Raw genomic sequence first — 115,343 nt, forward strand, 5'->3', positions numbered from 1 at the left:
GGTAAAACCCTGCGTCTGGAGTATCTGGGCGCTATCCACTGCACGAACTGTGGGCGCAAGACCAAAACCAGTTTCAGCCAAGGCTATTGCTATCCGTGCATGCAGAAGTTAGCCCAGTGCGATGTCTGCATCATGAGCCCGGAGCGCTGCCACTACGACGCGGGCACTTGCCGTGAGCCGAGCTGGGGCGAGCAGTTCTGCATGACCGATCATGTGGTGTATCTGGCCAACTCCAGTGGGATCAAAGTCGGTATTACCCGTGCCACTCAAATCCCTACGCGCTGGATTGATCAGGGCGCTAGCCAAGCCATGCCGATCATGCGTGTGGCGACCCGTCAGCAGTCTGGCTTTGTCGAAGATCTGCTGCGCACACAGGTAGCAGACAAAACCAACTGGCGTGCACTGCTCAAGGGTGATGCAACGCCGCTGGACCTGCCCGCGGTGCGGGATGAGCTGTTCAATACCTGCGCTGAAGGCATCACCGCGCTGCAACAACGCTTCGGTATTCAGGCTATTCAGCCATTGAGCGAGTCGCAGGCGGTGCAGATCAACTACCCGATTGAGGCGTATCCGGCCAAGATCAGCAGCTTCAATCTGGATAAAAATCCGCTGGCCGAAGGCACGCTGCTGGGGATTAAGGGCCAGTACTTGATGTTCGATACCGGCGTGATCAACATCCGCAAATACACTGCTTATCAGCTGGCCGTCCACGAACTGGCCGTCTGACAACTCTTACCGTGAATCCGGCGTACATCTGCCGCAGAGAAAGGGCCACAAGCCATGCGTACTGAACAGCCTAAGATAATTTATCTGAAGGACTACAAGGTTCCTGATTATCTGATCGACGAGACTCACCTGACCTTTGAGTTGTTCGAGGATCACACCCTGGTTCATGCGCAACTGGTTATGCGCCGCAACCCGGAGGCGGGTGAGGGTTTACCAGCCTTGACCCTGGATGGTCAGCAGCTCGAGCTGCTGACCATCTCGCTGAATGATCGCGAGCTGAGCAGTGCGGATTATCAGCTGACTGAAAGCCACCTGACGCTGCAGCCGGACAGCGCCAGCTTCGTCATCGACAGCAGCGTGCGCATCCACCCTGAAACCAACACGGCGCTGGAAGGGCTGTACAAGTCCGGCAGCATGTTCTGCACCCAGTGTGAAGCTGAAGGCTTCCGCAAAATCACCTATTACCTCGACCGCCCGGACGTGATGAGCAAATTCACCACCACGGTCAGTGCGCAGCAGCATCAGTACCCGGTGCTGCTGTCCAACGGCAACCCGATTGCCAGCGGCAGCGAAGAGGGCGGTCGTCACTGGGCGACCTGGGAAGACCCGTTCAAAAAACCGGCTTACCTGTTTGCTCTGGTGGCCGGTGACCTTTGGTGCGTAGAAGACACCTTCACCACCATGAGCCAACGCGAGGTGGCGCTGCGTATTTATGTCGAGCCGGAAAATATCGACAAATGCCAGCATGCCATGGACAGCCTCAAGCGCTCCATGAAGTGGGACGAAGAAGTGTATGGCCGCGAATACGATCTGGACATCTTCATGATCGTGGCAGTCAACGACTTCAACATGGGCGCCATGGAGAACAAGGGCCTCAATATCTTCAACTCCAGTTGCGTGCTGGCCAAGGCTGAAACCGCGACTGATGCGGCTCACCAGCGTGTTGAAGCGGTTGTGGCGCACGAATACTTCCATAACTGGTCGGGCAACCGCGTGACCTGCCGTGACTGGTTCCAGCTGTCCCTGAAAGAAGGCTTCACTGTGTTCCGTGATGCCGAGTTCAGTGCTGACATGCATTCGCGCACGGTTAAGCGCATTGAAGACGTGGCTTATCTGCGTACCCATCAGTTTGCTGAAGATGCAGGCCCAATGGCGCATCCGGTGCGTCCAGATGCCTTTATGGAAATCTCCAACTTCTACACCCTGACTGTTTACGAGAAGGGCTCAGAAGTCGTGCGCATGATCCACACCTTGGTCGGCGCAGAAGGCTTCCGCAAAGGTAGTGATCTGTACTTCGAGCGTCATGACGGTCAAGCCGTGACCTGTGATGACTTCATCAAGGCCATGGAAGATGCCAACGGCATCGACCTGACTCAGTTCAAGCGCTGGTATAGCCAGGCCGGTACGCCGCGTGTTGTCGTCAGCGAGAGCTACGACGCGGCTGCTAACAGCTATCGCCTGAAGTTCCAGCAGAGCTGCCCGGCAACACCGGGGCAGGCGGAGAAACTGCCGTTTGTGATTCCGGTCGAGCTGGGTCTGTTGGATTCTCAGGGCCGCGAAATGCCGCTACAACTGATTGGTGAAGACGCCCCGGTTGGCCGCAGCCGTGTGCTGCAAGTGACTGAAGAAGAGCAGACCTTCACCTTTATCAACCTGCCGGAAAAACCGCTGCCGTCACTGCTGCGCGGTTTCTCTGCACCGGTGAAGCTGAGCTTCCCCTATAGCCGCGACCAGCTGATGTTCCTCATGCAGCACGATGCTGACGGTTTCAACCGTTGGGAGGCCGGGCAACAACTGAGCGTACAGGTGCTGCAAGACCTGATCGGCCAGCATCAACGTGGCGAGCAGCTGGTGCTGGATCAGCGTCTGGTGACTGCACTGCGCAGCGTGCTGGAGAACGACAGCCTGGATCAGGCCATGGTGGCGGAGATGTTGTCGCTGCCGGGCGAAGGCTACCTGATTGAAATCAGCGATGTAGCGGACGTTGATGCCATTCATGCGGCCCGCGAGTTTGCCCGTGAGCAACTCAGTACAGAGCTGTTTGATCTGCTCTGGCAGCGCTACCAGCGTAATCGTGAGCAGTCCCGCGCCACTGAGTACGTGGCTCAGGCCGAGCATTTCGCCCGTCGCAGCCTGCAAAATATCGCGCTGTCCTACTTGATGCTCAGCGGCAAACCTGAGGTGCTGGCAGCCTGCTTGGAACAGTTCGAGAAGGCCGACAACATGACCGAGCGCCTGACTGCACTGGCGGTGCTGGTCAACTCACCGTTCGAGAAGGAGAAGGCGGCTGCATTGGAAAGCTTCGCTGCCTACTTCAAGGATAACCCGCTGGTGATGGATCAGTGGTTCAGCGTGCAGGCGGCCAGTGCATTGCCGGGGGCGCTGCAGCGTGTTGAGCAATTGATGCAGCACCCAGCGTTCACCCTGAAGAATCCGAACAAGGTGCGCGCACTGATTGGTGCATTTGCCGGGCAGAACTTTGTCGGCTTCCACGCTGCGGACGGCTCGGGCTATCGCTTCCTTGCGGATCAGGTCATCACCCTGAATGCACTGAATCCTCAGATCGCTTCGCGCCTGCTTGCGCCGCTGACGCGTTGGCGGAAATACAACGGTGAGCGCCAGGCACTAATGAAAGCGCAGTTGCAGCGCATTCTGGATTCGGGTGATCTGTCCAGTGATGTATTCGAGGTTGTTAGCAAAAGTCTTGCGGGCTGAATTAGCCTGATTCAACGCTTGAGTCTGCAATAAACGGCCCGGTGCTTTGCGCATCGGGCCGTTTTTGTTTAAACCGTGTCAGTTGGAAGAAGTGTTACCTGCTCGTTTTGGTAACAGTAAAGTGTTACCTGCTTCAGTTGGCTAATTCATCTCACTAGCCAGATGTTTTTATTCGTCTTGACGAGTTGGTGAGAGTCTGCACAAGTATTGATGGCTCTATTCCGGTGCTTTGGTGATTTTGTCGGACGATTGTTTGGTATTTGATCAGATACGGCCAGTATTTGTTTGATGAATGTACAGTCACATTTTGGACTTATCGGGTAGCAGATGACTGTGTAGATATTTCACAAAATATTCTGACTTGGCTTGATGGTTGCTTTGCTTCAGTTGAATGGAATTCTGGCACTTGGTTAGTTAGGCGTGGGGTGCGCCTCGGTGAGTGGTTAGGGTTGACCGCGCGTTCGCCTATTCGCCGAGTGCCGGGACATAAAAAATAAAGATCTGTTTACGGAGTAACTATTCAATGGGGTTTCACACTGGTAAGTCCGTTTTGTCCTTCGCACCGGCCAAAGCAGGTTTCGCTCTGGCAGGAATGCTGCCACTGCTGATGGCTGCTCAAGCTCAGGCTGTTGAGTTCAGCTTTGCCGAGGGTGAGATCGCAGGTTCTCTGGATTCAACTGTGTCGTATGGCCAACTGTGGCGTGTGCAGGGGCAGGACAAGACCAATAACGACATCAATACCAATGACGGTAACCGCAACTTCGACACGGGTCTGGTTTCGGAAGTGTTCAAGATCACGTCTGACCTGGAAGTGACTTGGCAGAACTACGGTGCCTTTATCCGCGGTACTGCGTTCTACGACACGCAGATCATGGATAAGCGTAACGCCTACTACGATCACAACTCGCCGGTTCAGCCGAGCCAGAGCTACCCACGTGACAATACCTTTACCCGCGAAACCCGCCACAAGGCCGGTCGCGATGCACAGATTCTGGATGCCTACCTGTACGGCAACTGGGACATCGCCGATATGCCGGTGACTGGCCGTATCGGTAAGCAGGTGTTCAACTGGGGTGAGGGCATCTTCTATCGCGGCGGGATTAACACCACCAACCCGCTGAACGCCGCTCAGTTCCGTCTGCCAGGTTCTGAGCTGAAAGAAGTGCTGGTGCCGGTTGAGGCTCTGAGCTTCAACATCGGCCTGACCGATAACCTGTCCATGGAAACTTTCTACCAGTTCAACTGGAAAGAAAGCGCCATTGACCCGGCCGGTACCTACTTCTCGGAAACCGATCTGTTTGCTGACGGCGGTTCGATTGCCTACAACCAGAGCGGTGCTCTGGCACCTCTGCTGTCGCCCAACCCGCTGCTGGGTGGCAACTCTCTGTATGGCATGATCAGCTCCAACCCGGCCAACGGTTTGCTGGGCAGTGAGTTCGCTAACGCAGATGCATTCAAGGTGGCTTCGATTCGCACCGACAAGAATGCCCGTAATGACGGTCAGTTCGGGGTGAACTTCAAGTACATCGCTGAAGAGCTGAACTCTACAGAGTTCGGGGCTTACTTCATCAATTACCATTCTAAAGAACCGACCATTTACGCTGACATCAACCCGGCCTTCCAGGGCATTTCGGGTGCGCAGTACATGGGCCTGCTGAACAACCCGTTTGTAAGTGCGGCTTCTGCATTGACCCAGACTTCGGCTCAGCAAATTGTGGGCGGCTTGCTGGCTGCTGATCTGGGCAATCAGATTCAAGGCAGTCGCGAGTTTGCTGAAGACATCCGTGTCTACGGTTTCAGCTTCAACACCACCATTCATGAAACATCGGTGTTCGGTGAGATTGCCTACCGTCCGAACCTGCCGATCGGCATTGCTGCAACCAACGATGCCCTGCAGCAGATTCTGGGCCAGGCCACTCAGTTCTCACTGGGGCAAACCATCAACGTCGGTGGTCAGGCTGTAGGTCTGGGCGGCGAGCTGCATAACTATGAGCGTGTTGAGTCGTACAACACCTCGCTGGGTGCGATCCAGAACTTCGGTCCGTCGCTGGGCTTTGATTCGCTGATCGGTGTGGTTGAGCTGGCTTCTGAGCACCTGCGTGGCAGTGATCTGAAATACGTCGATTACCAAGGCAACACCCGTTACTACGCAGGCCGTGCTAACGGTGCATATGCCAGTGGTTACGACCGTGACTCGCAAATCAATAAGAACGCATATGGCTACACCCTGGTTCTCTCTGGTACCTGGAACGATGTGTACGCCGGGGTAAACCTGTCGCCGTTCGCTGTTTATAAGGACGACTTCAAAGGTAACTCGCACCAGACCGGTAACTTTATTGAAGGGCGTAAGGCTTACACCGTTGGCCTGCGTGCCAGCTACATGAACAGCCTCGAGGCCGAGCTGCAGTACACCGAGTTCTATGGCGCAGGCCAGAACAACTCGGCACGTGACCGCGACAACATCGGTTTCAACGTCAAGTACTCCTTCTGATTATTCATGCCTGCCGGGGCTTGAAGGGCCCGGCAGGTAACCCGTTTTGGAGATTCAAGATGCTGAAGAAGCACACCCTGATCGGAGCCGCCATCGCGCTGGCCCTTTCTGCAAGCAATGTAATGGCGGCGGCATCCGCTGAGGATGTAGCGAAACTGGGTAAAAGCCTGACACCGTTTGGTGCTGAAAAAGCAGGTAACGCTGCCGGTACAATCCCGGAGTGGACTGGCGGTATCACCCAAGCTCCAGCTGGTTACAAGGGCTCGGGCAGCCACCACGTTGACCCGTTTGCCGACGATAAACCGCTGTTCACCATCACCAAAGCCAATCTGGAACAGTACAAGGCCAATCTGACCCCAGGCCAGATTGCCATGTTCAATACCTATCCAGACACGTATCAGATGCCGGTTTACCCGAGCCGTCGCTCTGGTTCAGCACCGCAGTGGGTGTATGACAACACCATTAAAAACGCCGCTACTGCCAAACTTTTGGATGGTGGCAACGGTTTCTCCGATGCTTACGGCGGCATTCCGTTCCCGGTTCCGAATAACGGTGTTGAGGCTCTGTGGAACCACATCGCCCGTTACCGTGGCTCCTACGTGGTTCGTCGCGCTTCAGAAGTCGCGGTGCAGCGTAATGGCAGCTACTCGCTGGTAACCTCTCAGCAAGAGGCCATGTTCAAGTTCTACGACCCGAAAGGCAGCGCAGAAACCCTGAACAACATCATGTTCTACTACCTGTCCTTCACCAAGAGCCCGGCGCGTCTGGCCGGTGGTGCAACCCTGGTGCATGAGACTCTGGATCAGGTTAAAGAACCGCGTCAGGCCTGGGCTTACAACGCCGGTCAGCGCCGTGTACGCCGCGCGCCAAACCTGGCGTATGACACGCCGATTGCTGCCGCTGATGGTCTGCGCACCGCAGACGACACCGACATGATCAACGGTTCGCCAGATCGTTACGACTGGAAGCTGGTCGGTAAAAAGGAAATCTACATTCCTTACAACAACTACAAGATCACCAGCCCGGAGGTTAAGTACGACGAGCTGCTGAAACCCGGTCACGTGAACCCAGCTGTAACCCGTAACGAGCTGCACCGCGTATGGGTGGTTGAAGGCACGCTGAAGCCGGGTGCCCGTCACATCTACTCCAAGCGTACTGTTTTCCTCGATGAAGACAGCTGGCAGGCAGCCGTTGTCGATCAGTACGACGGTCGTGGTGAGCTGTGGCGTGTGTCCATCGCCTACCTGAAAAACTACTACGATCTGCCGACTACCTGGACTGCGCTGGATACATTCCATGATCTGCAGGCCCGCCGTTACCATGTGCAGAACCTGGATAACGAAGAGCCAGGCACCATCGATTTCAGCCAGGCGATTCCTGAAGATGGTTACTTCAAGCCTGCAGCACTGCGTCGTCGCGGAACCCGCTGATTTCGTGTGAAGTACTAAAAAGGCCGCTACTGTTGTAGCGGCCTTTTGCTATTTGGAACATAACTGATTCAATTTGGTGTACAGGCTTAACAAAACATAACGTCACGCTGATTGTCAGCCGTTTTCAAAGCTAAGTAGGATAGGTGTACTGCTTAATGGTTCGTACAGCCTAATAAGAATAAGGGGGAAGGTATATGAGTGAGCCCGTCATGTGGCGCACCCAGATCGGTCATGCAGCAATAGCGCTCCGCAAACCGATGTTGCGTGTACATTCGCCAATGGCTAAAGCGCTTTCCCTGTGTGGCGCATTGTCCGTAATGCTGCTGGTTGGTTTGCCGCAGCAGGCGCAAGCTGAAACTGCCTCGTCTGAAGTCCAATCCGTAGTATCCGCCAAGGCCCAACATTCACTTCTGGTCGATATCGCCAACCTTGGCAGCCGCCTGGTTGCAGTAGGGGATCGCGGCCACATCCTTTATTCCGATGACAATGGCAGCAGCTGGACTCAGGCCCAAGTGCCAACCCGCCAGCTACTGACCGCCGTTTATTTCGTTGATGACCGCTATGGTTGGGCTGTCGGTCACGATGCCCAGATCCTGGCCACCACCGACGGCGGTGTGACCTGGACCAAGCAGTTTGAAGACCTCGAGCTTGAAGCACCGTTGCTGGATGTGTGGTTTAAAGACCGCAGCACCGGCTTTGCGGTAGGGGCTTATGGCGCACTGTTGAGCACCACCGACGGCGGTGCCAACTGGGAGAACGTCAGCGACCAGATGGATAACGAAGACGCCTACCACCTCAACGCAATCACTGAAATCGCAGGTCAGGGGCTGTTTGTTGTCGGCGAGCAGGGCGTTATGTTCCGTTCGCCTGATTACGGTCAGACCTGGGAAACGCTTGAGAGCCCTTATGAGGGTTCTCTGTTCGGTGTCTTGGACGCTGGTGAGCCGAGTGCAGTGCTGGTTTACGGGCTGCGTGGTCATCTGTTCCGTTCGGCTGATTTCGGTACAACGTGGCAGCGTATTGCGCTTAAGCGTGAGAACAATGGTGCGTTGGAATTTGGCTTGGCCAATGGCAGCAAACTGGCGGATGGCAGCATCGTCATCGTCGGCCATGGTGGCACCATTTTGCGCAGTACGGATAAGGGCCGCAGCTTCACCGTGCAAAATCGCCCTGATCGCTTGTCCCTGGCTGGCGTGGCTGCGGACGGCAAAGGCCGCCTGATTTTCGTGGGGCAAGGTGGCGTGCAATTCTCTGCGCCGACTGAAACCAGTCGTGGTCAACAATAATAAGCTGGGGTAGCGTTTGATGAGTAACCATCACCAGGATAAGGCAAGCTTCCTTGAGCGCCTGATTTTTAACAACCGGCCTGCAGTGATTCTGATCTGTACGCTGGTCAGTATTTTCCTGTTCTATCAGGCGACGCAGGTTCGTCCGTCGACCAGTTTCGAAAAAATGATCCCGCTGAGCCATCCGTTCATTCAGAACATGATGGAGCACCGCAACGACCTGGCTAACCTAGGTAACACGGTGCGTATCTCGGTATCGGTGAAAGAGGGCGATATCTTCACCAAGGAGTACATGGAGACGCTGCGTCAGATCAATGACGAGACCTTCTATATTCCTGGTGTTGACCGTTCTGGCCTGAAGTCGCTGTGGACCCCAAGTGTCCGCTGGACTGAAGTAACCGAAGAGGGTTTTGCCGGTGGTGAGGTGATCCCGCAGACCTATGACGGCAGCCCGGAAAGCCTTGAAGAGTTGCGCAGCAACGTGCTCAAGTCCGGCCAGGTTGGGCGTCTGGTGGCCAACAACTTCAAGTCGAGCATTGTTGATGTGCCGCTGCTGGAGTCCTATCCGGACCCGAACGATCAGAGCAAGTTGGTCGCCCTGGACTACCGCCAGTTCTCCCATGAGCTTGAAGAGAAAATCCGCGACAAGTACCAGGCTCAGAACCCAAATGTTGACATCCAGATCATCGGTTTCGCCAAGAAAGTCGGTGACCTGATTGATGGTCTGGTGATGGTGGTGGCGTTCTTTGGTATTGCCCTGCTGATCACCTTCGTACTGCTGTACTGGTTCAGCTGGTGTATCCGCAGCACCATCGGCGTGTTGGTGACCACGCTGGTTGCAGTGGGCTGGCAGCTGGGTCTGATGAATCTGGTTGGTTTTGGGCTCGATCCGTATTCGATGCTGGTACCGTTCCTGATCTTCGCCATCGGGATTTCCCACGGTGTGCAAAAGATTAACGGTATTGCGCTGCAATCCAGTGATGCCGACAACTCACTGACTGCGGCGCGGCGTACTTTCCGTCAACTGTTCCTGCCGGGCATGATTGCTATCCTGGCGGACGCGGTTGGCTTTATCACGCTGCTGATCATCGATATTGGTGTGATCCATGAGCTGGCCATCGGTGCATCCATTGGTGTGGCGGTGATCGTATTCACTAACCTCATTCTGCTGCCGGTTGCGATTTCTTATCTGGGTATCAGCAAGCGTGCGATTGAGCGCAGCAAGAAAGATGCTGTGACTGAGAAGCCATTGTGGCGTGGCCTGTCTTATGTGGCGCATCCGAATGTGGCACCGTTCATGGTAGTACTGGGTCTGGCTGCAGGTGTGGCCTGCTTCTTCTACCAGAAGGAAAATCTGCAGGTTGGTGACCTTGATCAGGGGGCCCCTGAGCTGCGTCCAGATTCCCGTTACAACCTCGATAACGACTTCATCATCAAGAACTACTCGACCAGTTCCGATGTGCTGGTGGTGATGGTCAAGACCGATGCAGAAGGCTGTTCCACCCACGACGCTCTGGCCGCTATGGACGAGCTGATGTGGAAAATGGACAACACCGAAGGTGTGCAGTCGGCGGTGTCGATGGTCACGGTTTCGCGCCAGATGATCAAAGGCATGAACGAGGGCAACCTGAAATGGGAAACCCTGTCCCGTAACCAAGATGTGCTGAACAACTCCATCGCCCGTGCTGATGGTCTGTACAACGCGGACTGCTCGGTAGCGCCGGTGCTGGTGTTCCTTGAGGACCATAAAGCTGAAACCCTCAAGCGTGCCGTGAAAGCGGTTCAGGACTTTGCCGCCGAAAACAGTAAAGAGGGCTTGGAATTCCGCCTGGCTGCCGGTAACGCCGGTATCGAAGCGGCGACCAACGAAGTTATTTCGACCTCTGAGCTGAGCATCCTGGTGCTGGTGTACATCTGGGTGGCGGTGATGTGCTTGATCACCTTCCGCTCAATCCCGGCCACCATCTGCATCGTGCTGCCGCTGATCCTGACCTCTATTCTGGGTAACGCCCTGATGGCTTTCCTCGGCATTGGTATGAAGGTCGCAACCCTGCCGGTAATCGCGCTGGGTGTGGGCATCGGTGTGGACTACGGCATCTATATCTACAGCCGCCTGGAAAGCTTCCTGCGCGCGGGTCTGCCGCTGCAAGAGGCTTACTACCAGACGCTCAAGTCCACGGGTAAAGCGGTGCTGTTTACCGGCCTGTGCCTGGCGATTGGTGTAGCCACCTGGATCTTCTCGGCCATCAAGTTCCAGGCCGATATGGGCCTGATGCTGACCTTCATGTTCATCGTTAACATGTTTGGTGCTCTGCTGCTGTTGCCAGCGCTGGCTCGCTTCCTGATCAAGCCGGAGAAGCTGGTAGGCAAGCAGGGTGGTTCGCTGTTTGCTCACTGATTTCTGTCAGTAACCCGGTAATCAAAAAACCTCGCTGAGTGATCAGCGAGGTTTTTTTCTGCCTGCATCTGAGCAGTTTTCTTCAATACACCGCTCTGTGGGAGGCTTACCGTCGCACTCTTGTAACAGTCATAGGAGTGGATGGATGAGTCTTTATCTGGCGATGGCGGCGTTTGCGCTGGCGATGTCTGTTTCACCGGGGCCGGTGAATATTGTGGCGTTAAGTGCCGGTGCAAGGTTCGGTGTGCGTGCCAGCCTGCGGCATGTAACAGGGGCGACCGTTGGTTTTATTGTGCTGTTTCTGTTGGTCGGCCTGGGCCTGCATGGTGTGTTGCAACGCTGGACGTTTTTGACCTTGGTGATTCAGTTAGCTGGTGTTGGATTTCTGCTGTATATCGCCTGGCAGCTGGCCTTGGATGAAGGGCAGCTTGCGCCAGTTGAGGCGGTAAAGGGGCCGACATTTCTCCATGGTGCTTTGATGCAATGGCTAAATCCAAAAGCCTGGCTGGCCTCTGTTTCGGGGATGGGGGCTTTTGTGGCGGATGGCAATGTGCAAATGGTGCTGATCTTTGCGCTGATCTATTTCGTCATTTGCTATGCGTCTGTGGCTGCTTGGGCGTGCGCCGGGGGGATGCTGGGGCGTTATCTGGATCAGCCGGCAAAGGTCAGGGTATTTAACCGCTGTATGGCCGCGCTGTTGGTTGTCAGTGCGGTTTACCTGTTGGTTCCGGAGTGACTCTGGTAATGGCCGGGCGTTGCAGCCAGTAGGTGTTTGAAGGTGCGTTGAAAGTGTGCCTGATCGGCAAAGCCAGCTTGCGTTGCAACATCGGCCAGCGCATGCCCCTCGCGGATCAGTTGGCGAGCAAGCTGAACGCGCTGGTCGATCAAATAAGTGTGGGGTGTCATGCCGTAGTGCTGCTTGAACTCACGGGTCAAATAAGAAGCTGACAGCCCGGCGGCAAGACAGATGTCTTCAACGCTGAGTGCGTCTGCGCAGTGTTTTCGGATAAATGCAGCTGCCTGCTCCAGCCGGGTGTGAAGGGCTTGATCGGATTCATCGGGGCTGTGCAGGCGTTCCAGCATGAGCGTGAAGAACTGCTCCGTAGCATGTTGCTTAAGGCTGATCGGCTCATTACCCACCAGACAGCGGTGGAGCTTAAGCAGTTCTGCGTGCAGCTGTTTGTCCTGTGAATAGATGCAGTTCAGTCGCTTGAAGGCCGCGTCGTGGGTAAAACCGAGTTGCTGTTGCAGGCGTCCCAGCCAGGCACTATCCACATACAGCATGACATAGGCCCAGGCTAGGGCGTCCACCGGGTTACAGGCATGAACATCACCGGGGTTCATCAACACGATGCTGCCAGCGCTAATCTGTTGGCGGGCATCTCGGTTGAAGTAGGTGCAGGTTCCGTTGGTAATGGCACCAATCGAGAAGGTGGCGTGTGAGTGGGGCGCGTAGCAGAGTGTGCGGCCGTCTGTGACCAGCCGGGCTTCGATAAAGGGTAAATCGGGATGGCGCCAGAACTCACTGGTTATTGATTTGCTCTGGCGCATCATGTGCTCCTTGTGTTCAGCGGGGATACAATGGAGGAAGCGGGCTGGCCTCCTGTGTTGAGCCGATGTCCTTATCTTCTATGTCCGGCAGGCTGCGGATCGCCAGCCAGAGGTTGCGGCCCTGCCAGTGCTGACCACTTTCGCTGTAAAGCGCGCCGTTGAGGCCGTCCAGTGCTTCGGACAGCGGCGTGTAGCGGGCAGCCATGTCGGCAAGGGTTTCCGGCTGCTGACGGGCCCAGGCATCCAGTGCGTAACGTGTGGCCTGAGAGTCGTTGGCCAGACAAGTGCGCTTGAGCTCATCCAGCAAGTCCTGACTGTTTGGGCCGTCCTGTTGGCTCTGCAGTACCGCTGGCTGACGGCGCGCACGCCACCAGAGCATGAAGGCGAGCAGGGTGGTGAGCGCAAAGAAGGCGGTGCTCAGCTGCCATGGCCACAGCAGCGGGCTTTCACCTGCCACGGTGGGCGTGCTGACGCTGCCGTTCGTGGTGTCGTTGTTGGCTGTGTTAAGCGCCGGGTTGGCGCTGACACTGAAAGTGCGCGCGGGCAGCGTGGTGCGCTCCAGTTTGTCGGTGCCAGTGTTCCACCAGTAAACCTCCACTTCCGGCAGGGTGACTTGGCCTTCACGGTTGGCCACCAGCGCTTCGCGGTCTTCACGCGTGCCGATAATCCCCTGATCCGTGGTCTGGTTGGAGAGCTGTGGCTGATCCGGGTAGCGGCGCAGTTCTGCCACTTGAGTCGCCGGTAGCGGTTGCAGCTGCGCGCTGGAGAGGCCTTCGGCGCGCAACGTCAGGCTGCGGGTCAGGGAGTCGCCAAGCTTGGCTTGCTCAGGTTCGGGTTTCCAGCTTTCACTCAGGCTCAGGGCGTGCGCCGGCAGCCACGGCGCGTTGGCCGGATACTCGGCGGGCTTGGCTTTGACCTGAAGAGGAATGACCGGCGATTTAACCCGGACGCGTTTGCCTGGACGCGGCCCGAACGGGTTATAGGTGTTGCTGTTGCGGTCGACGGTGGTGGCGCTAAAGACCTGTGAAGGGATCTCCAGGGTGCCGCTTTCCTGCGGGAAGATGGCGAAGCGCAGTTCGATCACGCCGTGGCGCACACCATTGAGGTCTGTTTCAAAGGTGCGCGGCTCACCGAGCTGCTCGACCCGGGCCTTAGGGATTTTCAGCGGGGTCAGGCTGCTGTCGTCATACAGTGAAACTGAGTGGTAGATGCGCAGGGTCAGGATGGTCTGAGCCTGCACGTATGGAGCGTCCTGATCCACATTGGAGGTGATGTACACCGGGGCGACATGATCGCCTCCGGGACCGCTGCTTTCCTGTACAAAAATCACCACCGGATCGCTTTTCAGGTTGCCCAGTGTCAGCGGTGGTACCACCACATAGCCGGTGTTTTTCGGCTGCAGGGTGATGATCCAGCGGGTGCTGGATTCGGTGCCGCTGCTGCTGTTGCTGAGGCGATTGACTTGGCGCGTGCCGAGTATCTCGAAGAGTTCTTCAAGAGGCTGCAGATCGGGTTTGCCGAACTGGGTGGAATCGTTGGTTTCCAGGGTCAGTTCAATGGTTTCACCTTCGCTGATGCGGCTGCGGTCAACGCTGGCGTGGAAAATCGCGGCGTTGGCGGTGAAAGCCATAAGGCTGAGCAGGAGGGTACAGAGCAGTCGGCTCATTGCTGTTGCTCCAGGCGCTGTTGTTCCATTCTGAATTTGCGTCGTAGCAGTTCACCCGGATCATCGGGAATCTGCCGCAGCCACTGCTCGAGGGCCTGACGGCGTTCTTCGTCCAGAGGGCCGCCATCGGCATCTTGCCCCGGCTGGGCATTATTCGTTTGCGGCGAGGGTTGTTTCGATTGCTGCGCTGGCTGCTCGCGGGCGTCTTCTGGCTGCGATTGCTGTTCCTGAGGCTGTGACTGCTCAGGGTCAGCTTCGCTGTCGTTCTGTTCCTGACTGGGCTGCTTTTGCTGGTTCTGATCCGAAGACTGGCCGTTCTGATTCTGCTGTGCTGGGTTTTGCTGTTGTGGCTCGGGCTGGTCTTCAGACGGATTGGACTGACCCTGACTCTGATTTTGGTTCTGCTGCATTAGCTGTTCAACCAAGGCCTTGTTCTTCTCCGCTTGCGGAAAGTCGGGCTGGATGTCGAGGGCCTGCTCGTAAGCCTCCAGCGCAGCCTCAAGCTCGTTACTGCGGGCCAGGGCATTGCCACGGTTGTAGTGATCGGCTGCGCTGTCGCCATAGGCAAAGCGCTCTGCCGCAGTGGCGTAGTCACCCGCCTGATACAGGGCGTGGCCTTGCCAGCGTGGGTCTTTGAAGTGCTCGGCCGCCTCTTTAGGTTTTTGCGCTTCCAGCAGGCGCTGGCCTTGCTGATCGGCGCGCAGCCACAGGTCGTCAAAGCTGAAGGCATAACTGTCTTGCGGCAGCCACAGCAGCAGTGGCAGGAGCAGCAACCAGCCACGACGGCCCGCAAAGGCAGCGAGCAGAAGCAGTGGCAGGAGCAGCCAGTGACCGTGGTCGGCCCAGGTGTCCAGGCGCATCAGTTGCTGATCCTCTCGAAGGCTACGGCTGCTGTCGAACAGGCCAAGGGTGTGCAGATCACGCTCATCCAGACTGGCTGTTTGATAGCGACCGCCGAGTGTGCGGGCAAAGGCTGTCAGGCCAGCCTCGTCCAGGCGCGGGATAATAATCGCCCCCTGATCGTCTTTAAGAAACGAGCCGTCTTCGAGCAGGATCGGTGCCCCTTCAGGGCTGCCGATACCGAGGATATGCAGGCGATTGCTGCGCCCCTCCAATGCGTTGCGGATGCCTTGTTGCTCGTTTTCGGATAGCGCGCTGGTCATCAGCAGCAAGCGGCCACTGCCCTGTGCGCCTTGCTCAAGCAGTTGCAGGGCTTTATTAACGGCCAGGTCGGCGCGTTGACCGGGTTGCGGCATGATGCTCGGGCTCAGGGCGTCGAGCAGGTTTCTGCTGGTGGCCAAATCATCCGAGAGTGGCACCAGAACGTGGGCGCTGCCCGCGTAGACGACGACGGCCGTCTGCGCATCCTGTCGCGCTTGCAGCAGATCGATCAGTTTGCGTTTGGCCTGCTCCAGGCGATTGGGCGAGGCATCGCTGGCGAGCATTTCCGGGGTCAGTTCCATCATCACCACCAGCGGATTGGCGGGTTTGGGGCTGCTTTGCTCAACCCGTTCCCAGCTGGGGCCCAACAGGGCCAGTAAGGCCAACAGCCAGGCCACTGCCAGCACGTACCAAGGTAGCCGGCTGCGGCGGGCGGTGTTGTCGGTGAGCAAAATGGCGTGGAAGGCTTCCGGCAGCAGAGCTTGCCAGCGACCGCGGCGTTTTTTCAGGTGCCACAAGCGCCACAGTACAAATGCCAACAGTGGGGCGGCCAGTAGCCAAAATGGGCGTTGCCAGTGTGGCCAGAGGTCGAGCAGGGCACTCATGGCTGCACCTCGTTGTTACGGCGCAGGCGTGCTTGCAGGCGCAGCGACCAGTCTGGCCACAGCCGCTGGCTGGCAAGCCACAAGCTGAGTAGCAAGGCTAAGGCCAGGGGCCACGGGTAAAGCACGTGGGTGGGACGGGTGAGCGTCGGCTTCTGGGCCACCGGCTGAAGACGATCAAGAGTGGCCTCAATGGCTTTGAGCTCTTCAGTGTTACGCGCGCGGAAGTACTGGCCACCAGTGGTCTCGGCAATGCTGATCAGGCTGTCTTCGTCCAGTTCAATACCCGGATTAAATCCGAGCATCCCAAGAATCCCGCCCTGTTTCGGATCAGCACCGATGCCGATGGTGTAGATCACAATCTGCTCGTCGGCGGCCAGTTGTGCGGCGGTCATTGGTTCGATTTCCCCGGCATTGCTGGCCCCGTCGGTGATCAGGACCAGCACGCGGCTTTGCGCGGGACGTTGGCGCAGGCGTTTGACCGCAAGGCCAATGGCATCGCCGATGGCGGTTTGTGGGCCGGCGATGTTTTTTTCTGCTTCGTCCAGCCAGGTGTGCACCGTTTGCCGGTCAAAGGTCAGCGGTGACTGCAGATAGGCGCGGCTGCCGAACAGGATCAAACCCACGCGGTCACCTTCACGGCCGTCGATAAAGTCACCAAATAGGTGTTTAACCAATGTCAGTCGGCTGACTTCCTGTTGTTCCCAGACCATGTCGGGGAAATCCATGGAGCCGGAAATGTCCACGGCCAGGAGTAAGTCCCGGCCGCTGGCTGGTAGGGGCATGGGCTCGCCGAGCCACTGTGGCCGTGCGCAGGCGATCAGCAGCAACAGCCAAATCAGAATAAAGGGCGACTGTTGGCGCAAAGCAGGCTGGCGGGTGCGTGAGCGTTTGCCGGTAAGTGTTTCCAGTTCGGGCATAAAGCCGACTTTGAGGGCAGCTTCACCGCTGTCTGCAGGCGGCAGAAAATGCCGCAATACCCAAGGCAGGGGGGCAAGCAGAAAAATCCAGAGCCAGGCGAACTCAAACATGCTTACGAATCCAAGTGGATACGGCCAGATGCAGCCCGTCGATGGCTTTGTCATCCAGTCGGCACTGGGGTTTGTACGCGCCTTCCACGAGAATCATCCAACGGGTCAGGCCTGCCGCAGGGCAGCGAGTATCAAGGAATGCCAGCCAGGCGCGACTGCTCAGCGTGTGGCTGTTGCTTTGCGGGTAATGCTCCCGGCACAGGCGCTTGAGGATGTTGTTGAGCTGCTGCAGCCAAGGGCCGGCGTCCTGATCGTACGGCTTATGCAGGCTTTCCAGCTCCGTCAGCGCGGCTTGGCGCAGCGGGTCCAGGGTATCGTTTTGTGGCGTCTGTTTAACTCGTTTACGCAGACGTTTGAGCAGGCGCACGGCAGCCCAGATCACGATCAGCAGGAGCAGTGCCAGCAACCACCAGCCCGGCGCAGGCGGCCACCAGCTTATCGGTGCCGGAGCAATCAGGGGTTCGAGTTGATCGAGCGGATTCATGACGACTTCCTAACGCGCTGGCCGCTCAGATGCTCGCGCAACTGTTCGGCCATATCCCGCTGCGTGTTCAGAGGTAGCAGGGGGACCCGAAGTTTGTCAGCCAGGCGCTGCCAGCGGGCCTGGCGGGCATCGCCGAGGGAGCGGTAAGCCTGTCTCAGCTGGGCGTCGTGGGTGTCCAGTTCCAGCTGCGTATCAGCGTTGGCAAAGCGCAGAAGGCCTGCGTTGGGCAGGGCGTGGTCGAGCGGATCAGAGACCGGTAGCAACAGCAGGTCAGTATGTCGGGCCAATAACTGCAGTTGCTTTTCGCTGCTGTCGTTCAGTGTGCGCTCATCGCAGATCACCACTACCAGACTGCCTGGACGCAACACCTCGCGGGCACGGCGCAAGGCGAGGACAAAACTGTCGCGTTCAGAGTGGGCATAGGTGCTCAGGGCCTGGTTGGCTTTGCTCAGGCGGCTGAGCAGTTGCAATAGGCTTTGCTTGCTGCGCCGGGGACGGATTTCGTGGTGCTCATCAGCCCCGAAAACCAGCCCGCCGATGCGGTCGTTATGGCTCAGCGCTGCCCAGCCCACCAGACTGGCGGCATGGGCGGCTAGCACTGATTTGAACAGCAGGCCGCTGCCGAAGAATAAACGGCTGCTTTGCTCCACCATGATGTAGATCGGCCGCTCGCGCTCTTCATGGAACAGTTTGGTGTGCGGTTCCTGCGTGCGGGCGGTGACGCGCCAGTCGATGGTGCGGATGTCATCACCGGGTTGGTAGACCCGCACCTGATCGAAATCCACCCCGCGGCCACGCAGTTTGGAGTGATGCAGGCCAATCAGAGGGCTGCGCTGGCCTAGCGTGGAGAACAGCTGAACTTCGCGCACGCGGTGACGTATCTCGATCAGCTCGGAGAGGCTGACGTAGATAGCCGGGTGGGCAGACGCTGCAGTCATGGCTGTCAGGCGACCGCGACAACATCGAGGATGCGCTGAATCACGCGATCCTGATCAATACCGGCGGCTTCTGCCTCGAACGACAGAATGATGCGGTGGCGCAGCACATCAAACAGCACCGCCTGAATGTCTTCCGGGCTGACGAAGTCGCGTCCGGCGAGCCAGGCATGGGCACGTGCGCAGCGGTCCAGCGCGATAGTGCCGCGCGGACTGGCGCCGTAGGCGATCCATTCGGCCAGTTCCGGGTCAAATTTGGCCGCTGTGCGTGAGGCCATCACCAGCTGCACTAGGTATTCCTCCACCGCATCGGCCATATAAAGGCCGAGGATTTCCTGGCGCGCGGCAAAGATGGCTTGCTGGCTCAGGCGCTGCTCCGGCTTGCTTTCACCGTTGAGCGCTTCGCCTCGGGCCTGGGCGAGAATCTTGCGTTCCACACTGGCGTCCGGGAAACCGATCTTCACATGCATCAGGAAGCGGTCGAGCTGAGCCTCCGGCAGTGGGTAGGTGCCTTCCTGCTCAATCGGGTTCTGTGTCGCCATGACCAAAAACAAAGGCGACAGGTTGTAGGTGCTACGGCCGATACTGACCTGGCGTTCAGCCATGGCTTCAAGCAAAGCCGATTGAACTTTGGCCGGGGCACGGTTGATTTCGTCAGCCAGCACCAGGTTGTGGAAGATCGGCCCTTGCTGGAAGACAAAGCTGCCGGTTTCCGGGCGGTAGATTTCGGTGCCGGTAATGTCAGCAGGCAGCAGGTCGGGGGTGAACTGAATGCGATGGAACTCCGCTTCAATACCTTCGGCAAGGTCCTTGATGGCCTTGGTCTTGGCCAGCCCCGGTGCACCTTCAACCAGCAGATGACCGTCAGCCAGCAGTGCGATCAGGAGACGATCGATGAGTTTTTCCTGCCCGAGGATCTGGGCTGAAAGAAATTGTCGCAGCGCGATAAGCGCTTCCCGATGTTCCATGGTTAAGCTCACCCAGCAAGTGTGACCGGCTAGTCTAATCTGACCGGAGTTTAGGGGATGCAACTTTACTTTAAGAGCAGCCCTCTAGACTAATGCTGAACCACAAGGTTGTGGCACAGGTTGTATGTCACGACAGTCCCAGTCGTTGAAGTACAAGCCAGGGGAGTGAACTCATGGCATTTTTTACCGCAGCTACACAGGCAGATTTTCAGCATCATCTGCACACCGCGCTGGCCAAGCACGTCAGTGCACAAGAGCTGACGCAAGTCAGCCTGTTTGCGGAGCAATTCTTTGGCATCGTCGCGCTTGAGGAACTCACTCAGCGGCGTCTTTCCGATCTGCTCGGCTGTACCTTGTCTTCCTGGCGTCTGTTGGCGCGCTTTGAGGCCAGCAAGCCGCAAGTTCAGGTGTTTAACCCTGACTATGAAAAGCACGGCTGGCAGTCTACCCATACCGCAGTGGAAGTGCTGCACAGCGATATTCCGTTTTTGGTCGACTCGGTGCGCATGGAGCTGAACCGTCGCGGTTACAGCATCCATGCCTTGCAGAACAATGTTTTCAGTGTGCGCCGTAACAGCGCCGGGGAGTTGCTGGAGATTTTGCCCAAAGGCAGCCAGGGCCAGGATGTCGCTCAAGAAGCCTTGATGTATTTGGAGATTGACCGCTGCGCCAGCGCCGCTGAGATGAAGGAACTGGAACGGGCGCTGCTGGAAGTGCTCGGTGAAGTGCGCCTGAGTGTGGCTGATTTTGCCGCGATGAAGGCCAAAGCGCAGGAGCTGCTGAGCTGGCTGGGTAAAGGCAAGTTCAAGGTGGATGCCGCCGAGTTGGAAGAAACCCAGCTGTTCCTCAAATGGCTGGTCAATGATCACTTCACCTTCCTCGGCTACGAAGAGTTCACTGCGGTTGAAGCGCCCGGTGGCGCGCGTATGCAATACGATGAGCAATCCCTGCTGGGCTTGTCGCGCTCCCTGCGCAGCGGCTTGAAGCCCGAAGAGCTGCAGATAGAGCAGCAGGCTTTTGATTACCTGCGCGAGCCGCAGCTGCTGTCCTTTGCTAAGGCCGCCATGCCCAGCCGCGTGCATCGTCCGGCGTACCCCGATTTGGTTTCCATCCGCGAGCTGGACAGCAAGGGGCGGGTGATCCGCGAGTTTCGCTTTATGGGCCTGTACACCTCGGCGGTGTACTCGGAAAGCGTGTGGAACATTCCCTTTATCCGGCGCAAGGCCGAGGCCATCAAGCAGCGCTCCGGCTTCGACAGCAGTGCTCATCTGGGTAAGGAGCTGGCTCGGGTGCTGGATGTGCTCCCTCGCGATGACCTGTTCCAGACGCCAGTTGATGAGTTGTTCAATACAGTGCTGGCGATTGTGCAGATTCAGGAGCGCAACAAGGTGCGGGTGTTCCTGCGCCGCGATCCTTACGGACGTTTCTGCTATTGCCTGGCTTACATCCCGCGGGATGTGTATTCCACTGAAAGCCGCCTGCGCATCCAGCAGGTGTTGATGGAGCACCTGCAGGCCAGTGATTGCGAGTTCTGGACCTATTTCTCCGAATCCGTATTGGCGCGGGTGCAATTTATCCTCAAAGTCGATCCGAAAAGCCGCGTGCAGATTGATCCGCAGCGTCTGGAACGGGAGGTCATTCAGGCTTGCCGCTCATGGCAGGATGATTACCGCAGCCTGATTGTAGAAAGCCTTGGCGAAGCCGCAGGCACCGAAGTGCTCAGCGAATACCCAGGCGGTTTTCCGGCGGGCTACCGTGAGCGCTTTGCCCCGCATTCGGCGGTTGTCGATATGCAACACCTGCTCACTCTCAACGGCGAGCGACAGCTGGTGATGAGCTTCTACCAGCCGCTCAGTCAGGGCGGGCAGACGCTGCACTGCAAGCTGTATCACGCGGATGCGCCATTGCCGCTCTCCGACGTTCTGCCGATTTTGGAGAACCTGGGGTTGCGCGTGCTGGGCGAGTACCCGTTTAAATTGCAGCGCACCGATGGCCGCGAGTTCTGGATTCACGATTTCGCTTTCACCTACGCTGAAGGGCTGGCTATTGATATTCAGCAGCTCAACGAAACCCTGCAGGAAGCCTTCGTCAAAATCGTCGGCGGTGCAGCAGAGAATGATGGTTTCAACCGGCTGGTCCTGACTGCCGGCATACCGTGGCGCGATGTGGCGTTGCTGCGGGCTTACGCGCGCTATCTCAAACAGATCCGTCTGGGCTTCGATCTCAGCTATATCGCCAGCACGCTGGTTAATCATGCAGAGATTGCCAAAGAGCTGGTGCGCCTGTTCCGCATCCGTTTCTACCTGGCGCGCAAACTCACCGGCGATGATCTGGAAGACAAACAGCAGAAGCTGGAGCAGGCGATTCTGGCTGCACTGGATAACGTCGCTGTGCTCAACGAAGACCGCATCCTGCGGCGTTATCTGGACCTGATTAAAGCCACGCTGCGTACCAACTTCTATCAGACCGGTGCAGACGGCCAGCCCAAGTCCTACTTCAGCTTCAAACTCAACCCACGGGCCATTACGGACATACCGCGGCCGACTCCCAAGTTCGAGATTTTCGTTTACTCGCCCCGGGTTGAAGGCGTGCACCTGCGCTTTGGTGATGTGGCCCGTGGCGGCTTGCGCTGGTCGGACCGGGAAGAAGACTACCGCACCGAAGTGCTCGGCCTGGTTAAGGCCCAGCAGGTGAAAAACGCGGTGATTGTGCCTATGGGGGCCAAGGGCGGTTTCGTTCCCCGGCGTTTGCCGCAAGGCGGCTCACGGGATGAGGTACTGGCTGAAGGCATTGCTTGTTACCGCATTTTTATCAGCGGCCTTTTGGACATTACCGACAACCTGAAGGATGGCGCCGTCGTGCCGCCGCAGAACGTGCTGCGCTACGACGATGATGATCCTTATCTGGTGGTGGCCGCGGACAAAGGTACGGCGACCTTCTCAGACATCGCCAACGGCATTGCTCAGGATTACGGTTTCTGGCTGGACGATGCGTTCGCGTCAGGTGGCTCGGCTGGCTATGACCACAAAGGCATGGGTATCACTGCCAAAGGCGGCTGGGTCTCTGTGCAGCGGCACTTCCGCGAACGTGGGATTGATGTGCAGAAAGACAACGTCACGGTCATCGGTATCGGCGATATGGCCGGTGATGTGTTCGGCAATGGCTTGCTGCAATCTGAATCGCTGCAGCTGGTTGCGGCCTTTAACCACCTGCATATCTTTATCGATCCGAATCCGGATGCAGCCCGCAGCTTCGTTGAGCGCAAGCGTCTGTTCGAGCTGCCACGCTCAAGTTGGGCTGACTACGACAGCGCGTTGATCTCCGAAGGCGGCGGGGTGTTCTTGCGCAGCGCTAAGAGCATCGAAATCAGCCCGCAGATGAAGGCGCGTTTCGACATCAGCGCAGACCGCCTGCCGCCCACTGAGCTGCTCAATGCTTTGCTCAAAGCGCCGGTTGATCTGCTGTGGAATGGCGGTATTGGTACCTACGTGAAGTCCAGTAAAGAGAGCCATGCGGATGTCGGCGACAAGGCCAACGACCAACTGCGGGTTAATGGCAGTGAGTTGCGGGCCAAAGTCGTGGGCGAGGGCGGCAATCTCGGCATGACCCAGCTTGGCCGGGTCGAATACGGACTCAACGGCGGCAAGAGCAATACTGACTTTATCGACAACGCCGGAGGTGTGGACTGCTCCGACCATGAGGTGAATATCAAGATTCTCCTCGGCGAGATCGTCGGCGCTGGCGATATGACCGGCAAGCAGCGCAACAAACTGCTGGTGGAGATGACCGAAGCAGTCGGAAATCTGGTGCTGGGCAACAACTATAAACAGACGCAGGCGCTGTCACTGGCTGAGCGCCGCGCTCGCGAGCGAGTAGCGGAGTACAAACGGCTGATGAGCGCGCTGGAGGCCTCAGGCAAGCTGGATCGCAGCCTGGAGTTTCTGCCTTCCGACGAGGAGCTGAATGAACGTGCAACCAACGGGCTGGGGCTGACTCGACCGGAACTGTCGGTGCTGATCTCTTACAGCAAGATCGACCTCAAGGAAGCGCTGCTCAAATCACAGGTACCGGATGATGCCTACCTGGCGCAGGAAATGACCACCGCGTTTCCGCCGTTGTTGGCTGAGCGTTATCCCGAAGCCATGGGCCGTCACCGCCTGAAACGCGAGATCGTCAGCACCCAGATCGCCAACGATCTGGTCAACCACATGGGTATCACCTTCGTGCAGCGGCTCAAAGAATCCACCGGCATGAGCGCGGCCAATGTGGCGGGGGCCTACGTGATCGTGCGCGATCTGTTCCGTCTGCCTTACTGGTGGCAACAGATTGAAGCGCTGGACTACAAGGTACCCGCAGACTTGCAGCTGCAGCTGATGGATGAGCTGCAGCGTCTGGGCCGCCGGGCTACCCGCTGGTTCCTGCGCAGCCGACGCAACGAACTGGATGCAGCCCGTGATGTGGCGCACTTTGCGCCGCGTATTGAGTCTTTGCTCGGTGTTCTGGATGAGCTGCTCGAAGGCCCCGCCCGCGAGCACTGGCAATCGCGCTTTCAGAACTTTGTGCAAGCGGGTGTACCAGAGGAGCTGGCCCGCGTGGTCGCAGGCACAAGCCACCTTTACACCTTGTTGCCGATCATTGAAGCTGCTGATTTAACCGGGCAAGACCCGGCCCGTGTGGCCGCTGGCTACTTTGCAATCGGTGGGGCGCTGGAGCTGTCCTGGTATTTGCAGCAAGTCACCAGCTTGCCAGTGGAAAACAACTGGCAAGCGCTGGCGCGTGAATCTTTCCGTGACGATCTGGACTGGCAGCAGCGCGCCATTACGGTCTCTGTGCTGCAGATGCCTGATGCACCGGAGGATATCGAAGCCAGGGTGCAACTCTGGCTGGAGCAGCATCAAGGCTTGCTGGATCGCTGGAGGGTGATGCTTGGAGAGCTGCGCGCTGCTACCACTGTTGATTACGCAATGTATGCAGTGGCCAGCCGTGAATTAATGGATTTGGCCCAGAGCGCCTGACGAAAGTGTTCATCCAGTCTTCCGTGGTGGAAGGCTGGATGAAAACGCATCAGACAATCCCTCAATAGTACGTGGGATATTTGTCGTGATGGCGCTGTTTTGTTATATAAGTGGATGGGCGTTGTAGCAGCTTATTTGTATGTGCTGGCAGACTGTTTAGAAAATCTAGATAATAATTTTAAATAGCTTTAGGTGATCTGCTGTGTTTCTGCCAGTTGTTGCTAATGTCGTTGTTGAAGATTTGACATTAAACGACGAAGAAATAAATAAGGTGGTTGAAGTCTGGTATCAGGCTTCAATTCGCTGTCATCACTTTATCAGCGAACAGTACTGGCGGGACAACCGCGAAGTTATGGCCAAACTCTATATTCCCGGCTCGCACACACGAGTGGCCAAGTGCGGTGGCCAGACTGTGGGGTTTGTCAGCTTGGTCGGCAATACCCTGGCGTCCATATTCATCCACCCGGATTACCAAGGGATGGGTATTGGCAAACGCTTATTACAAAGTGCGTGTAATGAGCGTAGTGAGTTACAGCTTAATGTCTATTGCCAGAATACGAATGCCATTGCCTTTTATAGATGGCATGGTTTTATCGATGTTGCTGAAGGCGTGGATGAGTATACGGGGCAGCCTGCGATAACAATGAAGTGGAGTGCGAATAAGTAGTTGGCTTGTTAAATATTATTTAATAATTCGCTGATTTGTTTTAGGTTTTAATTGTGTGTGTTTATCTTTTTTGAGCGCGATCCGAAACAGAAAATAAAAACGCCCGATCAATTGATCGGGCGTTTTTATTTCGGGCCTCCGGCAACTGCCTTGCGGGCAATTGGAGGCCTCCGGTGGTGTTGTCAGACTTAGTCGTCAAACTCCATCCAACCGCCCATTTCCTTCCAGCGGTTGACGATGCCGCAGAACAGCTCTGCGGTCTTCTCGGTGTCGTAGCGGGCCGAGTGAGCTTCTTTGCCATCGAACTCGATACCGGCAGCCTGACAGGCTTTGGCCAGCACAGTCTGGCCGTAAGCTAGGCCAGCCAGTGTTGCGGTGTCGAAGCTGGAGAACGGGTGGAACGGGTTGCGCTTGATCCCGGTACGGGCAACCGCTGCATTCAGGAAGCCCAGATCAAAGCTGCTGTTATGACCGACCAGAATCGCCCGCTTACAGCTATTGGCTTTCAATGACTTGCGCAGGCCACGGAAAATCTCAGTCAGAGCATGCTCTTCGGTTACGGCCATACGCAGCGGGTGATCCAGCTTGATACCGGTGAAATCCAGCGCCGCCTGCTCAATGTTGGCCCCTTCGAACGGCTCAACCCGGAAGAAGTGGGTGTGTTCAGGGAACAGAAAACCGTCTTCATCCATGCCGATCGTAGTTGCAGCAATTTCCAGCAGAGCATCCGTCGCGGCGTTGAAACCGCCGGTCTCCACGTCGACAACAACCGGCAGGTAGCCGCGAAAGCGCGCTGCCATTGGGTGACGTGGGCCGGAGGGTGGTGTGTCCAGCTCGTCTTCGTAAAGGTCTTCGCTCACGCGTTGCTCTCCAGCAGACGCCAGCGCAGGGCTTCACCTGCACGCAGCGGAATTACAGTTTGATCGCCCAGCGGCAAGCTGGTCGGTGCGGTCCATTCTTCACGCACCAAGGTGATGGTGTCGGTGTTGCGTGGCAGACCGTAGAAGTCTGGGCCATTTTTGCTGGCAAAGGCTTCCAGTTTGTCCAGCGCATTGCGCTGTTCGAAGGCCTCAGCGTAAAGCTCAATCGCAGCATAGGCGGTGTAGCAGCCCGCGCAACCACAGGCAGCTTCTTTGGCATGCTTGGCATGAGGAGCCGAATCGGTGCCCAAGAAGAACTTCGCGCTGCCGCTGGTGGCGGCATCCAGCAGGGCTTCCTGGTGGGTGTTGCGCTTGAGAATCGGCAGGCAGTAGAAATGCGGACGAATGCCGCCAACCAGCATGTGGTTGCGGTTGTACAGCAGGTGATGGGCGGTGATGGTCGCCGCGACGTTAGCAGACGCGCTCTGTACGAACTGCACGGCGTCGCTGGTGGTGATGTGTTCGAACACCACTTTTAACGTCGGGAAACGCTCAACCACGCGTGTCAGGTGTTCGCCGATAAAGGTTTTCTCACGGTCGAACACGTCGATTTCGTTGCGTGTGACTTCACCGTGCACCAACAGCGGCAGGCCGACTTCGGCCATGGCTTCAAGCACCGGGAAGATCTTGTCGATACTGGTGACGCCGGAATCAGAGTTGGTGGTGGCGCCTGCCGGATACAACTTGGCTGCGTGAACAAAACCGCTGGCCTTGGCTGTGCGGATGTCTTCCGGCTGAGTGTTGTCGGTGAGGTACAGCACCATCAGTGGCTCGAAACGGCTGCCCTGCGGACGGACACTGAGAATGCGCTGACGATAGGCATCAGCTTCGCTGGCGTTGCGTACCGGTGGCACCAGGTTGGGCATGATGATGGCGCGGCCAAATGTGCGGGCTACATCAGCCACTGTGTGTGGCAGCACAGCGCCGTCGCGGAGGTGGATGTGCCAGTCATCGGGACGCAGCAGGGTAAGGCGGTCAGTCATGGGAGCTTCCAGGCGGGCAAAACGTGGCAGGAATGCTACCGGAAAAGGGCCGCGACGGCACCTGCGGCAGCTTGTTCTGCAGATGTTATGTGTCTGTTTCTTCTGGCCTAAGACGTGGTGGTGTCGTTCGGAAATCGCTCAAGTTTTTCCTGATTACACCGATAGACAGAAGGTAAGCCGTTTTCCCTGGAGTTCGTGGTGCGCTTCTATCCTCTTGTAATCCTTAGCCTGCTGGCCAGCCAGGCCGCCAATGCCATCAGTTTCCAGACGCGTCTGGAGAAGGTGGAGTGGAAGGTTGAAGGTGACAAGTTTGAGTGCCGATTGTCTCAGCCTATCGCCAATTTTGGCTCCGGCGTGTTTGTGCGTCGCGCCGGTGAGCAGGCCACCTTTACTCTGGAAACTCAGGAGCGCTGGCTTGGCGCAGGCCAGGCTACATTGTTGGCAGCCGCCGCACCGTGGCAGCCGGGCAGAGGCGATATCAACTTGGGGGCGGTCAGCGTTAATGGCGTGCCGGGCGTCTTTAACAGTTCTCAAGAGCAGGGCACGAGGCTGTTGACGGGGCTGCTCGAGGGGCGCAGCCCAGTGGTACGTCACCGTACGGCGGCGGGGCGCGACCCGATCGAAGTGCGTCTGCTACCAGTAAAGTTCGGCGATGCTTATCAGGAGTATCTGGCGTGCACGGCCAAGTTGCTGCCAGTCAATTTTGATCAGATTCGAAAAACCCAGGTTGGCTTTCCCGGCGGGGGCATTGACCTTGAGCCGCTGGCGATGGCCAAGCTGGATATCATCCTCGACTTCATCAAAGCCGACCCGACTGTTAACCGCATCCAGCTGGATGGCCACGCCGACAACAGCGGCAATCGCCTGACCAATCGAGACATGTCGCGCCGTCGAGCACTGGCGGTGATGGAGTACCTGAAAGCGCGGGGCTTCCCAGAGGAGCAGATTACCGTTCGTTTTCACGGTGAGCGCTACCCGGTAGTGCCCAATAACAGCGCAGCTAACCGTGCGAAAAACCGCCGGGTGACACTGCTGCTGGAGCGCGTGCCGGAGGCTGAGGTGGCACCGCAACCACAGGCAGCTCCTGAGTCTGCCCCGGCAGCAGAAGAGGCAGCTCCTACTTCAACCTCGGAAGCAAAACCGGTTTAGTGGTCGGAATATCCGTCGCCTGACCGTCTTAAGCTGTCGCGCCACTGTAAATCAGACGGTTACAGCAGTAGAATCGTTGGTTTTCCCGCACACCCCCCGTGGAGTTGATGGCATGGCCGACGTTAAAAAGGTAGTCCTCGCATATTCCGGTGGCCTGGACACTTCGGTGATTCTCAAATGGCTGCAAGATACCTACAACTGTGAAGTCGTAACCTTCACTGCTGACCTTGGCCAAGGTGAAGAAGTTGAGCCGGCGCGCGCCAAAGCCCAAGCAATGGGCGTTAAGGAAATCTACATCGATGACCTGCGCGAAGAGTTCGTGCGTGATTTCGTCTTCCCGATGTTCCGCGCCAACACTATTTATGAAGGCGAATACCTGCTGGGCACCTCTATCGCGCGCCCGCTGATCGCCAAACGTTTGATCGAAATTGCTAACGAAACTGGCGCTGACGCCATTTCCCACGGCGCAACTGGTAAAGGTAACGACCAGGTTCGCTTCGAGCTGGGTGCCTATGCACTGAAGCCGGGCGTACAAGTAATCGCACCGTGGCGTGAGTGGGATCTGACTTCCCGCGAAACCCTGATGGCCTACGCTGAAAAAGCCAATATCCCGGTTGATTTCAACAAGGCTGGCAAAAAGTCCCCGTACTCTATGGACGCCAACCTGCTGCACATCTCCTATGAAGGCGGCGTGCTGGAAGACACTTGGACCGAGCACGAAGAAGACATGTGGCGTTGGACCAAGTCTCCGGAAAACGCTCCGGATACCCCGACCTACATCGAGCTGACCTACCGTAAAGGCGACATCGTTGCCATCGACGGCAAAGAAATGACTCCGGCAGCCGTACTGACCGAACTGAACCGCATTGGCGGCGAGAACGGTATCGGTCGTCTGGACATCGTTGAAAACCGTTACGTGGGCATGAAGTCCCGTGGCTGCTACGAAACTCCTGGCGGCACCATCATGCTGCGCGCTCACCGCGCCATCGAGTCCATCACTCTGGACCGCGAAGTCGCTCACCTGAAAGACGAGCTGATGCCGAAATACGCCAGCCTGATCTACAACGGTTACTGGTGGAGCCCTGAGCGTCAGATGCTGCAGCAGATGATCGACGCTTCCCAAGCTACAGTGAACGGCGTTGTTCGACTGAAGCTGTACAAAGGTAACGTGATCGTTGTTGGTCGTAAGTCCGACGACAGCCTGTTCGACACCCGTATCTCGACGTTCGAAGACGATGCCGGTGCGTACGATCAGAAAGATGCAGCGGGCTTTATCAAGCTCAACGCCCTGCGTCTGCGTATTGCTGCTAACAAAGGCCGCTCGCCGCTGTAAGGTGCTACTCAAAACTACCTGCGTCGTCATCGCCGCGTTAAAAACAGCCTCAAAATGCTCATTTACCATTTGTAAACTGCGCTTTTTCGGCTGTTTTGCCTTGCGCTGACTTCCTCGGCTACGTTTTTAGATGCACCTTCTAAGCGACCTTTGCAGTCAAGAACGGGCCTTCGGGCCCGTTTTTTATCAGCGCTGAAAAAGTGCTCTGGTAACATAAGCGCCTTTAAGATGCGCACCGATGCATCGCTTGAGGAGACAAATGATGAGACTGCTGCATACCATGCTGCGTGTGGGCGATATGGATCGCTCCATCGAGTTTTACACTGAAGTGCTGGGCATGACTCTGTTGCGCCGCAAAGACTACCCGGAAGGCAAATTCACCCTGGCGTTTGTCGGTTACGGTGACGAAGCCAACAACAGCGTGATCGAACTGACCCACAACTGGGGCGTAGAAAGCTACGAGCTGGGTACTGGCTACGGCCATATCGCGCTGGAAGTTGAAGACGTCTACAAAGCCTGTGAAGACATCCGCGCCCGTGGCGGCAAGATCACCCGCGAAGCCGGCCCGATGATGCACGGCTCCAGCATTCTGGCCTTCGTTGAAGACCCGGATGGCTACAAAATCGAGCTGCTGTCGCCTTCGCGCAAAGACTAAGGCGCAGTGTGCAGAGGCTGGCCGCTCGTGACTTGCCTCTGCAAAACGCTTTTTTAAAAGCGGCTAAGTTGGCGTTAGCTGGGTGGTCGTTTGTCTATAAGGATATGGACATGAGCACAGTGGAAATTCGTCACAGCGAGCCCGAGGATTACCTCGCCTATCATAGGATCTTGGCCCATCCGCTTGTATACAGGGATACCTTGCAGATCCCTTTCCCATCTCTGGATCTGTGGTCAAAAAAGACTAAAGAATTGCCTGTTGGTATGCACAGGCTGGTGGCTTGCGTTGATGAGGGAGTGGTGGGGTTCCTGCATGTTGAAGTAAAGCAGGCCGCACGACGTCATCATGCCGCAGAGTTCGCTATAGCTGTTGATCCGGCTCACTTTGGTCAAGGCGTTGGCAGTGCGCTGATGACTGCCATGATCGACGTCTGCGACAACTGGCTGAACCTGCACCGCATTGAGCTTACGGTGTTTGTTGATAATGCCGCAGCAATTGCGCTTTATCGCAAGTTCGGCTTTGAAATCGAAGGCACCAGCCGCGATTTCGCCTTTCGCGAAGGTCGTTATGTCGATGTGCACCATATGGGCCGGATCAGGCCTGACGTTCAAAAATAGTCCGCCCTTTGGTAACGGAGAGCAGCAAGGTTAATTCGCTGACTTGTCCTGATTAGGCAAAGAAAAGGCCCTGTATATGCGGGGCTTTTTGCTATCTGGCAGATTGCCCCATCGCAGTTCTGCGAGCCGATAACTATAGAAACAGATAAACCTGTACAATTTATATTTTATGTATAGATTTATCTTGTTTTCAGTCGAAGCGGACAGTCTTATGCCTCGTCATTATCGCTCGCCCTTCATGCTGCTGGTTTGGTTGCTGTTGATCTGCACACAGAGTCATGCGGATTGGCGCCAGGATGTGCCTGAGTCGCGTCAGCTTGGTGGTGGTGAGCTGCGCGTGTTTGGTTTCTCCATCTATAAGGCTGAGTTGTGGAGCGAGGCACGCAGCGCTGATTCGCTGCTGTCCTTTCAGCAGCCTTTTGCCCTGCAACTCACCTATAGCCGATCAATCAGCGCAGATGATTTGGTCGCAACCAGTGTTAAGGAAATTCGCCGTCTGCGTGGTGCTGTAGTCGAACCTATGCGGTTAGACGACTGGGCCCGTGAGATGCATCAGGCTTTTGTCGATGTAGCCGAGGGCGATCGCATTACCGGTGTTTACCTGCCCGGACTAGGGGTGCGTTTCTATGCAGGTGATTCTTTAAGGCACGAAGTGAAGGATGAAGCGTTCGCCCGTGCCTTTTTCTCAATCTGGCTGGATCCACAAACCCGCAACCCAGAGTTGCGGGACCGGCTTATTGGTGCTGTAGAACCCTGATAGCGAGGAGTAAGCATGTTCAGAGTCCTGATGTTGTCGTTATGTGTGCTGTTAAGCAGTTGTACGCAGGTGGATGTGAACACCTACAAGGACGAGGAGCCGAAACTGGATCTGCGCGCATTTTTCACCGGTGAAGTCGAAGCATGGGGCATGTTCCAGAAACGCTCCGGCGAAGTGGTCAAACGCTTTCATGTCGATATCAAGGGTTATCAGCAAGGTGACGATCTGATTCTCGACGAGTCCTTCTCTTACAGTGATGGCACCCAGCAGAAGCGTGTGTGGACTTTGTCGCCAAAGGCTTCCGGACAGTGGCGCGGCACAGCTGCGGATGTGGTCGGTGAGGCTGAGGGAGAGGTTGCTGGCAATGCCCTGCGCTGGCGCTACGTGTTGAGCTTGCCGGTAGACGATCAGGTGTATGAGGTTCACCTGGATGATTGGATGTACCTGCTGGATGAGAAGACCATGGTCAACCGATCCTTTATGAGCAAGTTCGGAATTGAAGTGGGGCAGGTCACCTTGTTTTTCCGCAAGAAAACTTAGCTCATCTTGGGGTTTTTGCTGCCAGACGATGCAAGGCTGGCAGCAAGACAGCCCAGATAAGCGCCAGCAGCTCTAGGCTCAATGGCTCACCCAGAGGCAGTCCGACGTCTGCCAGGCGTGCCCCAGCCAGATAAGACAATGGGCCGCAACAGGCGCCCAGTACGCAGCATAGCCACAGTGGCCGGGCCGACCATGCCATGCTGTATCTGAGGGTGCTGGCAAACAGCAGCCAAAGCAACATGAGCCAGATGGGCAGGATCGCTCTGCTGCCAAAGTCGAAAAGCCCTGCGTGCATCAGAGCGCTGTCCACAATCCATCCGGCAGCCGCCACGCGCAGTATCACTGCACAGTCCTCCCGGCGGTTCTCAGCAACCGCAAGCAGGTGTATACCCAGGCATAGCACGGCAACGATTAGCCACGCCGGCTGGTTGGCACCAAATACGCAGGCCAGCCAGCCGAGCTGGAACAGCCCGGCATTGAGGAACAGTCGTTTGCGGGGGCTCACGCACTGATCCCAAATGGCTGCGGACGCGCGCCGGGCTTGGCCAGTAACAGGTGAGCGGTGCCGATGCTGCGCTCGATAAAGCCGCCTTCGCAGTAGCAGAAGTAGAATTCCCACAGGCGATAGAAGGTTTCGTCGTAGCCGAGGCCTTCCAGCGTGTTGCGGCTGCGGCGCAGGTTCTCGTGCCAGTGGCGCAGTGTTCGCGCATAGTGCAGGCCGAAATCTTCCATGTGGTGCAGGTTCATATCCGTGTGCGTGTTAATGCAGTTGAGCATGGCCGTCACGGATGGAAGTGCACCGCCAGGGAAGATATGGCGCTGAATAAAATCGACAGATTTCTTAGCCTGTTCATAGCGCTGATCGCGGATGGTGATGGCTTGCAGCAGCATCAGGCCGCCGTCTTTGAGCAGACGACTGCACTGCTTGAAATAGGTGGGCAGAAACCGGTGGCCCACCGCCTCAATCATTTCGATGGAGACGAGTTTGTCGTACTGGCCTTTAAGGTCTCGGTAGTCCTCAAGCAGCAGGGTGATGCGGTCCTGCAGGCCCTGTTCCTCGATGCGTTTCTGGGTGTAGGCGTACTGCTCACGGGATAGGGTGGTTGTGGTCACCTTGCAGCCATAATGCGTAGCGGCATACAGCGCCATGCTGCCCCAGCCTGTTCCGATCTCCAGCAAGTGGTCAGTGGGCTTCAGATCAAGCTTCTGACAGATGCGCTCCAGCTTGTTCAGTTGCGCCTGTTCCAGTGTGTCATCGGGGCTACGGAAGATGGCCGAGGAGTACATCATGGTTGGGTCCAGCAACTGTTCGAAGAGGGCATTGCCCAGGTCGTAGTGGGCCGAAATGTTGCGTCGGGAACCATCACGGGTATTGCGGTTGAGCCAGTGCAGGGCTTTGATGATCGGCCGGCGCAAACGGGCGAGGCCGTTTTCAACGCCATCCAGCAGGTCGAGATTGGCTGCAAACAGCCTGATCACCTGGGTCAGGTCCGGGCTACTCCAGTAGCCTTGTACATAGGCTTCTCCTGCGCCGATGGAGCCATTGCCGGCCACCATCGACCAGAACGCGCTGTGTTGCACGCTCAACTCAGCCTTCAGTGCAGAGGCCTTGTCACCGAAGTTCAGGGTTTCGCCTTCCGAATGGATCAGTAAGTGGCCATGGTGCAGCCTACTGAGCTGACGCAGTACGAGTTGCTTCAGCAGCCGAGTGCTTACAGTGGCGGAACTGGCGCTGCTGGTGGCCGCAGGGTTCAAGCTAGGGTTGTTCATGACGAGACTCCAGAGTGGCGGTACGGAAATGCCCGTTGGCGGCTTCGTGATTAAAAACAGGGGTGCGCTTGAGTAGCAGGCGCAAGGCTTGCCAGTAGATGGCGAGAAGGGTTTTGCCGGTCATCCAAGGGAAGGCGAGTAGATGCCGGTGCAGGCTTTGCCGGTTCAGCTCGGTGCGCTCAAGAGCCAGTCCTGCTTCAAAGATTTTTTGCTGGCCTTGCCAGTCCTGCATGGTGATTCGCAACTGGTCATCGGGCTGGCTGAAGCGCATGCGGTATTCCAGATCCAGAGGCATAAAAGGCGAGACGTGAAAACTCTTCTGAACACGGTGCCGTGATTCACCTTCGGCATTGGCAGGCAGCACGTAGTGATAACGCTCGCGCCACGGTGTGTTGCTGACCTCACAGAGCATGGCTGCGAGCTGTCCGGCCTCATCAAAGCAGTAAAAAATGCTCACCGGATTGAATGAAAGACCCCAGCTGCGGGGTTGGGTGAGCAGGCAAATTCGTCCTTTCGGTGGTGTGCCCAACGCTTCACTGAGGCATTGCTGAACAGCCTCGATCAGGGGGATGCCCAGTTCAGTCAGGTGTGGCAAGTAGTCAGTTTCACGAAAGGAAAAGGGTGCCCAGCGTGACGAGCCCGCCAATGAGGTGAGGTTGAGGAGCTCCGCTTGTTCGGCCAAGTCCAGATACAGCATGCCGATGCGATAGCGAAAACTATGGGTACGGGGCTGCAGCCGCTGATGGCCGACCCAGCCGCTATACAGGGCGCTGTTCACAGATATTCTCCGAACGCGGCAGCAACCCGTAAGGCGCTGACTACGCCGTCTTCGTGAAAACCATTGGCCCAATAGGCACCGCAGTAATAACTGTTGTGTACCCCTTGTATCTCGTTCCAGCGTGTCTGGGCCTTCAAGGCATCCAGGCTGTATTGAGGGTGCGCATATTGGAAGCTCCGCAGGATCTTGCTTGGTGCAATGGCCTGGGTCTGGTTGAGGCTGACGCAGAAGGTTGTATCGCTCTTGATGCCCTGCAGGATGTTCATGTTGTAGGTCACGGCAGCAGGCACTTTGTCAGAGCCGCTCAGGCGATAGTTCCAGCTGGCCCAGGCCAGACGGCGATCAGGTAGCAGGTGGGTGTCGGTGTGCAGAACCACGTCGTTTTCTGCATAGCGGATCGCCCGCAGAATTTCGTATTCGCTTTGTGAGGGGGGGCGCAGCAGGCGCAGGGCCTGGTCGCTGTGGCAGGCGAAGACGACCTTGTCGAAGCGTTCCGCTCCCCAGGCGCTGTTGATGACAACGCCATTGTTATCGCGTGCAACGCTGTAAACCGGGCAGAGCAGGCGGATGCGGTCATGGAAATTGGCACAAAGCGCCGGAATGTAACTGCGCGAACCGCCACAGACGACATGCCATTGCGGCCGGTCATTGACCGACAGCAGACCATGGTTTTTGCAGAAGCGTACGAAGAATTGCAGGGGGAAGTTCTGCATATCAGCCATGGACATCGACCAGATGGCGGAGCCCATCGGAACGATGTAATGCTCGATAAAACGCTGCCCGTAGCCGTTGGCCTTGAGGTATTGGCCCAGGGTGGTGGTAGCCTCGATCCGCTCTTTGCTGAGGTCATCCAGAACGGCGCGGTTGAAACGGATGATATCCCGCAGCATGCCCCAGAATCCGGGAGACACCAGGTTGCTGCGCTGAGCGAACAGGCTGTTCAGATTGTTGCCGTTGTACTCGAAGCCGCTATGCGGTTCATGCACTGAGAAACTCATCTCGGTCGGCTGTGAGGCCACCCCGAGCTGCTTGAGCAGGCGAATAAAGTTCGGGTACGTCCAGTCATTGAACACAATAAAACCGGTGTCGATTGCGTACGGGGTGCCAGCAACTTCAACATCCACGGTATGGGTGTGCCCGCCGATCCAGTTGTTACTTTCGAATACGTGAACCTCATGGTTGCGGCTGAGCAGATAGGCGCAGGTTAGGCCTGAAATACCACTGCCGATAATGGCAATTTTCATGACTGGTTATCCGTTGTGGGGCGGGACAAGTGTTTGCCTAGCTTGAGTTGCAGGCGTTTCGGCAAAAGCGCAAGCAGGCGCATTGCCGCGATAAATGGAGCGGGAAAGGCGACTTCCAGTGGCCGTCTGGCCAACTGTTTGAGAATGTGCGAGGCGGCTTTTTCCACGGGCCAGCGCATAGGCATCGGAAAGTCGTTTTTGCGTGTCAGTGGCGTATCGACAAAGCCAGGGCTGACGAGTGTTACGTCAATTCCTTCTTCGGCCAGATCAATCCGCAGCGAGTCGAACAGATAGCGCATGGCAGCTTTGGAGGCACCGTAGGCTTCTGCTCTGGGCAGTGGCAGGTAGGTGACCGAACTGCAAACGGCGACCAGATGACCTTTGGGGGCGTTGCGCAGCAGAGGTAGCGCAGCCTCAACGCAGTAGGCTGCTGAGAACAGATTGGCGCGCATTACGCGCTCAATCATTGCCGCTTCAAAGTGGCTGGCTTCCAGGTATTCACAGGTCCCCGCGTTGAGGATGACCTGGTCCAGCGCGCCCCAACAGGCGCTGATCTGCAAACCGATGCGATTTACCTCTTGGGGGGCGGCCAAATCTCCTGCGACAACCAGAACTTGATTGGGGTATTCCTGTTTCAGACGCAGCAGGGGTTCAACCGTGCGGGCACTCACAGCCACCAGATGCCCTTGTTCAAGTAACTGGCTAGCCAGCTCCAAACCGATGCCACTGCTGGCACCTGTGATCCAGATACGGCTCATAGCAGTCTTCCCTTGAGCCAGCGAATCAGCCCGCCAGCCACCGGCAAGTGCTCGTACAGCAAGGCACCGGCGTCGAAGTAGTCGTGGTGGAGAAAAACCTTGGTGTGCCAGCGCAGATAGGTGCATCCCTTCACAACCACTGGTTGGCCACCACGCAAGCGCGGATGGCGGAATTGCATGGTCCAACGCAAGTAGCCCGCCTTGCCTGACGCCAGAGTATCGATCTGGTCAAACTCAAAACTCAGATCGCTGACATTGGCGTACAGGTTGGCGAAATAGTCCTTAACAGCTGGCAGGCCGTGGATGCTGTGCAGTGGGTCTTGGAATACCACGTCGTGGCTGTACAGATCATTCAGTTGTTCCAGATTGCCGGCGTTCAACGCGGCAAACTGATGAGCGAAACGGTGAAGGAACTCAGGCATCACGGACCTCCAAAGCAGAAAGTTTGTGAAAGGTCTGCAAGACCCGCTCTCGGCTGAGGCTCAGATCAATCATCGGCTGCGGGTAGTCCGGCCGCGCAAACAGGTCGCCTGCTTTCCACGGTTCATGAATGTGCTTGTCGTCCACATCCGCCAGTTGCGGCAGCCAATGGCGGATAAAGCGTCCCTGTGGGTCGAATCGGCGAGACTGGTTAATCGGGTTAAACAGACGGAACCAGGGCACTGCATCCGTGCCGGTCGAGGCGCTCCACTGCCAACCACCGTTGTTGGCCGCGAGGTCGCCATCAATCAGATGACGCATGAAAAAGCGTTCACCTTCGCGCCAGTCGATCAGCAGGTTCTTGCTCAAAAACATCGCCACCACCATGCGCAGGCGGTTGTGCATCCAGCCAGTTTCCAGCAACTGGCGGATGGCAGCATCAACCAGCGGGAAACCCGTGCGGCCTTCCTGCCAGGCTTTTAGCTCCTGCGGTGCATCACGCCAGGCAATGGCTTCGGTTTGGGAACGAAAAGCCTTGTGGCGTGAGACCTGAGGGAAACCGACCAGAATGTGTTTGTAGAACTCGCGCCAGAGCAGCTCGTTGACCCAGGTGACGACGCCGGGATTGCCGCTTTCGAACTCGCCGCGGTTGGTTAGCAAAGCCGCTTCCAGACATTGCCTCGGCGACAACACGCCAGCGGCCAGGTACGCAGATAACTGACTGGTGCCGGGGATCGCAGGCAGATCCCGCTGCAGGTCGTAGTCTTCCATGAACTCATCGGCAAAGCGCTGCAGGCGCAGGTGCGCAGCGTGTTCACCGGCAGGCCAGAGGCTCTGCAGCGCTGCACTGGGTTTGGCGAAACCGACTACTTCAGATGGAATCGGGTCGCTGTTGATACCTGTGCTGGCTTGAGCCTGGAGCAAAGGCTGCTGAGCGGGCAGGGCGATATGCAGGCGCTGGTAGCAGACCTTGCGGAACTGACTGAACACCTGAAAGTAGTTGCCGCTGCGGTTGAGAATGCTGCCGGGCTGAAACAGCAATTGGTCCAGATAGCTTTTGAATTGCACGCCTTGTTCACGCAAAAGCTCCGCGACTTCCTTATCGCGGCGGACCTCATTGAGGCCGTATTCATCATTGGCATGTACACAGTCAATGCTGTACTCGCGGCAAAGATCCGCCATCACCTCAGGTGCGTCACTCCAATAGTGGGCGTGGCGTATCAGCAGCGGCACATTGAGTGTTTGCAACTGGGTTTGCAGGCTGTTCAGGTTGCGCAGCCAGAAATCTATTTTGCAGGGAGCATCGTCGTGCAGCTGCCACTGCCCAGGGGTGATGAAGTACACCGCGAGGGCCTGGCCACTCTGCATGGCTGCATTCAGGGCGGTGTTGTCTTGAACACGCAGGTCGCTGCGAAACCAGATCAGTTGACGCATGAAGGGTCTCCTTAACAACGCGCAATAAGGTTGAGGCGCTGAAGGCAGTGCAGGACGCTCAGCGGTGAGTCAGCGAGGTGCAGGTGCAGGCTTTCGCACAGCGCCCCGTGGTGGATGTTGGCGGCAAGGCCACAGAGCAGTTGAGGGCAGTCATGCTTGTTGGCGAGGAGGCGCAAATACTCCGGCGCTACGCGCTGATCGCTATGAAAGATCACAGCTCTCGGGGAGATCAGAGCAATGCTGCGGCTGATGTCTGCAGGCGCAATGGCTTGATCGAGTATCCGCACAGGACAGCCGCTGGTGCTTGCCAGCCAGGCGCACAGCCACAGCCCCGGCTGCATGTGTTGATCAGACAGACTCAGCAGCAGCAAAGGTGCGCCGCGATGCAGGCAGTTGCCGTGATACAGACGTGTTTCCAGTTTGCTGCGCAGCCAGGACAGGAAGAACACCTGCTCTACTCGGGCGCTGTTTAAAACACTCCAGCGTTGTTGCAACTCATCGAGCAGCGGCAGCAGCAGGTGGCGGCACATGGTTTCTGCCGGATAGAGCGCCAGCGTGCGGTTAAAACCATCGTCCAGACGCCGTTCGGCTAGTTGCCCGATGCAGTGCAGCCAGTGCTGCTTCTCTTCAGTCCAGATACTGTCATCTGTCAGCGTTGCTGCTTTTTCATGCAGTAACCCCCTGACTTGGCTGACTGCGACACCACGAGCCAGCCAGGAGAGGACTTCGCGAATCTGTTGTATGTGACTGTCGTCATACAGACGATGGCCCTTGCTGGTCCGGTGCGGGCGGATCAGACCATAGCGGCGCTCCCAGGCACGCAGCGTGACTGGATTGACACCTGTCAGGCGGGTAACTTCGCGGATTGGCAGGAAATCTCCGTTATCTTTCCCGCCCGCTACATAACGCTCATCCCTATTCATAGTGCGTTACGCAGACCGAGCGTTTCCGGATGCGGCTGAAGATAGGCCTGACGCGCGATGTAGGCATCCGGGTGGCGGCGAAAGTGATGTTTGAGCAATGTTAGCGGGGAAACCAACGGCACCACGCCTTTACGGTATTGCTGTATCAGCTCCTGCAGCTCCTGCTTGTCTTCGCTGCTGAGCACGTGCTTCAGATAGCCCGACAGGTGTTGCAGGACGTTGGTGTGCGTACCACGGTTGGCGGGCTGTTTGAGAGCTGCCATCAGCTGCGAGAAGTACTGCGCAGCCACAGTGCTCAGCGCAACGACACCGCACTGGGCGACCAACTGGCCGAGCTGTTTGTACTGTTTTCTGGCGGTAGCCATAAGCAGGTATTTGTAGCGCTCGTGGAAGCGGATCAGGCCATGACGACTCATCCCTGCTTTCACCAGCTTTTGCCATTCGGCGTATACGAATACGCGGGTGATGAAGTTTTCCCGCAGTACCGGATCATTCAGGCGTCCGTCTTCTTCGACCGGCAGATCCGGGCGCGCCTGCATCAGTGCTGCTGCAAATAGTCCACGCCCGACAGGGTCAGCAGGCTGACCGTTATCGCGGTAGACCTTGACCCGCTCCATCCCGCAGGAAGGGGATTTCTGCATAAGGATGTAGCCGCAGATATCGTCCAGCTCTTCTGCGGTTTGCTTACCCAGATTGGTCAGGGACTCGCTTACATCAAGTGATAGATCGACCGTGCCTACGGCCCGTGGGCCTTCGGGGTGGCTGACCAGCCGGATAGGCTGACGGGGTGTGCTCAGGCCAATAGCTTTTTCAGGGCAGATGGGCACGAAGTCGAAATAGCGTGAGAGGACGTCCCGACATAATTCAGATGCTTTATGTCCCCCGTTGTAGCGCACGGGCTGGCCTAGCAAGCAGGCGCTGATTCCAATCTTGATCGACCCGTTGTGAACGCTCATACGCACCTCTTTCTTGTACAGTATGAAAATGTTGTACAGGTTTATGAGGTTATGCGATTAATTGTACAAGTCAATATTCTTGTATAAATAAATGCAGATCCTGTACAGATTTTATAGGCGTGCACAAACACGCTTCCGTGGGGCGAGGTTTGACCAGTGTTGGATAGCCGCGGGGATGGAGCCTGCGTACGGGCTGCTATATCGGGCTCAGGAGCAACCTGATTGCTTGTGAGGCGGCGGGCATCTGGTTGCTGTCTCTGCTGAGAGCAACCAGATCAGGGAGGAACAGCGAACGGGGAGGTGGGCTTGGCTTTATTCGCTTGCGCCAGTGCTGCTTTGTAGTTTCGCCAGCTGAGCTTTCAGCGTTGCCACTTCAGTTTCCAGCTCACGAACTCGCTCCGTAGCCGCGACCGCGTCGCTGACATCCTTCTGAATGCCGATGAAGTAGGTCAGGCGGTCGGCTTCGTTGAAAACCGGGGTGATGGACAATTCATTCCAGAAGGCGCTGCCGTCCTGACGATAATTGCGGATGATCTGTCGACACGGCTTGTGCTCGCGAACCGCTTCGCGGATGACTTCAAGGGCAGGTTGGTCACGGTCGTTGCCCTGCAGAAAACGGCAGTCCTGATACAGAATGTCGTCTACTTTGTAGCCGGTTAGGCGCTGGAATGCCGGGTTGGCATAAATCAGGATGTTATCGTCGCCTTCCTGCTCGGCAACCACGATGCCATCGTTGGAGGCTTCAATTACAAGTTGCAGCAGCTTGGCGTTGATCATTGCTTCTTATCCTTCGTAGAACCGCGATCAGGTGAACGTTGCTCTGAATACTGCACCGGATTACGTCTTTAACCGGTGTGGGCGCAGAGTATATCCTGCGTTTTCATACAGATTGCACTGGTGTGACACGTCTGAGTCGTTGCCGCCTGTACAATGCCTGGCACTTATAAGTAGCGGTTAATTTTTCCATGACCGAAAGAGTAGAGACTCTGGTGAGCGTTGCTGAGCCTCCATTGAGTGACGACTTGCTTCCCATCCGCGAGGTTGTGCGCCAGACGGGCGTCAACCCGGTCACGCTGCGTGCCTGGGAACGTCGCTATGGGCTGATTCAGCCGTACCGGACTGAGGGTGGGCACCGTCTTTATACCCAGGAAGATATCGCCACCATTCGCGACATCATGACCTGGACCGAACGTGGCGTAACCGTTAGTAAGGTGGGTAGTCTGCTCGCCCGCAGAAAGGAAGAGGCCGCCGGATCCTCTGCATCCGCAGCAGAAGAATCATCATCGGACCAAAGCCAATCAGTGCAGTGGCAAGCCGGCATCCGTAAGGCGCTGCAAGGGTTTGATGAGGTTCGCCTTGAGCAACTTTACGGTCAGGTCTTTGCCACCTATCCCTTGCAGATGGCCTTCGAAGACATCCTGCTTCCTGTATGGCGAGAGGGGCTGGGCGATTCCGCTTTTGGTCAGCTAAGCCAATGGCTGTTCTACGATGCCTTCCTGCGCAGCAGAGTGATCCAGCGTTTGCAACTGCTCAGGCGTGATGACGCTGGAGAGGTATTGCTGGCTGCTTTGCCGGACCAGTGTCGTGAGCTGGAGTTGCTGGTCCACGGCTTGCTGTTGGGTGGCGACAGCTCTCATATCAGCATCCTGCCGGTTGGCCAGCCGCTTGAAGAGTTACCGGTGGTTTGCCAGGCCATTAAGCCGCGCGCGCTGATATTGCTGGCGACTGTTCCGCCCACCCAGGCGCAGTTGCGCCAGTTGTTCAAGCTGGCCATATCGGTTGATTGCCCACTGGCATTGGCGGGGGTTGGTGCAGAGCTGGCAGAAGAACAGCTCCAGGGCAGCCCGGTAGCCAGTCTTGGTGCTCACACACGACTAATGCGTGACCGCCTGCGGCAATTGATTGAGGGCCATCTGGACACCTGATGCCTCAGATAAACAAAAGCCCTGTCAGTTGGCAGGGCTTTTTTGTGCCGGTCAGATATCGAAATCGTATTCGGCAAGCTGTTTGTTGAGGCGGCGCTCTTCGAGGAAGTTGTCGATGATGCGGCGCTTGGTCAGGTTGGTTTTAGCAACCTCAATCGGGGCATCAGCCTCATCGGCGTCTTCTGAAACAAAGTCTTCGTCTAATTCGAGGTCTTCTTTATCCGTGGTCATCTGTCTCACTCCAGGCTGTCAGGCCATTTGCCGACCTTATAGCGACAAAACTGGAGTGGGTAAAAAAGATTTTTTCAATCAGGATGATTAAAAGACTTTGGATTAATCAATCATCCGATGTTTTCTGTTTGTATTCACAAAGATCTTCGATGATACAGCTGCCGCAACGGGGCTTGCGTGCCTGGCATACATAGCGTCCGTGAAGGATGAGCCAGTGGTGTGAATCCAGCAGAAACTCCTTAGGCACGAACTTCAGCAGCTTCTTTTCCACTTCAAGTACGTTCTTGCCGGGGGCAATGCCGGTACGGTTGCTGACGCGGAAGATATGGGTGTCCACTGCCATTGCCACTTGCCTGAACGCTGTGTTGAGCACCACGTTGGCGGTCTTGCGGCCGACGCCGGGCAGGGCTTCGAGTTCTTCCCGGGTTTGCGGGACTTCACCGCCGTGGCGCTCCAGCAGCAGGCGGCACGTTTCGATGACGTTCTTAGCCTTGCTGTTGTACAGGCCAATGGTCTTGATGTATTCGCTCAGGCCTTCAACGCCCAGGTCGTAAATCGCCTGTGGGGTGTTGGCCACCGGGAACAGTTTGGCCGTGGCCTTGTTGACGCTGACGTCGGTAGCCTGGGCAGAAAGGGTAACGGCAATCAGCAGCTCAAACGGATTGCTGTATTCCAGTTCGGTTTTCGGCTCAGGATTTTCGGCATGCAAGCGGCGGAAAATTTCCAGACGTTTGGCTGCGTTCACTCAATCACTCCGGTCACACGTACACGGCGGCTGGCAGCAGGTGTTTGTGGTTCTGCGGCCAGTTTGGCTTTAGCTTCGAGGTGCTCATCAATACGATTTTTCGCAGCGACCAGCAGGCCGAGTACCAAAAACGCGCCCGGCGGCAGAATCGCTAGCAGGAAGCCTTTGTAGTCCTCGACAAAGGTGATCTGCCAGTTAGCGGCAATTGGGCCGAACAGCAGCTGCATATTGGCAAACAGCGCGCCGGTGCCAAGCAACTCACGCACAGCACCGATCACAACCATTACCAGGCCAAAGCCAATCCCCATCATCAGGCCGTCAAAGCTGGCGTGGGTGACTTTATTTTTCGCGGCGAAGGCTTCTGCGCGGCCGAGGATGATGCAGTTGGTGGTGATCAGTGGGATAAAAATGCCCAGGATCTGGTAAAGCTCGTAGGTGAAAGCCTGCATCAACAGCTCGGTGCAGGTGGTCAACGCGGCGATGATCATCACAAACGCTGGCAGGCGCACAGCATCGGTCACCGCATTACGGATCAGCGACACGGCTGCGTTGGAACAGGCCAACACCAGTGCGGTGGCCAGCCCCATACCTAAGGCGTTGACAACTGAGTTACTGACACCCAGCAACGGGCACAGCCCGAGTAGTTGCACCAGCCCGGGGTTGTTCTTCCACAGACTGTTGCTGACGATTTCGCGGTAACTAGCCATTGTTCGGCTCCAGCGGCTTGAGCAGGGTTTCGCGGTTAGCGTCGAAGTACTGCAGGGCTTTGTGCACGGCTTTGACCACAGCACGCGGAGTGATGGTGGCACCGGCAAATTGATCGAATTCGCCACCGTCTTTCTTCACGGCCCAACCGGACTCATCCGGGCTGTTCAGGGATTTGCCGATAAAACTGTTGATCCACTTGTCCTTGGCCAGTTCGATTTTATCGCCCAGGCCCGGCGTTTCCTTGTGATTGATAACCCGTACGCCAGCCAGACGACCATCGGCAAAAATCCCGATCAGCAGGCTGATGCTGCCGCTGTAACCATCCGGCGCAGTGGCTTGTAGGATGATGGCAACCGGTTCGCCTTTGAGTGTGGCAAGGTAGGCTGGTGTGGCGGTCTTGTTGCCCAGCAGCGGGTCGCTGACGTTCTGTACGGCGTCGAGCAGGTGATTGTCGAAAGAACCGGCAGGCAGAATTTGCGCCAGTGCCTGCACCTTGGCTTCGCGCTGGGCAGTTTCAATGCGCCCGGCGGTGCCGACTTGGGTGATGGCGACGATGCCGACCGTGAGGACGGCAAAGGCACCGAGCACCAAGCTATTTTTCAGCATCGAACGGCTGATTTCAGGCACGGCCATGCTTAATCCCCCAGCTTGAAGCCGCGAGTCGGCTTACTGTGGCCGTAACTGCGCGGCCGGGTGTAGTAGTCGATGGTGGGGGCGCAGAGGTTCATCAGCAACACGGCGAACGCTACGCCGTCCGGGTAGCCGCCCCAGGCACGGATCACATAGACCAGAACACCAACGCCGATGCCGAAGATCAGGCGGCCGAGGTTGCTGGTTGCGCCACTGACCGGGTCAGTGACGATAAAGAACGCACCGAGCATGGTTGCGCCGGTAAACAGGTGAAACAGCGGCGAGCCGTGGGAATCCGAGCCGGAACCGTTCCAGAACAACAGGCTCATGACGACCAGTGCCGCCAGCATGCCGACCGGGGCGTGCCAGGTGAACAGGCGCTTGCGCAGCAGGTACAGGCCGCCTAGTAAGAAGGCCAAGTTGATGATTTCTACGGCGTTACCACCGAAATGACCGAACGCAGGGTTCTGTGCCCATAGCTCATCGACGGTCAGGCTCTTGTTGGTTTTCAGCACATCCAGTGCGGTAGCCTGCGCCCAGCCATCGGGCAGGGCTGCGATGCCGAGAATCTGTTGCAGGCCTTCGAGCATGCCGACGCTGTGCGGGGCGGGCCAACTGGTCATTTCTACCGGAAAGGAAACCAGCACCACGACGTAACCGAGCATGGCCGGGTTGAACGGGTTTTGCCCGAGACCGCCGAACAGTTGCTTGCCAAATACAACGGCAAAACCCGTGGCGACTAAGGTCAGCCACCAGGGCGAGTAGGGCGGCAGCGCCAGTGCCAGCAGTACCGCAGTGACGATGACGCTGTAGTCCTTGAGGAAGAACAGCACCGGGCGCTTGCGTAGGTGCAGGATGGCCGCCTCAAAGCCCAGCGCGAAGAGGCTGGCCAGCAGCAGGTTGATCAATGTGCCAATGCCGAACAGCCAGGTCAGGGCGATGATGGCGGGCACAGTGGCTAGCAGCACCTGCAGCATGACAAGCTGTGTTCGGTTTTTGCCCTTGGCGTGGGGCGATGTGATGCGGGGCAGGGCCATGGATGCTCCGGTTCTGACACAGGCCGCCTTAAAGGCCGCCTGTGTGCTCCTGTAGTTTGCGTTCGGCTTCGTTCAGACGCGCCTTGGCAGCTTCAACTGCCTCGACCGGGCTTGCGGCTTCGCGTTCGAGCCTGCGTAGATCGGCGCGGGCGAAGGCCACTTCGGTCTTCAGTGCGCGGGTGGCTTCGTCGATCGGTTTCTTGTCGGTACGCACCAGTTCGGGGGCTGGTTTGCCGGAGGCGTCTTCTGCCACATGCAGGGCTTTTTCAGCGTCTGCCAGCGCTTGCTGTAACGCTGCCAGCGTGTCTTCATCGGCACCGGCTTTTTCGGCCTTTTTCAGCTCGGCGCGGCGCATCGCCAGCTCGACCTTGGCTTTCTTCAGATTGCTTTCGCCTTCTGTGGGCTGAGGCTTCTCGGCTGCTGGAGCCTGGTTTTGCAAATCGGCCAGCCGTTTCTCCGCAGCCTCTAACTGGGTGCGTAGCTGTTGCAGTTCTGCTTGCTGCTCAGTGGTCGGTTCCTCGACTTTCTCCAGCTTGCGCAACTGAGCCTTGAGCATGGCAGCGTCGATCTTGGCCTTTTTCAACTCAGCATCGTCGGCGGCGGGTGCTACTTTGGCCGGTGCAGGTGCTTGAGTTTGCAGGCTGGCGAGCAACTTCTCAGCTGCTTCCAGCTGGCTGCGCAGTTGTTGCAGCTCAGCTTGTTGCTCGGCGCTAGGCTCTTCGACTTTCTCCAGCTTACGCAGCTGAGCTTTGAGCATGGCAGCGTCGATCTTGGCTTTTTTCAGCGCGGCATCGTCGGCAGCGGGTGCGGCTTTAGCCGGTGCAGGTGCTTGAGTTTGCAGGCTGGCGAGCAGCTTTTCAGCGGCCTCCAGCTGGCTGCGCAGCTGTTGCAGCTCGGCTTGTTGTTCGGCGTCAGGTTCTTCGACCTTTTCCAGCTTGCGTACTTGGGCGCGCAGCATAGCGGCGTCGATTTTGGCTTTTTTCAGCGCGGCATCATCCGCTGCTGGTGCGACGGCCGGTGCAGCAGGTGGATTGCTGGCCATTGCCGCATCCAGCGCTTGTTGCGCAGCGGCAGCGGCCTGACGCAGGGTTTCTACTTGGGCCTGCAACTCCGGTGTGTCGTGGGCGGCTAATTGCTTCTCGGCCTTTTTCAGGGCGACCTGAGCCATGCTGGCTTCGATCTTGAGTTTCTTCTGTTCTTCACTCTGGCCCGGTTTGGCAGGCGCGGCAGCGGTTTCAGGTGCTGTCGGGGCTTGCGCCTGAGCTGCTTTGGCAGCGGCGGCGCGGGCGGCACGGGCCTGGCGATCAGCTTCTTTCTGCTCCTCGGCGCGGCGCAGGCGTTCCTGACGCAGTTCGAAGCGCTGCTTGGAGTGTTCGGCCTTGAGCTGTTTCTGTTCCAGCTCGCGGATTTCAGCCTTGGCCACACGGTAGTACTGTACCAGCGGAATGCTAGACGGGCAGACGTAGGCGCAGGCGCCGCATTCAATGCAGTCGAACAGGTTGTGCGCCTTGAGCTGTTCGTGCTCCTGACCGATGGCAAAGAAGTGCAGTTGTTGCGGCAGCAGGCTGGCCGGGCAGGCTTCGGCGCACTCACCACAGCGGATGCAGGGCATCGCCGGAGGTGGTGGCGGCAGCTCTTCAGCGGTGCTGGCCAACAGGCAGTTGGTGGTTTTGATCACCGGCACGCTTGTGTCGGTCAGGGTAAAGCCCATCATTGGGCCGCCCATAATCAGACGGTTCAGTTTTTTCTCGTTCAGCCCGGCAAATTGCAGCAGTTTGCTCACCGGTGTGCCGAGCAGCACCTCGACGTTCATCGGACGCTCAAGCGCTTCGCCGGTCAGGGTGGTGATGCGTGAGATCAGCGGTTTGCCGTGGATCACCGCATCATGCACGGCCACGCACGTGCCGACGTTCTGGCAGAGCATGCCGATATCGGCAGGCAGGCCACCGGATGGCACTTCGACCCCGGTAAGAATTTGGATCAGCTGCTTCTCGCCGCCCGACGGGTATTTGGTCGGGAAAACTTTGACCACATAGCTGCGCTCGCCCATGGCTGCCCGGATGGCGCTGATGGCTTCGGGCTTATTGTCCTCAATGCCGATCAGCACCTGTTCCGGCTGAATCAGGTGCACAAGGATATCGACCCCGCACAGCAGCTCGGCGGCGCGCTCTCGCATCAGCACATCATCGGCGGTGATGTAGGGCTCGCACTCGGTACCGTTGATGATCAGGGTATGAATCTTCTGGGTTGGCCGGGCATTGAGCTTTACCGCTGTGGGGAAGCCCGCACCGCCCATGCCACTGATCCCGGCCTGGCGAATGCGCTCCAGCAGTTCAGCAGGCTCAAGGGCACGGTAATCCGGGCAGGGATTCAGTTCAGCCCATTCATCCAGGCCGTCAGCGTCGATAACAATCGCGCTGGTTAGCATGCCGGAGGCGTGAGGGTATGGCTGCGGGCCTATAAAGGACACCGTGCCGGAAGTTGGTGCGTGCAGTGGGGTGCTGACAAAACCGTTGGCGCGGGCAATCTGCTGGCCTTTGAGCACACGTTCGCCGACAGCCACAACGGGCTCGGCAGGCGCACCGATATGCTGGTTGAGCGGCAGTATCAGTTGCTTAGCCTGCGGCGCAGGCTGAATCGGTGTGCGGTTAGACAGCTCTTTGCGTTCTTCAGGGTGAATGCCGCCGGGAATATCCCAGATGCGTGCGTTCGGATTATTCATGGCGGTCATGCTGCCTGCTCCCGGTCGCTGGCGATCAGCTGCCCGGCGGGCAGGGGTTTATCCCATTTCCAGTTTTGTACGCTGGAGGGCACTTCCAGCATGTCGATGCAGTCCACCGGGCACGGTTCCACACACAGGTCGCAGCCTGTGCACTCACTGACGATTACGGTATGCATCTGTTTGGCTGCGCCGACGATGGCATCCACCGGGCAGGCCTGAATGCATTTGGTGCAGCCGATGCATTCCGCCTCGCGGATATAGGCGACCATTTGCGGCTTTTCGCCTTCAACCGCGTCCAGCGGCTCCGGCTCTACATCCAGCAAATCGGCCAGAGCCTGAATGGTCGCCTCGCCGCCAGGCGGGCACTTGTTGATCTTGTCGCCACCAGCAATCGCCTCGGCGTAAGGCTTGCAGCCGGGATAGCCGCACTGACCGCACTGGGTTTGTGGCAGCAGGGCGTTGATCTGTTCGGCAATCGGGTTGCCTTCCACTCGAAAGCGCACGGCGGCGAAGCCGAGAATGGCTCCGGCCACCAGGCACAGCGCAAGCAATGCGAGAACGGCGATGAGCACCACACTCATAGTTTGATCAACCCGGTAAAGCCCATAAAGGCCAGCGACATCAGCCCGGCGGTGATCATGCCGATGGCTGCGCCTTGGAACGGTTTGGGCACATCCGCGATGGCAATGCGTTCACGCATAGCGGCAAACAGCACCAGAACCAGCGAGAAGCCGAGTCCAGCAGCAAAGCCGTTGGCTGTCGCCGTGATAAAGGTGAACTCGGCCTTGTTGGCGTTAAGCAGGGCCACGCCAAGCACAATGCAGTTGGTGGTGATCAGCGGCAGGAAGATCCCCAGCACGCGATAGAGTAGGGGGCTGGTTTTGTTCACCACCATTTCGGTGAACTGCACCACCACGGCGATTACCAGAATGAAGCTGATGGTGCGCAGGTATTCGATGTCCAGCGGCTGCAGGATGTACTTCTGCACCAGATAGCTGCACATGGCGGCCAGGGTCAGCACAAAGGTAGTAGCCAGTGAGAGGCCGATGGCAGTTTCGATTTTTTTCGAAACACCCATGAACGGGCACAGGCCAAGGAACTGGACCAACACAAAGTTGTTGACCAGGATGGCGCTGACCATGATTAAGGCGAGTTCGGTCATTGCGGGTTCCGCGCTGGGGTGGCAAAGGCCGTAGAAAAAGGGGGCTTATTATCGGTAAGCCAACAGTTCCAGACAAGCGGCAGGAAGCCGCTTGTCTGGGCTGTTAGTAAGGCTAGCGCAACCGGAGCAGGCCGGCTGCGCTGATAAGGCGTTTACTTAACGCGCTGACCTGGTTTAGCGCCGCTGTCCGGGCTTAGCAGGTAGATTTCTTCGCCGCCTGGGCCTGCTGCCAGCACCATGCCTTCGGAGACGCCGAACTTCATTTTGCGCGCGGCCAGGTTGGCGACGTACAGAGTCAGGCGGCCTTCCAGCTTGCTTGGATCCGGGTAGGCGCTCTTGATGCCGCTGAAGACGTTGCGTTTCTCGTCGCCGATGTCGAGTGTCAGGCGCAGCAGTTTGTCTGCACCTTCTACGAATTCGCACTTCTCGATCAGGGCAATACGCAGATCAACCGCTGCAAAGGTGTCGAAGGTGATCTCGGCCGCCAGCGGGTCTTTGACCAGTTCGCCGTTGCCTTGCGGTTTCGGCGCTTCAGCGGCGAGGTCTTCTTTGCTGGCTTCAACCATGGCTTCTACCTTGGCGGGTTCAATACGGGTCATCAGCGGGGTAAAGGCGTTCAGCTGGTGGTTGTACAGGCCCTTGTCGAGGTCAGCCCAGGTCAGCGGTGCGACGTTGAGGAACTCCTCGGCGGCTTTGCTCAGTACTGGCAGAACCGGCTTGAGCATAATCACCAGCTGGCGGAACAGGTTGATGCCTGCGGTGCAGATTTCCTGCACTTCGGCCTGCTTGCCTTCAACCTTGTTCAGTGCCCACGGGGCTTTGTCGGCGATCCAGGCGTTGGCCTGGTCAGCCAAGGCCATGATTTCACGCATGGCGCGGGCGAAATCACGCTTCTCGTAGGCATCAGCGATGCTTGGAGTCGCTTCGCTGAAGGCTTTGGTCAGTTCCGGCGCAGCATCTGTCGCAGCAGTCACGCCGCTATTACCTTTATGAATGAAACCGGCGCAGCGGCTGGCGATGTTGACGACTTTGCCGACCAGATCAGAGTTGACCTTCTGTACGAAGTCTTCGAGGTTCAGGTCCAAGTCATCCACACCACGGCCCAGCTTGCTGGCGTAGTAGTAACGCAGGTATTCCGGGTTCAGATGATCCAGATAGGTGCGGGCCTTGATAAAGGTGCCGCGGGATTTGGACATCTTCTGGCCGTTGACGGTCAGGTAGCCGTGCACGTTCAGTGCGGTTGGCTTGCGGTAGCCTGCGCCTTCGAGCATGGCGGGCCAGAACAGAGCGTGGAAGTTGACGATGTCTTTGCCGATAAAGTGGTACAGCTCGGCGCTGGAGTCTTTCTTCCAGTACTCGTCGAAGTCCAGCTCAGGACGACGGGCGCAGAGGTTCTTGAAGCTGGCCATGTAGCCAACTGGCGCATCCAGCCAAACGTAGAAATATTTGCCCGGCTCGTCCGGGATTTCAAAGCCGAAGTACGGCGCATCGCGGGAGATGTCCCACTCTTGCAGGCCGCTGTCCAGCCATTCGGCAATCTTGTTGGCGACGGCGTCTTGCAGGGCACCGCTGCGGGTCCATTGCTTCAGCATGGCCTCAAAGTCAGGCAGCTTGAAGAAGAAGTGCTTGGAGTCGCGCAGCTCAGGCACAGCGCCGGAAATGGCTGAACGTGGGTTTTTCAGCTCGGTCGGCTCGTAAGTGGCGCCGCATTTTTCGCAGTTGTCGCCGTACTGATCTTCCGCCGCACATTTCGGGCAGGTGCCTTTGATGAAACGGTCAGCCAGGAACATGCCTTTTTCAGGGTCAAAGTACTGGGTGACGGAACGGGTAGCGATATGGCCATTGTCGCGCAGGGCCAGGTAGATCGCCGTGGAAAGCTCGCGGTTTTCTTCGCAGTGGGTGGAGTGGAAGTTGTCAAAATCCACCAAGAAGTCAGCGAAGTCGGCGCTGTGTTCAGCCTGTACGTTGGCAATCAGTTGCTCTGGGGTGATGCCTTCTTTTTCGGCGCGCAGCATGATCGCGGAGCCGTGGGCGTCGTCGGCACAGACGTAAGTGCAGGTGTTGCCGCGCAGTTTCTGGAAGCGCACCCACATATCGGTTTGCACATACTCCAGCATATGGCCGAGGTGAATCGAACCGTTGGCATAGGGCAGGGCGCTGGTAACAAGAATTTTGCGGGCTTCAGTCATGGGAATCGGCTGCACTGGTAACTCAGGAAGCCGCTAACTATATAGGTGCGGCGGATTTTTTTCACCTTTCGGCAGATGAAGCCTATAGGACTGATGGTTCGATTCTGTTCATCTGCGAGCGTATGCCGCATGCGCTTGTCTAGCCTGCTGTGAGGTACTATATCCGCCTGATTTGCTCAGCCTTTCGGAGTTATCCATGAGTGTTGTTACCCGCGCTGCCATCGAAGCCGCATTGTCCCAGTACACCGATCCCCATTTGAATCAGAACCCGGTCAGCGCCGGTTGTCTGCGCGAAGTCGAGATTCAGGGAGCGGCGGTTAAGGTTCGCTTGGTTTTGGGGTATGCCGCCGGCCTGTTTAAAAACGGCTGGGCGCAAATGCTGCAAATGGCTCTGGAAAATCTGGAAGGCGTCGAGCGGGCTGAGGTGCAGGTCGACTGCGAGATTGAGTCGCACAAAGCGCAGGATCAGGTTCCTGCGCTGACCAACGTGAAAAATGTGATTGCAGTGGCGTCCGGTAAAGGTGGTGTAGGTAAATCCACCACTGCAGCCAATCTGGCATTGGCACTGGCCCGCGAAGGAGCACGGGTTGGTATTTTGGATGCGGACATCTATGGCCCGAGCCAAGGCATTATGTTTGGCATCCCGGAAGGCACCCGGCCACAGGTGAAAGATCAGAAGTGGTTTGTGCCGATCAAAGCCCACGGTGTTGAGGTCATGTCTATGGCCTTCCTGACCGATGACAACACTCCAGTGGTCTGGCGTGGGCCGATGGTTTCGGGGGCGCTGATCCAGCTGATCACCCAGACTGCCTGGGACAATCTGGATTATTTAGTGGTTGATATGCCGCCGGGAACAGGCGACATCCAGCTGACATTGGCTCAGAAGGTGCCAGTGTCCGGTGCGGTAATTGTTACCACGCCTCAAGATCTGGCTCTGCTGGATGCGAAAAAAGGCGTGGAGATGTTCCGTAAGGTGAACATTCCGGTGTTGGGCGTGGTGGAAAACATGGCCGTGCACATCTGCTCCAACTGCGGTCATGCTGAGCACCTGTTCGGTGAAGGGGGCGGCCAGAAGCTGGCTTCGCAGTTCGGTGTTGACCTGCTGGCCTCGTTGCCGCTGTCTATGGCGATCCGCCTGCAGTCCGATGGCGGCAAACCGACAACCATTGCCGATCCGGAAAGCCAGATCGCCATGATCTATCAAGAAACCGCGCGCACGGTAGGGGCGCGAATCGCCCAAGCCGGGGCGGTAGGTATGCCGAGCTTATCAGTGAGTGACGACTGAGTGGCTTGCCCGGCAGCGCGTGTGTTGCCGGGCGTTTACTTGAAAAACTTACCGAGCATGCGTGAGACGAGTCCTTTATCCAGACTCTTCTTCACGTAGGGAGTGTAGTGTTGGTCTTCATGTTTGATGTGGTTAATCAACCAGAGGCCAATGTCGGTTCGCATCTCCCGCGCAATTTTCAAGGGTTCTGCACCGTTGTCGATCCGTTCCAAATAGCCGTGCGCCCGCTTTTTGAAGGCCTCGTGCACTCTGTGGTGAGCCTCAAACATCGGATAGTCTGCCTTTTCCATCAGCGATTCCTCAAAAGAGTTATGAGAGACCGCGTAGTCAATCAACCCCCGGCATAGCTGCTCGACAGAGGCAATGTCCTGCGCTGTGATGCATTGCTCAATGTCTTGGAAGTAAGTGAATAGACGCTGATGCTGGCTGTCGATGATATCGATACCGGTAGCAAACTCGTCGGACCAAACAATACTAATCCCCATGGTCTAGCCTCTGCTTTTTTTATGGTTATGCGTAGATTGGCTATGGCACTGACGGCCATTCGAAGGTTAGGGTAATTGTCGGACAATCTGCTTTTGTTGATCTGGGTCAGTATCTGGTGAGCGGAATTGCGGGCAGAAAAAAACCCGCCGAAGCGGGTTTTTTTCAAGCGGATAAGCTCAGATTAAACAACCTGAACTTCTTCTGCTTGCATGCCTTTCTGGCCGCGGGTAGCGACGAAAGTCACTTGCTGGCCTTCTTTCAGGCTCTTGAAGCCATCGCTCTGGATAGCTTTGAAGTGAACGAAGAGGTCGTCACCGGATTGCGGAGTGATGAAGCCGTAGCCTTTCTCATCGTTGAACCACTTAACGGTGCCAGTTTGACGATTGGACATGTGAATGTCTCCTAATAAAAAGTAAATACAGCCCTGGAAAAGCCCAGGCCGGGACTGAGTGCAACGAGTACTAGGAGTCGGACGATGTTTGATCGAAATCTAGGCATCAAGCAGCGATTCGTGGTGACACATGCAGCACAGTTCAACCACCATACTCGTTTTTATGGTTAAGCGCGAATGATCTGTGCATCTTTCTGATAATTACCATTTGTTAGGTTGCGTGCTATCTCAGCCTTCGATAGGGCAACAGACCTTTGAACAGGAGGGCTAGCCCCGGTAAGATGCCCGCACTTTTCATCTTCGCCTTTGTTAGTAGGACACATGCCATGAGCATCAAATCGGATAAGTGGATTCGCCGTATGGCTCTTGAGCACGGCATGATCGAGCCCTTTGTAGAGCGTCAGGTGCGCACTGAGGGTAATGAGCGACTGATTTCCTACGGTGTTTCCAGCTACGGCTACGACGTACGCTGCGCCGATGAATTCAAGGTGTTCACCAACATCAATTCGGCCACGGTCGATCCGAAGAACTTTGACGAGAAGAGCTTTGTCGACGTTAAAAGTGATGTCTGCATCATTCCGCCGAACTCTTTTGCTCTGGCTCGCACCGTTGAGTTCTTCCGTATTCCCCGTGATGTGCTGACCATTTGCCTGGGCAAGAGCACGTACGCGCGTTGCGGCATCATCGTTAACGTCACCCCGCTTGAGCCTGAGTGGGAAGGTCATGTGACGCTGGAGTTCTCCAACACCACCACGTTGCCGGCGAAAATTTACGCCAACGAGGGGGTGGCGCAGATGCTGTTCCTGCAGTCCGACGAAGCCTGTGAAGTGTCGTACAAGGACCGTGGCGGCAAGTATCAGGGCCAGCTGGGTGTAACCCTGCCGCGCGCCTGATCAGCGCTGATACGAAAAAGCCGGGTATAACCCGGCTTTTTGTTGTCTCGGATTCAGCAATTACGGCGCAAATGGCATCTCGCGCTTGTGTTGGCTGTTGTCGTAGGTGCGCACGATGATGGCATAAGCTTCGTCGCTGACCGGTTTGCCATGCAGGAAGGCATCGATCTGTTCGTAGCTGACTCCGTGGGCCTCTTCATCCGGCTTGCCGGGGCGCAGCTCTTCAAGATCAGCAGTTGGCACTTTGAACACCAGTTCGTCAGGCGCTCCGAGGTGCTTGGCAATGGCGCGAACCTGATGCTTAACCAGACCTGATAAGGGCGCAAGGTCGCAAGCGCCGTCGCCAAACTTGGTGAAAAAACCCATCACCGCTTCGGCCGCGTGATCCGTACCGATCACCAGACCGTTGTGAGCGTTGGCAATGGTGAATTGCGCCACCATGCGGATGCGTGCCTTCACGTTGCCCAATACAAAGTCGCGGCGGCCTGCCGGCAGTCCTTCCAGATCGGAGACTTGTTTGGCCAGTCCAAGCACACTGTCGGCAATGTTGACGGTGCGCTCTTCGTCTGCACGAATAAATTGCAGTGATGCCTGGGCATCATGTTCATCGTGCTGCACGCCATGGGGCAGGCGCACAGCAATAAAGCGGTAAGCGTTATCGCCGGTTTCGGCGCGCAGCTCCTCAACACAGATTTGAGCCAGACGCCCAGCTGTCAGGGAGTCGACTCCACCGCTGATACCGAGTACCAGCACCTTAAGGCCTGCATTCTTAAGGCAGTTTTTGATGAAGGTCTTGCGCAGTTCGATTTGTGCAATCAGTGCAGCTTGATCGGCGAAAGGCGGCACCACGTTCAGTGCTGCGGCTATTTCGGCTTGGCGGTTGCTCATTACAAAGTCCTCGGAAAACAGAACACCTGAACGCAGCGTGCGATTGCGAGCGCTCAGGACAGCATTTGGCAGGCGGCTTACAGCTTACGTCGAATGGAGGCGTTATGCACCTTGAGGCGCGTGTTGGAAATTGGTGATTTGACAGGGGCGCTGCTCGGAGTCTATGCATAGATCGTCATACTAAAATTACCAGTCAATAAGCACTGTTAAATATATTTTATTGAAATAAAAGGTTGGCTGTTCCTGTCTTTTATATGCTGTTTTTTACCGCTCGGCGCAAGCTTGGGATGCTGCCTTGAATCCCCCCTGATCGTGGACTAGATGTCTCTTAGCTGTATACATAAGGGACGGCAGAGCATGGACTCAATAATTAAATATGGAAAAAAACAACTTGGGCATTTGGGGGTGTTGTCGATATTTACCTTTGCTGCTCAAGAAAGTATTGCTGCTTGCAATTTGATACCTGCTGCCGGGGATAACAGTTATGTATGTGATAGCGGGACTTTTTCAGGCGATTTAACTGACACCGGCGGAAATAACACATTGATATTTCCCCAGTCCGGCTCGGGTGTTATTGATGGCAGCGTGAATTTCGGGGCAGGCGTTGACACCATTGAGATGCACTCGGGGAGCATTCTCGGTGAGGTCTATCAAGGTGATTCGCCTGATCGTTTCATTATTAGTGGCGGTACTGTTACTGGAGGTGTGCATCAGGGTAATGGCATTGATGATTTTGTCATGAGTGGCGGGACCATTAACTCCCTAAGTCAGGGCGATAATCACGATACATTTCTAATGACGGGCGGCACTATTACCGGGGTATTTGAAGACGGTGATACAGCTCGCATGACGGGAGGAACCATCGGTCGGGTTGATATGAAGCTGGATAACAACCTGTTTGATATGTCCGGCGGTGAAATTATTGGCAATCTGGTTACGGGGTTCGGCCACGACACCATTATTATTTCCAACGGCCGCGTAGGGGGAAATATAAGTGTAAGTGGCGGTGATGATTCAATCACCATCAGTGGCGGTGTTGTCGATGGGGAGATTCGCGCCAGTGCCGGCAATGACAGCTTTACCTGGAGTGGTGGTGAAATAAAGTCAGCTATTTTAATGGGGGAAGGGGATGACACAGCCTTATTAAGTGGCCTCAATGAATCGCTGCTTTCAGCGGTGCCAAATTTGGATGGTGGTCTCGGCACAGACAGGTTGACCTTTAACACAACCACCTCAGCTAACTCCGGCCGCTATACCCACTGGGAGTCGATTGAACTTAACAACGGCTCAAACCTACAGCTCAATGGAACGTTGAGTTTGGGCGATGCGGGAACTGGCAGCGGCAGCCTTTCAGTGAGCACAGATAGCTCAGTGCTGGTTGATCAGGGCAGTGTCATGCCTTTTGATGGCGCTCAGCTGGCGACCGTCAACAATGCCGGCACGATTGATCTGGCCCACACCGCGAACGCCAGCAACAGGCTGTCGATATTCGGCAACTATATCGGCAGTGGTGGCTTGATCAGGCTCAACAGCGTGCTCGGTGACGACAATTCTGCAAGCGACCGCTTGGTTATTTCCAATGGCACTGCTTCAGGGCAGACCACTCTTGAAGTCACCAATCTCGGCGGGCAGGGCGGAGCAACGGTGGCGGATGGTATCCAGGTGGTTGAGGCCATCAACAATGGCAGTACCACAGCCGATGCGTTCTCCCTGAAAGGGGCTGTTTCTGCCGGTGCCTATGACTATTACCTGTTCAAAGGCGGGGTGAGTGCTGGGACCGCAGAAAACTGGTATTTGCGCTCAACCGTGGTGGCTGCGCCTGAGCCGCCGCTGACCGAGCCGGGATCTCCAGCGCCACCTGTTGTGCCGCAACCGGCTCCAGGCACGCCTTCATTACCGGTGCCTCAGCCGGGTGAAGCGCCGATTCCAATTTATCGCCAGGAAGTACCGGTGTATTCCGTGGTGATTCCGGCAGCGCAAGTGCTGGCATTGGAAACAGTCGGGACATTCCATGAACGGCAAGGCGAGCAAAGTCTGCTGATTGAAAAGGGTGTGCTGGCTGCGGGCTGGGGGCGTGCTTACACCTCAGATTTGCGCCAGAGCTGGAGTGGCTCTGCTGCGCCGAGCTTTGATGGCAGTAACAAGGGCTACCAGGTCGGGCATGATCTGTATTCAGCCGAGCACGAAGATGGCTGGCGTCAGCGCTACGGCTTCTTCCTCGGGCAAAGCCGTCTCGATGGTGACATCAAGGGCTTTAGCGGGGGCTTTATGGATCGCAAGTCCGGCAAGGCCAAGGTAGAAGGAGACAGCTTCGGTGCGTATGCCACGTTCATTACCGCCGAAGAGGCGTATCTCGATTTGGTAGTGATGACCACTCGGGTGGACGGCCATGCTCGTTCAGATCGCGGTGTACGGCTGGATACCGAAGGGGATGTGCTGACGCTTTCGGCTGAGGCGGGCTACCCACTGAAAGTTTCTGAGCATTGGGTGCTTGAACCGCAGATCCAGATCATCAACCAGCGCGTCGATCTCGATAGCCAGCATGACGGAATCTCCAGCGTGGGCTTTGATTCAGACGACTATTGGATTGGACGTGCCGGTGTGCGTGCCCGTGGCCGTTACCTGCAGGGCGACATGCTGACTGAACCGTATATCCGAGCCAACCTCTGGCACACCTTCGAGGGGCAGGATACGGTGACCTACGACGCGGTCGACCGCCTGCAAACCGAGCACAAGTCCACCTCAGCCGCCCTTGAGTTAGGGGTGGTGGCCCACTTGTCCAGCAGCGTGAGTGTGCATCTGGCTGTGGACTACAACGCCAATCTGGATAGTAACGATCTGGAAGGCTTTGGCGGCAATTTGGGGGTTCGGTTCAGTTGGTAGTCCGCGTCACTCAAGCTGGTCTCGCAGGGAGACCAGCCTGGCTTTTGATCAAATTTGCGTCATATGTTTATGCTTAATTGATATTTAAATTTATTTTTTTATATCTGTAGATTGACTCCATGCGTACCTGCCGACCAATCGGCGCGCCGCACTTGATACAGGGCTTAAGCCCGGTTTTCACAGTGACGCGCCGCAGTGCGCGAAATGGAGTTCACTTATGTCGGCAGTTGCCACTTCTCTGCAAACGGACGCTGCACCCCAGCGTTTTTCGGTAAGGCCATTCGACGCGCCGCTGGGTGCTGAGGTCATCGGACTTGATCTGTCCCAGCCGCTGAACGACAGCGATTTCAAACGCATCCATCAGGCTCATCTGGATCACGGCCTGTTGGTGTTCCGTGACCAGCAAATCACCCCGCAAGAGCAGATCGCTTTCAGCCGCCGTTTTGGTGAGTTGCAGATTCATGTGCTCAAGCAATTTCTGCTCGCCGGGCACCCGGAAATCTTCATCATTTCCAACGTGGTGGAAGACGGTAAGCCGTTAGGACTGGCGGATGCGGGCAAGTTCTGGCACTCGGACCTGTCCTATAAAGAGCTGCCGAGTCTGGGCTCCATGCTGCGCGCCATTGAGCTGCCGTCAGAAGGTGGCGATACCTTGTTCGCCAGCCAGCAACTGGCTTACGAAACGCTGCCTGAACACCTGAAAAAGGCCATTGAAGGTCGCCGTGCCGCGCACTCGTACACCGCCCGTTATGACGATGAAGTGTTTGCCGGTGTGCAGCGCCCCAAGCTCACGCCTGCGCAACTGGCGGAGGTGAAATCCGTGGTGCATCCGGTGGTGCGCACGCACCCGGAAACAGGGCGCAAAGGCCTGTTCGTTAATGAGAACTTCACTACGCACATTCTGGATATTCCAGCTGACGAAAGCCGGCAGATTCTCAGCGAACTGTTCGCCCACAGCGCCCGGCCGGAGTTTATCTACCGGCACACGTGGCAGCCCCACGACATGCTGTTCTGGGACAACCGCGCACTGATCCATCTGGCCGCTGGCTGTCCGCAGCATCTGCGCCGCCATATGCACCGCACCACGATTCAGGGCGACGCGCCGTTCTGATTCGCTGACTCAAAACATTAAAAACACTTTGATGGAGCATGACCATGTCTCTCGGTAAACGCTTTCCGTTTTTCCCCCGTTTTGCCCGTTTGGCCAGCGGTATTGGCCTGAGCCTTAGCCTGTTGGCCGGAACCTTAGCCGTGCCCGCAACTGCCCAGGCTGAAGGCGAGATTCGCATCGCCGAGCAGTTCGGCATCGTCTACCTGCTGCTTAATGTGGTGCGCGATCAACAGCTGATCGAAAAGCACGGCAAGGCTGATGGGCTGGATATCAAAGTCGACTGGCTGCAACTCTCCGGCGGCTCGGCGATTAACGATGCACTGCTGGCCGGTTCCATTGATATTGCCGGTGCCGGCATTGGCCCGCTGCTGACTGTTTGGGATCGCACCCACGGCCGCCAGAACGTCAAGGGCGTGGCCTCGCTGGGCAACTTCCCGTACTACCTGCTGAGCAGCAACCCCAATGTCAAAACCATCGCGGATATCAGCGACAAAGACCGCATCGCGTTGCCAGCGGTTGGCGTGTCCATCCAGTCGCGCTTCCTGCAATACGCGGCGGCCAAGCAGTGGGGCGATAAGGAGTTTAATCGCCTGGATAAATACACCGTCGCGCTGCCGCACCCGGACGCCACTGCCGCGCTGCTCTCCGGTGGCACCGAGCTGAACGGCCATTTCTCCAACCCGCCGTTTCAGGATCAGGCCCTGAAAAATCCGGATGTGCATGTGGTGCTGGACACCTACGAGCTGCTCGGCCCGAACTCGCCGACCGTGCTGTATTCCACCGAGAAGTTCCGCAAAGACAACCCGAAAACCTACAAAGCCTTTGTCGCCGCACTGGCTGAAGCCGCCGATTTGGCCCAGAAGGATAAAGGCGCAGCAGCCGACACCTACATCCGCGTCACCGGCGCCAAAATCAGCCGCGAGGAACTGCTGAAGATCATCGACAACGACCGTTTTGAGTTCAGCGTTACGCCGAAAAACACCTACCCGCTGGCTGAGTTCCTACATCGCGTAGGGGCGATCAAGAACAAGCCGGCGTCCTGGCAGGACTACTTCTTCGAAGACGCTGCGATCAAACAAGGAAGCTGATCCATGAACGCCCTGTTGCAAGGCCACACGGCCAGCACACTCGCACCTGAAGCCCTGCAGCCTGTGCTGCAGGTGCAACAGGTCAGCCTTGAATACCGCACCGCCCAGCGAGTGGTGCGGGCCACCCACGAAGTCAGTTTTGAAGTCGATCGTGCCGACCGCTTTGTTCTGCTTGGCCCCAGCGGTTGCGGCAAATCGACACTGCTCAAATCGGTTGCCGGGTTTATCCAGCCGGTCGCCGGGCAGATTCGCCTGGACGGTGCCGAAGTGCGCGAGCCCGGCCCGGACCGCATTGTTGTGTTTCAGGAGTTTGACCAACTGCCGCCATGGAAGACGGTGAAGCAGAACGTGATGTTCCCGCTGTTGGCCTCGCGCACGCTCAAACGCAAAGAGGCGGAAGAGCGCGCGCTGCACTATCTGGAGAAAGTCGGTCTGGCGGCCTTTGCCGATGCCTATCCGCACACGCTCTCGGGCGGCATGAAGGCGCGGGTAGCGATTGCCCGGGCGCTGGCCATGCAGCCAAAGATTCTGCTGATGGATGAACCCTTCGCCGCGCTGGATGCGCTGACCCGCCGCAAGATGCAGGAGGAGCTGCTGCAACTGTGGCAAGAGGTGCGCTTTACCTTGCTGTTCGTCACCCATTCGATTGAAGAGGCGCTGATCGTCGGCAACCGCATCCTGCTGCTGTCGCCCCATCCGGGCCGCGTGCGGGCTGAGATCAACAGTGAGCGCTTTGATCTGCACAGCCTCGGCGGTGTGGATTTTCAGCACAGCGCCCAGCGCATCCACCGCCTGCTGTTCGATGAAGAGAGCGGGGCGCAGAGTGCGCCGTCATTGGGTTTCGGTGATATCCGCATCGCCTATTGAGCCTGCGTGATCGCCTGCAAGGAGTAAGAGCTTATGAGTGCGATAACAACCCGGCGCGAGGAATACGAGATTCCTTTGCAGCCCCTGACTGACCTGCCGCTTGAGCGCGAACTGCCCTTGGCGCAGCGTTTGTGGCAACAAGGCTGGCTGCGCAAAACCGTGATTCTGCTGGTGCTGGCGCTGATCTGGGAGCTGGCTGCCCGTTATCAGGGCAACGATTTGCTGCTGCCGAGCTTTGTACAAACCGCTCAGGCCTTTTGGGACGGCTTAATCAGCGGTGAGCTGCTGGCCAAGGTCTCGATATCCCTCGGCGTGCTGATCAAGGGCTACCTGATCGGCATTGTGCTGGCCTTTCTGCTGACCAGCTTGGCGGTATCGACCCAGCTGGGCCGCGACCTGCTCGCCACCCTGACTTCCATGCTCAACCCGCTGCCTGCCATTGCGCTGCTGCCGCTGGCGCTGCTGTGGTTTGGCTTGGGTGAAAACAGCCTGATTTTCGTGCTGGTGCATTCGGTGCTGTGGGCGCTGGCGCTGAATACCTACGCGGGATTTCTCGGCGTCTCGGAAACCCAGCGCATGGCCGGGCGCAACTATGGCCTCAAAGGCTTGCGCTTTGTGCTGTTTATCCTGATTCCGGCAGCGCTGCCGTCGATTCTCGCGGGCCTGAAAATCGCCTGGGCCTTTGCCTGGCGCACGCTGATTGCCGCCGAACTGGTGTTTGGCGCATCCAGCGGCAAGGGCGGTTTGGGTTGGTACATCTTCCAGAACCGCAACGAACTCTATACCGACAAGGTATTTGCCGGGCTGGCGGCCGTAATTCTGATCGGCCTGCTGGTGGAAAACCTCATCTTCGCCACGGTTGAGCGCCTCACCGTGAAACGCTGGGGCATGCAGCGCTAAGCCGTGCCCAAAGACAGATCAAGGACAGAACCGATGCCGTACAGTTATCTCTCCCATTTGTATTGCCCCAAGACCCATGAGCGCTACGCCGCCGACCAGGTGCAGCAGCTCAGTAAAGCCGGTGCGCCGCTGTTGGTGGCCTACGATCTGGATGCCCTGAAAAAGGCGTGGAAACCTGCCGACCTGCAAGGCCGCGACGCCAGCCTTTGGCGCTACCACGAACTGCTGCCGGTGGTTGATCCGGCCAATATCGTCACCCTCGGCGAAGGCTTTACGCCGCTGTTGCCAACACCGGCTATTGGCCACGATCTGGGCATCGACGATTTATGGCTGAAGGACGAAGGCATTATCCCAACCGGCTCATTCAAGGCCCGTGGCGCGGCGGTGGGCGTATCCAAGGCAAAAGAATTAGGCGTTCAGGCGCTGGCCATGCCCACCAATGGCAACGCCGGTGCCGCCTGGTCGCTGTACAGCGCCCGAGCCGGGATTAAAGCCACGGTGGTGATGCCGCAAGATGCGCCGCTGATTACCCGCAATGAAACGGCGCTGTCCGGGGCCAACTTGTATCTGGTCGACGGGCTGATTTCCGATGCCGGTAAGCAGGTGGCGCAAGCGGTGGCGGAGGGCGGTTTATACGACGCGTCCACCTTAAAAGAGCCGTACCGCATCGAAGGCAAGAAGACCATGGGCCTGGAGTTGGCTGAGCAGTTCGACTGGCAATTGCCTGATGTGATTCTTTACCCCACCGGCGGCGGAGTCGGCCTGATCGGCATCCACAAAGCCTTTAATGAGCTGCAGGAACTGGGCTGGATCGACGTCGACAAACCGCTGCCGCGACTGGTCGCTGTGCAAGCCAGTGGCTGCGCGCCCATCGTCAAAGCCTGGGAGCAAAAGGCTGCTGCCTCCGAGTTTTGGGCGGACTCCACAACCGTCGCCTTCGGCATCAACGTGCCCAAGGCGCTGGGTGACTTCCTCGTGCTGGAAGCCCTCTACGAAAGCAACGGCTACGCCATCGCCGTGGACGATGCCGAACTGCTCGCCGAGCAGCGCAAAGTCGCCGAGCTGGAAGGCGCATTTGTCTGCCCTGAAGGCGCGGCACTGTATGCGGCGGCGCGTAAATTGCGGGCGGCAGACTGGATCAAGGCGGGCGAGCGGGTGGTGATCCTCAACACCGGCGCGGGGATCAAATACCCCGACACGGTGCAGGTCGACGTGCCGCTGCTGCAACCGGGTGACAGGTTGCCGCGATGAGTTTTGACTGGAACTTTGTGCTGTCGACCCTCCCGGCCTTCCTCAAGGCCGTGGGAGTGACCTTGCAGGTTGGAGCGATTGCCATCGCCACCTCATTGCTGGTGGCACTGGTGAATGCCTCAATCCTGATGCTGCGGGTGCCGGTACTCCGGCGTGTGATCGGCGTGTATGTGGAGGTGGCGCGTAATACGCCGCTGCTGATCCAGCTGTTCTTTATCTACTTCGCGTTGCCGAGCCTGGGCGTGAAGCTGTCCGGCTTTGCCTCGGCGATAATCGCCATGACTTTCCTCGGCGGCGCTTATCTGACTGAAGTGCTGCGCGCCGGGGTTGAGGCGGTGCCCAAGGCACAGATCGAGTCCGGTCTGGCCATCGGTCTGTCGCGCTGGCAGCTGCTGCGCCATGTGATCCTGCCGCAAGCCGGGCTGCTCAGCCTGCCTGCGCTGTTTGCCAACTTCATTTTCCTGCTCAAGGAAACCACCATCGTCTCCGCCGTGGCGGTGCCGGAGATTCTCTACACCACCAAAAACTACATCGCCCTGTATTACAAAACCTACGAAATGCTCGCGGTGATGACGGCCCTGTGCGTGCTGCTGTTTCTGCCGCTGTCTCTGCTGCTCGCCCGTCTGGAAAGGAGGCTGCAACATGGCCAGTTCGGGTCTTGAGTTATTGCTGATTAGCGCGCCGCAGCTGGCCAAAGGTGCGTGGCAAACCCTGAGCATTTCCGCCTCGTCGATTTTCTTCGCCACATTGGGCGGTGTGCTTTACGGCGTGCTGCGTAACCTCGGCAAGCGCTGGCTGGATGTGCCGCTGCGGGTGTATCTGGAGCTGTTCCGTGCCATTCCGGTGTTGGTCTGGCTGTACCTGCTGTTTTTCGGTTTGCCGATTTTTACCGGCACCAGTTTGCCGAGCTTCTGGTGCGCGGTGCTGGTGTTGAGCTTGTGGGGCGCCAGCGAGGTGGGCGAAGTGGTGCGCGGTGCGCTGCAATCCCTGCCGCGCGGGCAACGTGAAGCCGGTGTGGCGATTGGTTTGAACGGCTGGCAGCTGTATCGCCATGTGCTGCTGCCACAAGCGCTGAAACGCCTGACGCCGCCGACCATCAACGTCTACACCCGCATCATCAAAACCAGCTCTCTGGCAGTGCTGATTGGTGTGGTGGATGTGGTCAAGGTCGGCCAGCAGATCATCGAACGCACCTACGAGTCGGTGCTGATCTACGGCTTTCTGGTTCTGTTCTTCTTCCTGCTGTGTTATCCGCTGTCCGTCGCATCCCGAGCGTTGGAAAAGCGCTGGAGTTATGCATGACGGCACTGATTGAACTTTCCCAATTCAGCAAACGTTTTGGTGACACCCAGGTTTTGCGCGGCATAGACCTGACGGTGGCGCAGGGCGAAGTGCTGGTCATCCTCGGCCCCAGCGGTTGCGGCAAAAGCACTTTGCTGCGCTGCCTTAACGGCCTTGAGCAAGGTGAGGGCGGCCGCCTGACCATCGCCGGGCAAACCCTGGATAGCAGCAGCGACTGGCGCAGTGTGCGGCAGAAGGTCGGCATGGTGTTCCAGAGCTACCACCTGTTCCCGCACATGACCGTGCTGGACAACATCCTGCTCGGCCCGCTCAAGGTGCAGCAGCGCGACCGCGCCGAAGCCACCGCCCACGCCGAGCGCTTACTGGTACGGGTCGGTCTGCTGGATAAGCGCGACGCCTGGCCACGCGAGCTGTCCGGTGGCCAGCAACAACGCATCGCCATTGTCCGCGCGCTGTGTATGAACCCCGAGGTGATGCTGTTTGACGAAGTGACCGCCGCCCTCGACCCGGAAATGGTCAAGGAGGTGCTGGAAGTGATCCTCGATCTGGCCCAAGGCGGCATGACCCTGCTCATCGTCACCCATGAAATGGCCTTCGCCCGCGCCGTGGCCGACCGCATTGTGTTTATGGACGGCGGCGTCATCGCCGAACAAAACGACCCCGAAACCTTTTTCAGCAACCCGCAAACCGCACGCGCGCAGCAGTTTCTGGAGAAGTTCTCCTACGTGGAAAACATGCCAAAAAGGAAATAAGCCATGAACCTTAAATCTGCCCTCTTATTACCGCTGCTTGCCGCCGGGCTGCTGGCCGCTTGCGACAATTCGCCAGCCCCACAAAAACAGGCGGCTGCCGCCAAACCGGAGACCTCCGCCGCGCCCAGCGAAAGCTATCTGGAGAAGATCAAACAGCGCGACAAACTCATCGTCGGCGTGTTCAGCGACAAGCCGCCATTCGGTTTCGTCAACGAGCAGGGTGAGTACGTGGGCTTTGATACCGACATCGCCAAACGCTTCGCCAAAGACCTGCTCGGCGACGAGAAAAAGGTCGAGTTCGTGGTGGTCGAGCCGGCCAGCCGCATTCCGTTTTTGCAGAGCGACAAGGTTGACCTGATCCTCGCCAACATGACCGTCACCCCAGAGCGTGCCGAGGTGGTGGACTTCACCAACCCCAACCTGCGTGTGGCCGTGCAGGCCATCGTCCCGGCAGACAGCAGCGTGCAAAAGCTGGATGACTTGGCCGACAAAACCACCATCGTCACCACCGGCACCACAGCGGATATCTGGCTGACCCAGAACCGCCCAGACTGGAAGCTGCTCAAGTTCGAGAAAAACTCCGAGTCCCTGCAAGCGCTGGCCAACGGCCGTGGCGATGCCTATGCCCAGGACAACCTGATTCTGTTCGGTTGGTCCAAGCAAAACCCCGGCTACCGCATCCTCAACGAAAAACTCGGTGATGAAGCTCCAATCGCCCCAGCGGTGAAAAAGGGCAATACCGAGCTGCGTGACTGGGTTGATCAGGAGCTGGCCAAGCTGGGCGAGGAGAAATTCCTCCTTAAACTCTACGACCAGTACGTGCGTAAAGACCTGGCCGAAGACACCGACCCAGCTTCGGTCATTGTTGAAGGGGGGAAGTGGCAGTAATCATCGAGGATTAAACCTCCGCCGAATAAAGCGCCCGGTGCAAACCGGGCGTTTTTGTTTAGCAGATGGAGCAGCGGAAATTACCCCGAGACTTATAACCATCCGAAGTAGACGGATTGCCATAAAGAGTTATTAGCTATTAGCATCTGGTTAATTGAACTGCCGTACCTCTAAAAACAAAACAACAAAACGTGCACAGGTCTGGCGACCCAATAAACGAAGCACACGTGTCCGCATCATTTCCGCCTCAGATGCGCGCACAGGGCCTTACGCGTTCTGGCCCGGCTTCAGTTGCTGAATCCCAGATGTGAGTAGTCATGGTCACCACAATCATCATCAGCATGCTCTGCGTGCACTTGCTGTGTTTTTGCGCAATGTTCCTGCTGATCAGCACCCGGCTGAACGGCAAGAAATTCGGCATGGAAGTTTTCGCCCTCGGCAACCTGCTGCTCGGGGGCGCATACATTCTGCAACTACTCGATGGTGTCAGCAGCTCCAGCATACTGAGCTACGCCAGCCATACCCTGACACTCTGCGCCCCCGTCACCTACGTGCTTGGTGCCATGCGCTTCTTTGATCGGCCTACTCCAGTGCTTAAACCGCTACTGGCAGTGGCGGTAGGCTACACACTGGCGCAACTGCTGGTTAGCGCCGCGCTGGGGCCCGTGGCGCGTCACGCGCTGCTGGCGTTTGCCTGTGCAACTCTGTTTGTGGGCATGTCGCTCGCCGCGCTCTATGGGCGGCACACTTACGCCCGTGATTTACGCGTAGAAATGCTGGTGTTCGCTTCGCTGATCGGCGGCATTTGCCTCCTTAATGCGGCCAAGTTCGTGATGATCATCAGAGGAGGGCTGGATGCGCTGGACCTGAACACCAGCTTCCAGATGGGCTTCTACATCTATATGTCCTTCCTCGGCACGGTCTTGCCGCCCAGCGCCGTATGGCTGGTGCTGCGCCGCCTTACTGATGAACTGCGCACCCTGGCCACTCACGACCCGCTAACACGTCTGCTCAACCGGCGCGGTTTGTTGGATAGCCTTGAGCTGCATTTCCGCTCCCGCACAGCCGGCTCGGCGTATGTGTTGGTGGTGGATGTCGACCACTTCAAACGCATCAACGACACCCACGGCCACAAAACGGGCGATCAGGTGTTGGTGCACGTCGCCAACATCCTTATCAACACCGCCCGCAAAGGCGACCTGATCTGCCGCTTGGGCGGCGAAGAGTTCGCCCTGATCGCTCTCGACACCGACCGCGAAGGCGCCCTGCAACTCGCCGAACGCGTACGCCTGGCCATCGAACAAACGGATGTTCCTGGCCTTAGCCAGACTCAACCCATCCGCTGCACCGCCACCATCGGCGTCTCCGACCACTTCACCAGCGCCCAGGCACTGGATGACTCGCTGCAACAGGCGGATAAGGCGTTGTATCGGGGGAAAACGGAGGGGCGGAATCGGGTGGAGTGGGTGAGGGTGGGGTAGAGGAAGAATATACAAGTGTTGAGATTAAGGGCAATTTTCGGCCAGAAGTGGACATTCACTATGCGACAACATCACCTTCCCAGCTGTAAAGCGTGGGTTAATATTGCGGGCTTGGTCGGCATAAGGGTACCAACCTAGTGTATAGGGAGATTAACTTGCTGACGGCTGATACTCGACGAGGAAACACACGATGATGCTGGATTATCTTGGCCTGGGTGATCATGGATCTGCAGAGTCGGTCTCAATACTCGTCGGACCGAATGGGTCGGGAAAGAGCTCGTTTCTCCGCGACCTGGCCATCCAGTGCCGCAGCGATCGCAATATTGTGATCGTGTGTAATACACCCCACGATCGATTTTCCGGCCTTAAGGGGGTACGACGCATAGCTGTCGGTAAGACCAATGGTTCTCCAAGGATTATTGTAAAAAAGGCTGTGGCAGAGTCGCTCGCAGGTTCCGGGGCCACTTTTTTTCAGATCAGCTCCGCTCTCGAGTATTGCGGTTACCGCGCACGCTTCGGCTTCCACATTGAGTCAGGCATGAATCTCCACATGTCACCCGATAAAATCCGTTTTCAGCTGCGGGGTGTGGTCGATCGGTTAGACGACTCTCCGTATTACTTGGACGCGAACCATGACCGACTAGAGGATGACCTCGAAATAGCGTTGGCGTTTCTCCAACGCCATGATCCATCAGAGCCCATTTGGATTGACGCTTCTGAGGAGGCTCTCGACTTCAGTCGTGCGAGGGAGTTTGGATCTGTCCTGAGGCTCGAATCCAAGCTGCGCGCATGTAATATTCTCCGTGGCATCGGCGTGTATCTCCAGCGGATGGATAGCGGCGATATCGTTGAGATGCATCACGCGAGCTCGGGGCAGCTAGCACTGATCTCCTCGCTTCTGTTCCTAATTACGAACGCGGGCGAATCTCCGATCGTCATCATTGATGAGCCTGAGAACAGCCTGCATCCGAACTGGCAGCGTGAATACATCGATCATGTTCTGACTGCCCTGCGCTACTACAGTCCTACCGTGATTGTGGCTACCCATGCTCCGTTGGTGGTCACAGGTGCGTTGGCAGATAGCTCGGCTCTCGTATCAGTTTACGAGATCCGCCATGGGCGCCCTCAACGTTTACCGATCGATGGCACCAGTAGTTCGCAGAGCAGTATTGAAGAGATACTCTGGCGCGCCTTTGACGTCGTGACTCCAGCGAACCATTTCGTCAGTGAGCGACTTGTCGACGAAGTGTCTCGCTTCGAGAAGGGAGAAATAAGAAAAGAGGAGGTCTTGACGCTTATTGGGCGGATGGAGGGAGGAAGCTTCGATGACCGTCAGCGGAGCTTTTTCACCGCGGTCAAAGGGCTGTTGGATAAGGTCGAGAAGAACCAGAGCACGAGGGGGCGCAGTGATCGATAGATATTTACCGGCTCTCGACGAGTTTGCACTCACCGTTGACGAGCAGAACGCTGTGGCAGCCGCTCTAACGACTCTAGATCCCTGGGGATGGTCTCCGGGAGGCGCACAGTCCAAAGCAATTGCTAGTGTCAAGGCAAAGATCCTTAGCTATCACCTCCAGCGTCATGGCCATAAGTGCTGCTACTGCCGAGTCAACCTTTACGGCGGGGGCGCCTTCATGACCGATAGGGAGCATGTTCTTCCCAAATCGATTGCTGGATACAGACCATGGTCCTACACGATGTGGAACTTGGGGATTGCCTGTAAACGGTGCAACATGGAGTACAAGGGGAGCAACACCGACTTTGTTGTAGACCCGGACGACGAAGCGCAGCTTATGGAAAGCGAGGGTTATCGCTTCATCCATCCCAATTTCGATCTCTATCGTGAACACATGTCGCGTTCATCGCAGGAGGCAAACGAGTCTGTGATCGTCAAGTACACGATCGTGCCCGGAAGCCTGAAAGGGGAGTACACCTACAATTACTTCAACCTACGGGGGTTAGAGGTCAACAGCTTTGATCGGGCTCAGGGGTTGCAGGCGTCGGAGAGTCTGGGCGAGGCCGCTGTAGAGACGCGGTCGCTTGCAGAGTTTTTTGGACAGTGAGTACTCTGAGCGGGCAGTTCAATCTAGCCTAAGCAGACTGACTCAAAGACCTCCACTGGTGATGGTTGATGAAGCGGGCGAGCGCCCTACACGGCGATCTCTTCATGGGATGCTCTTTCATCTAAGGCGCTTCTTACTTCTCAGTAGCCCCTGATCAGTTGCTTTTGGCTGGTAGCTGCCTGTCACGAGCTTCGGCAACCGGCCGATTCTGTTGAAAAAGTAGCTGCTTCCCCATGCTTTCGGCAGAATTGCCCTGTCAGCGAGCGCGGGGGCGAACAGCATGATGGGACAGCTACCGAGTGGGCAGCAGCGCCTCGTTCCGGAGAAATGGGGACAGATTTATTTAAGCCCCATCTTGGCTCTGATCACAGCTCAGTCCACCCGCAGGTAGTCCCCGCCTGCGCTGACGTTATGGCCGAAACCGCAGTGCCGGCTATCACTACTTCGTTTGATGGTAAGGCCTTTGCCATCTGACGACTGCGTCAGTGAAAGTATGCAGGGTTCTGTGTCGTCAACCTCTTTAAGTAAGATATCGCCCACACCATTTTTCAGCGTCACCACTTCGCTGAAGTCACCCATGTTGGGGCCGGAATAAAACCCCATGAAGCCAAAGTACACGCCATCCCAGTCTGCTTGGTACGTGTCATTCCCAAGAGCTTTAAGTTTGAGTGTTTGAAATGTGCTGCGACCGGAATAGAGCCAGTATTCACCGACAGGTGAGGTTGGCTTCGGCAGGGCATCCAGTTTGTCCTGAATCAGCGAGAGGTTGTACTTCGATTTTTTGTCATCCGGCATGATGGCCAGTCAAGCCTGCGCTTTACGGTATTCGCCCTGGCGAATCCAGGTCAGTGCGACATTGTTGTAACCAGTGGCTAGTCGGTCCTGATCTCCTATCTCACACTGCTCCTGCCACGCGGCCTGCTGCTCAAAGGCTTCGCGGGCTTTGGGGTAATTCTTGGCTTTGTAGAAGGCCTCGCCTTGCTGCGCATACTGACTGATCTTTGCGCAGTCAGCTGCAATCTGTTCCTCGGTGATTTCTGCCTGGCAGTTGAGGGCAATTAACATCAGCGCTAGCAGGCTGAGAGTGGGTTTGTTCACTGTAGCTTTCCTTAATAAAAATTATGCCGACTTGCTTCCCTGTAATAAGCCGCAGCTTATGCTTTGCTGGATTCACTAATCTCTTTCCAGATATAGCCATAGCTATATCGCAACCAGGCAGTTTTTAAATTGTCTAGCCGACGCTTTAGCCAGCTGGCCTCGCGAGTACGGGTCTGTTTGTCTATTTCGTTCAGCAGCCACTGCGTATCGAACCCTGTCCATATAGACGGTACAGGTGTTTCAAGATTGCTAAAGCACACCGGGGCAACGTCCTCATACAGAATGTCTCGGACAATCTCGGGGTCGTAGTCACGCATTTGCTTTGCTATCGCCTTATAGTCCACCGCGTTGTCAACAAAGGCGTCTGCCAAGGCGACTTGGATTTTGGCTCGGTCTTGTGGGGTTAGAACACGTCCCAATGGGCAAGCTCCTCTAACATCAGCGATGTTGACTCTAACAGGCTAGCTTCGATGCTTGCCCAGCAGATTAGAGCGGTATAACTGAAAGGTGACAGATACACCTTTCAAAAAGAAATGGCTCAACAAGGTTACGAAAGGGTGGCAGTGATGGATAAGAATCTATCCGACTGTTAAGCCGTAACTCATTAACGCAAATATTCCCCTGAACCATCCCGCCGTTGTCTAGTCTTTCAATGCCTGCTCATTGAAGGACGAAGCATTAATGAACGAAACCCAAATTCTATTGGCCTTTGGCGGTATTGGATTAGCCGCGTTGGCCTGTCAGTGGTTGGCCTGGCGGGTCAAGCTGCCGGCGATTTTGTTTTTGCTGTTAACCGGGATTCTGGCCGGGCCGGTGTTGGGCTGGCTTGATCCGCAGGAGCTGTTTGGGCCGCTGCTGATGCCGCTGGTGTCGATGGCGGTGGCGCTGATTCTGTTTGAAGGCAGCCTGACGCTGCATCTCTCACAGTGGCGTGAGATTGGCAGTGTGGTGCAGCGCTTGGTAACGGTCGGGGCGCTGGCAACGTGGGCGGTGATTACCGTGGCGACGCACTGGCTGCTGGGCTTTGACTGGCTGCTGGCTCTGTTGCTCGGCAGCCTGACGCTGGTCACCGGGCCGACGGTGATTGTGCCGATGCTGCGGGTGGTGCGGCCGCGTGCTTCGATTGCCAATATCCTGCGTTGGGAAGGCATCGTCATCGACCCCATCGGCGCGCTGCTGGCGGTGGTGGTGTACAGCTTTATTATCTCCAGCGCTGCGGGCGAAGGGCTTAAACACAGCCTGATGGTGTTTGCCGGGGTGATCGCCTGTGGCACGGTGCTGGGTGTTGCCGGTGGCTGGTTGCTCGGCGTGGTGCTGCGTCGTCAGTGGTTGCCGGAGTATCTGCACAACCTTGCCGCGTTGGCGGCGGTGCTGGGGATTTTTATCGGCTCTAACCAGATCATGCATGAGTCTGGCCTGCTTGCCGTAACGCTGATGGGCATGTGGCTGGCCAATATGCGTGGCGTCGATGTGCAGCACATTCTGCACTTCAAAGAGAACCTCAGCGTGTTGCTGATTTCCGGTCTGTTTATTCTTTTGGCTGCGCGTCTGGACCTCAGCGCGTTGCTGGCGTTGGGGCCAGCAGTGTTGATTCTGCTGCTAGTGATTCAACTGGTGGCGCGGCCGCTGGACATTCTGATTTCTACAGCCGGCTCCAACCTCAATTGGCGTGAGCGCGCTTTGCTAGCCTGGGTCGCGCCTCGTGGGATTGTGGCGGCTGCGGTGTCGGCGATTTTTGCGGTGCGTCTGGATGAAGCCGGTTATGAAGGCGCGCTGCTGTTGGTGCCGCTGACATTCGCGGTAATCATCGGCACGGTCATTGTGCAGAGCGCTACAGCGCGGCCCATTGCCCGTTTGCTGAATGTGGCGGAGCCTGCGCCGAGCGGCTTCCTGATCATCGGGGCTAACGGCCCGGCTCGGGCAATCGGCAAGGCGCTGCAGCAGGCTGGTAGCCGTGTGTTGCTCACCGATTCCAGCTGGGAAAACATCAGCGCGGCGCGCATGGAAGGGCTGCCGACGTACTTCGGTAATCCCGCTTCGCAGCATGCTGAAGCCCACTTGGATTTGATCGGCTTGGGCCATTTGCTGGCGCTGTCTCCGTCCGGCGAGTTGAACACGTTGGCGGTGATGCGTTTCAGGCATGACTTTGGCCACAAGCGCCTGTTCAGCCTGGCCCACAGTCAGGAGAGTCGCCGCAGTGACAAGCACCGTACGAGCGATAAGCATCGCGGTAAGTTGCTGGGCGACGACAGCCTGACCTACAGCAAGCTGGCCAGCCTGCTGGCCAAAGGCGCGGAGTTTTACAGTACGACGCTGACCGAGGGCTTCACTTGGCAGGATTACCAAGCCTTGCACGGTGAACGTGCGACTTTGTTATTTGCCCGTGACCCTAATGGCTGGGTGCATGTGGTCAGCAGTGACAGTCAGCTGAAGCTGAGCACCGGCTGGACCCTGTTGGCGCTGATTCAGCCGCAGGCGCAATAACCTGTTGCTAACGCCAGTCTCATCTGGCGTTAGCCTTGATTCGCGGCAAAACGCTGGGCGTAGTTTTCGCGCTCGAACAGTTCTACGACGAACTCAATAAAACTTCGCGTTTTAGCAGGCAAAAGCTGGCGGCTGGAGTAGTAGAGCGAAAGCGAACCGGCATCGCTCCACCACTGCGGCAGTACACTTACAAGCTCGCCAGACTCTAACAAGGCGAGGACGTCGGGTACTGCCAGTAGTGCGACGCCCAAGCCTAAGCGAGCGGCTTCGCGGACAGCTTTCGGGTCGTTGAAAACAATCGTTTCCTGTGCGGTTATAACCGCTTCATCACCCTGAGCATTGCGCATGCTCCAGGATCGGATGCGTCCGGTCATTAATGAGCGAAGGGCAATGCAGTGCAGGCTGTTTAGCTCTGCTGGTGTTTCTGGGGGCGTGTGTCGGGCCAGATACGCAGGTGAGGCCACTGCAATAACGTGCAGCGGAGTTAGCCGCCGCGCCACAACACCATTTGCCAGATCGAAACCACCGCCGATAGCAGCGTCATACCCCTCGGCAATCAGATCAACTGTGCGGTTTTCAAAGTGCCATTCAGGGCGAACCAGTGGGTGACGCTGCAAAAACTCGGGCAAGTGAGGCAGCAGGTACTCCATTCCGAGCGAGGGCGCCAGGCTGATTTTGAGCACTCCGGCGGGTTGGCCGTTGTCACTTGATACAGCCGCGATGGCGCTTTGCAGGTCTTCAAGCGGGCTGCCGATTTGGCTGAGGAAGGCTTCACCCGCTTCAGTCAAGGTCAGCTTGCGTGTGGAGCGCTGGAACAGGCGAACGCCCAAGCTGCGCTCCAGTATCGCGACGTTGCGGCTTACTGCAGCCGGTGTGAGTGCGAGCCGCCGCGCTGCTGCGGAGAAGCTGCCGCTCTCGGCACTGCGCACAAAGGATTCCAGATTCGCCAGGGTTTCCATGCATTACCTTCAAAGTTTGCTTGAAAATGATCAAAGCCATTTGATGCTAATCAAGCGGTAATTAAAGCGCCATATTCACCACCTGTCTTCGTTACTCAAAAAAAGGTGTGAATCATGAACGCTGTAACTTCCTCCCAAATACTGCCACTGGCAGGCAAAACTGCCCTTGTAACCGGCGGCTCCCGCTCTATTGGGGCGGCAATTGTTAAGCGTCTGGCGGCTGACGGCGCCAAGGTGGCGTTTACCTATAACGGCTCGCCCAAACTGGCTGAAGAAACCGCTGCAGCAGTTGAGGCGTTGGGCGGCCAGGTATTGGCTATTCAGGCTAACTCGGCGGTGCCTGAGGCTGTTCGTGCGGCCGTCACTAAAACGGTCGAAACTTTCGGTGGGTTGGACATTCTGGTGAACAATGCCGGCATCGCCAGCGCGAGCCCGATTGAAGAAACCCGCTTTGAGGATTACGAGGCGATGTTGGCGGTCAATGTGACTGGCGTTTTTGTTGCCACGCAGGAAGCAGTGCGGCATATGAAGGCGGGCGGGCGTATTGTGCATATCGGCAGTTCGGTGACCAAATACGCAGGCTTTCCCGGCATTGCGGCGTACTCACTGACCAAAGGCGCGGTGGCAGGCTTTAACCGCAGCCTGGCTCATGATTTGGGCCCGCGTGGGATAACAGTGAACAGCGTGCATCCTGGTCCGGTGGATACGAATATGAACCCGGCTGATGGTGAGATTGCTCAGTTTATGGTGCCGCGCATTGCTGTCGGGCGTTACGGCCAGCCACCTGAAATCGCCGGTCTGGTGGCGTTTCTTGCCAGCCCGGAGGCGTCCTACATTACGGGCGCAGATATTCTGGCTGATGGTGGTTTAACGTCTTGATAACGACCGAGCAGGCCTGTGGCCTGCTCACGTTTATCCGGCATGTTGTAACGCACAGTTGTTGGCGGTTCGGGCGGTGTTTGCAGTGGTTTTTCTGCTCATCAGCCGGCCGCCATTTATCCAATGTCTCTTTGTGTTTAGAGCCTGACGCTGGCTTTTGTGCCGCTTCTCGTGTTTCAGTAGTGGGCGCTTGTGCTGCTTATCGTCGCCCAAGCCCTGAAAGCCGCTGTTGAGCGACCCGATAATAAATATAAAGAGACTGTTTGCATGGAAAGCCGCCTGCTGAGTGTGCGCAGCAGGGTGTTTGAGCGTGCTGATCCTTATGAAGTATCTGAGTATGTCAATCAGCATGTTGGCGCTCACGACATCCGCCTGCCGCGTTCTGGATACCCTCAAGCCAGCTTGAGTCACCGCCCGTTTTCCAGCCTTGATCTGTGCAGGATCAGCTATGGCGGAGTGGTGCGTGTGACCTCTCCGGCGCTGGAAAGTATCTTTCATCTGCAAATTCTGTTGCGTGGGCAGTGCCTGTGGCGCACGCGCAATCAGGAGCACCGTCTGACGCCGGGTGATGCCGTGCTGATTAACCCGGATGATCCGGTTGATCTGACCTATTCGGAAGACTGCGAAAAATTCATCCTCAAGCTGCCTGTGTCGCTGCTGGACTCGATTTGTGAGGCGCAGCACTGGCAGCGTCCCGAAGAGGGGATTCGCTTTCTTAACCAGCGCTATGGTTCGGCGGAGCTGAGCAGCTTTTACAGCCTGTTGGATGTGGTGTGCCACGAGGCGGAAGAGGCGTCGCTGGATCGGGTGCAGCAGCACTTCGCACACATCATCGGCAGCAAGCTACTGGTACTGATGCAAAACAACGTCAGTCGGGAGCAACTGAACAGCCAGGTCGCTCGTTTTGAACAGATAGCGGACTTTATCGAAGCCAATCTCAAGCTGGAGTTGAGTGCTGAGCACTTAGCGCAGCAGGCCAATATGAGTGTGCGTTCGCTGTATGGATTGTTTGAGCGGCAGGTTGGGCTGACACCGCTGAATTACATCCGGCAAAAGCGTCTGGAGCGTATTCGGGCGTGCCTGCTTGATCCGGACTGTGGCGTGCGCAACGTCACCGAACTGGCCCTGGAATACGGCTTTTTGCACCTGGGTCGCTTCTCCCAAATCTATCGCCAGCAGTTTGCTGAGCTGCCGTCAGAGACCTTCAAACGCCGCGGTTGAAGCGGCATGACAGTGTGATTACACAAAGTGGATAGTGGTCTGCGCAAAGTGGATATTGCCGCTTGCTGCCCGCACCTAACCTGAGCCTCGCCTGAACAATAACAATGGAGGCTCTGGCTATGTCCCTGAGTGTCGGCTATCTCACTGCCTTGCTTGAAGAGGATAAGGAGAAGGGCATCTACCGCTGCAAGCGCGAGATGTTTACTGACTCCCGGCTGTTTGAACTGGAGATGAAGCACATCTTCGAGGGCAACTGGATTTACCTTGCCCATGAAAGCCAGATCCCCGAGATCAATGATTTTTTCACCACGACGATGGGCCGTCAGCCAATCTTTATTGCGCGCAATAAAGAGGGTGAGCTGAATGCCTTTCTCAACGCCTGCAGCCACCGTGGCGCGCAGCTGTGCCGGCATAAAAGCGGCAATCGCTCCTCATTTACCTGCCCGTTTCATGGCTGGACCTTTAACAACAGCGGCAAGCTGCTCAAGGTTAAAGACCCGAAAGACGCAGGCTACCCTGAAAGCTTTAACTGCGATGGCTCCCATAACCTGACGCCGGTGGCGCGTTTTGAGTCGTACCGGGGCTTTCTGTTTGGCAGCCTGAATGCGGACGTAAAGCCGCTTAAAGAACACCTCGGCGAGTCAGCCAAGATCATCGACATGATTGTCGAGCAGTCACCCCATGGCCTTGAGGTGCTGCGCGGTTCTTCATCCTATATCTACGAAGGCAACTGGAAGCTGACCGCGGAAAATGGCGCGGATGGCTACCACGTCAGTGCCGTACACTGGAACTACGCAGCCACGCAAAACCAGCGCAAGCAGCGCGATGCCGGCGAAGAAATCAAAACCATGGACGCTGGCGGCTGGGCCAAAAATGGCGGTGGCTTCTACTCGTTTGATCATGGCCACCTGCTGTTGTGGACACGCTGGGCTAACCCGCAAGACCGGCCGACTTATGAGCGCCGTGATGAACTGGTGCAGGAGGTTGGCCAGGCCCGCGCCGACTGGATGATCGAGAACTCGCGCAACCTGTGCCTGTATCCAAACGTCTATCTGATGGATCAGTTCAGCTCACAAATCCGCGTGGCACGTCCGATTGATGTGAACCGCACAGAAGTCACCATCTACTGCATTGCGCCCAAAGGCGAGAGTGCCGAAGCGCGGGCGAAGCGCATCCGTCAGTACGAAGACTTCTTCAACGTCAGCGGCATGGCCACGCCGGATGATCTTGAGGAGTTCCGCTCGTGCCAGCTCGGCTACGGCTCCGGGCGTGGCTGGAACGACATGTCCCGTGGTGCCCAGCACTGGATTGAGGGCGCGGATGACGCCGCCCGGGAAATCAATCTGCAACCGTTGCTCTCCGGTGTGCGCACCGAAGATGAAGGCTTGTTTGTCCTGCAACACAAATACTGGCAACAACTAATGCTGGACGCCGTTACGGCTGAGCAACAGTTGATCGCAGTGGAGGATGTGCAATGAGCAGCCTCTACGAAACGGTACGGGATTTTCTCTACCGCGAAGCGCGCTACCTGGATGACCGCCAGTGGGATGAATGGCTGGAGCTGTATGCGCCGGATGCCACATTCTGGATGCCGGCATGGGACGACCGCGACAACCTGACCGAAGACCCGCAGTCAGAGATTTCGCTGATCTGGTACGGCAACCGGGGCGGTTTGGAAGACCGGGTGTTTCGCATCAAAACCGAGCGTTCCAGCGCGACCATGCCGGACACGCGCACCTCACACAACATCAGCAATATCGAGATTACCGGAGAGCGGGACGGGCTCTGCCATGTGCGCTTTAACTGGCACACCCTGAGCTTCCGCTACAAAACCACGGACAGCTATTTCGGGACGAGTTTCTACGTTCTGGATTTGCACGGCGAGCAGCCGCAGATCAAGGCGAAGAAGGTCGTGCTGAAAAACGACTACGTCCGTCAGGTTATCGATATCTACCACATCTGATTTTGTCTGGACGCAGGCGGGCCTGTGGCTTGGTCTGCGTTGCCGAGGTTGCCTATGAATTACCAAATTGCCCTCAATTTTGAGGATGGCGTGACGCGCTTTATCAGTGCTAGCGCGGACGAAAGCGTGGCGGATGCGGCCTATCGTCAGGGCATCAATATCCCCTTGGATTGCCGTGATGGTGCGTGCGGCACCTGCAAGTGTTTTGCCGAGTCGGGGCAGTACGACCTGGGCGAAGAGTTTATTGAAGATGCCCTGACGGACGATGAAGCCGCAGAGGGTTTTGTACTGACCTGCCAGATGCGTGCGCAGAGTGATTGTGTGGTGCGCGTGCCGGTGGGCTCTGATGTGTGCAAAACCCAGCAGGCCAGTTACGAGGCGGCCATCAGCCGGGTGCAGGCACTTTCTGAAAGCACTATTGCGCTATCGCTTAAAGGCGATTCGCTGAAGCAGTTGGCCTTTTTGCCGGGACAGTACGTGAACCTCACTGTACCGGGCAGCGATCAGAGCCGGGCGTATTCCTTCAGCTCACTGCAAAAGGATGGTGAGGTTAGTTTTCTGATCCGCAATGTGCCGGGCGGTTTGATGAGCCGCTTCCTCAGCGAGTCTGCCAAGGTGGGCGATGCGCTGAGCCTGGCCGGGCCGCTGGGAAGCTTCTACCTGCGTGAGATCAAGCGCCCGCTGCTGATGCTCGCGGGGGGCACGGGGCTGGCACCCTTTATGGCGATGCTGGAGAAGATCGCCGAGTCCGGCACTGAGCAGCCGTTGCACCTGATCTATGGCGTAACCAGTGATGTTGATCTGGTTGAGCTGGAAAGGCTTGAGGCGCTGGCGCAACGGATTCCCTCATTGACCTTCAGCGCTTGCGTTGCCAGCCCTGAAAGCACCTACCCGAAAAAAGGCTATGTCACCCAGCACATCGACGCCGGGCACCTCAATGACGGCGATGTCGATGTGTACCTGTGCGGCCCACCCGTCATGGTCGAAGCCGTTAGGAATTACCTGCAGGAGCAGGGGGTGACACCGGCGAATTTCTATTACGAGAAGTTCACCCCAAGCGCGGATTAAGACGTCGTTCGCCATCTGAACAGGGCGTTATGCCCAGCCATTACGACAACAATCACCTGACCCCGCGAGGCGAGTATGGGCGAGAAGACTTTTCAGAATTTGGACAGGAACCAGCGCTTTGCCGGCAAAGTCGCATTTGTAACCGGAGCTGCTCAGGGCATTGGCCGTGGCGTGGTTGAACGGCTACTGGCTGAGGGCGCACAGGTCGTGGCGGTGGATCGCTCCGAGCTGGTATTTGAACTGGCGCAGCAGCATCAGACAGGGCTGCTGTGCCTGACCGCTGATCTGGAGCAATACAGCGAATGCACGCGTGCTGTGACTGATGCAGTGCAGCACTTCGGGCGTATCGACATTCTGGTCAATAACGTCGGCGGCACCATTTGGGCCAAGCCGTTTGAGCATTACCGCGAGCAGGAAATCGAAGCCGAGGTGCGCCGCTCGCTGTTCCCGACGCTGTGGTGCTGCCATGCCGTTTTGCCTTACATGCAGGAACAGGGCAGTGGGGCCATCGTCAATGTGTCCTCCATTGCCACCCGCGGTGTTAACCGCGTGCCATACGGCGCGGCCAAAGGCGGGGTAAATGCGCTGACTGCGTGTCTGGCCTTTGAGAATGCTGGCAATGGCATTCGTGTTAATGCCACAGCACCGGGCGGGACCGAAGCGCCGCCCAGACGCATCCCGCGCAACAGTGCCGAGCAAAACGAGCAGGAGAAGGTTTGGTATCAGCAGATTGTTGATCAGACCGTCGATAGCAGCCTGATGAAGCGCTACGGAAGCATCGACGAACAAGTCGGCGCGATCCTGTTCCTCGCCTCGGATGAAGCCTCTTACATCACCGGTATGGTCCTGCCCGTTGGCGGCGGCGATCTGGGCTGACGTGCTCCGTAAGAGTTGAACCATTCATAACTTCGGAGCATCGCTATGAGCCAGATTCTCATTGAGCGCATAGAAGCGTTCATCGTTGATTTACCCACCATTCGCCCGCACAAGCTGGCGATGCATACCATGCAACAGCAGACACTGGTGATTGTCCGCCTGTATTGCGGTGATGCACTTGAAGGTATTGGTGAGGCCACCACAATCGGTGGTCTCGCCTACGGCTACGAAAGCCCGGAAAGCATCAAAAGCAATATCGATCACCATTTGGCACCTGCGCTGATCGGTATGGATGCCACCAATATCAATGCGGCCATGCAGCGGCTGGACAAGATCGCCAAGGGCAACACCTTTGCCAAATCTGCCATTGAAACGGCGCTGCTGGATGCGCAGGGCAAGCGCCTGGGCTTGCCTGTCAGTGAACTGCTCGGCGGGCGTGTACGTGACAGCCTGGAAGTGGCCTGGACACTGGCCTCCGGTGACACCCGCAAAGACATCGCCGAAGCGGAGCACATGCTGGAGATTAGCCGGCACCGCATCTTCAAACTGAAGATCGGTGCTAACCCGGTTGAGCAAGACCTTAAGCATGTGATTGCGATCAAAAAGGCGCTCGGTGAGTCCGCCAGCATTCGCGTGGATGTGAACCAGTACTGGGATGAGTCTCAGGCGCTGCGGGCTTGTCAGGTGCTGGGCGACAACGGCATTGACCTGATCGAACAACCCATCTCCCGCATCAACCGGGCAGGGCAAGTGCGCCTTAACCAACGCAGCCCGGCTCCCATCATGGCGGATGAATCCATCGAGAGCGTTGAGGATGCCTTCAGCCTGGCGGCCGACGGTGCTGCTTCAGTGTTCGCCCTCAAGATCGCCAAAAACGGTGGCCCCCGTGCGGTATTGCGTACTGCTCAGATCGCCGAAGCCGCCGGTATCGCCCTGTACGGCGGCACGATGCTGGAAGGCACCGTCGGCACCCTGGCTTCGGCCCACGCCTTTATCACCCTCAAACAACTGACCTGGGCCACTGAGTTGTTCGGCCCATTGCTGCTGACTGAAGAAATCGTCACCGAGGCGCCGGTTTACCGCGACTTTGCTCTGCACATACCGCGCACACCGGGGCTTGGCATCACGCTCGATGAAGAGCGCTTTGCCCGCTTTAAACGCCACTAAACAAGGAGGTAATGCACATGCTGTTTCACGTAAAGATGGTGGTCAAACTGCCGCTCGACATGGATCAGGCTAAGGCTGAAAAGCTCAAGGCTGACGAGAAAGAACTGGCTCAGCGCCTGCAACGGGCAGGCACTTGGCGGCACCTGTGGCGCATCGCCGGGCAGTACGCGAATTACAGCGTGTTTGACGTGCCCAGCGTAGAGGCGCTGCACGACACGCTCATGCAGCTCCCGCTGTTCCCCTACATGGAAATTGAGGTCAACGGCATCTGCCGGCACCCCTCATCCATCCATACCGACGACCGCTGAAATCACTGAACTTGCCTGATAACAACAATTCGAGGTGTTAGCCATGACTGTGAAGATTTCTCAAACTGCCGAGACTCAAGCATTTTTTAAAGAGGCTGCTGGTTTTGCTAATAACGACGGCAATCCGCGCATCAAAAAGATCATGTTTCGCGTACTGAATGATCTGGCAAAACTGATTGAGGACTTTGATCTGACTGAAGACGAGTTCTGGACCTTTGCCGACTACGTCAACCGCTTGGGCAAACGTGGTGAAGCAGGGCTGCTGATTGCCGGTTTAGGTATTGAGCGCTTTCTGGATATGCGCCAGGACGCGATTGATGCCGAGATTGGCCAAACCGGCGGTACCCCACGCACCATTGAAGGCCCGCTTTATGTTGCAGGCGCTCCGGTAGCACAGGGCAGTACGCGGATGGATGACGGCACAGAGGATAACGTCGCCACCGTTATGTTCCTTGAAGGGCAAGTACTGGATTTGGACGGCAAACCCATTGCCGGTGCTACCGTCGATTTGTGGCACGCCAACACCAAGGGCAACTACTCGTTCTTTGACAAGAGCCAGTCTGAATACAACCTGCGCCGCCGCATCATCACCGACAGCGAAGGGCGCTACCAAGCACGCAGCATTGTGCCGTCTGGTTATGGTTGCGATCCGCAAGGGCCGACTCAGGAATGCCTGGATTTACTGGGCCGTCATGGCCAGCGTCCGGCACATATCCACTTCTTCATTTCCGCGCCGGGCTATCGCCATCTGACCACGCAAATCAACCTAGCAGGTGATAAGTACCTGTGGGACGACTTTGCCTACGCTACTCGCGATGGTCTGGTCGGAGAGCTGGTCTTCCGTGAGGGCGGCGCGCGGGGCGTGTCTGAGCGATGCGCCGAGCTGCGGTTTGATTTCCAGCTGCAGAAGGCGGCAGATAATAAAGACGAGCAACGCAGTCATCGCCCACGGGCCCTGCAAGTGCTTTAAGGCAGAGCAGACCTGCGGGAAGGGGCCTTACCTGCAGGTCTGCTAATTGGAGAGGCTTCCGCTTGTAAGTTCTGACTCGCTGCGGGTTTAGCTTCTCTCTGAAAAACTGTATAAGCCCCTGCTATCTGCTGTAGATCAAGGAATACCCTCAATGCATCGTGTCTGGATGCTTGTTCTGCTCGGGATGATGGCGGGGTGCTCGACCAAGCCTCCGGCTAATCCCTATAACCTCTGTGAAATCTTCCGGGAAAAGCCAGACTGGCATGAAGCCGCGCTGGATATGCAAAAGCGCTGGGGTGCGCCGGTTCAGGTGCCGATGGCGATGATGTATCAGGAGTCATCTTTCAAGCACGACGCGATACCGCCACGCTACTACTTCCTCGGTTTTATTCCCTGGGGCCGGGTGAGTACAGCCTATGGCTACGCGCAGGCGAAGACCGACACGTGGGCAGACTACAAGCGCGAAGCGGGACGCTGGGGCGCAGACCGGGATGACTTTGCCGATGCCATCGACTTTATGGGCTGGTACATGTCCAAGACCCGCAAGGTTAACGGTGTTTCCCTGTGGGATGCCTACGGCCAGTACCTGAACTACCACGAAGGCTGGGGTGGCTACCGAAACCGCAGTTACGATGCCAAACCCTGGCTGAAAACCACTTCACAAAAAGTCCAGGCCCGCGCTTCGGAGTACGGCGCGCAGTACCGCAGTTGTGAGCAGGAACTGTCCAAGAGCAGCGGTTGGTTTTGGTGAAACTGCGGTTTTTGTTGAGTGCGATAAACCCGTGTAGCGGGTTATCTTCTGTCAAGTTTGGTTGTGTTCGCTGAATTATCTGGACTGATAAATGCCCCTGGACACCTGGTTACTGTATCTGCTGACTTGCTTCGGTATTGCGGTGGTTCCAGGGCCGAATGCCATGCTTGTGCTGACCCACGGTGCCATGCATGGCCGACAAAAAGCTGTAGGCACTATTAGTGGCGGCGTGCTGGGCTTTGTAGTGATGCTGTCTTTATGCGCCACTGGGCTGGCAGTGCTGATCCAAACTTCGCCGACCTTGTTTAATGCACTGAAGATTGTTGGTGGCGTTTACCTGATCTGGCTGGGTGCCAACCTCTGGCGAGCCGCGCCGATCACCTTTGACCCTCTCTCCGGTCAGGCTTCTGGCAATGCATTGTTGTTCAGGCAGGGGCTGCTGGCAGCTTTATCCAACCCCAAGGCGTTGCTGCTGTACACCGCCTTTTTACCGCCATTTCTGGACTCCAGCCGCAACCTGTTGGTGCAAACTCTAGTGATCGTCATTACCTATGCGGTGGTGGAGTTTGCGGTGGAGTACTTGATCGCCAGTGCGGCCGATAAAGTCAGACCTTGGCTGGCGCGGTCGGGACGGTTATTCAATCTGATTTGCGGCTGCTTTTTTGTCATCTTCGGCGTATTGCTGCCGTTCAGTTCATAACGTAGCGTTCCTGTTCTTCAAGGGCATCCTTTGACGCGTATGCTCAGTTGTTGCAGCCTTGGGGAGTCGATGTGTGGGACTTCCCGGCCGGCTTGGTTCTGTTATTGGATTTTCGGAGTTATGACCTTGGTTTTTCCGCATGAAGCGTGATGCCGGTCTGGACTTGGTCAAATGGTTAGCTTTACTGACCATGTTGGTGGACCACCTGCGTCACCTCTGGCCTCAGGCGCAGGATGAGTTATTCATGCTCGGCCGCCTGGCATTCCCGCTGTTTTGTCTTGGGATCGCTGCCAACGTACGCCGCTCCCGCAGCGGGGAGTTGTTTACTCCGAACAATGCACGTTACCTGGCCTGGCTTGTCGCCTTTTCGGTTATCTCAGAGCTTCCTTATCAGTGGCTTTCCACGCAAAGCAGCTCGTTAAACATCATGCCAACCCTGACACTTGGATTGCTGGTGGCCTGGGCTGTGCATCATCAGAGTCAGAGCGCTTCTCTGCTCGGGGCTGCTGGCATCGCAGCAGGTGCCTTATTGCATGACGTGCTGATGTACGGCGTATTCGGGGTGTTGCTGCCAGCATCCTTAGTGATCGCGTTAAAACGTTCGGGTGTGTTCTGGCTTTTGCCGGCCGTGGTCAGTGTTTTGGCCAATAGCCGTAATCGCTGGAGTGATGGCTTGAGCTTCGACACCATCGGCAACAGTGTGGTTGTGGAGTTTATGGCCCCGCTGTTAGGCCTTTGGCTGCTGCGGGCGGGCTTCACGTGGCGTGTTTGGCCGGTGGGGCGCTGGGGCTACTTTTTCTATCCGATTCACCTGTTGTTGCTGACGATGATCAGGGCGGTGCTGTAGAGGTTTGGACAAGTGTCCTGGACGGATGCCCTAAAACGCGCTGACTGACGTGCGCAACTGAACATGTTTACGGATTGAACCTATAACCGGTGCAGCTTTAGCGGCGGCCGCGGTAGGAACAGTCGACAGATGCAGGCGGAGCCCTTTCTCAGCGGTGAGTGAGCGCCAGCCTGACGCCCAGCCCAATAAAGGCAGTGCCTACAATCCGATCCAGCAGTATCTGGATTTTGCGGTTGCGGGAGACTGCGCCAGCGGCACTGCCTGCCAATAGGGCGAACATCGAGTCGGTCACAAAGGCCACCAGCGTGTAAGCAAGGCCCAGTACGAGGAAGGATTCCATCTGGTGTTGTCCGTTAGGCACGACGAATTGCGGGAAGAACGAGACAAAAAACAGCAGCACCTTGGGGTTGGTCAGGGTGGTGATAAAGCCTTTGCTGAGTAGGTCCTGCAAGCGCGCATCTTTCTTAATCGGCGGGGCATCGTCCTGCCCAGCATCGGTTTTGGTTAATGTGCCGAGGATCATCTTCCCGCCCAGATACATCAGATAAAGCGCGCCGGCATATTTAACGATCGAGAACATCACCGGTGAGGCTGCAATCAGTGCAGTCAGGCCAATCACACTGGCGATCGCGTGGGTGCAACTGCCCAGAGCAACGCCGGCCGCAGAAATAACACCAGCCCGTCGTCCATTGGCAACGCTTTGCCCTACGACGTAGGCCATATCAGGGCCAGGGGTAATGGAAAGCAGAAAAACGGCCAGTACAAACAGCCACAAGCTGGTGATATCGAACATAAGGACGTGCCTACAGAAACGGCTGGCGGCTGAGCGGGTTTACTCGCCAGATAACGAAAGGCCGCTACTTTAACATTTGCCTAATTGCTCCGTCGGCGGTGTTGCTGCCTGCCGACAGCCTGCAAACCATCGCCAGCGCTTTGCAAGCCCGTGAGGCAAACTTAGGGCAGTAAGCGCGGCAGCAGCTTTAAGGCTGTACAATCCAGAGGCTGGGTGCTGGTGAGTGCCCAGCCTTTTTGCTGCCTGCCTTTACTGAGGCTCACACCACTGCTTGCCCGCGTTGCCTCATGTTTTTCTCGGCGAAAAGTGGTTATACCCTTGGTTAACCCCGCTGCCCTGTCTCGATCTGTATCCGCACAATTAAGTTATGAGCCAACGAAAGATCGTCCACATTGACTGTGATTGCTTTTACGCCGCGATCGAGATGCGTGACGATCCGTCCTTGGCAGGAAAGCCGATTGCGGTAGGGGGCTCGGCTGAGCGGCGTGGGGTGATTGCGACCTGTAACTACGAGGCGCGGGCGTATGGTGTGCGCTCGGCCATGGCATCGGCTCAGGCGCTGAAGTTGTGTCCCGATCTGTTGATCGTAAAGCCGCGAATGGATGTTTACCGGTCGGTTTCACGGGAGATTCACGCCATCTTTCGTGAGTTCACCGATTTGATCGAACCGCTGTCGCTGGACGAGGCCTATCTGGATGTCAGTGACAGTCCGCACTTCTCTGGCAGTGCTACGCGGATTGCTCAGGAGATTCGCAAGCGAGTGTGGCAGACGCTGCACATCACAGTGTCCGCGGGCGTGGCGCCCAACAAATTTATCGCCAAGATCGCCAGCGACTGGCGTAAGCCTAATGGGCTGTTTGTGGTCACGCCGGACGAGGTGGAGGGTTTTGTCGCCGCGCTTCCCGTTAGTAAATTGCATGGTGTGGGCAAGGTGACGGCCGACAAGCTGGGGCGGCACGGCATTCGCACCTGCAGTGATTTGCGTGAATGGAACAAGCTGGCGTTGGCCAAAGAGTTCGGTAGCTTTGGTGAACGGCTGTGGGAACTGGCGCGAGGCATTGATAACCGCCCGGTGGAGAATGACAGTCGAAGACAGTCGGTCAGCGTGGAAAACACGTTCGATGCTGATTTGCCGGATTTACAAGCCTGTCTTGATGAGTTGCCGGATTTACTCGAGCAACTCAAGACGCGTTTGGAGCGGTTGGATGCGAGTTACCGGCCGGACAAGCCATTCGTCAAAGTGAAGTTTCACGATTTCACCCAGACTACGCTGGAACAAAGTGGTGCCGGACGTGATCTGGAAAGTTATCGGCGTTTGCTGGCCAGTGCGTTTGCTCGAGGCAACAAGCCTGTCCGACTGCTGGGTGTAGGTGTGCGTTTGCACGATTTGCGCGGCAAGCTGGTACAGCTGGAGTTGTTTGACGGCTGACAGGCATCTCAGGGAGGAGGTGGTATGACCGAAACACTGCGCCAGGCTCAAGTGCTCTGGGACTATCTATCAGCGAGGCGCAGTCATGCGCAGTGTGAGCTGCTGATCGTCTGCGGCAGCTATGATCTGCGGGTTTGCGACTATGCCTGTGAGCTGCTTAATCAAGGCGTTGCCGGGCATATCGTGTTCTCAGGCAATACCGGCAACTGGACGCGGCATTTGTGGACGAGGCCTGAGGCTGAGATTTTCGCGGAGCGTGCTGTGGCGCTTGGTGTAAGCCCCGATCAGTTCACTCTGGAGGCGCGTGCAACCAATTTTGCCGAAAACATTGCCTTTACCCGGCAGCTGTTTGCGCACGTGCGCAGTGCTACGTTTCTAACCAAACCCAATTCGATTCGCCGGGTAAAGCTGACCTTACCCATTCGCTGGCCGGAGCTAACGGCGTGGGTGGATGCGCCGGATTATGGCTTTCCAGACGGAATCGCCAACGCCGTTGGGGTGTTCGGGGTGATTGCGGAAATGGTCGGTGATATTCAGCGCATCAAGCTGTATCCGCAGGCCGGTTTTCAGGTAGCTGCTGATTTGCCGGAAGCGGTGGAGCAGGCCTGGCAGTATCTGGTGGCGCAGGGTTTTGATCATCACACGATCAGTGTCCAGCGCGGCTAACACTTTTCAGTGCGCACAAAAAAGGCGAAGCCTGAGCTTCGCCTTTTCTTTATCCGCCGATCAGTTCTTGCGCGGAACAGCTTTGAGCAGTTCGTCTGGCGGCATTTCGCAGGCGATCTTGCGGCCCAGCAGCGCTTCAATAGCGGGCAGAGCGTAGGCGTCATCTTCACCGGCAAAGCTGATGGAGGTGCCGCTGGTGCCAGCGCGACCGGTACGGCCGATACGGTGTACGTAGTCGTCCGGGGTTTCCGGCAGGGTGAAGTTGATCACGTGGCTGATGCCGTCGATGTGAATGCCGCGACCGGCAACATCGGTGGCCACCAGAACGCGGATTTTGCCTTCACGGAAGCCTTCCAACACTTTGATCCGCTTGTGCTGCGGCACGTCGCCGGACATTTGCGCTGCGCTGACGCCATCACGGGTCAGGCGCTCTTCAATGCGACGTACTTCATCCTTACGGTTGGCAAACACCATCACCCGGCTCCAGTCGTTCTGGGTGATCAGGTTGTACAGCAGTTTGTACTTGTCGCTGCCAGCTACGGCGTAGACGTGCTGTTCAACGGTGTCGCTGGCGACGTTTTCCGGCTCGATTTCGACAATGGCCGGGTTAGTCGTCCACTGCTTGGCCAGGTTCATCACGTCTTCGGTGAAGGTGGCGGAGAACAGCAGGGTCTGGCGTTCGCCCTTCATCGGGGTTTGGCGAATGATCTGGCGGACCTGCGGAATAAAGCCCATGTCGAGCATGCGGTCGGCTTCGTCCAGCACCATTACTTCGACCATGTCCAAGTGCACTTCACCGCGCTGGTTGAAGTCCAGCAGACGGCCTGGTGTGGCGACGAGGATGTCGCAGTAGCGCGATTCCAGCTGCTTGAGCTGTTTATCGAAGTCCATGCCGCCGACAAAGCTCATGACGTTGAGGCCGCAATATTTGGTCAGCGCCTGAGCATCTTTGGCAATCTGCACCACCAGTTCGCGGGTTGGCGCAATGATCAGTGCGCGCGGCTCGCCCATGTAGCGTTCTTTAGGCGGAGGCGTCTGCAGCAGTTGAGTAATGGTGGAGATCAGGAAGGCAGCGGTTTTGCCGGTGCCTGTCTGTGCGCGGCCAATGGCGTCACGACCGTTGAGGGTATAGCCCAGCACTTGTGCCTGAATCGGCGTGCAGTACGGGAAGCCCAGATCATGAATAGCGTGCATCAACTCGGGGGAGAGGTTGAAATCATGGAAGCGGGTCTTGCCTTCGGCTGGCTCAACCACGAAGTCTTCAAGCTTCCAGGTATCCACCGGTTTTACAGGCTGTTCGCGACGCGGACGTTCCTGTTTGCCTTTAGTTTGCGGAGCTTTACCGCTGGCTGCCTGGCCACGTGCTTTGGCTGGGCGGCCGGATTTTTCCGCTTTGGGCTCTTCTTTGACGTGTTTGGCGCTGGGCGCTTCAGGTTGACCAGCAGGGTTGGGCGTGGGGTTTTCGGTCTTGCCGAAAATCTTTTTGAGTGCTTTGAGCACGGCCATCTCGTCAATTGGTTAAGGAATGAACGGGCCACAGTGTAAAGCATGTCGCCGGTATGGCGAAGCATTGTCCCGGTTCTTGACTGTTTTAGAGGGTTAATCCGGCGATTTTGCAGCTTTGTCCAAGCCAGCTGTGTGCTCAGCGATCTGTAAATGTCAGCAGTGCAGGCTATTCCGCCCGCACCGTTTGGCTCGGTAAAGGGCTTTGTCGGCGCGGGCGATGAGGGTTAGGAGGGAGTCTTTCGGGTGGTGCTGTGCGACCCCAATGGAGATCGTCACCCCAGGCAGTAGGCCCACTTGGGAGTGAAACCATTCGATCTGTTCCAGTGCGCTGCGCATGCGTTCGCCAATGACGCAGGCTTCATCGAGCACGGAAGGCATCAGAATGACGAACTCCTCGCCGCCATAACGAACCAGGGTGTCGTGGGGGCGCAGTTGCTGGCTAAGGGTGTGCGCGACCATCGACAGGGCATAATCGCCGGCCAGGTGGCCGTGCTGGTCGTTGTAGTCTTTGAAGTGGTCGACATCCAGCATGAGCAACGACAACGGCCGCTGATCAAAAGCGTTGCGGGTATTTTCTCGCTCAAAGATATGCTCCAGCCAGCGCCGGTTATAAATGCCGGTCAGAGCGTCGATGTTGGCGCTCAGCTCACTGTCACGGAACATCCGGTCGGCTCTGCGGGTCCGGCTGCACAGTATTATCAGTAAGTTGCGCATCAGTTCCGGGGCGATTTGGCTCAGCAGCGGCAGTGCGCTGTGGTGCAGACGCAAAATCTGGCAAGGCTCCGGGGCAATCACATAGGCGGAGGGCAGCAGGTTGTCGATAAAGCTGAGCTCTCCAACACAGTCGCCCGGATGCAGGGTGCTGATTGAGTGACTGTCTGGCGATTCCAGGTAGACGTTGAGTTGGCCTTCCAGCAACAGGTACAGGTACTGGTTGCGTTTGAAAGGTGACAGCAGCACTTCGCCCGGCATGAGCCTGTAAGGGCTGAAGGCCTTGAGCGAGGCGTGGAAGCTGCGCAGCGGTACATCATGAAACAAAGGCATTTGCCGCAGCTGCCGCAGGCTGATTTGCCATGGGGCACGTTTCATTGTCGAAGTCGCCGGGTTGGGTCTGGCCGTGCGGATCTGGCTTCCGGCACGACAGAAGAGCAAGACCATAGTCCTAGTAAAAGGCACTGACAATGGTCTTAAGTCGGCGTCTGAGGTGACGTGCAAAGTTTGCTGATTTGCTCACACTTTCTGACCAACTTGCCAGGAATGTTGCGGCCTGTGGTGGCGCTCTGTGGCAAGTCGGTCAGAGTGCTAACGCGGCTACTGGCTGAGGCGCTTCTCCAGCCACAGTGCGATGTCGCGGATTTCTTCATTTATTACTTCATGACCCATTGGGTATTCACGCCACTGCACATTGACACCAGCTGATTGCAGGAAGTCGTGTGCGGCGCGGCCCATGGCAGGCAGGACGATGTCGTCGTAAACGCCGTGCAGGCACAGCACCGGCAACTGCAGTTTGTCTGCCGAGAGAGCCAGTTCGCTGTTGAAGGTCGGCGCGTATGTGGACAGCGCCATGACGCCACCGAGTGCGAACTGCCAGCGCAGGAATGCTGTATGCAGAACCACTGCACCGCCTTGGGAGAAACCCGCCAGGATGATCCGCGAGGGATCAATGCCACTGTCACGCTGTGCCTCTATCAGGCTGATGATCTGCTGTGCCGAGGCTTCAAGTTGATCATGGTTAATTGCGCGTGCCGGGCTCATGGCGAGGATGTCATACCAGCTTGGCATGGCGTAGCCGCCGTTGATTGTTACCGGCTGGGTTGGTGCCTGAGGCAAAACGAAACGGGTGGTGTGCAGGCGTTGTTGCAGCATTTGTGCAACAGGCTGGAAGTCATAGCAGTCGGCACCCAGGCCATGTAGCCAGATCACACAGGCATCGGCATCACGGTTTGGGTGCAGGATCAAGGGTTCGCTCATGAGGGGCTCCGCTGTGGTGCAGACGTGTTTCTTGGGATTTGTCCTTTGGGTAAGCAGGCTGAAATTTAGCGCGGACAATTCTCCAGCATATTCAGTGATTTGTCGTCGATCGTGAAGGTATTTATAGCTATTTTCTTATTGTGGTATGGGCTTTGCTTTACGCCTTTGTGCTTGATTTGTGAACCAAGAAGGGCGGGTGCAGGCCAAATTTACCCTCTTCATTCAGGGCTTTTGACTGACGCTCAGCCAGTGTGTTGTGACGTGTTTAGCGATTTTGACCTGCCTTTAATGAGTCGTTAGGGAGGGTTGGGGGGAGTTTATGGCCGATGGGGAAAACGGCTACTAGACTCGAAGCAGGTTTGCCTCTGATCACAAGTCGCAGGCAGTCCAGACTCCAATCAAAATAAAAGCAACTGGAGATTCAATATGAAGATGGTGAAGTCAACATTGGCCGTACTGTGCGCTGCTGCTGCTCTTGGAGCCAGCTCGTTTGCTTTTGCAGGCGCTACGCTGGACGCAATTCAGAAGAAGGGTTTTGTTCAATGCGGCATCAGTGATGGATTGCCGGGATTCTCGTATGCAGATGGTAAGGGCAACTATCTGGGAATCGATGTTGACGTGTGCCGCGCTGTGGCGGCGGCTGTCTTTGGCGACGCGAAAAAGGTTAAGTACAGCCCGCTGACGGCGAAAGAGCGTTTCACCGCTTTGCAGTCGGGCGAAGTAGACATTCTCTCGCGTAATACCACCTGGACCAGCTCGCGTGATGCGGGACTGGGCCTGAACTTCGCCGGTGTTACCTATTACGACGGTCAGGGCTTTTTGGTGAACAAAAAGCTGGGTGTGGCCAGCGCCAAAGAGCTGGATGGCGCGACGGTGTGCATCCAGGCAGGCACCACGACTGAGCTGAACCTCTCCGATTACTTCCGCGCTAACGGTATGAAGTACACACCGATCACCTACGACACTTCTGATGAGAGCGCCAAGTCGGTTGAGGCGGGCCGTTGCGATGTGCTGACCTCAGACCAGTCGCAGTTGTATGCCCAGCGCATCAAACTGGCGGATCCTGATTCCTATGTAGTGCTGCCTGAGGTGATCTCCAAGGAGCCTCTGGGCCCTGTTGTGCGTCAGGGTGATGAAGAGTGGTTCGATATCGTGCGCTGGTCTCTGTTCGCCATGCTCAATGCTGAAGAGCTGGGTGTGACCTCGGCGAATGTCGACGATCTCGCAAAAAACACCAAGAACCCGGATGTTGCCCGTCTACTGGGGGCTGAGGGTGAGTTTGGCAAAGACCTGAAGCTGCCGAAGGACTGGGCGGTGCAAATCGTCAAACAGGTTGGCAACTACGGTGAGGTCTTTGAGCGCAACGTCGGTGCGGGCAGTGAGTTGAAAATCGAGCGTGGCCTCAACGCGCTGTGGAACAAAGGCGGCTTGCAGTACGCACCACCGGTGCGCTGACCTCCATGGTGCCGGTAGCCAGCAATGGCTGCCGGCATGGTTCTACTGGTGAACGTGCAATGCCCGCTGTTAACTCTTTATTCCGCATCGGGGCGTAAGCCCTGTGGTTTTAGGCGTTCACGGGCATTGGCGCTCTGTGAGGCCTAGTTATGCATACAAGAGCAGATATCCCACGCCCGGGAGGCTCTTTCTGGACTGATCCGGTGGTACGCGCCTGGTTATTCCAGATTATTGCTGTAGTGGCTGTGGTGGCGTTGGGTTGGTTCCTGTTCGAGAACACCCAGGCCAATCTTGAAAAACGCGGGATCACTTCGGGTTTTGCCTTCCTTGATAACAGCGCTGGCTTTGGTATTGCCCAGCACCTGATTCCTTACCAAGAAAGCAACTCATACGGCCGCGTATTTGTAGTCGGTTTGCTGAATACGCTGTTGGTCTCGGCCATTGGTATCGTCCTGGCCACGCTGTTGGGATTTCTGATTGGGGTAGCTCGGCTTTCGCCGAACTGGCTGGTAAATAAGCTGGCTGCAATCTACATCGAGATCTTCCGCAACATCCCACCTTTGCTGCAGATTTTCTTCTGGTATTTCGCGGTGATGCTGGCGCTGCCGGGGCCACGGCAGAGTCTGAGTCTGGCGGATAGCTTCTTCCTTAACAGCCGGGGCCTGTACCTGCCGGCTCCCAATGTTACGGAGAGTTTTGCGGCCTTCAGTGTGGCCGTGCTGGTCGCTGTGATTGGCGTGGTGTTGCTGGTGCGCTGGAGTCGGGCCCGGTTTGAGCAGAGTGGGCAGACATTCCCGCTACTGCCTGCGTCGCTGGCATTGTTGCTGGGATTGCCGGGGGTGGTGGCGTTGCTACTGGGGAGTCCGGTGAGCTGGAGCGTGCCGGAGCTGGCTGGATTCAACTTCCGTGGCGGCTGGGTGCTGATTCCTGAGCTGCTGGCGCTGACACTGGCACTGACGGTCTATACCGCTGCTTTTATCGCTGAGAACGTGCGTTCGGGGATCAAGGCGGTCAATCACGGTCAGACTGAGGCTGCCCACTCGCTTGGGCTGCCGCCAACAAAAACGCTGCGTTTAGTCATCATTCCGCAGGCGATGCGGGTGATCATTCCACCGTTGACCAGTCAGTACCTGAACCTGACTAAAAACTCATCACTGGCAGCCGGGATTGGTTATCCGGACATGGTCTCGTTGTTTGCCGGTACGGTGTTGAACCAGACCGGGCAAGCGATTGAGGTGATTGCTATCACCATGAGCGTGTACCTGGCCATCAGCATCAGCATTTCGCTGTTGATGAACTGGTACAACCGCCGCATTGCGCTGATTGAGCGATAGGGGGCAGGTATGCAGACTCATCATTTCAAGCCTGACTTGCCGCCGCCTGCCATGAGTGTTGGGGCGATGGCCTGGCTGCGGGCTAATCTGTTTTCCGGTTGGTTCAACACTTTATTAACGCTGTTTGCCCTGTACTTGCTGTGGCTGTTGGTGCCACCGCTGATTCAGTGGGCATTTATTGATGCCGATTGGGTCGGCACCAGCCGCGCTGACTGCACCAGCGGTGGGGCGTGCTGGGTGTTTGTGCAGCAGCGTTTCGGGCAGTTCATGTACGGCTTCTACCCGGAGGAGTTGCGCTGGCGGGTTGATCTGACCCTGTGGCTGGCCATTATCGGGGCGGCACCGCTGTTTGTGCCCAAGATGCCGCAGAAGATCAAATACGCGATCGGCTTTCTGCTGATTTATCCGGTGTTGGCGTATTGGTTGCTGCATGGTGGTTTTGCCGGGCTTTCGGTAGTGCCGACCAGCCGTTGGGGCGGGCTGATGCTAACGCTGGTGATTGCTGCTGTCGGCATTGCCGGTGCTTTGCCGTTGGGCATTTTGCTGGCGCTGGGGCGGCGTTCGGATATGCCGGCAATCCGGGTTATCTGCGTGACCTTTATCGAATTCTGGCGCGGCGTTCCGCTGATCACTGTGCTGTTTATGTCTTCGGTAATGCTGCCGCTGTTTCTCCCGGAGGGCATGAGCTTTGACAAGCTGGTGCGAGCGCTGATCGGGGTGATCATGTTCCAGTCCGCCTATATCGCGGAGGTGGTTCGCGGTGGTTTGCAGGCGATTCCCAAAGGGCAGTACGAAGCGGCCGCAGCAATGGGCCTGGGGTACTGGCGGATGATGGGCCTGGTGATTCTGCCGCAGGCGCTGAAGCTGGTGATTCCCGGCATCGTCAACACCTTTATCGCTCTGTTTAAAGACACCAGTCTGGTGATCATCATCGGCCTGTTCGACCTGCTTAACAGCATCAAACAAGCCACGACTGATCCGGCCTGGCTGGGCATGGCCACTGAAGGCTATGTCTTTGCAGCGCTTATCTTCTGGATTTTCTGCTTTGGTATGTCCCGCTACTCCTTGCACTTGGAGCGTAAGCTGGACACCGGCCACAAACGTTAGGAGTCAGGTCAATGAGTGAAGCCAACAAACAGGCAAACGCAGGGCCGATCATTCAGCTGCAGGGCGTGAATAAGTGGTACGGCCAGTTTCATGTGCTCAAGGACATCAACCTGGATGTTCAGCCGGGGGAGCGCATCGTGCTGTGCGGGCCTTCCGGCTCCGGTAAGTCCACCACCATTCGCTGCATCAACCGTCTTGAGGAGCATCAGCAGGGGCGGATTGTGGTGGATGGCACCGAGCTGAGCAGTGATCTGAAAGACATCGAGACCATTCGCAGTGAAGTCGGCATGGTGTTCCAGCACTTCAATTTGTTCCCGCACCTAACCGTGTTGCAAAACTGCACACTGGCCCCGATGTGGGTACGCAAAATGCCAAAGCGTAAGGCTGAAGAAATTGCCATGCATTATCTGGAGCGGGTGCGCATCCCTGAGCAGGCGCACAAGTATCCAGGACAGTTATCTGGCGGTCAGCAGCAGCGTGTGGCGATTGCCCGGGCCTTGTGTATGCGGCCGAAGATCATGCTGTTTGATGAACCCACCTCGGCGCTGGACCCTGAGATGGTCAAAGAAGTGCTGGATACCATGATCGGGTTGGCGCAGGACGGTATGACCATGCTCTGTGTCACCCATGAGATGGGCTTTGCCCGCACGGTCGCCAATCGGGTGATTTTCATGGACCGCGGAGAGATCGTTGAGCAGAACGAACCGGATGCTTTTTTCACCAATCCGCAGAATGAACGTACCCGCTTATTCCTAAGCCAGATCATTCATTGAGAAAGTGTTTCTATACGTTTCTTGACTGACTTGCTAGTGTTAACAAAAGGAGCCTAAAGGCTCCTTTTGCATTTGATCGACGCATTAATACCAGCTTGCTGGTTACAAGAAAGACGAGGATTTAGAAATGTTAGGAGCAAGGACGGGCGTACTCGCGCTGGGGATTCTGGCCGCTACGCAGGCAATGGCAGAAGGGCAAGCCGACTCTCAGGGATTTGTAGAAGACAGCCATCTGGATCTGTTCTTTCGCAATGCTTATATCAATCGCGATTACAAAAATGGCCGTGATGATAAGGCCGAGTGGGGGCAGACAGCTGAAGCCTACTTCAAGTCCGGCTTTACGCAGGGCACTGTTGGTGTAGGGGTTGATGCATTTGCGCTGTATGCAGTGCGCTTGGATGGCGGTAAGGGCAGGGCTGGCGCCGGTGGTATCGACTTCTTCAAAGTCGGTGACAGCGGTGAGGCCGCTGATCAACTGTCCCGTCTGGGCGGTGCGGTGAAATTCCGCGTATCCAACACCGTGCTGAAGTACGGTGATCAGATGCCGCAATTCCCTGTGCTGAATTACGACAACTCGCGTCTGCTGCCTGAAAGCTTCACCGGTACGTTGCTGACCTCGAAAGAAATCGAAGGTCTGGAAATCAACGTCGGCCGCTTTACTCAGGAAACCCGCAAGAGCACCAGTTCCCGCGACAGTGGTGAATTGGATCGACTCGACGTGTGGGGGATCGCTTATCAATTCACCGATAACTTCAAGGCGTCTTACTACGGCACCAATGTCGACAACGTGCTGGATCGTCATTACGTCAACATGAACTACATCATCCCGATCAGTGAAGGGCGTTCACTGACGCTGGATTTCAATGATTACTACAGCAGCTTTGACAGTGACTTCGGTAAATCGCTGAATGTTGGTACAGATGGCAGCCAGAGCGGCAAAAACAACATTTGGAGCCTGGCGGCGACTTATGCCTTTGGCGCACATGCCATTACCTTGGCGCATCAGCGCAGCACCGGTGACAGCGGCTACAACTACGGCGGTTATCAGAGTAACGGTTGGGTCGGTGACGGTGGCACCAGTATCTTCCTGGCCAACTCCTACTGGTCTGACTTTAACGCCGAAGACGAGCGCTCCTGGCAGCTGGCGTATGACTTGGATTTCGCTTCCTATGGGATTCCAGGTTTGAGCTGGCGCACCGCTTACGTACGTGGTGACAACATCAATGACCGTTCCGGTCGTGGTGATGGCAGCGAGCGTGAGATCTTCAACCAAGTGAAATATGTGGTGCAGAACGGTCCGGCCAAGGACCTGAGTGTGCGTGTGCGTAGTTCGGTTCTGCGCGTTTCCAATAACGCCAGCAACTACAACGCCGATGGTAATGAAGTGCGGGTGTTTGTGGATTACCCGGTCAACGTGTTCTAAGCCACTTAACCTCTCAACCTGAGCCTCAGGTTGAGAGGTTGCCTCCTGCGGCTATTGGCTCTCTGGCCAGAGCCGCAGTGGCTTGCCAGACGCAGGCCACAATTGCAGCTGCTCAGTAGCAGAAAAGTCCCAGCGTTCTACTTGGCTGAGGCTGGAAAGAAAACGTGATTCCTGTTCCATCAGCGCTGGTGCGCACATCTTCCGGGTACTGCCCGGCGCTTCGAAACGTATCGAATGGCCTTCCAGCGTGTAGTTGGCAAACCAGTGGTTGCAGCCTGCGTTGCCGTAGGCACGTCCGTCATCTCCCAGCGTAATGGTGAGGTGGCTGCGGTCGATCAGAGGGCGTTCGCCAATCCACTCTACTTGATAGGTGCGCTCAGTTTGTAACTGTGGGGCGGAGCTTGCACATCCGGCCAGTGCGGCAGGGAGCAGGCAGGCTGTCAGTAATGGTTTCATGTTGCCTCCTTGGTCATGCAGGCGGGGCAAAGGTGCTTGTCGCTTTGATTCTGCCAGCCAAGCTCCTTGATGCGAGCCTCAGCAGCTGGCGCATGGGCTTTTTTGCCCAGCGTTGCATCGACAGCAAATTCAAAGTCTAGTTGCTTGCCGCAGCTGTCGCAGTCGACCTTCCAATTAAAGATCGCCAGTTCTTTAAATGCCGGTCCGGTGGCTACCGCGACCCACTGGCCGCGCGGATTGATCAGGTGCCGGACTTTATCAGTGTGCAAGCGCATGGACAGGTCACGGCTGCCTTTGAGGCTGACCAGCAGCGTGTCGCCGCTTTGAATCGAGCCGCCGTTGCCAGTGACTTGATAGCGGCCCGGGGCAAGGGCGCGGCATTCAATCAGGGTGTGTTCGGGGTTGAGCAGGTTGTAGCGAAAGTCGTGTTCGGCCATGAGTCCTCCAAAAGTGTGCGAATGATAGGGACTTTTGTCGGCAGATGCGCGTCTGGCTGGCTTTTGCGGCCAGCCTGAGCGCAGCAGCAGGTCAGTTGACCTCGTCAGCTTGGGCAGCTTTGGCCAGGTTGAGTATGGCGTTGTCCAGATCTTCCAAGGCCTGCGCAGTGCCGGGGTCGTCTTGCTTGAGCAGGGTTTCGCAGCGCTGGCAGGCCGCACGCAGCTGTGGTACCCCGCAGTAGCGGGTGGCACCGTGCAGACGATGCACGCGTTCAATCAGAGCATCACGGTCATTGTTTTGTCGTGCCTGGAGAATGGCCTGGCGATCGTTATCCAGCCCAGCCAGCAGCATGCCTATCATTTCTTTGGCCAGGTCGGCCTTGCCTGCAGCGAGGCGGAGGCCTTCTTCCGCATCAAGTACTTTAGAGGCTTCGCCTGAGTGGGCAGTTGTGCGCGGCTCGCTGTTCTGTCTGAGTGAGAACCCGGTCCACTTGAGCAGCACCTGCGCCAGCTGCCGCTCGTTGATAGGCTTGGTCAGGTAATCATCCATTCCGCATTGCAGCAGGGTGCGCTTTTCGTTAGCCAGGGCATGTGCGGTCAGGGCAATGATGGGCGTGTGCGGGAGGCTGTTCTGGGCTTCCTGGCGGCGGATTTCTTCAGTGGCCTGACGGCCATCCATGCCGGGCATCTGCACGTCCATAAAGATCAGGTCAAAGTGCTGTTGCCCAGCCATTTCCACTGCTTCATAGCCGTTCTCGGCGGTATGTGCCTTGGCCCCCAGATCGTCCAGCAGTGTCTGCACCAGCAGGAGGTTGGCCGGGTTGTCGTCCACGCAGAGGATCTGTGGGACATGTCCGTTATAAACGGGGCGCTCGCTGAACTGCTGCTGGGAAGGATTGATCAGTCCGGCCAGTGAGAGCTGAAGCTTGCGTGTGCAGGCCGGTTTGACATGCAGCTGTTGGTGCGGGTCGTCGAGCAGGTTTTGGTAGAGCGCTTGCTCTGTGGTCGGGCACAGCAGCAGAGTGTTGCAGCCAAGAACTTTGAGCTCCTGTACTGGGCTTTCCAGGTGTTCTGGCAAGAAGCTTTGGCTGCTGACACCCAACACGGCGAACTCAATCGGGTCCGGGCCAATCTGGGAGTCACGGATGCTGTCAATCAGATCAGGCAAGCGGGCATAGCTGTTTACCCGCATGCCGCAGTCTTCGAGCTGGTGTTGCAGAGCCTGGCGGGCCAGTTCGTGGGCTTCGAAAATGGCGATGCGGCGGTCGACCAGTTGCGGTTGTGGCAAATCATCGTCGTCATTGCGGGCTCTGGGCAGGCTCAGGCTGATCCAGAATTCTGAGCCTTCATCCGGGGTGCTTTCTGCGCCAATCTCGCCGCCCATTTGTTCAATCAGGCGCTTGGAAATAACCAGTCCGAGACCGGTGCCGCCAGCCTGGCGGCTGTGGGAGTTGTCCGCCTGGGTGAAGGCCTGAAAGAGCTCTCGCAAGTCCTTGTCGCTCAGACCAATGCCTGTGTCCTGCACGCTGATGCGCAATTGGGCACGGTCCGCGCTTTCATCCTCAAGCATGGCGCGGACCACAATGCTGCCCGCCTGAGTGAATTTGATCGCGTTGCTGACCAGATTGGTCAGAACCTGTTTGATTCGCAGCGGATCACCAATGAGCGAGAGGGGCGTGTCGCGGTACACCAGGCTGAGCAGCTCGAGCTGTTTGGCATGGGCCGACGGCGCGAGGATGGTGAGGGTGTCCTGCAGCAAGTCGCGCAGGTTAAAGGGAATGTTTTCGAGGACCAGCTTGCCTGCTTCGATCTTCGAGAAGTCGAGAATCTCGTTGATGATGCCCAGCAGGCTGTCAGCCGATTTTTCGATGGTGGTCAGGTAGTCCAGTTGGCGTGGGGTGAGCTCGCTTTTCTGGAGCAAATTGGTAAATCCGAGAATGCCATTGAGCGGAGTGCGGATTTCATGGCTCATGTTGGCGAGGAATTCGGACTTGATGCGGCTGGCTTCTAACGCCTCTTTGCGTGCCAGGTCGAGCTCGATGTTCTGGATTTCGATGGTTTCCAGATTCTGACGAACGTCTTCGGTGGCCTGGTCAATGCTGTGCTGCAGCTCTTCCTGTGCGTTTTGCAGGGACTCGGCCATGAGGTTGATGCCAGCGGCCAGTTCATCCAGCTCCTGGCTGCCTAATGGTGGCAGGCGGGTTTTCAGGTTGCCTTCTTTAAGCTGAGCGACGCTCCGTTGAATTTGCCGCAGCGGGTAGCTGATGGAACGGCTCATCCGTGCTGCCAGCAAGCCGGTGATGATCAAACCCATGGTGATCAGCAGGATGCTGGTCAGCAGGCTGCGATAGCCGCTGACCAGGGTATTGGTGTGGGACAGTTCGAGTTCTACCCAGCCCAGCGGCGGATTATTGGGGGCCAGAGGCGTTTCGCTGGTCAGGTTGAGGTGGTGTTGATAGACCGGCATCAGAAAACGGGTCGACTCTTGGCCGGAGTTTTGCGCCAACAGTTGGTTTTGCGCAGGCATAGGGCTGAGCATTCGTGGGCCGGAATGGGCCAGCAGGCTGCGGTCGGCGCTGAAAAAACTCACGGAGCGCACATCTGGCTGCTCCAGTGCCTGTTCAGCAATGCGCTGCAAAATGTCTTGCTTGCCTGTGCTCAGTGCAGGGGCGCTGAGAGGTGCCAGCTGTTGGGTGATCAGCTGGCCGCGCTGCAGCAGTTGTTCGTGCAGGCCCGACCATTGCATCCATGTAAAGTAGCCGCCCAGTATCAAGGCGAGCAGCGTGGCTGGCAGTAGCGTGAGTAGCAGTACCCGGCTTTTGATGCCCAAATCCTTCAATGCAAGATCCTCCTGGAGATTGAATAGGCAGTGTAGCGACTCATGTCGTGAGAATCTTTAGGTGAGTAGGGACAAAATCTAGGTAGAATAATTCGCATTTAGATTAGTCGAGGGCTGCGCGTTGTCCTGTCATGCTCCTGCTGCACGAATATTGGTGGTCGAGGATGACCCCTTGTTGGCATCACACCTGCAAAAATGCCTCACGGATAAGGGCTATCAGGTCACTCTGAGTCAGGATGGTGGGGAAGGGCTTGAGTTGGCTCGCAGCGGCAACTTTGATCTGATCCTGCAGGATATTTTGCTGCCCGCTGTCAGTGGTCTGGAGGCATTACAGCTGCTGCGCCAGAACAATGGCGTACCAGTAATTTTAATGTCGGCGCTGGGAGAGGAGCAGGACCGCATCGCTGGTTTTAGCCAGGGAGCGGATGATTACCTGCCCAAGCCTTTCAGTTTGAATGAGCTGCAGGTGCGGGTCGAGGCAGTGCTGCGCCGTGTGGCCTACGAGCGTTCGGAGCCTGCCAGTTTCAGCGCAGACCCTCAACTGCAGTTTGATGAGCGCCGTACGGATGTCTCGAAGCAGGGCGTCTGGGCTGGTCTGACCACCACCGAATACCGGCTTTTGGAAGCACTGTCCCGAGATGAGGGTGAGGTGCTGACCAAGCCGTTTCTCTACCAGCAGGTTTTGCACCGGGTTTACTCGCGGCATGACCGCAGTCTGGATATGCATGTCAGTCATATCCGCCGCAAATTGCAGGACATCGGTTATACGGCAGGGCGCATCGATACGGTGTGGGGTAAGGGCTATGTCCTGACGCGGCTGGACGCATGACTTTACCCTCACGCCATTCACTGCTGTGGAAACTGGTGGCTGTGCTGAGTTTGTTCTGCGTGCTGCTAATCAGCCTTAATGTGGACCTGTTTACGCGTTTGCATGAGGCCAACGCACGTCTGGATCAAGAGGCCAGGCAGGAGCTGTTGAGCTGGCGCGATGAGGCTCAGCAGGCCTGGTTTGACGGCGGACGCAGCGGTGTTGATGCGTTTCTTATCCGCCTCTGGGACCGTGAGCAGGTCTGGGCAGCGGTGCTGGACAGTCAGTTTCACTCATACTCATCCAGAGCGCTTAGTGAAGAGGAACGCCGCCGTCTCAACTATGCCCGAAACCTGGACGGTATGTTTGGCCGCCCGGGTAGTCGCCCAAGTTTTCTTGTGCCGTTGCAAGGGCTTGATGGGTATCTGGCCATTGAGTTGCCGCAACGATTAGATCCGCGACGCAATATGCCAATGTGGGAGCTGATCTTGCACCGTATTGTGCCGATCGTGCTGGCACTGCTTGTGGGCCTGTTGCTGTACCGTATTTTGATCGGGCCGCTGCGTATTCTCCATCATCAGGCCAATGCCTTGAGCGCGGGAAATCTGTCTGCCCGCGCAGGGGCTCAAGCGACTGCCCGGCGGGATGAACTCGGTGGTTTGGCCCGGGCTTTTAATCAGATGGCGGGACGCCTTGAGAGTACGGTCAAGTATCAGCGCCAACTGCTGCACGACCTGTCCCATGAGTTACGCACGCCCTTAAGTCGTTTGCGGGTTGCCGCAGAGAGTGAGCGGGATGTTGAGGCCATGCGCCAGCGCCTTGAGCTGGAAGTCGAGGGCATGGAAAAGCTGGTGGCTGACACACTGGAGTTCGTCTGGATGGGGGACGAACAACTCAAATTGCCGCTGGAAGCGGTTAATGTCAGCCACCTGTGGGGCGTGGTAAGAGAGAACGCCAGTTTCGAAACCGGCTGGCCGCTGGAACAAATGCCTTGCCACCTTCCGGAGGACTGTCAGGTTCTCGGGCACCTTAACGGCTTGGCCCAGGCGCTTGAGAATATCCTGCGCAATGCCATTCGCTATTCGCCGGAGGGCGGAGTAGTGGGCTTGAGTGGCCAGCGTGAAGGGGACTATTGGCTGCTGTCGATTGAGGATCAGGGGCCTGGAGTACATCCCGATAAGCTGGACCAGATTTTCGAACCCTTTATTCGCCTAAGTGCTGCGCGACCTGGTGGTGATGGATTTGGCCTGGGCCTGTCAATCGCCCGCCGTATGGTGGAGCGGCAGGGCGGTTTTCTCTGGGCAGAAAATGGTGACAAAGGGTTGCGACTTAGGTTCAAGTTGAAAGTGTATTCTTTGTAAATGAGATTTACTATCATTTGGTGATGTATATCATCTGCGCCGACTACGCGATCGGTGCCTCTGTGTTTTCCTGCGCACCGAACGAGTCCTGAAATTCAGCAGAGAAATACGAGCTGTACGCTTCGTGTTTGTCTCGCCCCAGCGATATTCACTCAGGCACCCCGGGAGACACAGATGTCACGCAGTACACACCAGTCCGTATCCAGATTGCAGCCACGTTTTAGTAAAACCATGTTGGCTGCCGCTGTCGCATCCATGGCATGCGTGGCGTATGCAGAAGAGCCGATGGAGCTGGAGACTGTTGTAGTGACAGCCGCTGGCTTTGAGCAAAGCGTGAAAGATGCACCGGCTTCCATTTCCGTAATCAGCGCTGAAGAGCTGAAAAAGCGCTCTTACACCGACGTGACTGATGCCCTGAAGAATGTGGCTGGTGTGCAAATCATCGGCGGCGGTGTTGAACAGTCCATCTCGATCCGCGGCATGACAGCCGGTTACACCTTGTTCCTGATTGATGGTCGTCCTGTTCAGGGTAATGATGCGTTCGGTATCCGAGGCGCTCAGGCCGGTACTCCAATCAACTTCCTGCCGCCGATTGAAGCTATTGAGCGTATCGAAGTGATTCGCGGCCCGGCATCCGCCTTGTATGGTTCCGACGCGATGGGTGGTGTGGTCAATATCATCACCAAGAAGGTGGGTGACACGATTCGCGGCAGCATCACCAGTGAATATACCGTTGCTGACAGAAAGAACGATGTGAATGAAAACGCCTTCCAGACCAGCGCTTATGTTGATCTGCCGCTGATTCCGAATGTGCTGGCTCTGCAGCTCAACGGCGCGATTCATGATCAGCAGGAAAGTCACTTTGTTGGAGGCAGCGACAGCTCTGCGAGCGACCCGGACTACGAGAAAGAAAACATCGGCGGCAAACTGTCCTGGAACATCAACGAAGACAACCTGCTGACGTTGGGGCATACCTACTCCAAGCAGGAGCGCACCTCCAACCCGGGCAAGAGCATCGCTGAAGATGGCACTAAGAGCTATCGCGAGTCGGTGAAGGAAAACTACTTCCTGGCCCATGAAGGCTCTTATGGCAGCTTGAACACTAACTCGTACGTTAACTACGACAAGTCCGAAAACAAAACTTCCCTGAATGCCACTACCGGCAAGGGCATCACCTATGACGTGCTGACCGTCAACACGCAAGGTACGTACTTCTTTGACAGCCACACAGTTACTGCTGGCCTGACTCACAAGTATGAAGACCTGAAAGACGGCTCCTCCAACGGTCTGAAGCGGCCAATCGTTGCTGATCCGAACGCGGTTGTTGAAATGAACCGCTATCAGAACTCTTTCTTCCTGGAAGACAGCTGGTCGATGACGGATGACTTCACCCTGACCCTGAGCGGCCGTTATGACGATAACCAGGCGTTCGGTGATCACTTCAGTCCGAAGGTTTACGGTGTTTATCACATCAACGAGAACTTCACCCTCAAAGGCGGTGTGACATCCGGTTTCAAGGCACCTGATCTGCGTAACGCTGCCAACGATTACGGACTGTCCTCCATGGGCGGTACAGTGATTGGTAACCCGGACCTCAAGCCTGAAAAGAGCCTGAACAAGGAAATCGGTCTGGCCTACGAGAATTTCGATTGGGGTCTGGAATCCACCCTGACCGTGTATGTCACCGACTACAAAGACAAGGTGAACCGTACCGGCAACATCTGCGACACAGTTAACAAGGTCTGTGAGTGGAATGGCACTATTTATCCGTATGAAGATCGTGGCTACACCGCCAACGAGAACGTGGATGAAGCCGAGCTGCGCGGTATTGAGTGGACTCTGGACTACAAAATCCTGGACAACCTGACTTACCGCCATAGCTACACCTTTACCGAAACTGAGCAGAAGTCCGGTGTTTACAAAGGTGAAGCGCTTAATGACACCGCCAAGCACAGCTTCAACGCCTCCCTAGACTGGGACGTTACCGAGCGCCTGAATGCCTGGACTCAGTTCAACTACCGTGGTTCGACTTCCGGCCGCTGGCAGACCGGCACCAGTGGTTCTTCCAGCAACGGCGTGACTTACCCAGCTTATCGCTTCTTTGATGTGGGGCTGGGCTACAAGGCGACCAAGGACCTGACCCTGAAGGCCGGCGTTTACAACGTGGCTAATGAAAAGGTCAACACAGACGACGGCTTCAACTACAACCTGGATGGTCGTCGCTACATCTTCTCGCTGACCCAAGCGTTCTAAGGGTTATAGCGGGCCAATGATTCCCCGGCAGTTTCTGCCGGGGAATTTTCGTATTCGCAGGTTGCTGATCCTGCTGGCGGTAATGAGGTTTGCGTGAGTGCTAAACAGAGCGGCTATGTAACGGATGTCACCTATCCTGCGCATTTCCATAAGGAAATTCAGCCGGTGTGGCTGGCAACCGTTGCCACCTTGAAAGGGTTGCAGGTGCCGGATATCGCCCAGGGCTATTCCTACTGCGAGTTGGGCTGCGGGCTGGGCGTTAATCTGCTGGTGGCCGCAGCATGCAACCCGCTGGGCGAGTTTGTCGGTGTGGATTTCAATGCGCAGCACATCGCATTTGCCCGGCAGTCTGCCGAAGCGCTTGGGCTGAAGAACCTGCGTTTCATTCAGGCGGACTTTGCTGAGTTCGCTCAAAGTAATGCGTTGTTCTTCGACTTTATGGTTAGTCACGGTGTGTGGTCGTGGATACCAGCATCTACGCAACAGCAGGTGCTTAAGGCTGTTCAGCGCGGCCTGAAGCCTAAAGGACTGTTCTATCTGCACTATATGTGTCATCCGGGCTCGACCCAGATGATGCCGGTGCAGAAGTTGCTCAACGAGCTGGCCCATAGCCTGTCCGGAACCTCCGAGCAAAACATGGGGGCAGGTTTAGATTTGCTGACACGTCTGGATCTGGCCGGAGTCTTCCATGATCAGCCAACGCTGAGCGCCAGCCTTACTCAGTTGCAGAAGATGAATAAAGCCTATCTGGCCCATGATCTGCTCAGCGATCACTGGAATCCGCAGCATTCGGTTGATGTTCATCGCATGGCGGCGCAGTTTGGCCTGACCTATCTGGACAGCGCTAATGCCTTTGAAATGATCGAAGCGCTGTCGATTCCGCAATCAGCTCAGGCATTGATTGCCAATGTCTCGTCCCCCGCTGTACGCGAGACACTGAAAGATCTGGCCCGCAGCCAGCGTCAGCGTCAGGACCTGTTCCAGAAGCAGCCGCAAGCGCTGACGGCAGAAGTGTGCGTTCAGCGCATCAGCCAAATGGTTTTTGAGTTGATGCCGGCAGCCCCGCATTCGGGCGGGCAGGTATTCAGGACCCCCATTGGTGACATAGACGGTCCGGCGGAGTTGTTATCACCTGTGCTGCAGCGTTTGGCGCAGGGGCCTGCGCAGGTCGCAGAACTGTGCCGTCTGCCTGTTTACGCAGGTAATTTGCCTCAGTTAATGCAGAGCCTTTTGCTGTTGATGTGGCGTGGGCATGTTCATCCGCAGCGACCGGATGGCCCGGCTAATCCGGTGGAGGCTGGGGCGCTGCGTAGCTGGATTAAACAGCACGATTTGAAAATTGAAGCGGTGCCCTCGTGTGGTACGGCGGTGGTGGATGAGGCGGTACGCAATGTACAGCCGGGTTCCAGGTAATAAATCTGTGTGCAGTCGCCCGACCTTTGTAGACAGAGGCGCGGGCAGAATAGAGGTTGAGGTGTATGGCGCGAGTAAGCTCATCAACTCAGGTATTGATTGCCCGCTGCCTGTTGGCAGTGTTGGGCGGCTACCTGTTTACCTATACGGCCAGTGCGACTCTTGCACGGGTTCTGCCGGTTAAGCCGACGGAGGCGGTCGTGATTTCTGCGTTGCTGAGTTTTGTGGTGTATCTGGGCTTCATCATCTGGAGCTTTGTTGAGGCTCGGGTGAGTCGAATTGCTATGGGCGTTTTGCTGTCGGTGCCATTTGCGCTGATCGGTTTCTGGCCGCAACTGATGGAGCGGCTGGCATGAAGCACAACATCACCCAATCGCTGTCGTGGCTGCACACTTGGGCTGGCCTGATTATGGGCTGGGCGCTGGTGGCCATTTTCCTGACCGGTACGCTGGCGATGTTCGATAAAGAGATCAACGTCTGGATGCAGCCGGAAGTGCCGGCTCAAACGGTTGATCGCGAGCAGGCAGTCACTACTGCAATTAACCACTTGCGCAGCAATCATGCCGATGAGAGTGCTTGGCAGGTTGCTTTGCCCAGCGAACGCTCGCCGCGACTGGCAGTATCTGCGGGGGAGCAGCAGGGCGGTGGTGGCGGTCGCGGTAATGCCATGACCACGCTTGATCCGGCCACAGGCGAGGTGATCAAACCGCGTGAGACTGCCGGTGGTAACTTCTTCTTCCGCTTCCATTACACCTTGCATTTCCCGCGCAACATCGGCGTCTGGGTCGTTGGCTTTATGGCCATGGCGATGCTGGCGGCGATTGTCAGCGGCATAGTGATCCACAAGAAGTTCTTTAAAGAGTTTTTCACCTTCCGCCCGAACAAGGGGCAGCGCTCCTGGTTGGATTTTCACAACGCCAGCGGCGTGCTGTTGCTGCCGTTCCACATCATGATTACCTACACCGGGCTGGTGATCTTCTTCCTTATTTATATGCCGGCACCGATGGACGCTTTGTTCAACGGGGATCGTCAGGCGTATCAGGCCGCAATGCGAGGAGAGGGCGGTGAACGCCCGCAGCAGGAGGCAGGTCGCGGAGGTGAGCGTGGTGCTCCTGGCGGTCAGGCGGATGGTGAGCGTGCGGCCGTGCGCAATGAGGCTCGTCCTGATGCGCCTCGCGGCGAGCTTGCCCAGCGTGGTCAGGAGCGTGCTCCACGCGGTGAAGGTATGGACGAACGTGGCCCGCGTGGTGAGCGTCCGCAAGCACCGCGTGTGCCTCTGGTTGATCGCACCGACGAAATCGACTTTATGGGCCTGATTGCCCGTGCAGAAGCTGATATGGGCGAGCTTTCAGGCTTCAACCTCAAGCGTAGTGCCAATGGTGACGCCGTATTTGAGGCGCGTCCGGTGATGGGCAACATCATTGAACTCACCAAAGGCCGTAGCATGAGCCTCAATGCGTTAACGGGCGAGGTGGTGCGCCCGGTGCCTGAGTCCACCGGTGCAAGCTGGGTGCAACGCGTCATGGCAGGGCTGCACTTCGCACAGTTTGGTGGTTATCCGATGCGTTGGGTGTACTTCATCTGCGGTTTAATCAGTACCGCGATGATGGCCGGTGGCTTGATCCTGTTTACGGTTAAACGTCGTCGCCGTTACGCCAAAGAAAGCCGTGGCGTTCGCTTTGGTTACGAGTTCATCGAGCGGGTCAACATTGCCATCGTGGCCGGTCTGATGATCGCATCTGTCGGCTTGCTTTGGGCTAACCGTCTGTTGCCGGTTGAGCTTGCCGCGCGGCCAAATGCCGAAGTCAATGTGTTCTTCGCTTTGTGGGGGCTGAGCTTTGTCCACGCAAGTTTGCGCCCGTGGATGAAGGCCTGGCGTGAGCAGCTGTGGATCGGCGGGGCGTTGATGCTAGCGCTGCCGCTGGCGAACCTTCTGGGCGGCGTCTCGCTGTTCGGTCAGGGCAGTAGTCTCTATTTAGAACTTTGCACAATGCTGATTGGTGTTCTGACGCTAGTCGCAGCGTGGCGCACGGGGCAGGCTGGCGAGTACGTCAGTGATGCTCGTAAACAGCGAGCTGCGAAGGAGGAGCTGGCATGTTGAGCATTCTGGGCGCGTCTGCGCTGGCTTATTCCTCAATGGTTGGTTTGTGTCAGGGCATCAAACGTCATCAGGTGGCGGTTTGGGGCAAGCCTTGGGCCGACCACTGGCATCGGCTGTTGCGTATATACGGTTGGTTGGCGCTGCCGCTGAGTCTGTGGCTGTGCGCGCAGCACTGGGGCTGGGCAATGGGCAGTGTCGGTGTATTTGGTCTGGTATCCCTAGCCGGATTCATTCTGGTGCTAGGACTGCCTTACTTTCCGCGGTTTCTGGTCAGCTTGGGGTTGGTTGGAGCAATACTGGGAATATTGGAATTTGCTTATAGCTTGCTGTTCTAAGCGGCTTTCTATATCTGATATGGCTGAATCGGGTTTGTCGGTATCATGCGCGACTTACCCCGATTCTGGATTTCTTGTTTGCCATGAGCTTCGAGTTCCCTACCATCGCCGATTGCATCGGCAACACCCCACTGGTTCGTTTGCAACGCCTGCCTGGTAACACCAGCAACACCTTGCTGCTGAAGCTGGAAGGCAATAATCCGGCTGGCTCGGTGAAGGACCGTCCGGCTCTGTCGATGATCAACCGTGCTGAGTTGCGCGGTGATATCAAGCCAGGCGATGTACTGATCGAAGCCACCAGCGGCAATACCGGTATTGCCTTGGCCATGGCAGCGGCCATCAAGGGTTATAAGATGGTGCTGATCATGCCGGACAACTCCACCGCAGAGCGCAAGGCCGCCATGACAGCCTATGGTGCAGAGCTGATTCTGGTGGAAGGTATGGAAGAGGCCCGCGATCTGGCCCTGCAGATGCAGGCAGATGGCAAGGGCAAAGTGCTTGATCAGTTCGCCAATGGCGACAACCCGGAAGCCCACTACCGCAGCACCGGCCCGGAAATTTGGCAACAGACCGGCGGACGTATTACTCATTTTGTCAGCTCAATGGGTACCACCGGCACCATCATGGGCGTGTCGCGCTACCTGAAAGAACAAAACCCGGATGTGCAGATCATTGGCCTGCAACCGATGGAAGGTTCAGCTATTCCGGGCATACGGCGCTGGCCGCAGGAGTATCTGCCGAAGATTTATCAGGCTGAGCGTGTTGATCGTGTCGTCGATATGAGCCAACAGGAAGCCGAGCATGTAATGCGTCGTCTGGCCCGCGAAGAAGGTGTGTTCTGCGGCGTGTCTTCTGGCGGTGCGGTAGCGGCGATGCTGCGTCTGTCCCAAGAAGTGGAAAACGCGATTATGGTGGCTATCATCTGCGACCGTGGCGATCGCTACCTGTCCAGCGGCATTTACGATGTGCCGGAAAACTGATGGCCAGAAAGAACAGTGGTTTACGCTTCCAGCCCAGCGGTGGCAGCAAGGCTCCGCAGGTGCCGGTGGGTAAGAAACTCAAATTGCAGATTGAACGTCAGGCTAATGACGGACGCGGTATTGGTTTCAATGAAGGCCGTACCTGGTTCGTCAGCGGTGCATTGACGGGGGAGCAGGTTGAGGCCCGTGTGCTTTCAGCTCGCGGCAAAATTGTCGAAGCGCGGACTGAGCGAGTGCTCACTGCGAGTGAGCAGCGCCGTGCAGAGGCTTGTGTCCATGCGCGTGTGTGTGGCGGTTGCAGTCTGCAGCATATGCCTCATGTTGATCAGGTTGCCCTTAAACAGAGCATGCTGGCTGAGCAGCTGACGCGTCTGGCTGATATTCAGCCTATGCAATGGGCTGCTCCACTCGCAGGCCCTGAACTCGGGTATCGCCGCCGAGCGCGTATTGCTGTGCGCTGGGACAACGCGGCCAGGCATTTGGCTGTAGGGTTCCGTGCTGCAGCCAGTCAAGACATCATCGACATTGATCAGTGCCCGGTGCTGGTACAGCCTTTGCAGCCGATTTTGCAGGCGTTGCCTGACGTGCTGAGGGGGCTGGAAAAGCCGCAGGCGATTGGTCATGTTGAGTTGTTCAGTGGCGATAGCACTGCTGTACTGGTTCGTCATACCGCTACCTTGTCTGAGGCTGACCTTGAGCACCTGCACGGATTTTGTCTGCAGCAGAAAGCGCAGCTGTGGCTACAGGGCAAAGACGAGCCGCAACCTTATGTCGCAGATCAGCAGTTGAATTACCGGCTGGAGCAATACAACCTTGCGCTGGCTTATCGGCCGGGGGACTTTGTCCAGGTCAATCAGCCGGTGAATGATCTGATGATCGCGCAGGCGCTGGACTGGCTGGCTCCTCAGGCTCACGAGCGGCTGCTGGATCTGTTCTGTGGCCTGGGCAACTTTGCTTTGCCGCTGGCGCAGCGTGTGCGCGAGCTTGTGGCTGTGGAAGGTGTGGATGCGATGGTTCAGCGGGCGGCACAAAATGCCAAGACCAACGGCCTGAACAATGCGCACTTTTATCAGGCGGATTTGTCGAACCCGCTTGATAAAGCAGATTGGGCAAAAGGCGGTTTTGATGCTGTACTGCTTGATCCGCCCCGAGATGGGGCGTTGCAGGTGGTGCAGCAAATAGGTTCTCTGGGCGCTCAGCGGGTGCTTTATGTGTCGTGTAATCCTGCAACTCTGGCGCGCGACAGTGCTGAGCTGAGGGCGCAGGGGTACCGACTGGAGCGGGCTGGTATCCTGGATATGTTTCCGCAGACTGCTCATGTTGAAGCCATGGCGCTGTTTGTCAGGCAGTAAGGGCAACGCCTTCTGAGGCGATGTAGGGGTATTGGGCGCACGTTGTATTTCGGGCGGTATGAAACACAACGTACGTACCTTGATGTGTTATTGAACGGCCTCGAAGAAGGCTGAAGCCTATCGGTAAGCATGAAGCGAGCTGGGGCTGAATGATTAAAGGAAAGGTTTTACATGGTTCAGGTCAGAGCTCATCAGCCGATCAATGCTGACGGCAGCATTAACCTTGAGGCATGGCTCGACCATGTGCTGAGTGTCGATCCTTCCCTGGATCGTGCTGGTTTGCGGGAGGCTTGCGAGTTTGCCCGTGAGGCCGAGCAACAGGCCAACGCCGCGCAAAACCTCTGGACTGAAGGCTCATCCAGCTTCCGCGTAGGTCTGGAAATTGCCGAGATTCTGGCAGACCTCAAACTTGATCAGGACACCCTCGTTGCGGCGGTCATCTACCGCTGTGTGCGCGAGGGCAAAGTTACCCTGCAGAATGTCCAGCAGCGCTTCGGCCCGGTTGTGGCTAAGTTGATTGAGGGCGTATTGCGCATGGCGGCCATTAGCGCTTCGCTTAATCCGCGCGACTCGCTGGTGCTGGGCTCTCAGGCACAGGTGGAAAACCTGCGCAAGATGCTGGTGGCGATGGTGGATGACGTGCGCGTCGCCTTGATCAAGCTGGCCGAGCGTACCTGCGCTATCCGTGCCGTCAAGGAAGCCGATGACGAGAAGCGTCAGCGCGTTGCCCGTGAGGTGTTTGATATTTATGCGCCATTGGCCCACCGCCTGGGCATTGGTCACATCAAGTGGGAGCTGGAAGACCTTTCGTTCCGTTACCTTGAGCCTGAACAATACAAGCAGATCGCAACTCTGTTGCATGAGCGCCGCCTCGACCGCGAGCACTACATCAACGAGGTCATGAGCCAGCTGCGTGCAGAACTTGAGGCTACCGGTATCAAGGCGGATATCAGTGGCCGGGCCAAACACATTTACTCCATCTGGCGGAAGATGCAGCGCAAAGGCCTGCAATTCAGCCAGATCTACGATGTGCGCGCTGTGCGCGTGCTGGTACCCCATGTGCGTGACTGTTACACCGCGCTGGGTATCGTGCACACTCTGTGGCGGCACATCCCCAAAGAATTTGACGATTACATCGCCAACCCTAAAGAGAACGGCTATCGCTCCCTGCATACCGCCGTACTGGGCCCGGAAGGTAAGGTGCTGGAGGTGCAGATCCGCACCCAGGCCATGCACGAAGAGGCCGAACTCGGTGTGTGTGCGCATTGGCGTTACAAGGGGACCGACGTCAAATCCGGCTCCAACCATTACGAAGAGAAGATCTCCTGGTTGCGCCAGGTGCTTGAGTGGCACGAAGAGCTTGGCGATATCGGCGGTTTGGCCGAGCAGTTGCGGGTGGATATCGAGCCGGATCGGGTTTATGTATTCACCCCAGATGGTCACGCTATCGACTTGCCCAAAGGTGCGACCCCACTGGATTTCGCCTACCGTGTGCACACCGAGATCGGTCATAACTGTCGGGGCGCGAAGATCAATGGGCGTATCGTGCCGCTCAACTACAGCCTGCAGACCGGTGAGCAGGTTGAGATCATCACCAGCAAGCAGGGGGCACCCAGCCGGGACTGGCTGAACCCTAACTTGGGCTATGTCACTACCAGTCGTGCGCGGGCCAAGATCATTCACTGGTTCAAGCTACAGGATCGCGACCTGAACGTGATGGCCGGTCGTACGCTGCTTGAGCGTGAGCTGACTCGCTTGGCGCTGAACAGTGTCGACTATGACAAGCTGGCCGAGAAGGCCAACCTCAAGACCGCAGAAGATCTATTTGCGGCACTGGGGGCAGGCGATGTTCGTCAGGCTCATGTCATCAATCTGGCCCAGCAACTAGTCGAGCCTGAGCGCAGTACCGAGCAGTTGGAACTGATCCCGCGCAAGGCCCAAGGTTATCGTCCGGGCAAGCGTGGCGACATCCAGATTCAGGGTGTCGGCAACCTGCTGACGCAAATTGCAGGTTGCTGCCAGCCGCTGCCGGGAGACCCGATTGTCGGTTACATCACTTTGGGGCGCGGAGTGAGCATCCACCGTCAGGATTGTGCCTCAGCCTTGCAGCTGTCAGCCCGAGAGCCTGAGCGGATCATTCAAGTTAGCTGGGGGCCAGTGCCGGTGCAAACCTACCCGGTGGACATCAGCATTCGTGCCTACGACCGTTCAGGTCTGCTGCGTGATGTTTCGCAGGTGCTGCTCAACGAGAAGATCAACGTGCTGGCGGTCAATACCAGCTCCAACAAGGATGACAACACTGCGTCCATGTCGATCACTGTCGAGATTCCGGGGCTGGATGCGCTGGGACGCCTGTTAGGGCGTATTTCGCAATTGCCGAACATCATCGAAGTCCGCCGTACTCGGCCCTGATCGGACACGCTCGTCATGTACCAACTGCAAGACCTGCTTCACCTGATGGCCCGGCTGCGCGACCCGCAGCATGGCTGTCCGTGGGATTTGAAGCAAAACTACGCGTCAATTGTGCCGTACACGCTGGAAGAGGCCTATGAAGTGGCCGATGCCATTGAGCGCGGAGACTATGATCACTTACCGGGTGAGTTGGGGGATTTACTCTTTCAGGTGGTCTATTACAGCCAGCTGGCGCAGGAAGAAGGGCGCTTCGAGTTTGCGCAAGTTGTTGATGGCATCACCCGTAAACTAGTGCGCCGTCATCCCCATGTGTTCCTGGATGGTGATCTGTACGGCGCTCTGGATGCTCCCAAGCTCAGCGAGGCTGAGATCAAGCAGCGCTGGGAGGAAATTAAGGCTGAAGAGCGCGCCGAGAAGGCTTCTGCCCCGGAGCAGTTGTCTCTGTTGGATGACGTGCCTGCGGCGCTGCCTGCGCTGAGTCGAGCGGTCAAATTGCAAAAGCGCACGGCTCAGGTCGGTTTCGACTGGCCTGAAGCCTTGCCGGTGGTCGACAAGGTACGCGAAGAACTCGACGAAGTGTTGGAGGCCATGAGTGAGAATGATCCTC

General features: G+C 56.9%; 104 protein-coding genes (2 of these 104 only partly in view). 62 read left to right on the top strand and 42 right to left on the bottom strand.

The features are described from left to right. The 7 genes from AO726_RS12280 to AO726_RS12310 all read left to right on the top strand — a co-directional run. Positions 1-726 carry the 3' portion of a DUF2797 domain-containing protein gene (locus AO726_RS12280; RefSeq protein WP_058068356.1) on the top strand. The gene continues 111 nt to the left of window position 1, outside the view, so 726 of the gene's 837 nt are visible here — the last part of the coding sequence; the start codon falls outside the window, past its left edge; the stop codon is at positions 724-726. A 54-nt stretch (positions 727-780) separates the two neighbouring features. Beyond that, on the top strand, positions 781-3,441 hold the full coding sequence (gene pepN, locus AO726_RS12285) for an aminopeptidase N (protein WP_058068357.1): 2,661 nt from the start codon (positions 781-783) through the stop codon (positions 3,439-3,441). Positions 3,442-3,964: 523 nt separating this feature from the next. Continuing rightward, positions 3,965-5,932 carry a DUF1302 domain-containing protein gene (locus AO726_RS12290; RefSeq protein WP_058068358.1) on the top strand — a complete coding sequence of 656 codons (1,968 nt, stop codon included), beginning with the start codon at positions 3,965-3,967 and terminating at the stop codon, positions 5,930-5,932. Between the two features lie 59 nt (positions 5,933-5,991). Then, complete coding sequence (locus AO726_RS12295) at positions 5,992-7,362, top strand: DUF1329 domain-containing protein (RefSeq protein WP_058068359.1); 1,371 nt, start codon at positions 5,992-5,994, stop codon at positions 7,360-7,362. 194 nt (positions 7,363-7,556) lie between these two features. Beyond that, positions 7,557-8,648: a WD40/YVTN/BNR-like repeat-containing protein gene (locus tag AO726_RS12300; RefSeq protein WP_446737426.1), complete on the top strand. Its 1,092-nt coding sequence runs from the start codon at positions 7,557-7,559 to the stop codon at positions 8,646-8,648. Positions 8,649-8,667: 19 nt separating this feature from the next. Beyond that, complete coding sequence (locus AO726_RS12305; RefSeq protein WP_058068361.1) at positions 8,668-11,046, top strand: efflux RND transporter permease subunit; 2,379 nt, start codon at positions 8,668-8,670, stop codon at positions 11,044-11,046. Positions 11,047-11,191: 145 nt separating this feature from the next. Next, positions 11,192-11,782 (top strand): LysE family translocator, encoded by a 591-nt coding sequence (locus AO726_RS12310; protein ID WP_058068362.1) that lies wholly within the window; start codon positions 11,192-11,194, stop codon positions 11,780-11,782. Here the strand turns inward: AO726_RS12310 and AO726_RS12315 are convergent. The 7 genes from AO726_RS12315 to AO726_RS12345 are packed head-to-tail and all read right to left on the bottom strand — an operon-like array spanning position 11,761 to position 19,444. Beyond that, positions 11,761-12,597, bottom strand: coding sequence for an AraC family transcriptional regulator (locus AO726_RS12315; protein WP_058068363.1), 837 nt, complete (start codon positions 12,595-12,597; stop codon positions 11,761-11,763). The two genes, AO726_RS12310 and AO726_RS12315, sit on opposite strands and share 22 nt — an antisense overlap. A 16-nt stretch (positions 12,598-12,613) precedes the next feature. Continuing rightward, complete coding sequence (locus AO726_RS12320) at positions 12,614-14,263, bottom strand: BatD family protein (protein ID WP_058068364.1); 1,650 nt, start codon at positions 14,261-14,263, stop codon at positions 12,614-12,616. Then, complete coding sequence (locus tag AO726_RS12325; RefSeq protein ID WP_058068365.1) at positions 14,260-16,029, bottom strand: VWA domain-containing protein; 1,770 nt, start codon at positions 16,027-16,029, stop codon at positions 14,260-14,262. Before AO726_RS12325 ends, AO726_RS12320 begins: the two co-directional genes overlap by 4 nt. Continuing rightward, the gene (locus AO726_RS12330) at positions 16,026-17,057 is read right to left on the bottom strand and encodes a vWA domain-containing protein (RefSeq protein ID WP_058068366.1); all 1,032 of its coding nucleotides are present in this window, start codon (positions 17,055-17,057) and stop codon (positions 16,026-16,028) included. Before AO726_RS12330 ends, AO726_RS12325 begins: the two co-directional genes overlap by 4 nt. Further along, complete coding sequence (locus AO726_RS12335; RefSeq protein ID WP_058068367.1) at positions 17,050-17,541, bottom strand: DUF4381 domain-containing protein; 492 nt, start codon at positions 17,539-17,541, stop codon at positions 17,050-17,052. Before AO726_RS12335 ends, AO726_RS12330 begins: the two co-directional genes overlap by 8 nt. Next, on the bottom strand, positions 17,538-18,479 hold the full coding sequence (locus tag AO726_RS12340) for a DUF58 domain-containing protein (RefSeq protein WP_058068368.1): 942 nt from the start codon (positions 18,477-18,479) through the stop codon (positions 17,538-17,540). Before AO726_RS12340 ends, AO726_RS12335 begins: the two co-directional genes overlap by 4 nt. Positions 18,480-18,484: 5 nt before the next feature. Then, positions 18,485-19,444: an AAA family ATPase gene (locus AO726_RS12345; protein ID WP_058068369.1), complete on the bottom strand. Its 960-nt coding sequence runs from the start codon at positions 19,442-19,444 to the stop codon at positions 18,485-18,487. Positions 19,445-19,617: 173 nt separating this feature from the next. Between AO726_RS12345 and AO726_RS12350 the strand changes: the two genes are divergently transcribed. Then, complete coding sequence (locus tag AO726_RS12350) at positions 19,618-24,459, top strand: NAD-glutamate dehydrogenase (protein WP_058068370.1); 4,842 nt, start codon at positions 19,618-19,620, stop codon at positions 24,457-24,459. A 202-nt stretch (positions 24,460-24,661) separates the two neighbouring features. Beyond that, positions 24,662-25,126 carry a GNAT family N-acetyltransferase gene (locus AO726_RS12355; RefSeq protein WP_058068371.1) on the top strand — a complete coding sequence of 155 codons (465 nt, stop codon included), beginning with the start codon at positions 24,662-24,664 and terminating at the stop codon, positions 25,124-25,126. A 188-nt stretch (positions 25,127-25,314) separates the two neighbouring features. On the opposite strand, the gene rnt is transcribed toward AO726_RS12355, so the two are convergent. Together rnt and pyrC are read right to left on the bottom strand one after the other, a co-directional pair. Beyond that, on the bottom strand, positions 25,315-25,986 hold the full coding sequence (gene rnt / locus AO726_RS12360; RefSeq protein ID WP_058068372.1) for a ribonuclease T: 672 nt from the start codon (positions 25,984-25,986) through the stop codon (positions 25,315-25,317). Further along, on the bottom strand, positions 25,983-27,029 hold the full coding sequence (gene pyrC, locus AO726_RS12365) for a dihydroorotase (protein ID WP_058068373.1): 1,047 nt from the start codon (positions 27,027-27,029) through the stop codon (positions 25,983-25,985). Before pyrC ends, rnt begins: the two co-directional genes overlap by 4 nt. A 198-nt stretch (positions 27,030-27,227) precedes the next feature. On the opposite strand from pyrC, the gene AO726_RS12370 reads away from it, so the two are divergent. From AO726_RS12370 to AO726_RS12395, 6 genes are all read left to right on the top strand, one after another. After that, positions 27,228-28,178 carry a flagellar protein MotY gene (locus tag AO726_RS12370; protein WP_058068374.1) on the top strand — a complete coding sequence of 317 codons (951 nt, stop codon included), beginning with the start codon at positions 27,228-27,230 and terminating at the stop codon, positions 28,176-28,178. Positions 28,179-28,290: 112 nt separating this feature from the next. Beyond that, complete coding sequence (locus tag AO726_RS12375; protein ID WP_058068375.1) at positions 28,291-29,511, top strand: argininosuccinate synthase; 1,221 nt, start codon at positions 28,291-28,293, stop codon at positions 29,509-29,511. Between the two features lie 262 nt (positions 29,512-29,773). Continuing rightward, the gene (gene gloA, locus AO726_RS12380) at positions 29,774-30,166 is read left to right on the top strand and encodes a lactoylglutathione lyase (protein WP_058068376.1); all 393 of its coding nucleotides are present in this window, start codon (positions 29,774-29,776) and stop codon (positions 30,164-30,166) included. A 110-nt stretch (positions 30,167-30,276) separates the two neighbouring features. Further along, positions 30,277-30,783 carry a GNAT family N-acetyltransferase gene (locus tag AO726_RS12385; RefSeq protein ID WP_058068377.1) on the top strand — a complete coding sequence of 169 codons (507 nt, stop codon included), beginning with the start codon at positions 30,277-30,279 and terminating at the stop codon, positions 30,781-30,783. Between the two features lie 211 nt (positions 30,784-30,994). Then, on the top strand, positions 30,995-31,540 hold the full coding sequence (locus tag AO726_RS12390) for a chalcone isomerase family protein (RefSeq protein WP_058068378.1): 546 nt from the start codon (positions 30,995-30,997) through the stop codon (positions 31,538-31,540). Between the two features lie 15 nt (positions 31,541-31,555). Further along, the gene (locus tag AO726_RS12395; protein WP_058068379.1) at positions 31,556-32,080 is read left to right on the top strand and encodes a DUF3833 domain-containing protein; all 525 of its coding nucleotides are present in this window, start codon (positions 31,556-31,558) and stop codon (positions 32,078-32,080) included. 1 nt (position 32,081) lies between these two features. On the opposite strand, the gene AO726_RS12400 is transcribed toward AO726_RS12395, so the two are convergent. From AO726_RS12400 to AO726_RS12445, 10 genes are all read right to left on the bottom strand, one after another. Continuing rightward, the gene (locus AO726_RS12400; RefSeq protein ID WP_058068380.1) at positions 32,082-32,585 is read right to left on the bottom strand and encodes a DUF2878 domain-containing protein; all 504 of its coding nucleotides are present in this window, start codon (positions 32,583-32,585) and stop codon (positions 32,082-32,084) included. Further along, entirely contained in the window at positions 32,582-33,850 is a 1,269-nt protein-coding gene (locus AO726_RS12405) for an SAM-dependent methyltransferase (RefSeq protein ID WP_058068381.1), read from the bottom strand. The genes AO726_RS12400 and AO726_RS12405 overlap by 4 nt, the downstream gene beginning before the upstream one ends. Then, positions 33,837-34,628 carry a DUF1365 domain-containing protein gene (locus AO726_RS12410; protein ID WP_058068382.1) on the bottom strand — a complete coding sequence of 264 codons (792 nt, stop codon included), beginning with the start codon at positions 34,626-34,628 and terminating at the stop codon, positions 33,837-33,839. Before AO726_RS12410 ends, AO726_RS12405 begins: the two co-directional genes overlap by 14 nt. Beyond that, entirely contained in the window at positions 34,625-35,872 is a 1,248-nt protein-coding gene (locus AO726_RS12415) for an NAD(P)/FAD-dependent oxidoreductase (protein ID WP_058068383.1), read from the bottom strand. The genes AO726_RS12410 and AO726_RS12415 overlap by 4 nt, the downstream gene beginning before the upstream one ends. Continuing rightward, entirely contained in the window at positions 35,869-36,630 is a 762-nt protein-coding gene (locus tag AO726_RS12420; RefSeq protein ID WP_058068384.1) for an SDR family NAD(P)-dependent oxidoreductase, read from the bottom strand. Before AO726_RS12420 ends, AO726_RS12415 begins: the two co-directional genes overlap by 4 nt. Then, on the bottom strand, positions 36,627-37,052 hold the full coding sequence (locus AO726_RS12425; RefSeq protein WP_058068385.1) for a nuclear transport factor 2 family protein: 426 nt from the start codon (positions 37,050-37,052) through the stop codon (positions 36,627-36,629). The genes AO726_RS12420 and AO726_RS12425 overlap by 4 nt, the downstream gene beginning before the upstream one ends. Continuing rightward, on the bottom strand, positions 37,045-38,484 hold the full coding sequence (phrB, locus tag AO726_RS12430; protein WP_058068386.1) for a deoxyribodipyrimidine photo-lyase: 1,440 nt from the start codon (positions 38,482-38,484) through the stop codon (positions 37,045-37,047). The genes AO726_RS12425 and phrB overlap by 8 nt, the downstream gene beginning before the upstream one ends. Positions 38,485-38,495: 11 nt before the next feature. Next, the gene (locus AO726_RS12435) at positions 38,496-39,407 is read right to left on the bottom strand and encodes a MerR family transcriptional regulator (protein WP_058068387.1); all 912 of its coding nucleotides are present in this window, start codon (positions 39,405-39,407) and stop codon (positions 38,496-38,498) included. Beyond that, positions 39,404-40,363, bottom strand: a complete 960-nt coding sequence (locus tag AO726_RS12440) for a YbgA family protein (protein ID WP_058068388.1) — start codon at positions 40,361-40,363, stop codon at positions 39,404-39,406. The genes AO726_RS12435 and AO726_RS12440 overlap by 4 nt, the downstream gene beginning before the upstream one ends. A gap of 312 nt (positions 40,364-40,675) precedes the next feature. After that, a complete protein-coding gene (locus AO726_RS12445; RefSeq protein ID WP_058068389.1) occupies positions 40,676-41,140 on the bottom strand; it encodes a PAS domain-containing protein in 465 nt (154 codons plus the stop codon). 188 nt (positions 41,141-41,328) lie between these two features. Here AO726_RS12445 and AO726_RS12450 point away from each other — a divergent pair, with 188 nt between their 5' ends. Then, entirely contained in the window at positions 41,329-42,288 is a 960-nt protein-coding gene (locus AO726_RS12450; RefSeq protein ID WP_058068390.1) for a MerR family transcriptional regulator, read from the top strand. 51 nt (positions 42,289-42,339) lie between these two features. Here the strand turns inward: AO726_RS12450 and AO726_RS12455 are convergent, their stop codons facing one another. The 9 genes from AO726_RS12455 to metG form a co-directional block, all read right to left on the bottom strand. Further along, the gene (locus AO726_RS12455) at positions 42,340-42,519 is read right to left on the bottom strand and encodes a PA3496 family putative envelope integrity protein (RefSeq protein ID WP_058068391.1); all 180 of its coding nucleotides are present in this window, start codon (positions 42,517-42,519) and stop codon (positions 42,340-42,342) included. A gap of 106 nt (positions 42,520-42,625) precedes the next feature. Next, on the bottom strand, positions 42,626-43,264 hold the full coding sequence (nth, locus tag AO726_RS12460) for an endonuclease III (protein ID WP_058068392.1): 639 nt from the start codon (positions 43,262-43,264) through the stop codon (positions 42,626-42,628). After that, positions 43,261-43,971: an electron transport complex subunit E gene (locus tag AO726_RS12465; protein ID WP_058068393.1), complete on the bottom strand. Its 711-nt coding sequence runs from the start codon at positions 43,969-43,971 to the stop codon at positions 43,261-43,263. The genes nth and AO726_RS12465 overlap by 4 nt, the downstream gene beginning before the upstream one ends. Further along, a complete protein-coding gene (rsxG, locus tag AO726_RS12470) occupies positions 43,964-44,605 on the bottom strand; it encodes an electron transport complex subunit RsxG (RefSeq protein WP_058068394.1) in 642 nt (213 codons plus the stop codon). The genes AO726_RS12465 and rsxG overlap by 8 nt, the downstream gene beginning before the upstream one ends. A 2-nt stretch (positions 44,606-44,607) precedes the next feature. Then, positions 44,608-45,639: an RnfABCDGE type electron transport complex subunit D gene (locus tag AO726_RS12475; protein ID WP_058068395.1), complete on the bottom strand. Its 1,032-nt coding sequence runs from the start codon at positions 45,637-45,639 to the stop codon at positions 44,608-44,610. A gap of 28 nt (positions 45,640-45,667) precedes the next feature. Continuing rightward, positions 45,668-48,370, bottom strand: a complete 2,703-nt coding sequence (gene rsxC / locus AO726_RS12480) for an electron transport complex subunit RsxC (RefSeq protein ID WP_058068396.1) — start codon at positions 48,368-48,370, stop codon at positions 45,668-45,670. After that, entirely contained in the window at positions 48,367-48,942 is a 576-nt protein-coding gene (rsxB, locus tag AO726_RS12485; protein ID WP_058068397.1) for an electron transport complex subunit RsxB, read from the bottom strand. The genes rsxC and rsxB overlap by 4 nt, the downstream gene beginning before the upstream one ends. Beyond that, positions 48,939-49,523, bottom strand: coding sequence for an electron transport complex subunit RsxA (gene rsxA / locus AO726_RS12490; protein ID WP_058068398.1), 585 nt, complete (start codon positions 49,521-49,523; stop codon positions 48,939-48,941). The genes rsxB and rsxA overlap by 4 nt, the downstream gene beginning before the upstream one ends. Positions 49,524-49,675: 152 nt before the next feature. Beyond that, entirely contained in the window at positions 49,676-51,712 is a 2,037-nt protein-coding gene (metG, locus tag AO726_RS12495) for a methionine--tRNA ligase (protein WP_058068399.1), read from the bottom strand. Positions 51,713-51,908: 196 nt separating this feature from the next. Here metG and apbC point away from each other — a divergent pair, with 196 nt between their 5' ends. Continuing rightward, positions 51,909-52,997 (top strand): iron-sulfur cluster carrier protein ApbC, encoded by a 1,089-nt coding sequence (gene apbC / locus AO726_RS12500; RefSeq protein WP_058068400.1) that lies wholly within the window; start codon positions 51,909-51,911, stop codon positions 52,995-52,997. A gap of 35 nt (positions 52,998-53,032) precedes the next feature. Here apbC and AO726_RS12505 read toward each other — a convergent pair whose 3' ends face one another. Continuing rightward, the gene (locus AO726_RS12505; RefSeq protein ID WP_058068401.1) at positions 53,033-53,482 is read right to left on the bottom strand and encodes a bacteriohemerythrin; all 450 of its coding nucleotides are present in this window, start codon (positions 53,480-53,482) and stop codon (positions 53,033-53,035) included. A gap of 182 nt (positions 53,483-53,664) precedes the next feature. After that, positions 53,665-53,874, bottom strand: a complete 210-nt coding sequence (locus AO726_RS12510; protein WP_004423761.1) for a cold-shock protein — start codon at positions 53,872-53,874, stop codon at positions 53,665-53,667. Between the two features lie 326 nt (positions 53,875-54,200). On the opposite strand from AO726_RS12510, the gene dcd reads away from it, so the two are divergent. Next, entirely contained in the window at positions 54,201-54,767 is a 567-nt protein-coding gene (dcd, locus tag AO726_RS12515; protein ID WP_058068402.1) for a dCTP deaminase, read from the top strand. Positions 54,768-54,827: 60 nt separating this feature from the next. Here the strand turns inward: dcd and nadE are convergent, their stop codons facing one another. After that, positions 54,828-55,655 (bottom strand): ammonia-dependent NAD(+) synthetase, encoded by an 828-nt coding sequence (nadE, locus tag AO726_RS12520; RefSeq protein ID WP_058068403.1) that lies wholly within the window; start codon positions 55,653-55,655, stop codon positions 54,828-54,830. A gap of 585 nt (positions 55,656-56,240) precedes the next feature. Here nadE and AO726_RS12525 point away from each other — a divergent pair. The 13 genes from AO726_RS12525 to AO726_RS21315 all read left to right on the top strand — a co-directional run bounded on the left by AO726_RS12525 (position 56,241) and on the right by AO726_RS21315 (position 70,241). Continuing rightward, positions 56,241-58,538 carry an autotransporter family protein gene (locus AO726_RS12525; protein ID WP_241492104.1) on the top strand — a complete coding sequence of 766 codons (2,298 nt, stop codon included), beginning with the start codon at positions 56,241-56,243 and terminating at the stop codon, positions 58,536-58,538. A 217-nt stretch (positions 58,539-58,755) separates the two neighbouring features. Beyond that, positions 58,756-59,649: a TauD/TfdA dioxygenase family protein gene (locus AO726_RS12530; RefSeq protein WP_058068404.1), complete on the top strand. Its 894-nt coding sequence runs from the start codon at positions 58,756-58,758 to the stop codon at positions 59,647-59,649. A 44-nt stretch (positions 59,650-59,693) separates the two neighbouring features. Further along, positions 59,694-60,737: an ABC transporter substrate-binding protein gene (locus AO726_RS12535; protein WP_058068405.1), complete on the top strand. Its 1,044-nt coding sequence runs from the start codon at positions 59,694-59,696 to the stop codon at positions 60,735-60,737. A 3-nt stretch (positions 60,738-60,740) separates the two neighbouring features. Then, entirely contained in the window at positions 60,741-61,604 is an 864-nt protein-coding gene (locus AO726_RS12540) for an ABC transporter ATP-binding protein (RefSeq protein ID WP_058068406.1), read from the top strand. Between the two features lie 33 nt (positions 61,605-61,637). Further along, the gene (locus AO726_RS12545; protein WP_058068407.1) at positions 61,638-62,504 is read left to right on the top strand and encodes an ABC transporter permease; all 867 of its coding nucleotides are present in this window, start codon (positions 61,638-61,640) and stop codon (positions 62,502-62,504) included. A 33-nt stretch (positions 62,505-62,537) separates the two neighbouring features. Further along, positions 62,538-63,755, top strand: coding sequence for a threonine synthase (locus tag AO726_RS12550; RefSeq protein ID WP_058068408.1), 1,218 nt, complete (start codon positions 62,538-62,540; stop codon positions 63,753-63,755). Next, positions 63,752-64,417: an amino acid ABC transporter permease gene (locus AO726_RS12555; protein ID WP_058068409.1), complete on the top strand. Its 666-nt coding sequence runs from the start codon at positions 63,752-63,754 to the stop codon at positions 64,415-64,417. The genes AO726_RS12550 and AO726_RS12555 overlap by 4 nt, the downstream gene beginning before the upstream one ends. Continuing rightward, positions 64,398-65,057: an amino acid ABC transporter permease gene (locus AO726_RS12560; RefSeq protein WP_058068410.1), complete on the top strand. Its 660-nt coding sequence runs from the start codon at positions 64,398-64,400 to the stop codon at positions 65,055-65,057. The genes AO726_RS12555 and AO726_RS12560 overlap by 20 nt, the downstream gene beginning before the upstream one ends. Next, on the top strand, positions 65,054-65,809 hold the full coding sequence (locus AO726_RS12565) for an amino acid ABC transporter ATP-binding protein (protein WP_058068411.1): 756 nt from the start codon (positions 65,054-65,056) through the stop codon (positions 65,807-65,809). The genes AO726_RS12560 and AO726_RS12565 overlap by 4 nt, the downstream gene beginning before the upstream one ends. A gap of 3 nt (positions 65,810-65,812) precedes the next feature. Then, complete coding sequence (locus AO726_RS12570) at positions 65,813-66,697, top strand: transporter substrate-binding domain-containing protein (RefSeq protein ID WP_058068412.1); 885 nt, start codon at positions 65,813-65,815, stop codon at positions 66,695-66,697. A 317-nt stretch (positions 66,698-67,014) separates the two neighbouring features. Further along, the gene (locus AO726_RS12575) at positions 67,015-68,178 is read left to right on the top strand and encodes a GGDEF domain-containing protein (protein WP_058068413.1); all 1,164 of its coding nucleotides are present in this window, start codon (positions 67,015-67,017) and stop codon (positions 68,176-68,178) included. A gap of 190 nt (positions 68,179-68,368) precedes the next feature. Beyond that, positions 68,369-69,595 (top strand): ATP-binding protein, encoded by a 1,227-nt coding sequence (locus tag AO726_RS20985; RefSeq protein WP_206542512.1) that lies wholly within the window; start codon positions 68,369-68,371, stop codon positions 69,593-69,595. A gap of 316 nt (positions 69,596-69,911) precedes the next feature. Next, a complete protein-coding gene (locus tag AO726_RS21315; protein ID WP_206542513.1) occupies positions 69,912-70,241 on the top strand; it encodes a hypothetical protein in 330 nt (109 codons plus the stop codon). A gap of 372 nt (positions 70,242-70,613) precedes the next feature. On the opposite strand, the gene AO726_RS21320 is transcribed toward AO726_RS21315, so the two are convergent. From AO726_RS21320 to AO726_RS12595, 3 genes are read right to left on the bottom strand one after another with little or no spacing between them, the layout of a single operon-like run. Then, positions 70,614-71,036: a hypothetical protein gene (locus AO726_RS21320; RefSeq protein WP_206542514.1), complete on the bottom strand. Its 423-nt coding sequence runs from the start codon at positions 71,034-71,036 to the stop codon at positions 70,614-70,616. A gap of 9 nt (positions 71,037-71,045) precedes the next feature. Further along, entirely contained in the window at positions 71,046-71,339 is a 294-nt protein-coding gene (locus AO726_RS21325) for a hypothetical protein (protein WP_206542515.1), read from the bottom strand. Between the two features lie 56 nt (positions 71,340-71,395). Further along, the gene (locus AO726_RS12595; RefSeq protein ID WP_058068415.1) at positions 71,396-71,758 is read right to left on the bottom strand and encodes a DUF7079 family protein; all 363 of its coding nucleotides are present in this window, start codon (positions 71,756-71,758) and stop codon (positions 71,396-71,398) included. 262 nt (positions 71,759-72,020) lie between these two features. Between AO726_RS12595 and AO726_RS12600 the strand changes: the two genes are divergently transcribed. After that, positions 72,021-73,823 carry a cation:proton antiporter gene (locus tag AO726_RS12600; RefSeq protein WP_058068416.1) on the top strand — a complete coding sequence of 601 codons (1,803 nt, stop codon included), beginning with the start codon at positions 72,021-72,023 and terminating at the stop codon, positions 73,821-73,823. Between the two features lie 29 nt (positions 73,824-73,852). Here the strand turns inward: AO726_RS12600 and AO726_RS12605 are convergent, their stop codons facing one another. Further along, positions 73,853-74,782 (bottom strand): LysR family transcriptional regulator, encoded by a 930-nt coding sequence (locus AO726_RS12605; protein ID WP_058068417.1) that lies wholly within the window; start codon positions 74,780-74,782, stop codon positions 73,853-73,855. A gap of 114 nt (positions 74,783-74,896) precedes the next feature. On the opposite strand from AO726_RS12605, the gene AO726_RS12610 reads away from it, so the two are divergent. From AO726_RS12610 to AO726_RS12665, 12 genes are all read left to right on the top strand, one after another. Next, a complete protein-coding gene (locus AO726_RS12610; RefSeq protein ID WP_058068418.1) occupies positions 74,897-75,661 on the top strand; it encodes a 3-oxoacyl-ACP reductase family protein in 765 nt (254 codons plus the stop codon). A 267-nt stretch (positions 75,662-75,928) separates the two neighbouring features. Further along, positions 75,929-76,882 (top strand): AraC family transcriptional regulator, encoded by a 954-nt coding sequence (locus tag AO726_RS12615; RefSeq protein WP_058068419.1) that lies wholly within the window; start codon positions 75,929-75,931, stop codon positions 76,880-76,882. Positions 76,883-77,001: 119 nt separating this feature from the next. After that, positions 77,002-78,360, top strand: coding sequence for a benzoate 1,2-dioxygenase large subunit (benA, locus tag AO726_RS12620; RefSeq protein WP_058068420.1), 1,359 nt, complete (start codon positions 77,002-77,004; stop codon positions 78,358-78,360). Then, positions 78,357-78,845 (top strand): benzoate 1,2-dioxygenase small subunit, encoded by a 489-nt coding sequence (benB, locus tag AO726_RS12625; RefSeq protein ID WP_058068421.1) that lies wholly within the window; start codon positions 78,357-78,359, stop codon positions 78,843-78,845. Before benA ends, benB begins: the two co-directional genes overlap by 4 nt. A 54-nt stretch (positions 78,846-78,899) precedes the next feature. Next, on the top strand, positions 78,900-79,913 hold the full coding sequence (gene benC, locus AO726_RS12630; protein ID WP_058068422.1) for a benzoate 1,2-dioxygenase electron transfer component BenC: 1,014 nt from the start codon (positions 78,900-78,902) through the stop codon (positions 79,911-79,913). A 75-nt stretch (positions 79,914-79,988) separates the two neighbouring features. Continuing rightward, positions 79,989-80,789 carry a 1,6-dihydroxycyclohexa-2,4-diene-1-carboxylate dehydrogenase gene (locus AO726_RS12635; RefSeq protein ID WP_058068423.1) on the top strand — a complete coding sequence of 267 codons (801 nt, stop codon included), beginning with the start codon at positions 79,989-79,991 and terminating at the stop codon, positions 80,787-80,789. Between the two features lie 45 nt (positions 80,790-80,834). Further along, positions 80,835-81,956 carry a muconate cycloisomerase family protein gene (locus AO726_RS12640; RefSeq protein WP_058068424.1) on the top strand — a complete coding sequence of 374 codons (1,122 nt, stop codon included), beginning with the start codon at positions 80,835-80,837 and terminating at the stop codon, positions 81,954-81,956. Between the two features lie 17 nt (positions 81,957-81,973). After that, positions 81,974-82,264, top strand: a complete 291-nt coding sequence (catC, locus tag AO726_RS12645) for a muconolactone Delta-isomerase (RefSeq protein WP_058068425.1) — start codon at positions 81,974-81,976, stop codon at positions 82,262-82,264. Positions 82,265-82,307: 43 nt separating this feature from the next. Continuing rightward, on the top strand, positions 82,308-83,234 hold the full coding sequence (gene catA, locus AO726_RS12650) for a catechol 1,2-dioxygenase (protein ID WP_058068426.1): 927 nt from the start codon (positions 82,308-82,310) through the stop codon (positions 83,232-83,234). Positions 83,235-83,385: 151 nt separating this feature from the next. Continuing rightward, positions 83,386-83,985, top strand: a complete 600-nt coding sequence (locus AO726_RS12655) for a transglycosylase SLT domain-containing protein (protein WP_058068427.1) — start codon at positions 83,386-83,388, stop codon at positions 83,983-83,985. A gap of 91 nt (positions 83,986-84,076) precedes the next feature. Then, positions 84,077-84,685, top strand: coding sequence for a LysE family translocator (locus AO726_RS12660; protein ID WP_058068428.1), 609 nt, complete (start codon positions 84,077-84,079; stop codon positions 84,683-84,685). Between the two features lie 139 nt (positions 84,686-84,824). Continuing rightward, positions 84,825-85,532: a TraX family protein gene (locus AO726_RS12665; RefSeq protein ID WP_058068429.1), complete on the top strand. Its 708-nt coding sequence runs from the start codon at positions 84,825-84,827 to the stop codon at positions 85,530-85,532. 148 nt (positions 85,533-85,680) lie between these two features. On the opposite strand, the gene AO726_RS12670 is transcribed toward AO726_RS12665, so the two are convergent. After that, complete coding sequence (locus AO726_RS12670) at positions 85,681-86,325, bottom strand: LysE family translocator (RefSeq protein WP_058068430.1); 645 nt, start codon at positions 86,323-86,325, stop codon at positions 85,681-85,683. Positions 86,326-86,692: 367 nt separating this feature from the next. Here AO726_RS12670 and dinB point away from each other — a divergent pair, with 367 nt between their 5' ends. Further along, the gene (gene dinB, locus AO726_RS12675; RefSeq protein WP_058068431.1) at positions 86,693-87,754 is read left to right on the top strand and encodes a DNA polymerase IV; all 1,062 of its coding nucleotides are present in this window, start codon (positions 86,693-86,695) and stop codon (positions 87,752-87,754) included. Between the two features lie 24 nt (positions 87,755-87,778). Further along, positions 87,779-88,420, top strand: coding sequence for a YdcF family protein (locus AO726_RS12680; protein ID WP_058068432.1), 642 nt, complete (start codon positions 87,779-87,781; stop codon positions 88,418-88,420). A gap of 60 nt (positions 88,421-88,480) precedes the next feature. On the opposite strand, the gene rhlB is transcribed toward AO726_RS12680, so the two are convergent. The 3 genes from rhlB to AO726_RS12695 all read right to left on the bottom strand — a co-directional run bounded on the left by rhlB (position 88,481) and on the right by AO726_RS12695 (position 91,897). After that, on the bottom strand, positions 88,481-89,920 hold the full coding sequence (rhlB, locus tag AO726_RS12685) for an ATP-dependent RNA helicase RhlB (protein WP_058068826.1): 1,440 nt from the start codon (positions 89,918-89,920) through the stop codon (positions 88,481-88,483). Between the two features lie 159 nt (positions 89,921-90,079). Further along, complete coding sequence (locus tag AO726_RS12690; protein WP_058068433.1) at positions 90,080-91,015, bottom strand: GGDEF domain-containing protein; 936 nt, start codon at positions 91,013-91,015, stop codon at positions 90,080-90,082. A 222-nt stretch (positions 91,016-91,237) separates the two neighbouring features. Next, positions 91,238-91,897 carry an alpha/beta hydrolase gene (locus AO726_RS12695; RefSeq protein ID WP_058068434.1) on the bottom strand — a complete coding sequence of 220 codons (660 nt, stop codon included), beginning with the start codon at positions 91,895-91,897 and terminating at the stop codon, positions 91,238-91,240. Positions 91,898-92,323: 426 nt separating this feature from the next. On the opposite strand from AO726_RS12695, the gene AO726_RS12700 reads away from it, so the two are divergent. The 5 genes from AO726_RS12700 (at position 92,324) to AO726_RS12720 (ending at position 97,989) form a co-directional block, all read left to right on the top strand. Next, a complete protein-coding gene (locus tag AO726_RS12700; protein ID WP_058068435.1) occupies positions 92,324-93,352 on the top strand; it encodes an amino acid ABC transporter substrate-binding protein in 1,029 nt (342 codons plus the stop codon). A 149-nt stretch (positions 93,353-93,501) separates the two neighbouring features. Then, on the top strand, positions 93,502-94,686 hold the full coding sequence (locus tag AO726_RS12705) for an amino acid ABC transporter permease (protein ID WP_058068436.1): 1,185 nt from the start codon (positions 93,502-93,504) through the stop codon (positions 94,684-94,686). A gap of 9 nt (positions 94,687-94,695) precedes the next feature. Further along, on the top strand, positions 94,696-95,793 hold the full coding sequence (locus AO726_RS12710; RefSeq protein WP_058068437.1) for an amino acid ABC transporter permease: 1,098 nt from the start codon (positions 94,696-94,698) through the stop codon (positions 95,791-95,793). 11 nt (positions 95,794-95,804) lie between these two features. Continuing rightward, positions 95,805-96,566, top strand: coding sequence for an amino acid ABC transporter ATP-binding protein (locus AO726_RS12715; protein ID WP_058068438.1), 762 nt, complete (start codon positions 95,805-95,807; stop codon positions 96,564-96,566). Between the two features lie 127 nt (positions 96,567-96,693). Continuing rightward, a complete protein-coding gene (locus tag AO726_RS12720; protein ID WP_058068439.1) occupies positions 96,694-97,989 on the top strand; it encodes an OprD family porin in 1,296 nt (431 codons plus the stop codon). Positions 97,990-98,040: 51 nt separating this feature from the next. On the opposite strand, the gene AO726_RS12725 is transcribed toward AO726_RS12720, so the two are convergent. The 3 genes from AO726_RS12725 to AO726_RS12735 all read right to left on the bottom strand — a co-directional run bounded on the left by AO726_RS12725 (position 98,041) and on the right by AO726_RS12735 (position 101,721). After that, positions 98,041-98,445, bottom strand: a complete 405-nt coding sequence (locus AO726_RS12725; protein WP_058068440.1) for an META domain-containing protein — start codon at positions 98,443-98,445, stop codon at positions 98,041-98,043. Then, positions 98,442-98,882, bottom strand: a complete 441-nt coding sequence (locus AO726_RS12730; RefSeq protein WP_058068441.1) for a hypothetical protein — start codon at positions 98,880-98,882, stop codon at positions 98,442-98,444. Before AO726_RS12730 ends, AO726_RS12725 begins: the two co-directional genes overlap by 4 nt. Before the next feature lie 91 nt (positions 98,883-98,973). Further along, positions 98,974-101,721, bottom strand: coding sequence for a response regulator (locus AO726_RS12735; RefSeq protein ID WP_058068442.1), 2,748 nt, complete (start codon positions 101,719-101,721; stop codon positions 98,974-98,976). A gap of 121 nt (positions 101,722-101,842) precedes the next feature. Here AO726_RS12735 and AO726_RS12740 point away from each other — a divergent pair, with 121 nt between their 5' ends. The 11 genes from AO726_RS12740 to mazG all read left to right on the top strand — a co-directional run. Next, positions 101,843-102,550 carry a response regulator transcription factor gene (locus AO726_RS12740; protein WP_058068443.1) on the top strand — a complete coding sequence of 236 codons (708 nt, stop codon included), beginning with the start codon at positions 101,843-101,845 and terminating at the stop codon, positions 102,548-102,550. After that, complete coding sequence (locus AO726_RS12745; protein ID WP_058068444.1) at positions 102,547-103,890, top strand: HAMP domain-containing sensor histidine kinase; 1,344 nt, start codon at positions 102,547-102,549, stop codon at positions 103,888-103,890. Before AO726_RS12740 ends, AO726_RS12745 begins: the two co-directional genes overlap by 4 nt. 174 nt (positions 103,891-104,064) lie before the next feature. Continuing rightward, a complete protein-coding gene (locus AO726_RS12750) occupies positions 104,065-106,143 on the top strand; it encodes a TonB-dependent receptor domain-containing protein (protein WP_241492105.1) in 2,079 nt (692 codons plus the stop codon). A 93-nt stretch (positions 106,144-106,236) separates the two neighbouring features. Continuing rightward, entirely contained in the window at positions 106,237-107,556 is a 1,320-nt protein-coding gene (locus tag AO726_RS12755; RefSeq protein ID WP_058068445.1) for a class I SAM-dependent methyltransferase, read from the top strand. Between the two features lie 65 nt (positions 107,557-107,621). Further along, the gene (locus tag AO726_RS12760; protein WP_058068446.1) at positions 107,622-107,912 is read left to right on the top strand and encodes a hypothetical protein; all 291 of its coding nucleotides are present in this window, start codon (positions 107,622-107,624) and stop codon (positions 107,910-107,912) included. After that, on the top strand, positions 107,909-109,657 hold the full coding sequence (locus AO726_RS12765) for a PepSY-associated TM helix domain-containing protein (protein ID WP_058068447.1): 1,749 nt from the start codon (positions 107,909-107,911) through the stop codon (positions 109,655-109,657). Before AO726_RS12760 ends, AO726_RS12765 begins: the two co-directional genes overlap by 4 nt. Next, positions 109,651-109,992 (top strand): DUF3325 domain-containing protein, encoded by a 342-nt coding sequence (locus AO726_RS12770; protein WP_058068448.1) that lies wholly within the window; start codon positions 109,651-109,653, stop codon positions 109,990-109,992. Before AO726_RS12765 ends, AO726_RS12770 begins: the two co-directional genes overlap by 7 nt. 83 nt (positions 109,993-110,075) lie before the next feature. After that, positions 110,076-110,972, top strand: coding sequence for a cysteine synthase CysM (gene cysM, locus AO726_RS12775; RefSeq protein ID WP_058068449.1), 897 nt, complete (start codon positions 110,076-110,078; stop codon positions 110,970-110,972). Further along, positions 110,972-112,324, top strand: a complete 1,353-nt coding sequence (gene rlmD / locus AO726_RS12780) for a 23S rRNA (uracil(1939)-C(5))-methyltransferase RlmD (protein ID WP_058068450.1) — start codon at positions 110,972-110,974, stop codon at positions 112,322-112,324. Before cysM ends, rlmD begins: the two co-directional genes overlap by 1 nt. Positions 112,325-112,495: 171 nt before the next feature. Beyond that, positions 112,496-114,736: a GTP diphosphokinase gene (gene relA / locus AO726_RS12785; RefSeq protein WP_058068451.1), complete on the top strand. Its 2,241-nt coding sequence runs from the start codon at positions 112,496-112,498 to the stop codon at positions 114,734-114,736. 15 nt (positions 114,737-114,751) lie between these two features. Beyond that, positions 114,752-115,343, top strand: partial view of a nucleoside triphosphate pyrophosphohydrolase gene (gene mazG, locus AO726_RS12790; RefSeq protein ID WP_058068452.1) — the 5' portion only. It continues 242 nt past the right edge of the window; 592 of the gene's 834 nt are visible here — the first part of the coding sequence; it begins with the start codon at positions 114,752-114,754; its stop codon lies off the right edge, out of view.

It is taken from the genome of Pseudomonas sp. TTU2014-080ASC, assembly GCF_001446935.1.
Classification (GTDB): Bacteria; Pseudomonadota; Gammaproteobacteria; order Pseudomonadales; family Pseudomonadaceae; genus Aquipseudomonas.

What these genes read in the sequence shown, in the direction of transcription:
- pepN (WP_058068357.1), top strand. Translation starts at nt 781, where the DNA reads ATGCGTACTGAACAGCCTAAGATAATTTATCTGAAGGACTACAAGGTT.
- AO726_RS12290 (WP_058068358.1), top strand. Translation starts at nt 3,965, where the DNA reads ATGGGGTTTCACACTGGTAAGTCCGTTTTGTCCTTCGCACCGGCCAAA.
- AO726_RS12295 (WP_058068359.1), top strand. Translation starts at nt 5,992, where the DNA reads ATGCTGAAGAAGCACACCCTGATCGGAGCCGCCATCGCGCTGGCCCTT.
- AO726_RS12300 (WP_446737426.1), top strand. Translation starts at nt 7,557, where the DNA reads ATGAGTGAGCCCGTCATGTGGCGCACCCAGATCGGTCATGCAGCAATA.
- AO726_RS12305 (WP_058068361.1), top strand. Translation starts at nt 8,668, where the DNA reads ATGAGTAACCATCACCAGGATAAGGCAAGCTTCCTTGAGCGCCTGATT.
- AO726_RS12310 (WP_058068362.1), top strand. Translation starts at nt 11,192, where the DNA reads ATGAGTCTTTATCTGGCGATGGCGGCGTTTGCGCTGGCGATGTCTGTT.
- AO726_RS12315 (WP_058068363.1), bottom strand. Translation starts at nt 12,597, where the DNA reads ATGCGCCAGAGCAAATCAATAACCAGTGAGTTCTGGCGCCATCCCGAT.
- AO726_RS12320 (WP_058068364.1), bottom strand. Translation starts at nt 14,263, where the DNA reads ATGAGCCGACTGCTCTGTACCCTCCTGCTCAGCCTTATGGCTTTCACC.
- AO726_RS12325 (WP_058068365.1), bottom strand. Translation starts at nt 16,029, where the DNA reads ATGAGTGCCCTGCTCGACCTCTGGCCACACTGGCAACGCCCATTTTGG.
- AO726_RS12330 (WP_058068366.1), bottom strand. Translation starts at nt 17,057, where the DNA reads ATGTTTGAGTTCGCCTGGCTCTGGATTTTTCTGCTTGCCCCCCTGCCT.
- AO726_RS12335 (WP_058068367.1), bottom strand. Translation starts at nt 17,541, where the DNA reads ATGAATCCGCTCGATCAACTCGAACCCCTGATTGCTCCGGCACCGATA.
- AO726_RS12340 (WP_058068368.1), bottom strand. Translation starts at nt 18,479, where the DNA reads ATGACTGCAGCGTCTGCCCACCCGGCTATCTACGTCAGCCTCTCCGAG.
- AO726_RS12345 (WP_058068369.1), bottom strand. Translation starts at nt 19,444, where the DNA reads ATGGAACATCGGGAAGCGCTTATCGCGCTGCGACAATTTCTTTCAGCC.
- AO726_RS12350 (WP_058068370.1), top strand. Translation starts at nt 19,618, where the DNA reads ATGGCATTTTTTACCGCAGCTACACAGGCAGATTTTCAGCATCATCTG.
- pyrC (WP_058068373.1), bottom strand. Translation starts at nt 27,029, where the DNA reads ATGACTGACCGCCTTACCCTGCTGCGTCCCGATGACTGGCACATCCAC.
- AO726_RS12375 (WP_058068375.1), top strand. Translation starts at nt 28,291, where the DNA reads ATGGCCGACGTTAAAAAGGTAGTCCTCGCATATTCCGGTGGCCTGGAC.
- gloA (WP_058068376.1), top strand. Translation starts at nt 29,774, where the DNA reads ATGAGACTGCTGCATACCATGCTGCGTGTGGGCGATATGGATCGCTCC.
- AO726_RS12385 (WP_058068377.1), top strand. Translation starts at nt 30,277, where the DNA reads ATGAGCACAGTGGAAATTCGTCACAGCGAGCCCGAGGATTACCTCGCC.
- AO726_RS12390 (WP_058068378.1), top strand. Translation starts at nt 30,995, where the DNA reads ATGCCTCGTCATTATCGCTCGCCCTTCATGCTGCTGGTTTGGTTGCTG.
- AO726_RS12395 (WP_058068379.1), top strand. Translation starts at nt 31,556, where the DNA reads ATGTTCAGAGTCCTGATGTTGTCGTTATGTGTGCTGTTAAGCAGTTGT.
- AO726_RS12405 (WP_058068381.1), bottom strand. Translation starts at nt 33,850, where the DNA reads ATGAACAACCCTAGCTTGAACCCTGCGGCCACCAGCAGCGCCAGTTCC.
- AO726_RS12415 (WP_058068383.1), bottom strand. Translation starts at nt 35,872, where the DNA reads ATGAAAATTGCCATTATCGGCAGTGGTATTTCAGGCCTAACCTGCGCC.
- AO726_RS12420 (WP_058068384.1), bottom strand. Translation starts at nt 36,630, where the DNA reads ATGAGCCGTATCTGGATCACAGGTGCCAGCAGTGGCATCGGTTTGGAG.
- AO726_RS12425 (WP_058068385.1), bottom strand. Translation starts at nt 37,052, where the DNA reads ATGCCTGAGTTCCTTCACCGTTTCGCTCATCAGTTTGCCGCGTTGAAC.
- phrB (WP_058068386.1), bottom strand. Translation starts at nt 38,484, where the DNA reads ATGCGTCAACTGATCTGGTTTCGCAGCGACCTGCGTGTTCAAGACAAC.
- AO726_RS12435 (WP_058068387.1), bottom strand. Translation starts at nt 39,407, where the DNA reads ATGAATAGGGATGAGCGTTATGTAGCGGGCGGGAAAGATAACGGAGAT.
- AO726_RS12440 (WP_058068388.1), bottom strand. Translation starts at nt 40,363, where the DNA reads ATGAGCGTTCACAACGGGTCGATCAAGATTGGAATCAGCGCCTGCTTG.
- AO726_RS12445 (WP_058068389.1), bottom strand. Translation starts at nt 41,140, where the DNA reads ATGATCAACGCCAAGCTGCTGCAACTTGTAATTGAAGCCTCCAACGAT.
- AO726_RS12450 (WP_058068390.1), top strand. Translation starts at nt 41,329, where the DNA reads ATGACCGAAAGAGTAGAGACTCTGGTGAGCGTTGCTGAGCCTCCATTG.
- AO726_RS12455 (WP_058068391.1), bottom strand. Translation starts at nt 42,519, where the DNA reads ATGACCACGGATAAAGAAGACCTCGAATTAGACGAAGACTTTGTTTCA.
- AO726_RS12465 (WP_058068393.1), bottom strand. Translation starts at nt 43,971, where the DNA reads ATGGCTAGTTACCGCGAAATCGTCAGCAACAGTCTGTGGAAGAACAAC.
- rsxG (WP_058068394.1), bottom strand. Translation starts at nt 44,605, where the DNA reads ATGGCCGTGCCTGAAATCAGCCGTTCGATGCTGAAAAATAGCTTGGTG.
- AO726_RS12475 (WP_058068395.1), bottom strand. Translation starts at nt 45,639, where the DNA reads ATGGCCCTGCCCCGCATCACATCGCCCCACGCCAAGGGCAAAAACCGA.
- rsxC (WP_058068396.1), bottom strand. Translation starts at nt 48,370, where the DNA reads ATGACCGCCATGAATAATCCGAACGCACGCATCTGGGATATTCCCGGC.
- rsxB (WP_058068397.1), bottom strand. Translation starts at nt 48,942, where the DNA reads ATGAGTGTGGTGCTCATCGCCGTTCTCGCATTGCTTGCGCTGTGCCTG.
- rsxA (WP_058068398.1), bottom strand. Translation starts at nt 49,523, where the DNA reads ATGACCGAACTCGCCTTAATCATGGTCAGCGCCATCCTGGTCAACAAC.
- metG (WP_058068399.1), bottom strand. Translation starts at nt 51,712, where the DNA reads ATGACTGAAGCCCGCAAAATTCTTGTTACCAGCGCCCTGCCCTATGCC.
- apbC (WP_058068400.1), top strand. Translation starts at nt 51,909, where the DNA reads ATGAGTGTTGTTACCCGCGCTGCCATCGAAGCCGCATTGTCCCAGTAC.
- AO726_RS12505 (WP_058068401.1), bottom strand. Translation starts at nt 53,482, where the DNA reads ATGGGGATTAGTATTGTTTGGTCCGACGAGTTTGCTACCGGTATCGAT.
- AO726_RS12510 (WP_004423761.1), bottom strand. Translation starts at nt 53,874, where the DNA reads ATGTCCAATCGTCAAACTGGCACCGTTAAGTGGTTCAACGATGAGAAA.
- dcd (WP_058068402.1), top strand. Translation starts at nt 54,201, where the DNA reads ATGAGCATCAAATCGGATAAGTGGATTCGCCGTATGGCTCTTGAGCAC.
- nadE (WP_058068403.1), bottom strand. Translation starts at nt 55,655, where the DNA reads ATGAGCAACCGCCAAGCCGAAATAGCCGCAGCACTGAACGTGGTGCCG.
- AO726_RS12530 (WP_058068404.1), top strand. Translation starts at nt 58,756, where the DNA reads ATGTCGGCAGTTGCCACTTCTCTGCAAACGGACGCTGCACCCCAGCGT.
- AO726_RS12535 (WP_058068405.1), top strand. Translation starts at nt 59,694, where the DNA reads ATGTCTCTCGGTAAACGCTTTCCGTTTTTCCCCCGTTTTGCCCGTTTG.
- AO726_RS12540 (WP_058068406.1), top strand. Translation starts at nt 60,741, where the DNA reads ATGAACGCCCTGTTGCAAGGCCACACGGCCAGCACACTCGCACCTGAA.
- AO726_RS12545 (WP_058068407.1), top strand. Translation starts at nt 61,638, where the DNA reads ATGAGTGCGATAACAACCCGGCGCGAGGAATACGAGATTCCTTTGCAG.
- AO726_RS12550 (WP_058068408.1), top strand. Translation starts at nt 62,538, where the DNA reads ATGCCGTACAGTTATCTCTCCCATTTGTATTGCCCCAAGACCCATGAG.
- AO726_RS12555 (WP_058068409.1), top strand. Translation starts at nt 63,752, where the DNA reads ATGAGTTTTGACTGGAACTTTGTGCTGTCGACCCTCCCGGCCTTCCTC.
- AO726_RS12560 (WP_058068410.1), top strand. Translation starts at nt 64,398, where the DNA reads ATGGCCAGTTCGGGTCTTGAGTTATTGCTGATTAGCGCGCCGCAGCTG.
- AO726_RS12565 (WP_058068411.1), top strand. Translation starts at nt 65,054, where the DNA reads ATGACGGCACTGATTGAACTTTCCCAATTCAGCAAACGTTTTGGTGAC.
- AO726_RS12570 (WP_058068412.1), top strand. Translation starts at nt 65,813, where the DNA reads ATGAACCTTAAATCTGCCCTCTTATTACCGCTGCTTGCCGCCGGGCTG.
- AO726_RS12575 (WP_058068413.1), top strand. Translation starts at nt 67,015, where the DNA reads ATGGTCACCACAATCATCATCAGCATGCTCTGCGTGCACTTGCTGTGT.
- AO726_RS20985 (WP_206542512.1), top strand. Translation starts at nt 68,369, where the DNA reads ATGATGCTGGATTATCTTGGCCTGGGTGATCATGGATCTGCAGAGTCG.
- AO726_RS21315 (WP_206542513.1), top strand. Translation starts at nt 69,912, where the DNA reads ATGGAGTACAAGGGGAGCAACACCGACTTTGTTGTAGACCCGGACGAC.
- AO726_RS21320 (WP_206542514.1), bottom strand. Translation starts at nt 71,036, where the DNA reads ATGCCGGATGACAAAAAATCGAAGTACAACCTCTCGCTGATTCAGGAC.
- AO726_RS12600 (WP_058068416.1), top strand. Translation starts at nt 72,021, where the DNA reads ATGAACGAAACCCAAATTCTATTGGCCTTTGGCGGTATTGGATTAGCC.
- AO726_RS12605 (WP_058068417.1), bottom strand. Translation starts at nt 74,782, where the DNA reads ATGGAAACCCTGGCGAATCTGGAATCCTTTGTGCGCAGTGCCGAGAGC.
- AO726_RS12610 (WP_058068418.1), top strand. Translation starts at nt 74,897, where the DNA reads ATGAACGCTGTAACTTCCTCCCAAATACTGCCACTGGCAGGCAAAACT.
- AO726_RS12615 (WP_058068419.1), top strand. Translation starts at nt 75,929, where the DNA reads ATGGAAAGCCGCCTGCTGAGTGTGCGCAGCAGGGTGTTTGAGCGTGCT.
- benA (WP_058068420.1), top strand. Translation starts at nt 77,002, where the DNA reads ATGTCCCTGAGTGTCGGCTATCTCACTGCCTTGCTTGAAGAGGATAAG.
- benB (WP_058068421.1), top strand. Translation starts at nt 78,357, where the DNA reads ATGAGCAGCCTCTACGAAACGGTACGGGATTTTCTCTACCGCGAAGCG.
- benC (WP_058068422.1), top strand. Translation starts at nt 78,900, where the DNA reads ATGAATTACCAAATTGCCCTCAATTTTGAGGATGGCGTGACGCGCTTT.
- AO726_RS12635 (WP_058068423.1), top strand. Translation starts at nt 79,989, where the DNA reads ATGGGCGAGAAGACTTTTCAGAATTTGGACAGGAACCAGCGCTTTGCC.
- AO726_RS12640 (WP_058068424.1), top strand. Translation starts at nt 80,835, where the DNA reads ATGAGCCAGATTCTCATTGAGCGCATAGAAGCGTTCATCGTTGATTTA.
- catC (WP_058068425.1), top strand. Translation starts at nt 81,974, where the DNA reads ATGCTGTTTCACGTAAAGATGGTGGTCAAACTGCCGCTCGACATGGAT.
- catA (WP_058068426.1), top strand. Translation starts at nt 82,308, where the DNA reads ATGACTGTGAAGATTTCTCAAACTGCCGAGACTCAAGCATTTTTTAAA.
- AO726_RS12655 (WP_058068427.1), top strand. Translation starts at nt 83,386, where the DNA reads ATGCATCGTGTCTGGATGCTTGTTCTGCTCGGGATGATGGCGGGGTGC.
- AO726_RS12660 (WP_058068428.1), top strand. Translation starts at nt 84,077, where the DNA reads ATGCCCCTGGACACCTGGTTACTGTATCTGCTGACTTGCTTCGGTATT.
- AO726_RS12665 (WP_058068429.1), top strand. Translation starts at nt 84,825, where the DNA reads ATGAAGCGTGATGCCGGTCTGGACTTGGTCAAATGGTTAGCTTTACTG.
- AO726_RS12670 (WP_058068430.1), bottom strand. Translation starts at nt 86,325, where the DNA reads ATGTTCGATATCACCAGCTTGTGGCTGTTTGTACTGGCCGTTTTTCTG.
- dinB (WP_058068431.1), top strand. Translation starts at nt 86,693, where the DNA reads ATGAGCCAACGAAAGATCGTCCACATTGACTGTGATTGCTTTTACGCC.
- AO726_RS12680 (WP_058068432.1), top strand. Translation starts at nt 87,779, where the DNA reads ATGACCGAAACACTGCGCCAGGCTCAAGTGCTCTGGGACTATCTATCA.
- AO726_RS12690 (WP_058068433.1), bottom strand. Translation starts at nt 91,015, where the DNA reads ATGAAACGTGCCCCATGGCAAATCAGCCTGCGGCAGCTGCGGCAAATG.
- AO726_RS12695 (WP_058068434.1), bottom strand. Translation starts at nt 91,897, where the DNA reads ATGAGCGAACCCTTGATCCTGCACCCAAACCGTGATGCCGATGCCTGT.
- AO726_RS12700 (WP_058068435.1), top strand. Translation starts at nt 92,324, where the DNA reads ATGAAGATGGTGAAGTCAACATTGGCCGTACTGTGCGCTGCTGCTGCT.
- AO726_RS12705 (WP_058068436.1), top strand. Translation starts at nt 93,502, where the DNA reads ATGCATACAAGAGCAGATATCCCACGCCCGGGAGGCTCTTTCTGGACT.
- AO726_RS12710 (WP_058068437.1), top strand. Translation starts at nt 94,696, where the DNA reads ATGCAGACTCATCATTTCAAGCCTGACTTGCCGCCGCCTGCCATGAGT.
- AO726_RS12715 (WP_058068438.1), top strand. Translation starts at nt 95,805, where the DNA reads ATGAGTGAAGCCAACAAACAGGCAAACGCAGGGCCGATCATTCAGCTG.
- AO726_RS12720 (WP_058068439.1), top strand. Translation starts at nt 96,694, where the DNA reads ATGTTAGGAGCAAGGACGGGCGTACTCGCGCTGGGGATTCTGGCCGCT.
- AO726_RS12725 (WP_058068440.1), bottom strand. Translation starts at nt 98,445, where the DNA reads ATGAAACCATTACTGACAGCCTGCCTGCTCCCTGCCGCACTGGCCGGA.
- AO726_RS12730 (WP_058068441.1), bottom strand. Translation starts at nt 98,882, where the DNA reads ATGGCCGAACACGACTTTCGCTACAACCTGCTCAACCCCGAACACACC.
- AO726_RS12745 (WP_058068444.1), top strand. Translation starts at nt 102,547, where the DNA reads ATGACTTTACCCTCACGCCATTCACTGCTGTGGAAACTGGTGGCTGTG.
- AO726_RS12750 (WP_241492105.1), top strand. Translation starts at nt 104,065, where the DNA reads ATGTCACGCAGTACACACCAGTCCGTATCCAGATTGCAGCCACGTTTT.
- AO726_RS12760 (WP_058068446.1), top strand. Translation starts at nt 107,622, where the DNA reads ATGGCGCGAGTAAGCTCATCAACTCAGGTATTGATTGCCCGCTGCCTG.
- AO726_RS12765 (WP_058068447.1), top strand. Translation starts at nt 107,909, where the DNA reads ATGAAGCACAACATCACCCAATCGCTGTCGTGGCTGCACACTTGGGCT.
- AO726_RS12770 (WP_058068448.1), top strand. Translation starts at nt 109,651, where the DNA reads ATGTTGAGCATTCTGGGCGCGTCTGCGCTGGCTTATTCCTCAATGGTT.
- cysM (WP_058068449.1), top strand. Translation starts at nt 110,076, where the DNA reads ATGAGCTTCGAGTTCCCTACCATCGCCGATTGCATCGGCAACACCCCA.
- rlmD (WP_058068450.1), top strand. Translation starts at nt 110,972, where the DNA reads ATGGCCAGAAAGAACAGTGGTTTACGCTTCCAGCCCAGCGGTGGCAGC.
- relA (WP_058068451.1), top strand. Translation starts at nt 112,496, where the DNA reads ATGGTTCAGGTCAGAGCTCATCAGCCGATCAATGCTGACGGCAGCATT.